The following is a 115343-nucleotide window of genomic DNA, read 5'->3' on the forward strand; positions in this document are numbered from 1 at the left end:
TGAATTAATTAGTGGAGAGCCGGATACAGGGAGACTTGTAAGTCCGGTTCGGAGGCGAGTACTCGGAAACCTACCATAGAAATATGACAAGGCGCTGGGTGCTTAGCCTACACGTTCACGACGGAAGAATCCGAAAAGCTGGAAGTGTTCGAGAAAACGGACGAACTCGGCGGGAACTACGAACTGGCGATTAAACAGCTTGCCGAAAGTAAACGGCAAGGATAAGTATTAACCGGGGCAATGAAGCCCCACAACCACTAAAAAATCATGCTGAATTTAAGTAATGAACAACTGACAAGGCTTGCGCTGCACATGACGGGTATAAACAATATCCTCATCGACGCGCTGCTCAACCCGCCGGGCGAAGCGTCCGGCATGGGTAACGATGTAGAAATTGAAATGTTTGTCGTCGGGGCGGACAAAGGGAAGAAAGAACCAACCGACCAATAACGAGCCGCCATGTTCAGTAAAAGTATCGGAACGGAACCCCTTTCGGGGCAATGGTTAGGCTTCTGCCTGCGGGAAATCACGGGGCGTTGGGTAAGCCGGGACGGGGCAACCTCGGTGCGGATATTCCGCAACCGCAAATGTAAAAACGGTTGCCTCTATCTGGAGCTTACATACAACAACCCGCAGGCGGCTTACTCACGTCCTATCAGGGAAATGTTCGGCATCCGGTACTTTGACCTGTTCGGGCGCGTGGGAATAGCCTACGACGATGAGCGCGACGTGCTGCTGCTCTCGCTCTATGGCGAATATATCCGGGCAGAGGAGTAGCCTGTGGGCTACTCCCTTCTCCCCGAAGTAGTATTAACAATTAAAACATTTATAAAATGAAAAAGATTCTTTTAAGTCTTTTGCTGTGCGTGGGGTTATGCACCTTTCAGGCAAAAGCACAATGGACTGTCATCGACCCGTCTAACCTTGCGCAAAATATACTGACGGTCGGTAAAACAGGAACGACCGCATCAAATGTGATAAACTCCTTTCAGGAAATGCAGAAGATATACAATCAGGGCAAGGAGTATTACGACAAGCTCAAATCGGTGCATAATCTTATCAAAGATGCCCGCAAGGTCAAAGAAACGGTAGAATTGGTAAGCGAAATATCGCAGATATATTCTACCAACTTCAACAAAATGCTGACCGACAAAAATTTCACGTCCGCCGAACTGGAAGCCCTATCAAACGGATATACCAAGCTATTGAAAGAAAGCGGCAACCTGCTTTCGGATATAAAGGATATTGTTTCGGCTTCCAACGGACTTTCCATGACCGATGCCGAACGTATGGGCGTGATAGACGGAATACATACCAAAATGGTCGAATACCGCAATCTTACCCGCTATTTCTCGCAGAAAAGCATATCCGTTTCCTTTATCCGCAGTCAGGAATCGGGCGATATGGAAAGGGTGCGTGCGTTGTATGGCGACCCGTCGGACAGATATTGGTAAGCCATGACGCTACTTGCAATAAACTTTGAGAACCTGCATCAAGTTCTGCGGAACTTGTATCAGGATATGATGCCACTTTGCGCCGACATGATAGGTGTCGCCAAAGGGATAGCGGGATTGGGTGCGCTCTTTTATGTGGCGTACCGTGTCTGGCAGGCGTTGGGGCGGGCGGAGCCTATCGACGTGTTCCCGCTCCTGCGCCCGTTCGCAATCGGGTTATGTATTATGTTCTTCCCGACGATTGTATTGGGTACTATCAATGCGGTTATGTCGCCTGTCGTGAAAGGCACGCATACGATTCTGGAAAGCCAAATAACCAACGTAGAGGCGTTACAGCAGAAAAAAGACCAGTTGGAATACGACGCACGGGTACGGGAAGGCAAAGCGTGGCTGGTCGATGATGAGGTGTACGACCAAAAGATGAAAGATTTGGGTATTTGGGATATGGGGGAGATTATCAGTATGTGGGGCGAACGTAAATGGTACGATATAAAAATGTGGTTCCGGCAGCTAATCCGGGATTTCTTTGAACTACTGTTTAATGCTGCCGCCCTGACGATTGATACCCTGCGCACCTTCTTTTTGGTGGTACTTTCCATATTGGGGCCGCTGTCGTTTGCTTTAGCCATATACGACGGGTTCCAATCCACCTTAACCGCATGGCTCTCGCGCTATATCAGCGTTTACCTGTGGCTACCCGTTGCAGACCTCTTTTCTGCGGTGCTATCTAAAATCCAAGCATTGATGCTGGAAGCGGATATAGCCTTGTTGGAAGACCCGACCTATGTTCCGGACGGAAGCAATGGGGTGTATATCATTTTCCTAATCATCGGAATAATCGGCTACTTCTCGATACCGACAGTAGCGAATTGGATTATACAAGCCGGAGGCGGTAGCGGAACGCGCGGTATCAATTCGGCTGCCATGAAAGGGGCTGCGGTCGCCGGAGGCGTTGCCGGGGCTGCCGCAGGGAACATCAAAGGTCGCCTCATGGGTAAAAAGTAATTCATCAATAACAACTAAAACAATGGAGTTCAAAAGTTTAAAAAATATCGAAACATCCTTTAAGCAGATACGCTTTTTCGGTATTGTGTTCTTGGTGGTGTGCGCTGCCGTTACGGGTTATTCCGTATGGTCATCGTACAGCTTCGCCGAGGCGCAACGCCAGCGTATTTATGTATTGGACGGGGGCAAGTCCTTAATGCTTGCCCTCTCCCAAGATATGTCGCAGAACAGACCCGTCGAAGCCCGCGAACACGTCCGCCGCTTCCATGAACTGTTTTTTACTCTATCGCCCGATAAGTCGGCTATCGAAAGTAATGTGAACCGCGCCCTGTTCCTTGTGGATAAAAGCGCGTTCAAATACTATCAGGATATGGCGGAAAAGGGATATTATAACCGGATAATTTCGGGAAACATCAACCAGATTGTGCAAGTGGATAGTATCGGGTGCAATTTCGATGTGTACCCTTATACCGCCGTAACCTACGCCCGGCAGATGATTATACGCCAGTCGAATGTTACAGAGCGAAGCCTCGTTACCCGGTGCAATCTTATTAACTCTGTCCGTTCGGACAACAATCCGCACGGTTTCACTATGGAGAAATTCGAGATAGTGGAAAACCGCGATATACGGGTAACGGAAAGGTAGGTGCGCTATGTTACGGAAAATCATTCAACGTGTAAACGAGTGGCTGGAAGACCGCTTGCGTAGCCTTGTCAGACCGTTAAGCCCCGATGCGCGGGTAATCGTGATTGTTACGATGCTGGTTCTCTTCAGCGGCTTGTCTATCTACATGACCGTTTCCTCTATCTACAATTTCGGAAAGGACAAAGGACGGGAATTGCAGATAGAACAAATGGAAACCCTTAAACTTCAAATGGAGCAGCAAAGGGATAGTATTAACAAACAAAATCATTTTCAGTATGAATCAGGAACAGAAGAATAACGGAGGGCAGCCCGAGGTGCGGCCAATGCCCGAAGTTAAGCCGGAGGTTAAAAAAGAGCCTCCGAAGTCGGCTCCACCGAAAAAGGAACTGACGCAGGCGGAATTACTCAAACGCCGGAAAATGCTTGTGATGCCGCTTTTCTTTTTGATTTTCGGCGGTGCAATGTGGCTGATATTCGCACCCTCGAAAAAGGACACGGAGCAGACCGCAGGGCAAAGCGGCTTTAACGCCGAGATACCGATGCCCAAAGACGAAGGTATCTACTCGGATAAACGGACGGCTTACGAACAGGAAGCCCAACGCCAGCGGGAACAGGATAAGATTCGCTCTTTGCAGGATTTTTCAACCATGTTTGAGAAGGCGGAGCAGGACGAGCAGCTACCGCCTGCGGAATATTACGAAAGCCCGGAACTGTCCGGGGGTAACACTTCGCAACGTCCGGCTACCCGCAGCACTATTCAATCTTCGGCAACGGCTTATCAGGATGTAAACCGTCAGTTGGGGTCGTTTTACGAAGAACCTGCATCGAAAGCGGATGAACAGGCACAATCGGAAATGGAATCACGCATACAGGAGTTGGAAAGGCAACTGACTGAAAAATCGGAAGCTGATAAGCAGTTGGAACTTATCGAAAAATCCTACGCGATTGCCGCCAAGTATATGCCCCAGCAAGCAGGGCAAGCAGAACAGGAAATCCAGACGGCGGCTGTCGGAACAAAGGATAAGGTCGTCGTCCAGCCTGTGAGCGTGGTTCGGCGCAATGTGGTATCGCTCCTGTCGGCTCCGATGAGCGATGCGGAGTTTATCGACGCTTTCATTAAGCCGCGTAATATGGGATTTATTACCGCCGCCGGGAATGAAGGCGTTACGGATAAGAATACGATACGCGCCTGCGTATATCAGACCATAACCCTGACAACGGGAAAGGAATTACAAATACGGCTGTTGGAGCCGATGCGGGCGGGGAATGTACTTATCCCTACCAACTCAATCATTACCGGAGCGTGCCGTATCGGTGGCGAGCGGATGGATGTAACGATAAACTCCATACAGTACGCGGGCAATATCATTCCGGTAGAGCTTCAAGTGTACGACCTCGACGGGCAAAGGGGTATTTCCGTGCCGAACTCGGACGAGATAAAAGCAGCCAAAGAAATAGCTTCACAAATGGCGCAGTCTGCCGGGTCGAGCATCACGATAACCGACGATGCGGGCAGCCAGCTTGCCGCCGATTTAGGGAAAAGCCTTATTCAAGGGGCATCGCAATATGTCAGCAAGAAAATGAGTGAGGTAAAAGTAACTGTGAAAGCGAATTACGGAATTTTACTGCTCCCGAAAACGCAGTAATAAAACAGCCCACTAAAAGAATCAGTAAGTAAACAATTAAAATTTATCAGACAATGAAAAGAGTTTTTTTAATGCTCGCCCTTGTGGTGGGTGTAATGACTGCCGCTAACGCTCAGGAAATCGAGAACAAGGAAACCGTGAACGAAACGGTAACGACAAGTCCCTCTACGGGCGACTACTATCAGGGCTTTACCCGCCCGCTGACCTTCGACCGCATGATACCGCCCTATGCGCTGGAAGTTACGTTCAATAAGACGGTACACGTTATTTTTCCCGCACCTATCCGCTATGTCGATTTAGGTTCTGCCGACCTGTTGGCGGCGAAAGCGGACGGAACGGAGAATGTATTGAGAGTGAAAGCCGCTTTGCGGGATTTCAGCCGGGAAAGTAATCTGGCTGTCATTACCGAAGACGGAAACTATTACACGTTCAACGTGAAATATGCGGACGAACCTGTAAAGCTATCGGTGGAAATGGTGGACTTCCTGCACGACGGAGAGGCGGTAAACCGCCCGAACAACGCCATGCAGATATATATGCAGGAGTTGGGGCAGGAATCGCCGCTGCTTGTCAAGCTGATTATGCAGTCCATATACAAGAACGATAAGCGGGAGATTAAGCATTTAGGCAGTAAGCGTTTCGGCATACAGCATACGCTAAAAGGGATTTATACGCATAACGGGTTACTGTACTTTCATCTTCAACTGAAAAACCTGTCCCATGTGCCGTACAACGTGGATTTTATAACGTTCAAAATCGTAGATAAGAAAGTCGCCAAGCGTACCGCTATTCAGGAGCAGGTTGTCTGGCCGCTCCGGGCGTACAACAATATGACGGTAGTAGGTGGTAAACGCACGGAGCGCGTAGTATTCACGCTGCCTAAATTCACGATACCCGACGATAAAATGCTGGTTATCGAACTGAACGAGCAAAACGGCGGTCGGCATCAGTCGTTCACGATTGACAACGCCGATTTGGTACGCGCAAAGGTTATTAACGAATTGAAAGTGAAATAACCATGAAGCGGGTATCTTTTATCTTGGCTGTTGTGTTGTGCCTGCTCTTTCAAGACCAGGCACACGCACAACGTCAATTACCGGGTATGCGGGGCATACAGGTAACGGCGGGAATGACGGACGGCATCTATTCGTCCGCCTTAGACAATGAAGCCGGATATTATTTCGGTATAGCTATGGCGACCTACGCCAAGAACGGCAACAAGTGGGTGTTCGGTGCGGAGTTCATGGAACGTTATTACCCATACCGGGAAATACGCATACCTGTTTCGCAATTTACGGCGGAAGGCGGCTACTACCTTAAAATCCTGTCCGACCGCTCGAAAACTTTTCTGCTTTCGCTGGGCGGCTCTGCATTGGCGGGTTATGAAACCTCAAATTGGGGCGAAAAGACCTTATATGACGGTTCGACACTGCGGGATAAGGATGCTTTTATCTACGGCGGAGCTATCACATTGGAAGCGGAAACTTATCTGTCCGACCGTGTTGTGTTGCTTCTGACAGGTCGCCAGCGGGTGCTGTGGGGCAACTCGACGGGGCATTTTCATACGCAGTTCGGTATCGGGCTGAAATTTATTATCAACTAAAAAGCATATCACAATGAAAAAGTTTTCAGCATATTTTTTATACACGCTATTGCTGGGTGCAATAGTCTGTGCCTGTTCTGACGATTTGGATGTTCATAAGGTTTACACATTTGATTTGGTTACTATGCCGGTTCAGAAAAAAATCGTTCAGAATGAAACGGCGGAAATCCGCTGTACGTTAGTGCGGGAAGGGGATTACGACCAAGCGCGGTACTATATCCGCTACTTTCAACCCGACGGCAAAGGCGAGCTTTGCATGGACGACGGAACAGTGTTCTTGCCGAACGACTTATACCTGCTTGATAGGACGATGTTCCGCCTGTACTACACTTCTCATTGCACCGACCAGCAAACTATCGACGTGTATATAGAGGATAATTTCGGGCAGGTCGTCCAAACAACATTCAGCTTTCAGAATGATAGCGGGGACGATGAAAATAGTGAGGATGAAGATTAGGGGAACAGGTAAGCACCCGGAGTATTTCGGGTGCTTATTGCTTTCAAAACTTGATTATGAAACATATACTAATGCTCTTTGTCGCTTTGCTTCATTTGCCTGTATGGGGGCAACCGATAAATAGGAAAACGGAGATAGAAACGCTTACGGAAAAAGTTTGCTCCGTAGCGGAGTTCCGTCAGGTAGCCGATTTCCTCCAACTATCCGTCAGCGAGCTATGCGACTATCCCGTGATTTTTCCGATTAGGAAACCGCAATGTATTTCATCGGGGTTCGGTATGCGCTATCATCCAATTTACAGGGTGCGGAGATTCCATACAGGGATTGATATTTCTGCAACTAAAGGAACATTTGTGTATGCTGCCGGGAATGGGATAGTAAGCCGTAAAGGGTATAATTCAGGCTACGGATATTATATAGAGATTCAGCACGCAGGCGGTTTTCGTTCGTTCTATGCTCATTTAAGCAGAACGCTGGTAAATGTAGGGGATTCGGTTGTTATCGCTACTCAAATCGCTTTTGTCGGGAATACCGGAATAGCGACAGGTAGCCACTTGCATTATGAAATCAGGAAAGGAAAACGCTTCCTGAATCCGGCGGGGTGGTGTTACCTGTTATATGAAATGAAAATACAGGCAGAGAACATTAAGTAATTTAACAAAACTTCCTATCTTTGGAAGAAAATTAGTCATTATGAGTTACATAGAAGATAATTTACAGCCGGGAGAAGAAATAAAATACGTTGCAAACCTGCATTTTTTCCTGTTCGTACAACCGCTCGTCTTTTTATTGCTGGGCTGGTGGCTGTACGGTTCGGAAACTGCCGTACTACATTATGGCGGAATATTCCTGTTATTTATCGGGGTGGTATCGTTAGTACAAAGGCTACTTGTGAAAATAGGCTCGTCTTACGCCGTTACCAACAAGCGGGTAATACTGAAAACTGGTGTAATTAGCCGCCGGGCGGTAGATTTGGTACTGGCAAAGTGTGAAGGTTTGCATATAAAGCAAAGCATTTGGGGCCGGATATTCAACTTCGGCACAATTACGGTAACTACTGGCGGTGCGACGAGTTCATACCCGTTTATAGCTAATCCGCTTGCTTTCCGGCGGGAAATAAATACCCAGATAGGATAAGTAAAAGTATGAAGTTGTTGATGAATAAGCGGCTTGGGATAACGTATTGAAAAACACTTGGCAAACGATTTTGTCAGGTGTTATTTTATGGGTAATTTTGCCGGAAAATTATATTTATGATACCTAATACTTTTATACAAAGCTCGTGTGATATTTTAGGGGCGACAGCAGATGGACTGTCAGGCTCGGAAATTGCAACTATGTGTGCAGCATACTCCTTTGATTTTGGGGTAGATATTCCTTATTCTTCGCTACCATTCCCTCAAGACGGGTCAGTACCCAATAAAAGAACTGCATTAAAAAAGAATCTCGATAAGTTTACTCCAGAACAGCAATTCAAAATAATTAAAGAGTTGTGCGAACTCGAAAAATTCAAAGGCAACTCAAAGGTGAAAGATTTGAAGTTGAAATTAATCACTCGATTCGGTCATTTGAACAGGGAATTAGATGCTGTAAATGAAATATTAATTGACGAAACGAAGCATTGGTTACATGACTACCCAGACGCTTTAACGTTATATGAGAGTGCATTATTAAAGTTTAAGAACAATGCGTTTGAACGTAATCTATTAGACGACCTTAGGTTGTCTTTAGAATTATTGCTTAAAAACATTCTTAACAATCAAAAATCATTAGAAAATCAAACTTGGTGATTTAGGTACACTTATAACGGCAAAGGGTGGCTCTAAAGAACTTGGAAATATGTTTCAGAAATTAGTCGAATATTACTCTAAGTATCAAAATACATATATTAAGCATAATGACAAAGTAATAGAAGAAGAAATAGAATTTACTTTTGAACTAACATCTTCATTTATGAAGCACTTTATAAGGATTAGCAACTTATAATACTTGAAATATCGTGAATTGTTAGACGGCTTTTTGTTACTTTTTCTCCCGCTTTGTATCGTTCCTGCTCATGGAAAAAGTAATCGCCCGAAGGGGGTAATGTTTCGTTTAAGCACAAAGAAAGAAACATCGGACACGGCTTTTTGCTTCTTTTTCTCCCGCCTAAAATCTACCTGTTTGCTCATGGAAAAAGAAGCGGGCGGAGTTTGCCCCGCCCGTATCAAACAAACCTCTGCAAACAGCATTTACAGACCATTTTCGACCATATATTGCAGCCGTCCCGCTACCCAATGGATAGAGGGATTGCGCGGATAATGGAACGTCCTACGGCTTAAATTCTCAATAACAAGCCGTTCGGTTCTAAGTTGTATGCTACGGCAGTCGGGGTCTATCTCGTGCAAAAGTTCCTCCAGTTCGTAGTATTGTTCTTGTGTGGCAATAACAGGGTTGCCGATATATGCGTCAATCCTCATACCTCGCCGAATTTATCTGTTTCACATTCTATAATTACGACCTCTGCCGTATGGGTATATAAGCCGTTTTCTTTGGCATGGTCTACCGCTTTTGCCTCTGTGGAGAATACGCCGAAAAATACACGGCTTGCCCTTGTTCGGTGTACATCCGTCTGAAATAAAACATATACTGTCATAGTGATTTTTTAATTATGGAGCGGGATTTCTCCCGCCCCTGTTAATAATTGGGTTTATACCGCTGTGGCTACCTCTGCCGTTTTGCCTTTCGGCGGTACGGTTACAATATGTACCGTTCCCGTTGTCGTGCTTGCCGTTGCTTTGGGTTGTTCCTTGCCTTTGTTCTTGGCGGGTACTGTTGCCGGAACGGTCGGGGTAGTGGCTTTCTTTGCCTTTTCAGCCGTCTTTCCGTTTGTTTTAGCCGTCTTTTCGGCTTTAGCGGGTTGCTCTGCCTTTTTCGCTTTGGCATCGGCTTTCGCTTTCTTTTCAGCCTCTTTCAGCCCTGCGATACGTTCGTCCAATCGGGCGTTCTTCTTGCCGTAATCTTCGGCGTGGGTCGCCTCAATTTCAGCCGTTTTCTTGGGTAGGTGCTGTTTGGCGAACGCCAACATTATCCCGCCTTTCGTATCTGCTACGGTCGTTGTCCTGTCGGTAAGGTGGCTATACAGGTAGTCGCGCCGTATCACGGTTTTTTGTTCTTCGGTAAGGGTTGAGGCGATTTGTAGCCGTTTTTCATCTGTCAGTCCATAATAGTCGTTTTCTTTCAGCCCTATGGTTTTGTAGTGGCTACGGCGCAATTTCGACAACATGAAAAAGTACATGGCTGTTTCTTCGGCTGCGGTAAATGCCGATTGTGGCATTTCGTCCGTCCGCAAAAGTTCCTTTATCCCCTCGGCGGTCTTTTCCGCTTGTAATTCGGTGTTGCGTTTCTTCTTGGCGGTAAGGTCAGCGATTAACTGCTCATTGGTTTTAGTGTCTTTGGTCGCTACCTCTTTGTAATGGAGTTTTACGCCCTTATCCCCGATTTCAGCGTACACACGGATTTTGCCCTGCTCTTTCAGTTCGTCAAGGTGCGCCGTTTGCTTGGTGTACTTTTCCTGTTCCTTGCCGTATTTCTCCTGCGCCTTGTCGAAATCTTCGGTTTTTTTGTACTCGGAGGCTTGCGGTGCGGTGGGAGCGGTCGGGTATCTGTTAAGATTGTAAGTGTGTACGTTCTTAAATTCATACCCGCCTTTGCGTATCTTTCGGGTTGCCTCGTTCTCATATCCGTACTGTTCCCCGATAAAAACGAGTTTCGGGTCGTGTAAGGCGACTTCTTCGGCTTGCGCTACGAGATAAGCCGTATTCTTGGCATCAAGGCACTTTTTATCCGCACATCTACCGCACCCGCTCCCTGTGGCGAACAGGTCGAAATTAGTAGAGTTGTGAATACATTTCAGACAAGGGGTTTTGTCGAAATGGTAGTCCATGAGGTTGTTTGTATAACAGCTTTGTATCTTGCCGTCCAACACTCCTGCGGAAATACTGCACCAGTCGCCCTGTCCGTCCTCGCCTAAACGGTCTTTCAGAATTTCAGCCTGTATTTTCTTGTCGTACTTGCTTATCACTATTCCCGCCGATGCGGTCAGCTTACCCGCTTTGACAAGGTTGGCAATGCCTTTAATGAGTTCGCAAAGTTTCAGCGTTTGGTAAACGTGCTTATCGCTCTTGCCGAATTGCAGGGCAAGGCTTGCCACATCGTACCGCTTGGTATCTATCAGGCGTTTGTAAGCCTCTGCCGCCTCTATTGGCGGTACGTCCTCACGCTGTAAGTTCTCGGAGATTGAAAGGTCATACGCCTGTTCGTCCGTTACTTCCCGAACGATGCAGGGGATTTCGGCAAGTTTGAGCATACGGCAGGCACGGAAACGGCGTTCCCCGCAAATGATTTCGTAATGCTCGCCTTTCTCTCCCTTACGCCGTACCGTAATGGGCTGTATCAATCCGTGAACGGAAATACTTTGCGCCAACTCTTTGAGCGCATCGGCATCGAATGTTTTTCGGGCGTTGTAATTGCTCGGCTCTATCAAGTCGGATGCAATGTTTACGGCTTTACGCTGTCCGTTGTCGGGTTTGCTAACCACTACTGCGGTTACTACTGTGTTGTTACTCTCGGTTGCTTGTACTGCTACGGCAGTTCCTTTTTCATTTGTTTTCATTTCTGTTATTATAAAGTGATTATTAAAAGATTAAACCTATTGCCAGCGTTATGATAACTGCCAGAACGAGCAGAGAAACAAGGCACGAAAGCAACGTTTTCACTACCACAAAGGCTATCCGAATACCTACCACCACCGCCACGAATGACCAACCCCAAAGGGCAAAGCCCGCAACTACAAAAGCTATCTTCAAAACCAACCCAATGCTGATTGGAAGGTTGGAGCTGTTTCGGGTTTCATTATTTTTTTCTGTTCGTTTCATAATTTTTGACCTTTTTTTTAACTGCAATGCTGCTCGGAGCCGGTTAGGAGTGTTCGAGTTTCGGGGGCAGGAAAATCCCGTGAACGAAGTCCACACAAGGCTTGCACGAACAAATACGCTCGCCCGGATAGGCTTAAAAAGAAGGGAAAGAGGAAGATTTTTCGGGCAACCAACCGGGAAAGGGGATTAAAGTGTCGGGAGAATAAAATACGCTCGCCTGAAATAAACCGAATGAAGGAAAGAGAAAGATTTTTTCGCCCGACAAAACCCTGACGGTCGCCTTTTGCGGCGCACGGCACGGAAGTATTTTCGCGCCTGAAATCGAAACACTCTGATAGGCGCAGAGTGGCATACCGCTTAAAATGGGGAAGAAATTATGTTAGAACAGAACAAAATCCCGATGTTGCCGCCATTATTTTATCGGCGACGGCACACTAAAGGCAGATTATTTTGTGAGCCGACAGGTGGCAAATCTATAAATGTGTGTGCCACTCAAAGCCACAAGCTCTCGGCGACCGGATGATTGATACAGCATGATTTTTAATGTTTTACCTTTGTTCTCCCCGTGATATTTCACAAACGAAAAAGAAAAATGGTATGGAAATAATAAGTATAGAAGGTCGCACCTATGAGGCGATAATGGAGCGTTTCGAGCAATTCCTACGAAACGTGGATGCCTTATGTGAACGCAACGGGGGCAAAGAAATGGGAAATTGGCTGAACAGTCAGGACGTGTGTATAATACTGAACATAAGTAAGCGGACGCTGCAATCTCTGCGCGATAGCGGAAAGTTGGCTTATTCGCAGATTAACCGCGCTATGTATTACAAGCCCGAAGATGTGGAAAAGTTGATAACGGATATTGCCGGAGGAAAGGAGGCTCGCCATGAATAGCAAAGCCGATTACAACGAACCGGGCGGCGATTTGATAACAAAGGACAATCCGCGCATTATGGCATTGCTCCGCTCTTTCGACCGTGTATTGGAGCGCATGGAACTAATGGCGAGAAATTGTAAGCCGCTCCTTAATGGGGAGTATTATATGACGGACAAAGAGGTTTCGGAGCGGTTGAAAGTCAGCCGCCAGACCTTGCAGGAATATCGCAATACGGGTAAAATAGCCTACTGTCAGTTAGGCGGTAAGATACTCTACCGGGCGAGCGATATTCAAAAGATGCTCGATGAAAACTACCGCGAAGCCTATTAAGGCGACGGAATAACGAAAAAAGGGATTAGCCGTTAAAAGCCAATCCCTTTTCCCATTTCTACATACCGCTTACGAGGCGTAACGAGGTTTTCTTCTGCTTGTTGTTAAGGGTAATAGATAGCTTCTGCATATCGTTACCGACCTTTTTATCAAGTATCTTGCCGTAAATTTCGGTCGTCTTAATGCTCTTATGACCGAGCATTTTGCTTAACGATTCCATAGGTACGCCGTTGGTTAAGCAAATTTGGGTAGCGTAGGTATGGCGGCTCATGTGCCAGCTTACGTCTTTAGTTATCCCGCACTCTTTGGCAATCTCTTTTATGCTGTTCCGCAGGGTTTCATAACAGGGAACGGGCAACAGCTTATCGCCTTTAGCTGTTCCCTTGTACTTCTCGATGATTTGGAGCGGAACATCGAGCAACCATATATTAGACGATACATTTGTTTTTTGACGGCGTGTAATAATCCACGGATGCCCGTCGAAACCTGTTTGCAGGTTTTCGGTCGTAAGGTTTTTCAGGTCGCGGAACGACAAGCCCGTGTAACAGCAGAAAATGAACATATCCCGTACCACTTCCCGCTTTTTACGGCGGAAACTTGCATCCATTAACGCCGTAATTTCTTCTTCCGACAGAAAGCCCCTATCCACTTCTTCGGCGGTTATTTCATATTCCCAAAAGGGGTCGCGGTACAGCCAGCCTTTGTTTACCGCAATGGTTATCATCTTACGGAGCGGCATTTGATGAATCCACACTGTATTATGGGAGTGTCCTTTTTCCATACGCAGGAAAAAATCGAAGTCCGTAATAAATGCGGGCTGTATCTCCTTTAGGGCAATATCCTTGCGATTGAACTTATACTTTATAAATTCTTCGAGCAGGTCATAAGTCCGCAAATATTTGTAATAGGTGGACTTACTGCGGCTACCGCTCTTATACAATTTCTCGAAATCTTCCAAGAAATCTTTATATACCGTTAAGAGTGTAAGCCGCTTTTGGTCTAAGCCCAAATAGGCGTTTTTGACTTTCTCGGCATTGATGTAGCCCTCGCGCTCGAATATATCGGTATAATGTTTATTGATACCGACACGAATAGCATCCAGCCTGCGATTTACCGCTATGGCTTCATTACTCTTGCCGGATGCCCTGCCCGCTGAAATATCCCAAAGTTTGGGGTCGATAGTGGTTTTACAACTGAACTGCGATATGCTTCCGTCGATTGTGATGCGACACATAACGGGTACTTGTCCGTTCTTCTTTTCCTCGTTCCGTTTCAGGTAAAACAAAACCTTAAATGTACTTCTCATAACTCAACTTTTTTAATGTTTCAAAATTACTTATTGTTGAGTTATCTGAAATTACGCAAAATGCTATGAAACACTATATTAGCATCATAAAGCCGTCTTTTTTGTCCGTATGCTTGAAATTCACTACATTTGTTACCGAACAAAAGCATAAAAACGGTCTTTGACAAGGGTTTGAGCGTACTTACTATTCCTATCGTTACGGAATGATTTAGTAACGTTGCTTCGACCTAACTTGTCTTTTTAATGGCTTTTGGTGGCTGCGCTTAATCGTTTTGAGTTTGCCGAAACCGCTGATAGTCAATTAACTTATACCGTTTCTTACAAATCTGCTTTTTAGTTCATTATTTTTGAAAAAAAGTAAAATGGTTTTGCAGGTGCATATAGTGTGCCTGTTTTTTATTATAATATAATCTTATAATGAATTTGCGGTAAATTGGATGTCATGCAAATAAGAAATTTATAAAAAAGGCCTGCCGGATTTTAGTCTCAGGCAGGTCTTTTTCCAGTGGGTTTTGTTATTTATTTTTTCCAGGCTTTATAGACCAAATACCCTACGATTATCACAGCTAATGCGATGAATACATAACCTATTTCCGAACTGTATTCGGTAACTTTTGCCATTAACTGGTCTTGCGGTACGACCGATTGCAAGTGATAGCCGATAAAAGCCAGTATGGCATTCCATACTCCGGCACCTAAGGTAGTGAACAGGATGAATTTAGATAAGTTCATTTTTGCAAGTCCGGCGGGAATAGAGATCAATTGCCTTACGGCAGGTACCAGTCTTCCGAAGAATGTGGACATAATGCCGTGTTTGTTGAAATAATCTTCAGCTTTCTCTACTTTGCTTTCATCTATAAGGCACATATGACCGAAACGGCTGTTCGCAAACCGGTAAACAAGCGGACGGCCTATCCATTTGGCTAAAAAATAATTGATTAATGCACCTATATCGGCTCCTAAAGTACCGAACAAGGCGACCAGATATACATTAAGCTCTCCGGTAGCCGCAGCCATATAAGCGGCGGGAGGTATCACTACTTCGGACGGGAAAGGGATGAACGAGCTTTCAATAGCCATAAGTAATGTTATGGTCCAGTAATTGAGATTCTCTAAACACCACTGTATAAAAGACAATGAATCCATATTATGTATTTTTGTTAACTGCGTGCAAAAATACTATTAATTGCGAAACTTGCGAAAAAAGTATGAATATATTTCCAGCAATTTCCCGGTGGATAGTTTTGCTTTTTACATACTGCTCCCGAATCTTGAAGTATCTATTTCTTTTTTCTCTTTTTCTTTAAATCCGCCGAAACGATAGATAAAAGATATGTTTAAAGTACGGGAATCCGGCGTGATATTCATACGGCTGAGCTGTCCTTTATAATTAGTGTTTACTGTGGGGGTCGTACTGTTGAACAGGTCGTTTCCTTTAATGATGAGTTTGGCCCTGCCTTTGTCAAATGTCCACGTAACGCCGGCCGAAACATTATAAGTGGAACCTAAGTCCATGATACCTTGTATGGCTTTTGTCGTATAATAACCTGAAACGTTCAGTTTTAGATCCGGTTTTGTACTTATTTTTATATCGTTGTTGAGTTGTACGACGTTGAACCACTTACTGCGGTTGAACGGTATATCATAGAAATCGTCACATCGTTCGGTAAGATAGTTCCCGTTTAGAACCAGAGTGGAATTTAAAATTTCTTTGACGCGGAACGGTATTACGAGTGTTATGCCCATATCCCGTTTGTATTTGAAATTAAATTGTTTGAAAACGGTTTTCAATTCATCAGAACTTTGGTAACCCATTTGTGTAAAATAGTCGGGCTGATAATTGAAGTAGGCGATAAATACATATTTTTGCTTCAGTATATATTGCAGGCTTGTGTTGTATTTTCGGGAGGGTTGCAGATCAGGGCTGCCTTGTATTTCACTGTAAGCGTTGATATGATAAACGGTCGGATTCAATATCCAATAAGAAGGATATTGCTTGTCGCTGGACAATGATAACTGCAAAATATGCTCCGGACAAAATACATAACTGATGTTGGCATTTGGAAAAAATGCGATATCTTTCCATAAGGTTTTTTCTATGTTTCTTTCCTTTTCGGTTGTTTTGTAGTATTCGCTTGAAACAGAAGCTTGTACCGAAAATTTATCATTAAAAGATTTACTGAATCCTACAAAAAGGTTTGCAGTCATTTCCTGTTGCTTGCCGAGGAAAGAGGCCTCGTCATCTACGTTTCCGTCCATATATGAGGATGAAATGTTACGGCTGTGAGTATACGTGGCGTTACCTCCGTAATTCAGGTTCCAGTTATGAGCCAGGTCATGAGTCATATTGATGTAAACCATCGCTTTTTTTACTTCTTGTTCCGATTCGGAATTGATAAAATGCGGCAATCCTTCCAATTGAGGTGTATTTTCCATATCTTGAGTAGAATTGTCATTGTAATAAGTATAGTTCCCGCCTACATTTAATCCGAAGTGGCTTTGGTAATCCAACTGTATATTGTGTAGTTTGGAGGGTCCCTTAACCGTGTTATCCGTAAATATTTTATACACATCATTATTATCGGATTTATTTTTTCTTAAAGTCATATCGGACATCCTGCGATTTTCGGTGTCTGTATATTGGCCTGTATAAGATGCGCTTATTTTATCTTTGTTTTTGAAACCGTATTCTATAGCCGCTCTTATATTGTGATTGGGGAATTGGGCGTGTCCCAGATTTAATTGTTTGATGTCGTAACGTTGTTCCTTGAATAAGGGATAGGACAGCATTTCTTCTTTCATGCGGACTTGTGTGTTATTGTAGGCGTACATAATATCGGCTGTAAATCCGTTATTACTGAAAATAAGGTTTGCCCGTCCGCTTCCCTGGCTGTAATATTTTTGTTCAAATGTTCCGGATATTTCACCCTGCCACATATCGGTTCCGACAGAGGGATCGGTGAATAGCAGGTTTACGGCGGCTCCCCGTACATTATATTGGGGCGGAGCGCTATACATGATTTCTACGTTACCTATGCGGGAGGCGGGTGTCGATTTTAAAACCGACATGATTTGTTCATAGGTAAGGTTTGTCTTTTGTCCGTTGATAAGAAAAGTTACTCCGCTTGTACCGGCAAGAGAAAGAACATCGTTCTGTTCCATCATTCCCGGAATTTCTTTTAATACTTCATAAGCGTTGGTGACGGGTTTATCCTTAACGAGCAAAGGGATATTATAATTCAGTTTTCCGTCTTCCACTTTTATAACGGGACGTTCTCCTTTTACCATAACTTCGGGTAATGCTATCCAGGTGCTGTCGTTCACCGGTATAGAGTCTGTTTTTAGCGATGTTTGTGTATAACCCGATGCGCAAAATAGAATAAGAGCCAGTGCTGTGCTTGCCGGTTTTTTCATAATAACGGTTTCTTAATGCACAAATGTAAGAATAAAGACCTGAATTACAATAGTCTTACCTGTTTTGGTAAGACTAAATAACATTATGGCTTAGCCTGTCTGCAGACGGTATTGGCGGCTGGTATTAGAACGGGATTAAGGTAACATGTTCAGGTCCCGGAATAAAACTGAATAAACTGCTGCTTTTTCTTCAAGAGGTTTGGGGTAGGCCCGGGAGGAAGAAGGCATGCGATACAAACGCATTTCCCTGTTATGATAGACAAAAGGCGAGTAAGTGCCTACCTTTGGTTCTTCGGCTTTTATAATAGTCAGCAAGGTGTCTGTTGCTTTTTGTCCGGTCGTAACAATTGTATGACATTCGGGTATTTTATCGAGCACCTGAGTCAGGTTTATCTTTTCAGTAATTTCCAGGAATTTATCCGATGCATTATCTTTGTGCCGGATAACGGTACGGGCGGTATCCCCTATGGCGATACCTGTACGGGTAAGGAATTCTCTTATTTCCTGTTCCTTAAAACATTTATTGGGTTTGTCCACGAAAAAATCTTTATTACCGAAAAACAATATGCCGTATATTCTCCACATGTCATTTTGCAGGTTGGGATAATAGAAGTCCATCGACCATCGTTCTTTTTTTGGGGGAAAACTTCCTAACATAAGAAGCCGTGCTGTTGAAGGAAGAAATGGTTGTAATAAATGTGATTCGGTATTCATGATCGTATTTTTCTTATTTCTTTTTATCTTGTGCAAATGTATAAAATCTATTTAAAGGTGTTTGTTTATTTTGTTTTTGATTTATTATCGTGAACAAGAACGGGGATAGTAGTAAGTCCCGGCAGTAAACCTTATTTGTGAATTTACATGTTGTTTATACAGGCAAGGTATAAATGATGCAGGCAATTCCGGTTAAAAGAGCCGGAGAGCACCATTTAATAAAAGATTAATAAAAGACTTGTATTTATTTGATACCATATACCAGCCCGACAGAACCGCCTGCGGGAATGCAAATGGGAAATGTAAAAGAACCGAAAGCTATAAGGCTTACAAGTATTATTATACCCATTGCGATCAATACTTTTTTCTCATCTTGTTTTTAGGTAATTCATTTCATCAATTTTCCTATTTCTCTTTCCAACTGGGAACGGATATGACTGAGTTCGGCTTCCAGTAGGGTGATTTCTTTTCTTAACAGATCGGGATTTTTTTCTTGTCGTGTATCCGGGAACGGTTTTCTGAATAATTTTGCCGGATGAATGTTGAAATTATTATTATTCCAATCTTCAATTTCCATTATTTTGTAATTGTTATTTTGGGAAATGGTACCGTTCCGGCGATATTGAAGATAATCGTCGGTTATGGAAGATATATCACTCCATTCGGGAACATTCAGCAAAAGAGTTTCATTACTTGAAACTCCTGGCCGGAATATAATGACTGTAATGTTATCCGGTAGAAATATAACGGTTTCGATGACCTTTTCACGGATAAAGTTTTTACGTATATGGTTACAACTTCCTTGAGCGGCGAATGTTGAAGTAGGCATAGCGATAATACCTATGCCCTTTTTTCTTGTTACAGATACCAGATGGGATAAATAAGCCCATCCGATATGGCGGACGGGCGGAAGTCCACGTTCAAAACGATGATAAATTTTATCTTCCGAAGGTAGCACACTTTTTTTTTCTGAAAGGCAAATGCATACGCTTATATCAAACTTGAGCAGAGTTCGGTTACTTTTGAGCAATGGCCTCTTGAGTGCATGTTCGTTTCTGATGCAATGATCTTTTACTTCGTTGAAGAACATATTGAGCTTTGAAACCAGCCTGAGGATGGGGTCATTTTCTTGTGCGTATAAAATATTTTCTTCATTGTTTCTGCATTTCAAAAGCAGAAGTCCGTTTTTCCCTTTGGCATCGTACAGCGTATGTCCGGATTCATATTTTAGGATTCCTGAAAATAGTTCTGGCAGATATGTATTACAGGGATCTGTGTAGTTTTCAGTCTCGCATAACGTCAGATAATCCGAGTATATTTTTCCGGTAATCTGACGGCTGGAAAGGATCGGCCCTAATTTTTTTATGCCTTCTGTTAATATCTGTAAATGCTCCTTTTGCAGCAATGTATAGTCGATAGAAGAAAATATGTCTTTATATCCGTCACGTTTGATATAATTCCGGTTTTCGTTTTCGGCCTGAATCAGCAATTCATTGATCTTTTTTCCGGTTTCCGGTTGTGAAACGATTAGAGGTAAAGAGCCGAAATAATTTCTACCCTCTTTTCGTGCAGTTACTTGTTCTTCGATCCGGTCAAACAAACCTCCCCATATTTCTTGTTTTGGACTATTCTGTTTACCGGCATCCTGAATACTTACGATATTAAGGAACAGTAATCCTCCGATATATTCCTGGCAGATATTGTCCGATAAGTTTTGACTTATTTTATTGTGTATATCGAAAAGTAGTTCTACCGCTTGTTTAATAGAGTCTGTTTTCATGATTTTCGAATAAGCTGAATAAGTGTCGTATTCATTTCTTCTTTTCGCAACTCGATAAGCTTGCGCTGTATTTCAATTTCTCTGCGATGTAAAAACAAGGTGTTTACTATGCCCTTTTGCATTTCAAGGCCGGGTACTTCGACGGTGAGATGAATGAGCTCATTTTTATTTACCGAAGGCATTTTATTTTTAAACTTTTTTGTATTGAACAGATTCAATATTTCTTCGCGGTTCATATACCAGCACAGGTATTCCGGTAGTATTTTTTCCTGGTCGGGACGGATGATAATAAATGATGCCGAAGCGACTGATGGACGATCGGATATGGATGAAAAGAGCAGGAAGCTGTGTTTGTAACCTTTAGAAACGAATAATATATCCCCTGGTAAAAGAATATGTTTTTTTTGTGTTTCGTTAAGTTTTACCAAAGCCGTGTCATTTCTTAGAGACGTACCATCATTGTTTATATCTTTTATCTGTAAATAATAAACATCGCCGTTATTTTGTATCTGGAGATTCATTCCGGATCGTATTTCTGCAATTTCCTGCAAAGTTCTTTTTTCCATGTTTCAATCGCTTTTCAGATGATTTTACTATTCGGAATATATATATTTGTAATCTTATTACAAATATAATGATATTATTGGATATTTACGTCTGTAAATAATTAAAAGTACCATAATAATTTGTTTTGACAGATTATTATTCTGCCGGCTTACGTATTTTGTTTTATCCCCTTATGTTATAATTGTATGATAAATGAAAATATCCAGATATTGCAATTAATAATTTGTTATATAGTATTTTATTATTTACGAATTGTAATTCGTATATATGTATGATTATATATATGTAAATGCTATGTCGCCATAGGTACTTACGTTATAAAAGTGCTTGGATTTATTTGTTTATTGCATCGGAATATTTATAGGACTGTTTACATTTTATTGCCGAGATTATAGTTCTTATTATTGGCAATATCTATGGGTAAATTATCCGGATTAATCGGTGATATATTTATTAAATAGAACTTTTTGATTCATCATGTTTAATCTGTGAAAAAATAGCCGTTATTAAGAGTAAAATTTGAATTTTCTCGTTCATATTTCAATATATTTAAATTATTTATTTGTTAACTGGTTTATTTATAGTGTATTATATGAATATATATAAAGTAAATTATCATAAATATGATGTAAAATATTACTTTATATTTATAATGTAATATATTGTATAATAATTATATATGAAATATTTGCATTGTTCGCTCAAATTAAATGCCGAAAATATCCGTTTTTTTTATTTATTAGAGAGGAAAATTAAGAAATAGTTATAGTTTGATTCTGGCTGAAAAAATATTTTTGGAATAGAATGTTATTCAAAAAAAATGATTTGATTTTTATCTGACACTATATTATCATTGCGAATATTATTATATATATATTTATTTACGTATTCGTATATTTAAGTATCTTTTAATCAGGTTGTTATTTTATATGTGCTTTTTGATGTCATTAAGAACATATTTGCGTTCGTTTAAGACGATTTTCTGTCGATTTTACCTGAAAAAAATTATAAAAAAGATGTCTGGAAACGGACAAATTCTGACAAGCAAACGAATGCTTTCTTAATGTATTTGTATATCTTTTTTAGTATATTATGGAAGTAAAGAGAAGAGGGGTGTTCAGTTCTAAAAAAAGCTTTTATTCTTAATTCTAAAAAGATATTTTATTGTAAGTCGGCACAAGTATCGTCAGAGAAGAATAAAGCTCTTTTTATCAAGATTACCACAAAATAAACAGTGGGAATTCAAGACTATTTTATTGCCTTGTTTATCCTCCGTATTTTTTTATTTTTAGAATAAAAAAAATACCGGACACATGACGGATAAGGTTGGAACGAAAAGAAATATTTGGTACTGCAAATAGATTTGTGAATATAAAATGATGGATTGTTTTTATGAATAAATTGGATTCATTGCTATGGATTTTTTTTGTGATTTTTATAATATATAAGTCTGTTGTAATAAGTACTGCTTGTTTTATTTTATATTGAAATAATTATATGTTTCTATATTTGTCCAAATATTTTTCTACCCCATAATAAAGGTATATTGAATCTTAAAATAGAAGATGTTTTTTTAAAAAATGAGCGGGGTGAAACAATTTTATGTATACAACAGTTTTATGTAAAAAGTAATTTCTTATGAAGTATAGATTGTATACTCTGCTGTTTTTGATGTTTTTATTATGCGCCTGTGATGATTTTGCATTATATAATTTACAGGATACTGTCTGGGAAAATGAAACGACTCAGGAGTATGGAAATTATAAAGAAACACGTACTGTCACCTTAACTTTCGGGGCTGCTACATATACGCAGGAGACACGTGCCGTACAGGTATTTCAGGATGGTAAGCAAACCGAGAGTACCGATGATATGAAAGGTTCGTATGATCAGTTCGGTTCGAGTATCAAGTTAATGTATGTGATCGATGGCCAGTATATAATGCGCTATGGTAAGGTAAGTGAAAATGTCATACATATTGATGGAACCGAAGATTCTCCGGCTATGGATTATTATCGTGTCCCATAGAGTTTTATGAAAGAAATATGAATGCTATCAGTCATCGGAATGTCCTTCATATTTCCAGATGGTGTTGTTCGGGATGTCCATCCTGTAAGTTCCGGCAGCGATTTCATCGATTATAAAATTTTCTTTGAAGTCCAGGTCTTCTTCGTTTTCTAAAAGATAATAAATTTCATCTGTATCTTCGTTTTGTATAGCCGCCGTATAACCTTCCGGAATGTCGAATATTTCTCCATCCTCTATTTCCAGGATTTCACCGTTATATCCTCGCTGGTATAAGATATCATTTTCATCATAATCGTCGAATTCTCCATAACCCATATCTTCCCGTAGTGCATCATAAGCAGGTGCAATAAATAAAAGAATCTTATTATCCATATTATTTGCTTTTATAAGTTTTTGCCAGTCCGCCTTCCGATGTTTCTTTATACAGGCTTGGAATATCGTTACCGGTCTCTTTCATTACTTTTACTACTTTATCGAAATCGACCCGGTGTCGCCCGTCTGAAAACATGGCATATACGTTTGCGTCGAAAGCACGCGTGGCGGCAAAAGCATTCCTTTCTATACAGGGAATCTGGACTAATCCGCATACCGGGTCGCAGGTCAGTCCCAGGTGATGCTCAAGTCCCATTTCTGCTGCATATTCTATTTGTGCTGTCGTTCCTCCGAAAAGCTGGCAAGCGGCTGCAGCTGCCATTGCACATGCAACTCCCACTTCTCCCTGGCAACCCACTTTAGCTCCCGAAAGGGAGGCATTATGTTTCACTACCGTACCAAACAGACCGGCTGTGGCAATAGCCCTGATAATACGTTTATCCGATAATTCCCGGCTCATTTTTAAGTGATACAGCACGGCCGGAAGTACACCGCAGGAACCGCAGGTAGGAGCGGTGACAATCGTATGTCCCGATGCGTTTTCTTCGCTTGAAGCAAGTGCGTAGGCATAAATCTGCCCGTGACTTTTAGCAGAACCTTTATACCCTTGGGCACGCATCATATAGTTACAGGCTTTTCGTTGAACGCCGAGTCCTCCGGGTAATACACCTTCCGCCTCCAGTCCTCTATGTATGGAGGAAACCATTACCTCCCATACATTAGAAAGATAATCCCAAATGTCTTTTTCCTCATGCTTTTCGACATATTCCCAGAAGGAACATCCTGTTTCATTACACCAGGCCAGTATGTCGTTCATCGAATTCAGGTCGTACACTTCTGTGTTTTCGTCAGTATCTTCACTTAATGCTCCTCCTCCTATACTGAAGGTTGTCCAACATTCCAAGAGAGTTCCTAAAGCGTCCCATGCTTCGAATTTCATTCCGTTGGGATGTTCAGGAAGGAAAACTTTCGGTTTCCAGATGATCTCGGTCGGGGCGATAGGAGCCAGTTCATCCAGGATAGCTTTGTCGGTCATATGTCCTTTTCCGGTTGCTGCGAGACTTCCGTATAAAGTAACAGAAAACCTGATGGCGTCGGGATGACGTCCGGCAAATATGATAGAAGCCCTGCGGGGAGCCATGGTATGGCTGCTGGAAGGGCCTGTACCTATGCGGAATATAGTTTTTATCGAGTCCATACGTGATATGTCATTTTTTACAAAGATATATATAATCCCGGTATGCGATAATAGCCGCTATTTTTTTTGGGGGTAAATTAAACATTCATATTAACTCATCGGAACAAACATTCTTTTAAGCAGGGTTGTTTTTACCTGAAACCGATAATTGATTATAATATGGAAAAAAAGTATTTGATGGGTCTGCTTTTGGGAGCCTGTGCGCTCATGCCTGCAGCGGCCCAGGATTCTCCTCCGGTGGCTTTGGAAGTGACGAGCCTGTGCGATACGGTATGTCATGAACCGGCCAGAGTAGTGCTGCTTGTAGGCAATAAGGCTGTAAAAGATGAAATCATGAAGATGTTCTATGATACCCGTAGCCTTCATTTTCAGGATCCGAGGGCGCCGCGATTTTTGTTTATAGACCAGAAAGGACGTGCGGCTTTAGGAATAGGCGGGTATGTAAAAGGAACGATGTCTTATGATTTCAACGGGATATCGGATAGTAAGGATTTTATTCCGTTCGATATTCCGGCCCCATCCAATCCGGCAGAACGCAGTCAGTTCCAGATGGACGCTTCCACTACCCGTATATTCCTTAAATTGGTGGGAAATAATAATTTGATGGGAAAATATATGGCTTATATCGAAACCGATTTCAGAGGAGGAAATAGCAATTCTTTAAGGCTTCGTCAGGCTTACATCAAAATGCGTCATGTTCAGGCCGGTCTTGCCTGGAGTACGTTCGTCGATGCTGTAGCCGGGCCTCCGACCATAGATTATCAGGGGCCTAACGGGGAAGTAAGCGTGCGAAATGTTATGCTTCAGTATTTCGGCAATATAGGCAGCCGCTGGAGTTATGCCGTGGCGGCAGAAGCCCCTTCAGTATCTTATACTACGGTAAATGCCAAGAGCAGTTATATAAAGCAACGTATGCCTGATATACCGTTGTATCTGCAATACGGATGGAATGAAAATAATAATCATATCCGTGTGTCCGGATTGTTCCGTGGCCTGTCTTACCGTAATCTGGTTACGCATAAGAACCTGATGAAACTCGGTTGGGCTGTACAGCTGACCGGTTTAGCAAACATCACGCCAAAGCTGCTGTTCTATTATGAAGGCGTGTATGGACGAGGATATGGCGAATATGTCGACGACCTGAACGGAAATGGAGTGGATCTGATCCCTGATGCCCGTCGCGAAGGCGATATGAAAGCCCCGGAATCCTGGGGTGTCGTAGGAGGGCTACAATATAATTTTACTCCGTCGTTGTTTATCTCGGCATCCTATAGCCAGTGCCGTTTGTATGGTGCTGAAACATTAGGCCCCCAAGGGTATAAGTACGGACAATATATCGTAGGAAATATATTTTATAACCTCACGAAAGATTGCCAGATAGGAGCCGAATATTTGTTCGGCCGCCGGGTGAACCAGAATGAACAAAAAGGTTCGGCAAACCGGCTGAATGCTATGATACAATATAATTTCTGATTTTTTGGGAGTATAAAAATACCGCAGCCGTCATTGACGGCTGCGGTATTTTTTATATGTGTATCTTCTTATCCTTTTAGTAATGTTACGAAATTCCGGGCCAGAGAACAACATTCTGCTGTTTTGTCAGGAGTGATACCCTGTTTCATCTCTACAGGCGAACATACGTTTGTCCATTTCATGGTTTCGGCAAACGTTCCCAATCTGCGGACAGAAGCTCCTGCCCAGGTAAACGAACCGAAATAGCCGAATATCCTGTTTTTTATATCTCTTACTTCGATCATGCGGGTAAGTGCTTCTACAGGCGGGAATAATTGGTTAGAATAAGTGGGTCCTCCGATAATAAGCCCTTTATAACGGAAAATATCACTGAGGACATAAGAAGGATCAGTAAAACTGAGGTTATACATGACAACATTCTTAATGCCCTGCGCTGCCAGTTCCCTGGCTATTTCTTCAGCCATTTGCTCTGTATTCCCATACATGCTGCCATAGGCTATTACTACTCCCTCTTCAGCTTCGTACCGGCTTAATTTATCATATATGGATATTACTTTTTCTACGTTCTTCTGCCATACGGGGCCGTGTGTCGAACAGATAGTTTCTATTTTAACTTCAGCCAGTTTTGCCAGTGCTTTTTGTACGGGAGAACCGTATTTGCCTACGATATTAGAATAATAACGGTACATTTCGCTCCAATACCTGTCGGTATTCATCTGTTCATCCGTAACCCCTCCGTCCACAGCACCGAAGCAACCGAATGCGTCTCCGGAAAATAAGAGAGCATCATTCTCGCAATAGGTCATCATGGTCTCGGGCCAGTGTACCATAGGTGTCAAATAGAAGCGGAGTTTCTTTTTTCCCAAAGGCAAGACATCTCCGTCTTTTATTTCCATGAAATAATCGCAAATGCCGTAAAACCCTTCGATCATACTCAAGGTTTTGGCGTTACCCACGATTTTCATCTTGGGATATACCTGGCGAATAAGGCTGATCGAAGCCGAATGGTCGGGCTCCATATGATTGATTATAAGATAATCAATGGGTTTATCGCCAAGTATGGCTTGTATTTTGGCGAGGAACCGTTCTCCGTAACATAGATCCACGGTATCGATGAGTGCGGTTTTCTCGTCGGTTATCAGGTAGGAGTTATAAGAGACCCCGTTTGGCAAAGGCCAGAGTCCTTCGAATTTTTGTTTTACACGGTCATTAACACCTACGTAATGTATGTTTTTTACAAACTCGGTTATCTCCATAATATTATTCTTTTTAGTGCTGCAAAGTTAAATAAAAATATGGAATCTCACCTGAGATTAAACATTTGATAGTGCTTTTTGCTTTTTGTATACCAGGATGTCGTCTCGTATTATATAGCTGTTAAAAAGAGTTTTATATAGAGGAACACCCGGATAGCCATCACGGTATCCCGGGTGTTATATATGAACGTTTAGTGATAAAATAGTTCTTATTTTCCTTCTCCGCCGCTTTTTTGTCCCCCTCCTGTAACATCATCGTTTTTTATGCCGCGACGAGCTTTTTTTACGGCGACATTCATTTTTCCGAAAGAATAACTTAGGCCGAGGCTTATTTGCTGACGTCGCTGCCTATAAACAGTCTTCTGATTGAAAGTTTCGTCTTCATACCGGGAAGTCGTCTTTTTAAATTTGCAGAACGGATCATTTACATAAAGATTTATGCGTAATTTGTCTTTCAGCAGGTTTTGGCTGACACCGAATGAACTGTAATAATAACTGCCGGATTTTCCTTGCAGCATGATCCACGGAGAGCCGAATCCGAAACTTCCCGAAATAGAACCTCCTTTCCAGGCAGTCCAGCGTACGCCGATAAATCCGTTGTAGGTAAATCCGTAATTATGGAGTTTATTTTCTCCTGTGGAAACAATATCGGTATATCCGCCGCTGAGATTACTGTAGAGGGTGATTTTGGGAATGAAAGAACCTGAGATGTAAACATTGAGTTTATGGTCCTGCCGTTTTCCTATATTTTCGTATGTCGAAGACTTTACCCCCTGTGCGTTAATATATGTTATCCGTTCTATGCCGTTGTTCCTGAATTGGCTGTTCCAGGAGGTATTCAGATTTATTTTTCCGGAGAACAGGCTGTATTCGATACTGGGCGAATGAATGATTTCCGATTTCAGACCAGGATTACCATATGAAATATTCATCGGGTCCGAGTCGTCTACATAAGGATTGAGATACCAGATACCCGGACGTTGTAAACGCTGAGTGTAAGATACTTTCAGATTTTGCGTTTCGGTTAATTTCCAGGAGAATGATACGTACGGGATCACGTTGAACAGGTCGTTACCGAAATCGGATAACCGTTCTTCTCCTCTTTTGGAAACGCCACTGTTCCAGGTCGCCTCCATGCGGAATCCGGCTTTAGCCCCTGTTTTTTTATATTTAAATACATATCCTCCGTAAATGCCCAGTATGTTCTGAGTGTAATCCAGGTCGTTTATTTTGTCGGGTCTTGAAAGCCAGCTATCGTTTTCCCATAATAATATATCGCTGTTGCTTATATTTTTACGGATAATGTATTTAGCCCCTCCTTCCACCTGGTGCATTTCGGTAATAGGGTCGTAATAATCGATCTGTAAGGTATGTTCCGTGCCGCTGGCGTCATTTTTGCTGTGTTGCAAATAAGGAGTATAATTCAGTATGTTTTCTATATTGTTATTGTTCTTTGAGTTTCTGGGATTATAATCGATTTTGTAAGATGCTGTGAGTGTCTTATCTTTTTTATTGAACGTATGCTGGTAATCCAGATTAGCCGATACCGAGCCGTATCCGTTTTCGCTTTCCAGTATGTTCCTGAACTCCCGGGAAGTCTCGTAATCTTTATTTTTTTCTGTGGTGAATTGTGTAATATTATTGGTATAATTACCTATATATCCATTGGTCGAAAAAGAAAAAAGGTTCAGCGAGTCGAGTTCATAACTGGCTTCAAGGGCCAGATAATTATTATATCCGTTATATTTGGATTTGCTGTCCGTTCGGTTATACCGGAACTCGTCCGACAGAAGATTTTCCCGTTCACTCCAATAACCGTCTCCTGATCCGGATACATATCTGCCTCCATAATAATTTCCCGAAATGGTGAATTTATTGATTTGGGAAGAAATATATGCATTACCGGATACACCGCCTCGTATGTCTCCGTATAATCCTATGCTTCCCACTATTCCCGACAATTCTTTACGGGTGGTGACGATATTGATAATCCCTCCGACTCCTTCGGCTTCATATTTCGAAGAAGGATTAGTTATAACCTCAATGTTCTTGACTGTGTTGGCTGGAATGCCTTTCAATACATCTTTCAGGTTTTTACCCGATAACATGGAAGAGCTTTTCCCGTTCATCAATATTTTGTAATTACTTTGTCCGTTCAGTTGTACGTTCTCTTCTGCATCGACAGTAATCATAGGAACTTTACGCAGCATATCCAGCAGATTGCTGCTTATCGCTTCAGGATCGGCGTCCATATTATAGGTTATTTTATCTATATCGCTCTTGATAAGAGGTTTTTGTGCCTCAACTACAGCCTCCGCCAGTTCATTTCCTTCCTGTAAAATTATTTTGTCCAGATTTTTTCTTTTTTCTCTGGCGGCTATTTTCACTGTTTCTCGTGCTGTTGTGTAACCGATAGAAGATATATTAAAAATATAAGTCGAATCTGCCGGAAGATTTACAGAGAAAAAACCGTTCCCGTCACAAGCCAGCCTTTTTATTACTTTCTTATCTTTTGTTTCCACACTTATGGTGGCATAAGGGAGCTTGTCCTGATGGGTATTTTCAATTACCTGTCCTTTGATCGTGCAATTTGTGTTTTGTGCAGTAGCAAAGGAAGTCGCCCCCCAAAATATAATGTATGTGATGAATCCTCTGATAATTGTTTTCATTATTCTTGTTTTGTACACTTATTATATAAGACGTAATATTTCATTAATCGTAACATTAAAACTTCGTTTTTTTAATCCTGTGTACCTATTTTATTAGAATTTTCCTTTTCGGAGAATTTCATCCCTGAGCAGGAACCTATGGTATTGTTCTTGAGTTTTAGTGAGTTATCGGAACCGGAGAATTTAGCTACTCCTATCTGGTTTTTCTCCAGTATCGTGCATCTCCCTTGTGTGAGGCTCATGACAAAAACACCGAATTTATTATTGAAAAATTTTGCAGCGGCTATACTCAGGCTGTCGGGAATGGCAATAACACCTATTTTCGAATCGTTTACTCTTATTTCTCCCTTGGTGAGAAGATAGGCTTCCTGTATGGAAGCATTGTGTATATTTATTTTTATTTGGAAGTTATTGTTCATGAAAAATAATTTAGCCGGTTCGGGCAATGTGATCTTGGCTAAAGGGTTTTCATTATGGGATAAATTAGTGTTTTCAGGTATGCGTAGCATTAATTGCAGAGTATCGCCTTGCGGGGATATTTCGCAGTAAGGCGAACTTTCGAACCGGGTTTGTTCTATCTGGCTCGAGGTAATAATTTCTACTTGTCCTTCAAAATTTTCAGGAATCTCTTCCGCTTCTATTTGGATAACTTGATTGATCGTATCCTTATTACCGGAAACAGAACCCATCGAATTTATTTCTTCGGGATGAGTTGCCATCCATATTTTTATCGTAGCAAAAGGAAGTATGAATAAAATAGCTATAAAAATAAAAAGTATGATAGTAGAACGTTTCATGATTGTTTGTATTTAGAAGTTGGTAATTTTTCGGTAAATTGTCGATAAAGTTTTTCTATTTCTTCCATAGAAATGTCGAGCGTGTAAAGTTGCATGAAGAATCTTTCCAGCTCGTTTTTCATAAATTCATGCCGGCGGAATTTTATAATTTGTTCTTTAGAACCCGGTGAGACGAAAAAACCTATGCCGCGTTTATTGTATATAATATCTTGTTGTTGCAGGAATTCATAAGAACGCATTACGGTATTTGCATTGACCTCCACCAATGCGGCATATTCACGGACCGATGGAATACGGCTTTCTTCCAGGTATTTGCCCAAAAGTATCTCGTCACATATCCGTTCGCTTATTTGCAGGTATATCGTTTGGTTTTCTTTAAATTTCATCATACATAATTACCATTTTGTTTCGTTGATTTCTAATTCTGAAAGTCTTAGATAACTAATTATCCATATGATTAGGATAAACAGTGTATAAGAGAGCTTTGCGAATATTTTAATTTTTTCCGTATCCGCTTCCAGTAAATTGAGTGAGATCATATTGATGATACTTGTCAGATCGGTATGTACGACAAATATGGACATACATATAGTGAACAATACATGAATGCCTATCAATGAAATAAAAGTTTTCAGGAAACTGTTTTTTTGCCAGATGGTCGCTCCCAGTAAAAATAGAGATGCGGTAGATATATAGAAAAAAGATAAAATAGTACCGGACCCGTATATATTGTCTTCACCGTAATATGGGTAAATTCCTTCAAATGGTACTCTGAATATTATTTCACCCCCCCAGAACAGGGAATAAAAGAGAGGGGAGAGGTATTGGGCTATAAACAAACTGGCGATAAAAAGAGAAGGAAAGAGTATGGTTATGTTAATAATTTGTGTCAGGAATTTTTCGAATGTGGAAGAGGGCACCATGAGATACATAACCTTATTGCTGCGCAATCCAATCTGCTTTGAAAAAGCAGATGAATACTTGGCTCCTGTCATTAGAAATATCAGGTATATGAAAGAAAAAGCAAGTTTACTTTTCTCTGAGTCTAAAAGGGTATTTTCTCTTATGAATAAGACAATAGTAAGGACTAATGTGAAAGAAACCGCTTGCAGCAGTAAGCTTTTTTTATTCTCGTTAAGTTCTTTGAGATAGTATTTTCCGAAACGAGCCGGATCGAAAATATTATTGATTCCCATAATTATTTTGTTTGTTGTTGTTCCGAATCTTAGATATGTTTATTGTGGATAACATATGCTTAAATGCCGGATTATTTTTTAAAAATTTCTTTTATTTCTTCGGGTTTTGTAATAGTACAGTTGAAAAGCATTTCCATATCTATCGATGAATTCTCTTTATCGTTATTAAGCTGTATTCCGCTATACCCGTGTATAGTTGAAGTCTGAAAAAGACAGCCGTCGAGATCGTCTTTATCATTACTGGTTACGAAGAGAAGTTTATTTCCTATTTCTTCTATCGTTTCGTTCAACAAGATATGACTATCGCTAAGAATGGTTATCTGGTCTATCATGTTCTCGAGATCGCGGACCTGGTGGGTGGATATGATAACACTTTTGTTTTCATTCATACCTTTGGCTATTACTTTCCTGAACTGGCTTTTTGACGGGATGTCCATTCCGTTGGTAGGTTCGTCCATAAGGAGCAAAGGTGTGTTGCTCGCCAGAGCAAAACTTACCAGATATTTTTTCTTTTGTCCCATAGATGTTTTGGAAAGATTGCTTACTTTTTCAAGTTCGAATACATTCAAATATTCCTCGAATTGTGCCATGTCGAAATTCGGATAAAAAACCCGGTTTCGTTTTACAAATGTTTCTATGGAAACTGCCGGCAAGGAAAATTCTTCCGGAACCAGGAAAATATCCTGTAGAGTTTGTGGAAGGCGTTTTGCTACTTTGATGCCATCGTATAATACTTCCCCTTTTTGTGGAAACATAAGTCCGCTCATAAAATAGAGCAGCGTGGACTTTCCGACGCCGTTTTTCCCCAGTAAACCGTATACGCGTCCTGGAGTTATCTGGAAATTAAGATGTTCAAAAAGGTTCTTTTTCCCTTTTTTGTAACTGAATGTCAGGTCTTTGATAATGAGCATATAAAAATCGTTTAAAATTAATACTTAATAAATCGGGATAAGTGGTAGCCTATAAAATAAGTAAAGGTGTGTATAAAATACCCGTTATATAGGAAAATAGGCGTGTACTCATTTCTTTATTATATTTTATTGTTTTAGTGTATTAGTTTAATAGTACACTGCGAATGTAGTCATTATTTTTAATATGCAATAAAAAATCTCATTTTTTTTCATCTAATTTGCAAAAATCGGTCAGTATGCCTACATTTACAGAAATATAAATTGAAAAACATCTTCTTATGAATGAACAAGACGACATGTTTCCATATGACGAAAATGATGCGATAAAATTTATTCGCAACTATATTCCACAGGAAATTAAGGATAAATACAGTGACGACGATATAGTCTATTTGACCGATATCGTATATGACTATTATGATAAAAAGGGGCTTTTTGCCGAAGGCCAGGATGAAGAAGTGGAGTTGGACGAAGAAGATATAATAGGTTATGTAGCCAAAACGGTAAAAAAAGACAAAGAAGTACATTTTGATGAAGAAGATATCCGGTTTCTTGTATTAGGTGAACTGGAATATGAGGATTCTTTAGGCGTTTTTGGCGATTGAGATATATCATAGTGCGAAGATAGATATGGAATAAGCGGTAATACACTGCTTATATCCTTAAATGTGAGGATAGAGATATGAAAAAAATTAGTTTGGTAACCGTTGTGGCTGCTTTTCTGTTTCAGGCATATCCCGTTTCAGGGCAAAATGTATTTGAAAAGGGAGCGTCAGCTGTAAAAGGTTGGTTTTCGGGATTAAAAAAAAATAATGTAGTAGAAGAACATCCCGATATTTTTGAATTTACGATCGATCAGAATCTGGTAGTACCGGAAACAGGTCAATACTCCGACCAGATACGGTCGGCTCAGGACCGGGAAATAAAACGGTTGCAAAAGATAAAGAATATCACACTGGCTACTTTAAGAGGAGGTGAGGTAATACGTATTACGATACCCATGTCCCAGTTATTTTTTCCTAACGATACAGTATTGAATGCCAAGTCCGATCTGGTCTTACGACCTTATCTGCCCTATATGAGAGTACCGGATTATTATCATATACTTTTGGTAGCTCACAGTGACGATACCGGTTCCGAATCTTATCTTATGCAATTGAGTTCTGCACGGGCAAATGCCGTTTTTGATTGGTTTAAGAATAATGGAGGTAATGTTGATTATCTCGTTCCTTACGGAGTAGGGGGATACGATCCTTTAAAGAAAAATGACTCTATGGATAACCGGGCCGATAACCGCCGGCTTGAAATATACCTTATACCGGCAGAGGAGATGATCTTGCAGGCTAAAAAAGGATTGTTGTAAATATTGTCATATCGTATTTCATAAATAGAGAGGAAAACTTAAAATTATATTTGACAGATCAAAAAAAGTGCCGTAAATAATATTATCTATGGCACTTTTCTTATAAGAAGTAAGAATTTATTTTTGGTATGTTTATTGTTCTTTCGGATGATAAATGTATGTTTCCAGTGGATTTTCATACCAGGTATGGTTGATTTTCCCATCGTTTCCGGCCCAGTCTTCATATTTGGGATAAGCTATTTCTATAGAGATGTTTTCTTCCGGATATTTCCATCCCGGCGCCTCGGCGTTGAGACGTGGAATATCTAATCCCCAGGTATGATTATTATTGGTTTTATAAAAAGTGTTGATGCCGTCTGTCGCATCATCATTGGTTCCGAATCTCACTTGAGCTTTATCTGTAGGCTTGTAATCCGCCAAATGTATTTCATTGGTACGAATTCCTACAAAAATAAAGGGATTGAATTGTGAAAAGGAGATGTTTGAAACCGGATGTTTTAAATATACTTTTACCCGTTTAACTCCTGTGGACAAATGTGAAAGCATGTGTGAATATGTGTTGATGATACCGGTTAGCCCATTGAAAGCTTCTCTTGTATCTTCATAAATGATGACAGTCGCCTTATCGGTTCCGGTTTCTAAAGTTGCTCCTTCAATACTGTGTATATTGGACGTGTTGACCGGTAACTCTATCCCGAAGCCATTTGTTCGGGCAGCACCGATAGCTCTTATATTCACATCTACGGTTATCGCTGAAATTTGTGCTGTAGTAGCATTTTGCGTAAACAAATAACTATAGTCTGCAACAAGGTCGTTATGGTCCCAATCTTGTTTGTGAGGCCACATATCTTCAAAAGCTAAAGTTCCGTGTACTCCTGTTTCGCAGGTCTCGTCTTTGGAATCATCGTCAACCGGAGGAATGACGGCATCGGGCTTTATAATCGGATTGGAGGTAACGCGGAACAAAACATCGTTATAATCCCCGTCGTAGGCTCTGTGGTCTTTTTCCCTGTTTTCCATTCCCACAATATTACAATTGTAAGTTTGGTTCCATCGGGCAATACCCTGTGTCGTTTTGACTTTTCCGACCGTTGATAGTTCAAGCGTAGAGAAACGGTAATAATCTACGTTGGATAGGGCAGATGTGTTGTAACTGTTTTTGTTATATCCCTCCTGAATGAGACACCATCCTATATGTGTGCCTTTCGGGAATGCTTTTACATATTTTTCTCCGTCCCAGTATAATAATTGTACTTTGCATCCTGTTCTCGCTTCTTTGGCATTCGTATTGTGGAAAATCAGGGTTTTATGTAAATCTCTAGAGTCCGAAGGTTGATTAAGCGAACTGTGGTTTTTATTATATTGATAGTAAGCCAGCATATTTTTTATCTGGGGATTAGCATTGCTGAATCCTCCGTCTCCGATATAAGTTACCCATATTTCACATCCGTTCTCGTCTTTCACTTCCATGTCGGTACAAAACTGCGGGTCGGTGAGGAACTTTTCATCCTGAACGTTTTTCTTTTCGGGGTACCATGCGTTTACCAGATTGAGAAATTCGGCAGATAAAGTTTCATATTCTATCAGCGGATGGGAGTTTGACAATATTCCGTTTTTATCCATATCGGAAGATTCCCAATACGTATAAAGATTCATGGCCCGGTTTACCAGAATTCCGTTGTAGCTTTCTTTTTCCTCATTTTTCGCCGGTAATTTTGTTTTCAGTCTCGTATTGTCTGCCGTACCTTGTAAAATTATGTCGTTATTATTATCTGCGTTACAGATTTGCATACCGCCGAAACCTGCGTAATCGGTCAGTATATATAATTGTGAATTGTAGGGAAGTTTATTTATTTGCGCATCCCATTTACCGTTTTTATCCGTTACGCCGAAAGCGATAGGAGATATGCCGTTTTTTCTGGTTCCTTCTTCGGTATACGGATTTTCTATATAAATCAATACCGGAATTCCCGCTGCATAGCTGCCGTTAGCATTGACAGCATATATGTTTAACCTATTGTTTTGAGTTGTTTGAAAAGAAAAATCAGTGCCGGCTTTTTTGTCGGCAGATCCGTCCGAATTAACACTTATGTCTTTTTCACTACATGAATTCAAAAGAAGAATTCCGATTAACAGAAAAAACACCTGTTTCATTTTAAATATAATTTTGTATTCAACACCATTTTGCGATAAAGTTGGCGAATATAATCTAAAAATATTGCAATAATATTAGATATATATGTTTGATTTAACTTTATTTAGTTTTATCCTGTTGTTTTATGATAATTTAGTTGCCGGTAGGTTATGTAGTTGTTGCGTTTGCCGTTATATAATACGGAGAAAAAGCAGTGTTTCTCCGGACAAATATGATGGAATGAATAGTATTCGTTTTCGTTTTTATCTTTCGTGTTTTTTCCATACTTTTGCAAATCATTTATTTAAAAAAGAATTTCGCAATAGCTAAGAATATTAATTAAACTACATAGCAACAATGGCAAAAGAACTGAAAGACTTGACCAAAAGAGGAGAAAATTATTCTCAATGGTATAATGATCTGGTTGTAAAAGCCGATTTGGCAGAGCAGTCGGCTGTAAGAGGATGCATGGTTATAAAACCTTATGGATATGCCATCTGGGAAAAAATGCAACGTCAACTCGATGATATGTTTAAAGAGACCGGACATGTAAATGCATATTTTCCATTACTTATTCCCAAGTCTTTTTTAAGCCGTGAGGCAGAGCATGTAGAAGGGTTTGCCAAGGAATGTGCCGTAGTGACTCATTACCGTCTGAAAAATGCGGCTGATGGTTCGGGGGTTGTAGTAGATCCTGCTGCGAAGCTGGAAGAAGAGCTAATCATTCGGCCTACTTCCGAAACGATTATTTGGAATACATATAAAAACTGGATACAGTCATACCGTGATTTACCTATTTTGTGTAATCAGTGGGCAAACGTTTTCCGTTGGGAAATGCGTACCCGCCTCTTCCTGCGTACGGCCGAGTTTTTATGGCAGGAAGGACATACGGCCCATGCCACCCGTGAAGAAGCCGAGGCAGAAGCCCGTCGCATGCTGGATGTTTACGGCGATTTTGCCGAGAAATATATGGCTGTTCCCGTTATAAAGGGAGTTAAGTCAGCCAACGAACGTTTTGCCGGAGCCCTCGATACCTATACGATCGAGGCAATGATGCAGGATGGTAAAGCATTACAGTCAGGTACGTCGCATTTCCTGGGACAGAATTTTGCAAAGGCGTTCGATGTTCAGTTTGTAAATAAAAATAACGAGATGGAATATGTATGGGCTACTTCGTGGGGCGTTTCCACGCGGTTAATGGGAGCTCTTATCATGACTCATAGCGATGATAACGGTTTGGTTTTGCCTCCTAAATTAGCTCCTTTCCAGGTAGTGATCATTCCTATCTACAAGAATGAAGAGCAATTGAAAGCAATCGATGCCAAAGTTGCAGGTATTATGGAGCGTCTCAAGGGTATGGGAATCTCTGTAAAATATGATAATGCCGATAATAAACGTCCCGGATTTAAATTCGCCGATTATGAATTGAAGGGTGTTCCCGTACGTTTGGTAATGGGAGGACGTGACCTGGAAAATAATACGATGGAAATTATGCGCCGTGATACGTTGGAGAAAGAGACGGTTACTTGTGAGGGCATAGAAATATATGTAAAAAAACTGTTGGATGAAATACAGGAAAATATATATAATAAAGCGCTTAAATACCGGGAAGGACATACGATTACAGTAGATTCTTATGAAGAATTTAAGGAAAAGATAGAAGACGGAGGTTTTATCCTTGCCCATTGGGACGGGACTACCGAAACAGAAGAGCGTATCAAAGAAGAAACAAAAGCTACGATACGTTGCATACCGTTCGACGGAGATAAGACACCCGGAAAATGTATGGTAACGGGCAAGCCTTCCGCTTGTCGCGTGCTGTTCGCACGTTCCTACTAGGATAAGTATTATATATGTGTATAAAGCCGGATTCTACTCGTAATCCGGCTTTTTTGTGTTCTATGATTCTATTGCCGGACAAGTAATTACGGGAAAATAAAAAAGAGATTGTCGATTATCGACAATCTCTTTTTAGTAAGTTTTTCGTTATCAATTACCGTATGACTGAGAATTTCTGGTTCTTACGAGTGTTATCTTTATAAATGACACTGATAATATAGATACCTTCGTTCAGGTCTTTTATATCGATAACTCCGTTATTCACACTGGAGGTAACCGCTTTTACAATATTCCCGGTCAGGTTGAATACGTATATACCGGCTACATCGCCCGGAACAGTGATATAATCGTTTGCAGGATTGGGATATACTCCTACGATATCGTATTGGGTATTTTCCACACCTGAATTTTGGTCGCTGTTCAGGTAAACCGGAATTTTTACCGACTGGTTCAATATGTCGTTGCTGGTGATTTCAACAATAGCTTCGTACAATGTTGTTTTCAGATCTGTTGCATTCATAGTCAATTTCACCGTTTCACTGTTCGCTCCGGTTATACTGTAGCCCGATTTGTCGGCTGTCAACCAACTGATAGCAGGAGTTCTTTCGCCTGTTATATTTGCTCTCAGGCTATTATTACTGTCCATTCCCAAATCAGCGAGCGACCACCATGTGCTTCCGCCTACATTTACAATGTCTCCGAAGCCTCTTATAGCAGGACCGGCATCAGAACCTATCTGATATGAGTTTGGCTTGAAGCCTTTGAATTTGGCTCCTATCCATAAGTCTTTGTCCGATAGGGTTACGGGATTTTCAAGAACGATATGATTCCACGATTTCGGTACTGGAACGAAAGTCTGTTCCGTGATCAGTTCCCCGTTAGTGAGTTGGCTCTTTTCACCATAGATAACGATAGAGCTGTATTCCGATGCATCCTCTACGAACACATCCACGCTGCTGATGGTCATACCTTTCAGATTGGCCAGCATTTCTCCGGGATAATATGTTGCATAAGTAGCTTCGGTTCCGCTCGACAAACCTACCGCAGTATAATTTTCTTTATCATAGTTCAGGACAAACTGTGTTTCCGGCTGTGCGGACGGTGCACGATTGATCGCAACGCGTTTACTCATTTTCGGTTTATACTGTTTCGCTTCTACCGGAGTAGCTTTGGTTATGTGCCGGTTGTTAGGAGAGTAAGGCAGTGCATATTTGATATTGACCGTGCCTGACATGTCGGTATTGTTGTCGTTCTTTATCACTATGTCGTTGCTTTTACTTTCATAGCCTTTTATGGTGGCGTCGATATATTTCGTATCTACGCTGAATGCCGGTGACGATTCCGGACGTTCTACGATCAGGGTGTAATCTTCGGTTTCTCCGTAAGCATAAGAACCGCACGGGGTAGGAGTATCGTAGCTGAGAACGATACGGAGTCTTTTTTCTCCCGGAGTGACAGTTACGTTTTGGGGAATATTTATCGTCAGTGTATCTTTTATAACATAAGACATGAAGTCTCCGCTATCATTGAAAGATCCGTTTCCGTTCCAATCTACCCATACGCCTATATAATCCCCGTATGCGTTTTTAGTCTTAACTGTTAATAAGAGACTTTCTCCCGGTAAGATTTTGGTTTTCATATCGGAATAATCGCTGTATGAAGATTTTTCTGATGTATTATCGATGTCCCCGATAGTTACCTGCGATATATATTCATAAATATCTTCAGCCCCCGATTCGCAAATCTCGCCTTCCGTACCTTTTGTCGTAGTGAATTTATAGTAATCGTCCACTATTTTCTCATCCCCTGGGGTTACATTCTTTATTTCGAAATGGTGAACTCCGGTACTGGAGCAATCTACCCGTTTTTCGAATGTATATTTATAAGTTTCCTGGCTTTTGATAGTTGCATGTATTTTTTCTGTAGCGACACGCTCGTTATCCGCCCATAATTCCAGGGTGGCGTCATCTATGTTGTCTGAACCTATATTCAGTACTTCTACCTGTACTTTTTCATATTTATCTTCGCTGGTGGAAGAAGGACTTAATATACGGTTGATTTTAAGAGCTTTTTTGCCCAGGACATCTCCATTGCCTAATAAACAGTAAGTAACGGGTAATGCAGCTACCATATAGTCTTCGCTGCTTCCCATTTGTAAAAGTCCGTATCCCGGTACCGAGCTGTTGGCCAGTAATGCGAACCAGCAGTTGGCGGGAGATTGGCCCGGAAGCAAGGAAACAGAGAGGAATCCGTTTTCCATTTTTACGACTTCTTTAAGAGAAGTTGTAAATTCATATATATCATATTCTCCGTAAGTTACACCTATAGAGTTTGCCATAAGAGCTATTTCTTCCTTATAAACTAAGTCCCCGGGGTATCCGTCTTTATTCCGGTAAAATTCTACAGAGAATCTTAAAGGCTGGCTCAGGTCTCTTTCGCAAGGTACCCAGTCTCCTTCTTCATTATAGAAGTTGAATATACCCATAAAACGTATTCCGTTTACCGCATAGTAACAACCCGAGAACGATTGGTAGAATTTTGTCGCTAAAGGCCTGCCTTGGTCCGAACTTTGAAAACCTGAATAATCGGCATCAACATCGAATTCTCCACTGTGTACCGAATTTTCGGGACAAGCTAATAACTCTTCCGGAGTAACTTCCTGAGGCGCAAAATGCATTCTTTCACCAGACGGTGTGTTTTTGTAAAATTTTGTATCATGCCCGGAGACTTTATAACCCGCCGGAGTACTGACTACCTTTTGGCTATATAGGTTTCCGATTGCAAACAGACACACAAAAAGGATTGAGAAAATTTTTTTCATGTCGTTTTTTTATTAAATATAATAATAGTCTATGCAAAAATATATATAAAGTGCATATAACCAAAACAAATGTATGTAAAATTGTAGCTAATGCTGTTTTTGTGTAATAGAGCGGGTAAAGAAAATGCCGTTTTGCATACAAATGCAAAACGGCATTCCCTGTAAAAGAAATATACTGTATTATTTTTCTACACCATCCATAATGACTTCTATTTCATTTCCCTGAGAGAACAAACTGCGGGTGAGTGCGCGCATTTGTGCCGGGGTCAGGCTGTTGAGTATATCCTCATAGTTGGTCAGTGTATTGACCCCTGTTGCTGCATATGTATTGAGTACGTTCATCCAGTATTTGTTTTCGCGCAGGTCTTCTTTATGCTTCTTCAGCATGTATTCTTTTACTTTGTTGAAGTTCTCATCCGAAGCTCCTGAGTTAACAACATTCATCAACTCTTTCTGAGCGCGTTTGTTAAGACGATCCTGTTGCTCGGGATTCGTATCGAAGCCGTACAGGAATACCCATCTGTTGGTCGTAGGGCTTACGCTTGCATTCGTACCTACACCATAAGTTCCGCCTTCTTCTTCACGAATAGTTGCTGTATATACGATGTCCATTACCTGGCTCAGAATATCCAGCAGGAGGTCGTTTCGCATGTTGTATTTTGTATTACCGGAATATACACCGTATACCGTACTTTTAGATGTTCCTGTTTCCCGGGTGAAATGATTACGTATTTTCCCTTTTTTAATGGTTTCGAGTTTACCTGCCTTTTCACGGCTGTTGTTTCCGGGGAGAGAGGCAATATATTTTTCAACCATAGGTTTCAGTGAATCGATATTTACGCTTCCTACAAATGTAAATACGAAATCCGATGCGTTGGCAAAACGCTCTTTGGCAATTTCGAGAATGCGGTCATAATTTACTGCATTCAACTCTTCTGCTTTCAGAGGACGACGTATTGACTCGGCGCTGTACATAGTCGTATATAATGAGTCGCTGAATGCATATTGAGGATTTGCCGATATGTTGGCAAGAGCTGTTTTCATTTGCGACATCCATGCGTTATACGCGTCTTCGTCCTTCATAGGAGAGGTAAAGCTCAGGTAAACCAGTTGCAGCATTGTTTCAAGATCCTTATTTACACTGCTGGCTTTAACACTTTCGGTAGTTTCTTCCAGTCTGGATTGCAAGGAAACCTGTTTGCCGGCCAAAGCTTTCTGCAACTGAACCGATGTGAAATTACCCAGCCCGCTTATATCCAGTATCTGGTTGAATACTTTTATATTTGCATCGTCTTTTGTTCCGTATAAAGAACTTCCTCCCTTGCTGACGGCAGTCATCATTATTTCATCGTTTTTGAAATCGGTTGGTTTTATGACCACCTTGGCTCCATTGGATAATATCCATTCGGTAGTTCCGAAGACAGGGTTTTCCTGACTGGACAGAATGCGTCCCGCTTTTGGTTCCTGCGATATCAAAGGTTCATTGGAAACTTTGTCTTCATAAGGAGCTATTTCTTCCTGAGTAGTTTGTTTAAAGGCTGCCAGTACCTCGTCTTTTGTCGGATAGCTTATACCTGCTTTGTCGGGTCCGGTAATGGTAATGACAACGTTATCTTCCCCAATCAGCCCTTGTATATACTGGTTCACAGCTTCCAGGGGAATTGCCGGTGCGAGCTGCTTGAACAATGTATATTCGGTTTCAATTCCCGGAACCGGATCACCGTCGGTAAAGTTGCCTATATATTCGTTTACCAGCGATGTGTTTTTACGTTTATCGCGTTCGTTATATTGTCTTTCTATTTCGGCAAGCAAAGAGGTGCGTGCGCGGTCATATTCCGAAGCGGTGAAACCATATTTGTTTACTCTTTCCGCCTCTCTTAAAAGTCCTTGTAAGCCTTTGATGGCCTCTCCGTCCTTGCACGACGCTACCATGGTAAATGCATCTTTGGTTTTCGATACGAAGAAGTCATAGTCATAAGCATAAGCTCCCAGGAACGGAGCATCCGCTTTCAATGTTTCTTCTTCCAAACGGGAACCGAACATTTGATTGATGACATATCCCATATAGCTTTTTACAAGTCCCTGTATAGTAGCATTAATCTCACGGGGCATTGTCTCATGTTTGAAATATACGGTTACATCGGTACTTGTAGCCTCTTTATCCTTATAGAATGCCACAATAGGTTCTTTATTATCGGGTACGGGATAATAAATGCGCTCGGCTGCATTTTCTTTTTTGGGGATGGAGCCGAATAATTTTTTCAGTTTAGCTTCCGTTTTATCCACATCGATATCACCTACTATAATGATTCCTTGCTGGTCCGGACGGTACCATTTATGATAATAATCCCGTAAGGTTTGGTAGGGAAAGTTCATGACTACATCCATTGTGCCTATCGGCATGCGGTTGGCATATTGGCTGCCTTCGAACATAACAGGAACCGTAGCTTCCCATATACGCCAGTTGGCATCCGAGCGCGTACGCCATTCTTCATGGATAACGCCTCTCTCTTCATCGATCTCTTTATCTTCCAGAGAGATGGCGCATGCCCAGTCATGTAGTACCAGCATACAGGAGTCCAGTAATCCTTCATTGTTGGTAGGAACGTTGGAAATACGGTATACGGTTTCGTCAAAACCTGTGTAGGCGTTGATATCCGTCCCGAATTTGATGCCGTTCTTTTCCAGATAATTCAACATAGCTTTTCCCGGGAAATGTTCTGTTCCGTTAAATGCCATGTGTTCCAAAAAGTGAGCCAGTCCCCTCTGGTCTTCATTTTCAAGTATGGAACCCACTTTTTGTGCAATGTGGAATTCGGCTCTGTTTTGTGGGGTTTCATTGTGACGGATGTAATAGGTGAGTCCGTTGTCGAGCACACCGTAACGTACAGCCGGATCGATGGGCAAAGGTTGTAATTGCTGCTGTTCTTGTGCCGAAGTTATCAAAGCAAAGAACATGCTTGCCAGGAGCAATCCCGATTTTACGATCTTGAAGTTCATAATTTATTTGATTTTAATTGAAAATATGAAATTAATAATATATTTTAATCTTCTTTATACTCTAAAATATCCCCCGGCTGGCACCCCAGTTCTTTACAAATGGCTTCCAAGGTGGAAAAACGTATAGCTTTCGCTTTCCCAGTCTTAAGAATAGACAGGTTGGCCGGAGTAATATCTATTTTCTCAGATAATTCGTTCAGCGAAATTTTGCGTTTCGCCATCATTACGTCAAGATTTACAATGATAGCCATAATTTATATTGTTAAGTCTTGTTCTTCTTTTAGTTTATAGGCGATATTCAATGTTTCGGCCAGTAGCAGAAATATAATGGCTATGGTGATATGAGGATATATTTCGTCATTACATATTTTATATCCGGGGATAGAGATATGTGCAGAACAGTATCCGATGAATATAGCCGAAGATAAATACCCCGACAGGTAGAGGACTAACATACTATATGATAACCGCCTGAGACGTTTAATGTTCTTTCTGACCATAAGACCGTCCTTGGCTACCGAAGATGTGAGCTTGCATAAATAGACTCCCATGAATATAAATGCAATGAATGTGACTAAAGACAATAATATAATTCCTCCTTGTATATAAGTGGGTACCGAGTTTTTGGGACAGAACAGTATAATATCTTCCGATAAAACGACTTTCGAGACTCCGGGAGTGGACGATGATATATTCTTCTCCAGAATATTTTCTTCCGGTTTGATATTAACGATATAAGACGGCCGGTCGGCTATATCCTTGTCATGAAGTATTTCTGAGGAATTATATCCCATAGTAAAACCCTGTACAAAACTGTAGGCGGCCGGGATTAGCAAGAAAAGAGCTATAAGCAGGCATAAAAACTGTACCTTGCGCTGTGTCTTTTTATCTGTTTGCATCATATAAATAGATTTATACTTATGCAAAGGAAACGAATTTTTAATGAAATAACAAGTAAAACAGTATATTTTTATCGAAAAACGATAAATTTCTAATGAAATACATTTATTCTTCGGCGGACGGAATAATGTAACCGTTCATCATGGCATAGAAACTGAGGCCCGATACCGTTTTAATCCCCAGTTTACAGGTAATATTCTTGCGGTGTGACAGGACCGTATTGATACTGATATTGAGACGGTCCGCTATTTCTTTGTTCAGGCATCCCCGCGCGACCAGCTGCAAGACCTCTATTTCGCGCGGACTCAGTTCTTCATGACTGTCGCTTTCGGTACGCTGACACATCGGTTTAAGTATTTGCTGCAATTGATCCACCAGATTATTCTCTTCTTCACGGATGCATAGATGGCTTATGGAATGGTCGGTAATCGTGCACGGATATTCCGTCAGTAAAATAGTACGGTTCTTTCTGGGCAGAAAAAAGTCTCCGTTACAAACAAACGTTTCTCCCGATACGAGATAAATATCGTATTTTTCGGGATTGTCCGCCAGGAATGAACCGGCACAAGTGTACAAAGCCGGCACAGGAGCCGAAAAATACACTTGTAACAGATATCTCAATCCTATGTTTATTAGTGGGAAGGGAGATATCACGGCTATTTGTTTCTGCTTCAGCATACCATTTTTAGCAGGAGGTTTGGATGGCTTCCCAAAGGGGCTTCAGTATTTTATTCCGTATCCGGTTATGTTGAGTTAGATCTTTTTCAAGCGTGTCGATAGCGAAGATAACGCCATGGCATAAATTAAGGTCGTAATCTCCGGTCAGGTGTATCACAAAAAGACTCTTCAGGTCGTTCAGTTTTTCTTCCAGACTGTCGGATTCTGTGTGATTATAAGTAAGGGTTACTTCATGGTTGTCTTCCGATAAAACCTGTAATTCTTTAGCCTTTTGTTTTATAGCCGGGAACCATTCTGTTTTATCATATTCGATACGTGCCAGAAATTCTTTTTTGAGCTCATTGAAAAATTTTCTCATCAGCTCCAGATTATTATTCTCGTTATCGCTTTTATTGATAAGCGAATTGAAGTGATGTTCAATGTTGGGTAACTGAAACTGTTCGTAATAACTGTTGGCCTTGATGAGATAATCTACTATTTGTGGAGCGCAGAAAGATTTCAGCCTTTTTTCGGGAAAATATTCTTCATTGATAAAAGTATTAATTATCGTCAGGAAGAAATCAGTATCCAGTTTTTTTTCTTCACATACCGAACGGATGCTTTTATCCCCAACTCCCAGTTTGATGCCGAATCGGTTGATAACGGGTATCAAAGAAGGCTCTTTCAATATTATTTCGCAAAGTTGCATGTCAGCATGTACGAGTGCCATATATCTTTATGTTTTATAATTCTGATCTTTGTGGTATCTATTCATTTATTATTTCATCCGGAGTGATAATAATATCCATTTTTATATCATGTGGTTCAGCAGGTAATTCCGGTATTATCTGGCAGGAGTATGCTATTCCCACTTTTAAGCACTTATGTCCGTTTAACAGACGGTCGTAATATCCTTTTCCTCGTCCCAGCCGGTTCCTTTTCCGGTCGAAAGCTATTCCGGGTACGATAACCAGATCGATAAGTTCCGGCGGATATTCATTCCCCGACGGTTCCATAATGCCATACATCCCGGTAGTGAGATTGTCTTTGCAATAACGTTTTATTACCAGTTGTTCTCCTTTTACGACCGGCAGGAATAATTCTTTATCGTTCTGCCAGCAGGTAATAAATTCTCTGGTTTCTACTTCATCCGGCAGGGAGTGGTATATGAGGATATGGGTCGCATTTATAAATTCGGGCCGTGCTTCCAACTGTTCGAAAATACGCTGCGCAGAAGAAACCTTTTCTTCTATTCCGAGAGCAGTTTTTCGTTCATTGATTAATTTTCTTATTTTATATTTTTCGTTTTTTCCTTCCGCCATTATTTTTCCTTTTCAGTGTTAGGAAAACCTTTACCCTGATCCAATAACTCCTGTGCTTTGCGAAGTGTTACATCGTCCCTGAAAAACAAGGGATAGAATGCATCATCACCTAATATATTCCGGGCAATATAGGATTGCAGTTGGTTGACGATAAGATTTCTCGAAATATTGATATACACTGGACGCGGCTTGACTCCTTTTTCTGCTGCGTAATTTACAAATTCGTTCAGTAACATATCTCCGTTGAGATAGGGCAGTATGCTTTTATGATCCTTTGCTTTGCTGAGTTCGTCCCTGTGACGGTCGGCATAATTGAATGCGAACTGGAACAAGAGCCCCTGATTGATTACATTATTATAGTAAGAAGTTATTCCGGCCGTATCTCTGGGTACGAAAATATCGGGCATGATACCGCCTCCGCCGTACACTTTCCGGCCTCCTATGGTCGTATATACCATCTCTTCGTTTTGTTTGATACTGTCCTGATTGAAAAATTCACCGTGCAGATACCTGTTCATTAGATCCATGCTGTAATCTTCGTTATCGCCCATTTTATATTCTTTCTGGATGGAACGTCCTGAAGGAGTATAATACCGGGCTACCGTAAGACGTACGGCAGAACCGTCTCCGAACGGGTATTGTTGTTGTACGAGACCTTTACCGAACGTACGGCGGCCTATAATGAGTCCCCGGTCATTATCCTGGATAGCGCCGGCAAATATTTCACTGGAGGATGCAGACCATTCGTCTGTGAGTACAACGATCTGGTTGTTCTGGAAAGCTCCGGTTCCGGTTGCATAAGCATCGTTGCGCGGGAACGATTTTCCTTCCGCATATACGATGAGCCTGTCTTTAGGCAAGAATTCGTTGACCATGTTAATAACGGCATCCATATATCCTCCCGGATTACTGCGCAGGTCTATTACATAACGGTCCGCACCTTGTTTCCTAAGACGTGCCAGAGCGTTCATGAATTCGTCATATGTTGTACGCCCGAATTTACTGATTTTAATATAACCGGTTTTAGGACTTAGCATATAAGCGACATCGACGCTGTTGACCGGAATATCTCCTCGGGTAACTTTAAATGACAGAGGTTTTTTAGAAGTGTTTCGTTTAACGCCTAATACGACTTCAGTACCTTTAGTTCCTTTCAATGTTTTAAGAACCTTTTCATTCGTAAGTTCTTTTCCTACAAACACACTGTCGTTGACCGAAACAATCCGGTCTCCGGGTAATAGTCCCGCTTTTTCCGACGGCCCTCCGGAAATAACGCTTACAACATTTATAGTATCGTTCATTAAATTGAACTGAATACCTATTCCGCTGAAATTTCCTTCGAGTTCTTCATTTACTCCTTCTACATCGCTGGCCGGGATATATACCGAGTGAGGATCGAGTTCATTTATGATTTTGGGCATGACATCTTCCACCAGTTTTTCTTGTGATACCGTATCTACATATTCGGCTTCTATCATGTTGAGAAGTGCTTCAACTTTGTTCTCGCCGGAAAAGAGAGTAGAGGTTTTTCGGGAGATCACGTCATAATAACGTCCTAAAAATATCCCGATAATAACAGCCAGAGCCAGGCTGAAAGGTACCCATACTAAACGTTTCTTTTCGTTACTCATCGTAGTAAACTATAATTTAGATTTGTTTTTTACGGTCGTTTACACTCCCGCTTCGATAAAATCAACTTTTATACCTGCTTTCTCCAGTAAATCAATGCCGTCGTGTAACCGGTAGTGTTCTGAGAATACGACCCTTTGAATTCCTGATTGGATGATTAGCTTTGCGCATTCTATACATGGAGAGGACGTGACATATAATGTCGCTCCTTCACTGCTGTTATTGCTGCGTGCCACTTTGGTTATAGCATTAGCTTCGGCGTGAAGGACGTAGGGATAAGTATGACCTGTCTCGTCTTCACATATATTTTCAAAACCAGCCGGGGTTCCGTTATATCCGTCCGAAATAATCATTTTGTCTTTTACGATAAGGGCTCCTACCTGGCGTCTTTTACAATATGAGTTTTCCGCCCATATCAGAGCCATACGAATATAACGTTTGTCTAAAGCGGTTTGTTTGTCCGATATTTGTTCCATATAATGAAGTAGTCCTTTCTGCCTTTTTCGTATTAGTTGCTCCGGGAGAGTTTAAGTCTGCCGGAAAGAACGTTGCAAAGGTAAGTCTTTTTATGAATATTGATATTTTTACGGCTGGTTTTTTCTACGATAATATGTAAAAAAAACGGTGTGAAACATGATTTTGTTTATGTAGAACCGGACCGTTTTCTAATGAAGAAAACGGTCCGGTTTAGTTTTTTGATTTATATGTTTATCTCTCAGTTTTACTTTCTTGCATCTCCTTTTTCCAGGTGGTGGCACAAAAAATAAGAGCGAGGATACTGGCTATGATCATCAGCCAGAAAGATGCATTCCATCCCATATGGTCAACGATACTTCCCATGGTGATTTTGGCAAGTATAGCGTCGCCGATAAGATAACCGAACAGACCTACGAATCCGGCTGCTGTCCCTGCCGCATTTTTGGGAACGAGATTTACCGCCTGTACTCCTATTAAGGCTACCGGGCCATAGATACAAAAACCAACGAAAATCAGGGCGCAATAAACTATCGTATGTAATATCGTATGAAAATCTGTTCCGAATGCCGATGACAAGAGAGTTGCAATAGATGTGGCTTTCCAGTACAGGATGATCCCGAGCAGGACGAGTGCCATGTAAATGACATTAGCCGGAGCACAACGCCCCTTAAAGTATTTGGAGGATATCCATCCGCAGATAATAGTTCCCGGAACACCGGCGTAATTATGCAAAGAAAATGCAAGGTTTCCCTGCTCCTGGGAAAATCCCAGCATCGTACATAAATAGGTAACCGACCAGTCTCCTGCACCATAGCGTACTAGATATACAAAAGCATTAGCCAGTGCGATAAGCCATAATACTTTATTCTTGAACACATATTCGACAAATAGAGTTTTGAAGGGTATTTTTTCTTCATCGTTCTTTGTTTTCTTTGCGGAGAAATCCTTACGGTATTCGTCTATAGGAGGCAGTCCGCAGGATTGTGGGGTATCTCTTATTGCCCACCAGCAAAATAAAGCTATTACGACGGCTACGGCACTCGGAAATATAAATGCACCTCTCCAGGCTTGAGATATTTCACTTCCATTTGTCAGTGTCACTGTACAGATTCCCGCCATTAAAACCATTCCTACTGTTGCCAGATTTCCTAATGCGCCGCTTCCTATCGTGTGTGAAGTATTCCAGATAGACATTTTAAAACTCCGTTCATTTTGGGAGAACCAATGCACCATAATACGTCCGCAAGGAGGCCAACCCATTCCCGAAAGCCAGCCGATGACGAGCATAAATAGAAACATGACGGCTACTGAGCTTGTAGCAAAAGGAAAAATTCCTACAGACATCATGACGAGTGCTGACAATATAAGCCCGATGACCAGAAATTTCCGGGAGTCGGAACGGTCCGATAAGCTGCCCATCAGGAATTTACTGAAAGCATAAGCGATAGATATGCCGCTCATAGCGAAACCTATCTGTGCATAATCCAGTTCCAGGCCCCCTTCGGCTACTGATTTTTGCATTTCGGGAGATGCGAGCGCCATATTCTTACGCACCAGATAATAACCTGCATAACCGAAGAATGCTCCCAAAAATACTTTTAACCGCATTTTCTTATAGGTAGAGGCTATTTTGTTCTCCGGTAATAATGGTTTTGCTTTGGGCGGACTGAAGAAATCGGACAAAATGTTTGACATGATATGAATAATTTGTAAGGTTGAATATGTTTTTTTGAGTGGATAAATATAGTAAAAAAAAGAATAAGAAATATATTATGCTTTCTTTTTCTTTTCTTTTGAGGCCCGTATTCTTTGAATTATGCTTAGTGTGGTTTTTAATAAACTGATAATCTTTATATTATGTCCGTGATGCTATCTGGCTCTTATATATGTTTTATTTGCAGTAGGTGAAAATAAAAAAACGTTTGGACCAGTAGTCCAAACGTTTTTTAGAATAAGATATCTTTTGATTTATTTAAGAATACCGTCACGTTTCATAAGAGCTTCGATAGTAGGCTCGCTGCCTTTGAAGCGTTTATAAAGTACCATCGGGTTTTCTGTTCCTCCGCGTTTGAGGATATTATCGCGGAAAGAAGCAGCTGTAGCCGGATCGAAAATTCCGTGTGCTTTAAATACCGCGAAAGCATCTGCGTCGAGTACTTCGGCCCATTTATATCCATAGTATCCGGCTGCATATCCTCCTGAGAAAATATGACTGAACTGCGGGCTGATAGCTGTTCCGTCCACCAGAGGAGTTATTTGTGTGCGTTCTATAGCTGTACGTTCAAAGTTAATAGCATCTCCGGGGACGGGAGCAGAAATCGTATGCCAGGCCATATCAAGAAGGCCGAATGTAAGCTGACGCACGCAAGCATAAGCAGCGTTGAACCGACCTGCGTTCTTGATTTTCTCTACCAGTTCGGCCGGTATTTTTTCGCCTGTTTTATAATGTACGGCGAAACCATCCAGGAACTCTTTTTCGGACAGGTAATTTTCGTTGAACTGGGATGGAAGTTCGACAAAGTCATGGTATACGCTGGTTCCGGAAAGCGAAGGATAGGTAACTTCGGAGAGCAGACCATGCAAAGAATGTCCGAATTCATGAAGGAATGTCTCTACCTCATCGTATGTAAGGAGAGCAGGAGCCGTTTCTGTAGGACGGGTAAAGTTCATTACGATTGTTACGTGCGGACGGCTGTCGTTACCTTTCTCATCCTTCCATTGCCCTTTAAATTCTGTCATCCAGGCTCCGCTTCGTTTCCCTTCACGGGGGAAGAAGTCGGTATAAATTATACCTACATATTTTCCATTAGCGTCTCTTACTTCAAATGCTTCGACTTCCGGATGATATACGGGAATTTTACTGTTTTTGGTGAATGTAAGACCGTATAGTTTAGTTGCCAGACCGAATACTCCTTTTTTTACATGTTCCAGTTCAAAGTAGGGACGGAGCATTTCATCATTGAGGCTGTATTTGATATCTTTCAACTGGTTGGCATAGAAAGAGAAATCCCACGGCATAATGGTTACGTCGCTGCCTTCTTTACCGATAGCGAAGCCTTCTATTTCTTTTACTTCCTGGACAGCAACGGGTTTGTAAGCTTCCAGTAGCTGGTTTAGTAATTTATATACATTAGAGCTGTTTTGCGCCATCGTATGTTCCAGCTTATATTCGGCATAGTTTGGTTTGTCAAAAAGTTTAGCTATTTCCATACGGACTTCGGCGATACGTTTTAGAACAGGAATATTATTATATTCTCCGTCCAAATTTCTGGAATTGTATGCGCGGTATAATTTTTCACGCAGGTCGCGTCGTGTCGAATATTTCATGAAAGGAGCATAGCTGGGATAGGAAAGATTGACCAGATAACCTTCTTTCCCTTTGCTCTTAGCCAGAGTTGCGGCTCCGTCTATCGCACTTTGAGGGAGGCCTTCCAGGTCGTTTTCTGTCAGCTCCATACTGAATAAATTTTGTTCCTTCAATACATTTTGCCCGAATGTCAAAGTTAATTGGCTCAGTTCGGAAGAAAGTGCACGGTATTTTTCTCTGTCTTCGCCTTGAAGATTGGCTCCTTGGCGAGCCATGGAATCATACGTCTCGTCCAGTAACATACGTTGTTCGGGGGTCAGTTCCAACAGGTCGCGTTTGTCATATACGAATTTTATGCGTTCGAACAATTTTTCGTTCAGACTGATGTTGTTACTGTGTTCCGATAATTTAGGGGAAATACGTTGCGATATCTCCATCATTTCCGGAGTACTTTCGGCACTTAATAAAGCGAAAAAAACATTAGCTACACGACTCAACAATTGTCCTGAACGGTCAAGAGCTTCTATCGTGTTTTCGAAGGTCGGCATTGACCGTTGGTTTACTATAGCGTCTATTTCTTTCTGGTGTTCTGCCATACCTTTTTCAAAAGCCGGTTCATAGTCGGTTATTTTGATTTTGTCAAAAGGTACGGTTTCGTACGGTGTTTTGTACTTTCCGAAAAACGGATTGGCTGCTTGTGTCATAAGCGTAAATGCGGTTAAAAGCAATAATACTATTTTTCTCATTACAGTGTTATTAGTGTTATATTACAAAGGTCTTAATAATCCGGCATACACATATCTATTTATTATTAATAAATATTAATCGTTGATTTTTTGCCGTTGAAAACATTAATAACAAACATTTTGTGTAAAGTAATTAGGGTATCTGTCATGAACGATTGTTCTGTTAACCGGTACAAGGCAGCCCTGTCTTGATAAGATAATCTATACCTGCAGATTTTATTAGGAACCGATGAAGATACGGTATCATTTCGTATCCCCTTCAGGCTTGATAAGGCTGCATACTATACATTAGCTGGTCGAGCAAGATAGGTATGTCGTTTGCCGGAATACCTGCATGTAACAGATCGTCCATATCCTGTTTGAAAGAAGCCATGAAACGGTGGGTATCGCCACCCGACGATATGATACTTTGCCTGTAATATTCGATGGCTTTCCTGATATGTCCCAGTGAAAATTCTGCATGGCCGGCATTCAGGTAATCTTGAGGAGTAGGCTTATCTTCCAGTATTTTTTCGTAATAACGCAATGCTTGTTCGCTTTTGTCGGTAAGAAAAGAACACCATGCGATAGGCCTCCAGGCTTTATGTCCTTTCGGGTCGAGATAGTCTACTTTGAAATAATGCCGTAAAGCGGCTTCATAATCTTTTTGTTCCAGATAACAGTGCCCGATATTCATTTCGACAGATAGGTTATCCGGATTTATTTTTTCGGCCCGGTGATAATAATCCAGAGCCATTTCCGGCTTTTTAAGATTCCGGTAACAAGTTGCTATACGCCTAATGGTCCAGAAACTGTTCGGATTGATAATCTCGGCTTTCAGATATGCTTCCAGAGCTTCGGCATACTGGTCGGTCATTTGATAACAATATCCTATTTTCTGGTATATATCGCTGTCGGAATGATAACGTTCCGACAGTTTTTCAAATAATTCCAGTGCGTCATCGTAATACTCCCGTTTGAAATAATATTCTCCTATGAGCCTGAGGCTGTTATCGTCGGAGAACACAGATTCCAGTAAAGGTACATGCAACAGGTTCAAATGTGTAACGAACGGATCTTCGAACTCTCCTCTCCTGTTATACAGTTTGAAGAACCGGTACAAGTCCTGAATATATCGGTTCGAAATGTTCTCCCTTGTTTTACTGGCCTTATATAATTCTTCACTTTCGTTCTCTTTTAAATCCATACCTTCTGCCCCGAATTGTGACATCATCATTTGTCTCTGGTTTTCGGGGACCTGGGTAAGGGTAAGGCAGAATGAATATTTATCGGAATTACACAAGAATCCCGAAACGTCTATTATCTTTTTGAAATTATTTCCCATGCTGTTATTTCCGAAAACATTGCGTAATGCACTATGATCGGGAGTAAAAGGGAGGAACCAGTTTCCTATTTCATTAAAGAAAGGAAAATTCTTGAGTTGAGCGAAAGTGCTCATGAACACGTCGGCACCTTCCATTTGCAGGTCGTTAAGCTCTTTCATCTTCTTTTCGATGCCGCTTTTTTCCAGCATTTCCTGCCATTCGGGATTTTTATCCAAGGCTGTCATATCATTCATGAGATCTTCCTGCTTTATTTTTTTATAAAGCGAAGGACTTATTTTCATCATCTGTGGCAGTAATTCTTCTTTCAGCTTACGTGATATCTTTTCTGTTTCCCGGCTTTTTATGAATTGCAGGAAAATATTACGTACATCGGTATTGAAACGGCTGTCTTCTTTTAAAGTATCGATTCTGTTTTTAAGTTTTTCCGAGAGGGATAATCTTTCCTTGTAAAGATACAGGATAATAAGGGCTCCGCATAGAGAACGAAGTTGCACCTCTTCGGAATTATGATTATAGCCGTCCAACAGTATCAGGAGTTTTTGTTCGTTGAACCTGTGCATCAGATTCAGGGTTAGCGCCGAAACGATAAGAGCTGTTATATTTTCGGGATAGCGGTTGGGAGTAAGTGCATCTTTTAATGCCATGTAATCGCTTTCGATGGCCGGATAATTGGTCCAGATGTTAATAAAAAGGTTTTCTCCGTCTTTTTCTACAGTACGTTTCATTTCCGCAAGCTTTGTATTCTCGGTGTCCGTTTCATCCAGTAGAGAGGCGAGGGAAAGATTATTGATATCGTTGTCGCATTTTTCGAAATCGTGAGCCAGCGTATATTCGGGATGGTTGGCCAGATAACGGCGATGGCTGTAATAAAAAGACGTAGATTCTTTTGTAAGCAACAGGTCGGTGACACGGTCGGTCAGCCGGTATGACGATATGACTAGCTGGTCGTATATTTTTTTTCTTTCCGGATCTTCTGCTCCGTCCAGCATGTATTGAATCATATACCGGTATGATGTTTCCATTTCGTTCAGCTTGTCGGTACTTTGCCAGTCCTGTAGTGGAGTAACAAGAAGATTTAGTTTTTCAAAAGATTCTTTCAGGCGGCGTTCGGCCAGTAAAGTATATATTTCTTTTTGTTTTTGTATGATTTCCGAAACTGTCATATTATAAGTCCCTTCTTTTTATTGGGTGAATGAGTTATATATTTGTCATGTTTTTTGTATAACAATTCAAAGGGCAAATAGTGTGCCAATATTTTGCAAGATAGTAAAAATATCGTTTATGTAAGTTTCTGCAGTTATAAAGTTAATTCTTTTTTAAGTTGAGCATTCTTGCAAATACGGGGAATTTCGTTAAATTTGCCCTAAAAACCGGTTAACTATGATACAACGAATTCAAACTATTTATTTATTGATAGCCGCCGTTATGATGGCAATTTTTCTTTTTGTTCCTTTTGCACAGTTCTTTACGCCCGATGCGCTATATCGTTTCGATGCAATGGGGATACAGACGATAGGAGATCCCGCGACGGCTCTTTCTACCTCTACGTGGGGAGCCTTCATTCTTATTGCTTTGACCGCAATTATTTCGTTCATTGCTATTTTTATGTATAACAATCGTCCGTTACAAATGAAAATGTGTATTATAAATGTGTTTTTCCTGATAACCGTTTATATTGTTATATTTTTGTATATCTGGACGGTGAAAGATGATTTGCAGGCAGAGTCGATTGTCTATAGTCCGTATCTTATTTTCCCGTTGGTGGCGCTTATGCTGGATTCGATCGCTTTCAAGGCAATATTGAAAGATGAGAAACTGATACGGGCTGCCGATCGCATCAGATAATATCGTATTTATATTAGAAACAAATGCGAGGTTTGTCGTGAGAGATGTCCTCTTTTTCCAAAGAGGACGTGTTTTCAGGTGTTATTTTGAGTTGAGAAAACACTAAAACTAACTGGGAGACTACATGAAAGTGAATTTTGGTGTTTCTAATATATACTATTTGTTGGTGTTTGAAGTGCTCGAAATAAAGTTTTTCTGTGATAAAAAGCAGATTTTAAATATATAGGAGAAGAAAAGCGTATGTAATCTGAACATAAAGATATACACACGCTTTTTTAAATATCCGATTATCATTAATTTATGTGGATTATTAATAGATAGTATTAGTCGAGCTGTTTGCTATTTTGAATAATCAGATTATGCTATACCATATTATTGGGGAATAATATGCCATGGTACTCTAACCGTTTCTTAATCTTCCATGTTAAAAATTCCATTAACCATCATACAATTCGCCCATTAAGTTGTTTAGGTTTAAATCAATCTGAAATTATATATGCATGTTTCAACTATCTTATTAATCGCGACAGGAACGGGAAAATATGCAAGTGGAAATTTGCCTACCGGACTCTGGCTCAGCGAGCTGGCCCACATCTACCATAGAGCAAAAAAACAAGGGTACGAAATTACCGTAGCAAGCCCGAAAGGTGGTGATGTGCCTGTTGATCCCGAGAGTTTAAAACCACTGCTCTTGGACAAAATCTCCAGGAATTATTGGGATGATCCGGCATTCAGACGTATGTTGCAACATACCGAAAGCCTGAATGAAATATCGGGAAAGATGTTCGATTGTATTTATCTTGCGGGTGGACATGGCACGATGTATGACTTTCCGGACAACGCAGTCTTGCAGTCCATTATCAAATCCCACTATGAAAGCGACAAGATGGTGACTGCCATTTGCCATGGTGTATGCGGATTGCTAAACGTCAGACTTTCCGGCGGTGAGTATCTGGTGAGAAATAAGGAATTAACCGGATATAGCTGGTTTGAAGAAATTTTGGCAAGGCGGGAAAAGGAAGTACCTTTTAATCTTGAAGAGGCACTGAAAGAGAGAGGTGCCGATTACCGTAAAGCCTTTATACCGATGACGTCGAAAGTCGTGGTGGACGGCAATCTGATTACCGGTCAGAACCCCTTCAGTTCGAAAGAAATAGCAAAAGTCATTTTGAGAGAATTAGAGTATTCGAATATCGATACCCGGAATTGAATCGATAAAATGGCTCCCTAATAACATGGAAGGGGTGTAATAGCCGCTTTTCCCGTGGTTCCCTAAACAATACTTGGCAATTCGGATGCCTGCCTCGACGGTCAGCGAATAGACATTGGGAGTTGACATGGTCATTTCCACTTTGTCGCCGCCGGGTGCTTCGGCTTCTCCCCAGAATTGTCCCCGCTGCGTTTCTCTGGCTTGTCCGTCGGGACCTTTCTTTATGAATTTGCTTGCCAGATTCTTGGCCAAGTCCTGTCCGAAACGGGTATTTATGATTCCTTTAAACGGGTTAGACAGACGCAGTATATAAATGCTCGGTTTGGACATCGCCATATAAACCATTCCGTCAGGTACTCCGGTAGATATTCCCGATGTGAAAACGTCTCCCCATGGAATGGTTACCGCCCATTGCGGTTGATTTTGGAAAGGTATTTTCTTCATCCGATATGCATTAGGTACGGTTTTGAGCCGACCGTTTTCCCTGATTAATCCTCCTTTTCCCATACTTTCGATGGAGGTTTTCACGGTACCGATACTCGGGCTCGTACCAAAAGAAAAAGCGAGATCGATACGGGTGGCGGCTGGCAGCTTTTCTTTCAGCATAGCTGCCAGACAGTCGGTCGGTGCAATGTCAGTTCCCACTCCCGGCATTATGATTATGTGTTGTTTTTTAGCTTCATTATCCAGCGCATAGCATTTTCTAAAGACATCTATTTCACCGGTAATATCCAGATAATGTACTTTTTGAGTAAGACATGCCTTTACCAAAACTTCTGCCGTGGCGGAAAACGGACCTGCACAGTTCAGCAAGACGGTTACATCCTGCAAATATCCTGAGGCATCCTTCACGTTGAATACCCTATATTCCAAATTCAATTCATTGGCTATAGGTGCCAGTTTTTCTGCGACACGCCCTGCAATTATCGGTTTAATACCTTGTTTTAACGCTTCACGTACCATTAACTCTCCGGAATATCCATAGGCACCGTATATCATTAGTTTACTTTCATTCATAATATACATATCAATAATAGTTTAATAACACCTTTGACAGCCATTGGTTTTTTGTATTTTACAGTGCAGTCGCATTGGATGGTGAATACCCGAATTTTCTTTTATAGGCGGTGGAAAAGTGAGAAATATTCTTAAAGCCGACTTCCAGATATATTTCTGAGACTTTTTTTTTCTCATGTAACAATTTATCTTGCGCTACATTCAGTCTTTTTTCCATTAGCCATTTTTGCGGAGAAAGATCGCTCACCTTTTTGAAGTCGCGTTTGAAAGTGGCGAGACTCCTGCCTGTATAATGGGCAATATCTTCAATACTCAGGTCATACGCATAATTCTTTTCCATAAAGCCGAGTATATCGATTTTCCAGGGGTCGGTAAAGTCGAACAGGCTGGGGTAGAACTGCTCGTCTATATCCAACAGGGCATAAATGCCTTCGTGCAGTTTCATGTCGATAATACGGTCTGTAGGCTGGGTAGAGGTATCGAAATAAGGCAGCATGGATTGGAAGAGGCTTGTAATGGCAGGCGTCTGCGGAAGCCTTATGATGCTGGGAGTATGCTTTCGCACTTGCAAAGGCAATTTCTTCTTGTCGATAGTCTGATAGAATTTTCGTAGAAAAGCCCTTTTGAAAACCAGAGAAATACCGATAAATTTCTCTTTCCCTTTGGGCTGCTTAGTCAGACTGACACGATGATCCTTTCTTAGAAATACACATTCCCCCCTACGGATTTTGATGGTGTGTTGCGCTTCCTGCAGAAACATTTCACCCGAACAAACATATACCAGCGTATGGTCTTCCACCAAACCCCAGCATCCCCGTTCATTATCGGAATAACAACTGAAGAATATATCGGAATAGTTTAACACATTCAGTTCGTCAGTCGTAAGTTTCATATCGTTTCTTATTTGTGGCGAAGTTAATTGGAATAATAGCAATAAATGAGAGATAGACAATACTTTTTCTTTCCCTGCATTTATTGCTATTTGCTTTTTCAGAAATTAACGACGACAAGATCAGACAAATCTATCGTATCACTTTCCAATATTTTTCTTAAAAAAAGGAACAAGCACAGACACCGCTTCATCCACATACTGTGGTATGTCGTACATTTCCATGTGGTTTGCTCCTTCCACGATATGAAGATTCTTGTCCGTGCTTGCAGCGCGGTTATACAAATCTTCGCTGTACCATTTGCTACCGGCCAAGCTGCCGGCTACAAGTTGCAAAGGTTGCGTGAGGAATATATCCGCCATGTTGTATGCATCGTAAGTTACTAATTGAGTGAAGCATCTTACAGGAGCCATACTCGGAGCAGTAGAACATTGGGCGCGTGGAGTACGGTAATATTCCCATGCTTCTTCCATCTCCTTGTCCGGGGCCTCTTCTTTCGTGGTCGGGGCCAACGGGAACATAGCCATTTCCGCCCCATTTGCTTCTGCCGTACGGGTAGCGGCACCGGCCATCAAAGCAGGGAATGCGTCTTCCGATTTTTGGCTGCCGTCCCATCCGTTACGGAACATGGCTCCGATATTAACGGCACTTACGGCTCCCACAGCTTTGATGCGATGGTCGTTGATAGCGGCATTGGCTGTATATCCGCCTCCGGCACAAATACCCATTGCACCGATCCTTTCCTTATCCACATAAGGAAGAGTAGTCAGATAATCAATTATGGCACTGATATCTTCCACCCGTATATAAGGATTTTCCAACTGACGGGGTTCACCTGTGCTTTCGCCTTGGTAAGAGGCATCATAAGCGATGGTAATAAAACCTGCTTCTGCCAATCTTTTTGCATACAGGCCTGCTGTCTGCTCCTTTACCCCGCCACCGGGATGTGTTATTACAATTGCCGGATACTTTTGCTCTTTATCGAAATTCTCCGGGAAATTGATAACTGCCGACATGGTAATGCCCTGTCCGTTCTTATTTTCAAAACTTACTTTTTGCTGGGACATAATATTTCTTATTAAATGGTTCATATTATTCTTAACCGTTAGGAACGGGTTATTGTTGCAAAAGTAGAAGGAAATAAAAGAACTCGTTTTTCTTTATGGCTCAAATAATGTTTTCTCTATGGTTCACTCTGCTATAATTTTATACGTGATGGTGTTCTCATCCCATTATTTTTCGTATTACCCCGTACGGGTTCATAACATTTTTACAGGTTTTACCGGTGAGAGAAAAAATCATACATCTATATACGTGTACGAGTATCCTTGAAATCCTGTAAAATTTGGTTTTCGGTAATGTTACCGTTATTAGTACCCACAAATGATTCGGATATCTGATCCTGGTTCTTAGAAAGACCTGTAAACAGTAATAGCTTTGTGACTTCTGTTATAACCTGACTGGTAGAAAATCAATAGTAATTTGCTCTAAAAAGGGGTTAAGCCTCACTACATAATTGGTTTTGTTTATCCGGTAGGTAGAAATGACTATTTAATGGGGTATAGTTTCTCTTTCAGGAATTTGCCCGTATAAGAATCGGGGCAGGTTGTTATTTCTTCCGGTGTTCCCGTACATACGACATAACCTCCCATATCACCTCCTTCCGGTCCCATATCAATGATATGGTCGGCACATTTGATGACATCCATATTGTGTTCGATAATAATAACGGTATGTCCCCGGTCTATCAGTTGATTGAATGATTTGAGCAACGTATTGATATCATGGAAGTGCAATCCGGTAGTAGGCTCGTCAAATACGAATATGGTAGGATCCTGGCGTTCGCTGCTTAAGAAGTAAGCCAGTTTTACTCGCTGGTTTTCTCCTCCTGAAAGGCTTGAGGAACTCTGTCCCAGTTTTATATATCCTAATCCTACATCTTGCAGGGGCTTAAGCCGTTTGACTATTTTTTTCTCTGCAGAGCCTGTGTTTTCCGAGAAGAATTCGATAGCCTGGTTGATAGTCATATCCAGTATGTCGTTGATATTTTTTCCCCGGTATTCTATTTCCAGAACTTCCTGTTTATACCTTTTACCGTGGCAACATTCGCATTCGAGAGTGATATCAGCCATGAACTGCATTTCTACCGTAATAGTTCCTTCACCTTTACATTCTTCACAACGGCCGCCTTCGGAATTGAAAGAGAAATATGAGGCCGAGAATCCCATTTGTTTGGCTCCCTGTTGGTCTGCAAATAATTTACGTATTTCATCAAACGCTTTCAGATAAGTGGCCGGATTGGAACGTGACGATTTGCCTATGGGATTCTGGTCAATGAATTCTATTCCTTTCATTAAATTCATGTCTCCTGTCAGTTTTGAGAACGTTCCGGGTAATTCTCCTCCTTCGCCGTAATGCCGGACAAGAGCCCTGTAAAACACATCCCGTACCAGAGAGGATTTACCCGATCCGCTTACGCCGGTTACTACGGTCATGACCTGTAAAGGAAAGCGTACACTTACGTTTTTTAGATTGTTCTGGACAGCTCCTTCCACCTCTATATAATGATTCCATTTCCGGCGATATGCCGGTAATTCGATACTCAGTTCTCCGGTGAGGTATCTCATCGTGTAGCTTTGTGTGGCTTTGGGAAGATGAGACAAGTCCCCTTGATATACTACTTCGCCCCCCAGTCTGCCGGCGAGAGGACCTATGTCTATGATATAGTCCGCCGACCGGATAATTTCTTCGTCATGTTCTACTACGACTACGGTATTCCCTAATGCTTTTAATTGGCGTAAGACACCGATAAGCAGGTCTGTGTCACGGGAATGCAAGCCGATACTGGGCTCGTCCAGAATATATAAGGAGCCTACCAGACTACTTCCTAATGAGGTAGCCAGATTGATACGCTGGCTTTCTCCTCCGGAAAGGGAAGATGACAACCGGTTAAGAGTAAGATACCCCAGTCCCACTTCTTGTAAAAAGCGGATGCGGTTACGTATTTCGGTCAGTAGACGGGCAGCGATGATAGCTTCTGTTTCGTCAAGCTGGATATTTTCGAAAAAATTCTGCAGTTTTGTAATAGGCATGCTTACGAGATCTGTAATCGTGTGACCGGCTATCTTCACATACTGGGCGTCGGGTTTAAGCCGTGTCCCTTTGCAGACCGGGCAAGTGGTTTTGCCTCTGTAGCGTGCAAGCATGACTCGATATTGTATTTTATATTGGTTCTCTTCCAGCATTTTGAAAAAATCATTTATACCTTCAAAGTAGCTGTTACCGTTCCATAACAATTCCCGTTCTGCTCCGGTAAGTTGATAATAAGGACGGTGAATGGGAAATCCGATACGTTCCGATACCGAGATGAGCGCTTTTTTCCATTCGCTCATTTTTTCACCACGCCAGCACATGACAGCATCTTCATAAACCGATAGCATTTTGTTAGGAATGACGAGATCTTCGTCTATCCCGATGATTTTTCCGAAGCCTTCACATTTGGGACAGGCTCCTGCCGGACTGTTGAAGTTGAACATCAGGTCGTTCGGTTCTGTAAAGGTAATGCCGTCTGCCTCGAATTTTTTTGAAAAATCGTGTTGTTCGATACCGTCACCGGTAAAGAATAACAGGCTGCATTCTCCGCCGCCTTCAAAAAATGCTGTTTCTGCCGAATCGGATAGACGGCTTATCGTTTCTTTTGAATCCGAACAGCTCATCCTGTCGATGAGCAGATGATAATTTTCAGTATCCAAAGTATCGGCTTGATCCTGTATATCGCTGATGCGGATAAACTCTCCGTTTTTTTCAAGCCTGTTGTATCCTTCTTTTGAGAGCACTTCCAGTTGTGTGGAAAATTTACGGCCTTCGGGAAGTATGATGCGGGTGACCAGTGCAAAACGGGTTCCTCCGGGATATGAGAGCATACATGATACCAGGTCGCTTATCTGGTGCTTTTTTACCAGATCGCCCGATACAGGAGAATAAGTTCGTCCTATCCGGGCGAACAGAAGTCTCAGGTAATCGTATATTTCGGTAGATGTTCCTACCGTCGAGCGGGGATTGCGCGTATTTACTTTTTGTTCGATAGCTATAGCGGGAGGAATGCCTTTTATAAAATCGCATTCCGGCTTGCTCATCCGTCCCAGGAACTGTCGTGCATAGGAAGAGAGGCTTTCTACATAACGCCGTTGCCCCTCTGCATAAAGGGTATCGAAAGCCAGTGACGATTTTCCCGAACCCGATAATCCGGTGATAACAATAAATTTATCGCGAGGAATTTCTACATCTATGTTTTTTAGATTATTAACTCTTGCGCCTTTGATAAATATGGATGAGTCTGTCATATCGAACTTTGCTGTATATTAATCTTTTTCAACCTGCAAAGGTAGCAATTTTTACCCTATAAAGAATCGTGTTAGAGTACATTAGCTTATATTTTTGTTTTTATATGGATAGAAACATTTTTATCGGATAAATATTTACCTTTGGCGTAAAATAAAAGTATGTTATGGATAAAGTGCTGATTGTAGACGATGAAGACCAGATACGTTGTTTGTTGGCCCGTTTGTTGGGGCTGGAAGGATATGAGGTCTATGAAGCTGAAGATTGCAAGGCTGCATTGAAAAAGATGGATACGATATCTGTGGATGTGGCACTGTGTGATGTGTTTCTGCCGGATGGCAATGGTGTGGACCTGGTTTTGCAGATGAAGAAGAAACATCCTGAAACGGAAATTATTTTATTGACGGCGCATGGTAATATACCGGACGGGGTACAGGCGATAAAGAACGGTGCTTTTGATTATATAACCAAGGGAGATGATAATAATAAGATAATCCCGCTTATCGGCCGGGCCATGGAACAGGCTAAGATGAACCGTCAGGGTGGTTCCGGTAAACAGAGAAACGGGCAGTATTCGTTCGAAAGTATTATCGGAAAATCGGCAGTTATGCAAGAGTCCATATCACTCGCGCGTAAAGTGAGCCATACCGATGTCCCTGTTTTGCTTACAGGCGAGACCGGAACGGGAAAAGAGGTTTTCGCACAATCCATACATATGGCAAGTCCCCGTTCGGGTCGTTCGTTCGTTGCTGTGAATTGTTCCGCTTTCACGAAAGATTTATTGGAAAGCGAAATGTTCGGGCATAAGGCCGGTGCTTTTACCGGTGCGATGAAAGAAAAAAAAGGTTTGTTTGAGGAAGCGGACAAAGGAACGATTTTTCTGGACGAGATAGGAGAGATGGCATATGACCTACAGGCTAAATTATTAAGAGTACTGGAAACCGGGGAGTATATCAAAATCGGTGAAACGAAACCGACGAAAGTAGATGCACGTGTGATAGCTGCGACGAACCGGGACCTGAAAAAGGAAATAGAAGCAGGAAATTTCAGGGAAGATTTATTTTATCGTTTATCTGTTTTTTGTATTCATCTTCCTGCTCTGCGGGAACATATAGAGGACATTCCGTTATTGGCCGGTAAATATATGGAAGATTTTTCCGCTCGTTTGGGCAAGAAAATTCCGGCGGTGTCAGATGGATTTTACCGGTTGCTGGAACAATACGAATGGAAAGGTAACGTAAGGGAACTCCGGAATGTGATAGAACGTTGCCTTATCGTATGCGACGAAGGAAGTCTTAGCGAAAAAGATCTGCCGCTGGATATGAGAAAATCTGCCGGAACAATTACGGGAGATCCTTGGGAACTGGCGTCGATAGAACGGTTACATATAGGCCGGGTTCTGCAATATACTAAAGGTAACAAAAGTGAAGCAGCCCGTTTATTGGGCATAGGGCTTACTACGCTTTATCGTAAAATAGAAGAGTATGGAATAAATTAATGAAGTTATACTACATCATTGAAAAAATTGAAAGCCGTTATATATATTTGAATAAGTTAAATAAATACGAATAGTTTGTTTAGTAATATGATCGGTCAAAGGAACCATAATTATGAAAAAGGTAAAAATAACAGTTCTAAAAACGACTTTAGATAAAGAGCTGGCTCTTGAATATGGAGTGGAAGGATTGAGTACCTGTCCGATGCTGAAAGAAAAACAGGTATTTTATGCCGATTATGCAAAACCGGACGGTTTTTGCGACGAAGCATGGAAAGCTATTTATCAGTATGTTTTCGCATTGGCACACGGAGCTAAAAAAAATATTTTCTATTACGGAGATTGGATAAGAAAACCGGGTGTAGCGATTTGTAGTTGCAATGACGGACTGAGACCAGTTATCTTTAAACTCGAAGCGACAGACGAAGAATCTTATAATGAATAATTTATATATAAGGTAATTAGGGCTGTTTCAAGATAATGGTTCGGCTATGAAAAATAGGTAATATTATTCTGTCCGGGTATTTCTGAATATATATATTGATTAACATGAAGTGTTTTTCCTTTTTGGAAAAGCACTTTTTTCATTTTGAAAAAGATTTTATGTGCCGGATGGATTGTATCTGTATCGCAAGTAATTGATTAGTAGTTGTGTGTGTTTTTATTTTCATTTTTGGCATAACGTTGGCAATATATAAGTCGTAATAAATAAAAAGCAGAAAGTTATGACAGAAACGATTTCATTTATTTTGATGTGCCTGGCAGGAGTCGCCTGCTTCTGGCTTTTTTACAAGTGCATAGATTGGTTTGAAAAAATTTAAAGAGGGAGAAAGTTATTATGTATACCGCTTTATTTATTCTCGGTTTGATCATCTTCGGGTATTTGATGTATGTGCTTATTTATCCCGAAAAGTTTTAATTACATTTTATTTGAAAATAAAAAATGAATACGGAAATTTTAGGTATTATTTTGCAAGTCGCGTTGATGGTACTCATCAGTTATCCTCTGGGCCGGCATATAGCAAAAGTTTATAAAGGGGAAAGAAGCCGCTGGGATTTTATGAATCCGGTGGAAAAACGGATATATAAATTATGCGGCATAGATCCGAAAGAAGAGATGAGCTGGAAGAAATTCCTGAGGGTTTTGCTAACGTTAAATCTTTTCTGGTTTTTCTGGGGTATGATATTGCTGGTAACCCAGCATATGCTGCCGTTAAATCCCGATGGTAACGGCCCTCAAACCGCTCATCAGGCATTTAATACCTGCATAAGTTTTATGGTGAACTGTAATCTCCAGCACTACAGCGGAGAAAGCGGCCTTACTTATTTTACACAGTTGTTCGTGATTTGTTTGTTTCAGTTCTTAACAGCGGCTACCGGTATGGCTGCAATGGCAGGGGTGATGAAAGCTATGTCGTCGAAGACTACCAAATCCATAGGAAATTTCTGGTATTTCCTGGTACGAAGCTGTACCCGCATATTATTACCTCTCTCTCTTGTAGTCGGTATTATTCTAATTACGCAAGGGGTGCCTATGGGGTTTGAGGGCAAGCAAACCATTACGACTCTCGAAGGGGGAGAACAGGTCATTTCTCAGGGACCCGCCGCGGCAATAATTCCCATTAAACAATTAGGGACTAACGGAGGCGGCTATTTTGGCGTGAATTCTTCGCATCCTCTGGAAAATCCTACTTATCTGACCAATATTGTAGAATGCTGGTCGATATTGATAATACCTATGGCTATGATTTTTGCTCTCGGTTTTTATCTGAAAAGAAAGAAACTGGCGTATAGTATATTCGGGGTGATGTTGTTTGCGTATCTGACAGGAGTAGGTATCAATGTATATTCTGAGATGAACGGTAATCCCCGGATAGACGCGTTAAGTATTGCACAGGAAAATGGTGCGATGGAAGGGAAAGAAGTCCGGCTCGGTTCAGGAGCTTCTGCTTTGTGGAGCGTCACTACGACAGTCACTTCCAATGGCTCCGTGAACTGTATGCATGACAGTACGATGCCTGTCAGCGGTATGGTAGAAATGTTGAACATGCAGATAAATACCTGGTTCGGAGGTGTGGGTGTCGGTTTTATGAATTATTACGCTTTTATTATTATCGCGGTATTTATCAGTGGCCTGATGGTGGGGCGTACTCCGGAGTTTTTGGGAAAGAAAGTGGAAGCCAAAGAGATGAAAATAGCTACTATAGTAGCTTTATTGCACCCGTTTGTCATTCTTTCCTTTACGGCGTTATCCAGCTATCTGTATGTACACTGTCCCGGTTTTGTGGAGAGTGAAGGAGGTTGGTTGAATAATTCGTCGTTTCACGGACTGAGTGAAATGCTGTATGAATATACCTCGAGTGCAGCCAATAACGGTTCAGGATTTGAGGGACTGGGAGACAATACGTTCTTTTGGAACGTTACTTGCGGGATCGTGCTTATCCTCAGTCGTTTTATTCCTGTCATAGGACAGGTTGCCATTGCTGGTTTATTGGCACAGAAAAAATATATACCGGAAAGTGCCGGAACTCTTAAAACCGATACGGTAACGTTCGGTGTCATGACTTTCGCCGTCATATTTATCGTAGCGGCACTATCGTTCTTTCCGGTGCATGCTTTAAGCACCATAGCCGAACATTTAAGTTTCTAATCGTAGAATACAATGAAAAAGAATAAAAATAACTCTTTGCTCCAAAAAGAGCAGATAATTACAAGTCTGAAACAATCTTTTATAAAGCTGGATCCCCGTTGCATGGTCAAGAGCCCTATCATGTTTACGGTAGAGATCTCTACGGCGGTTATGTTTTTTGTGACCGTATATTCCATATTCAATGCTTCTCAAGGCTCGTTCGGATATAACTTTGTAGTGTTTTCGGTTTTGTTCTTCACTTTGCTGTTTGCCAATTTTGCCGAAGCTATAGCCGAAGCACGTGGTAAAGCACAAGCCGACAGTTTGAGAAAGACCCGGGAGGAAACTCCGGCCAAACTTGTGATGGGAGATAATATCAGGGTGGTAAGCAGTTGTGAATTAAAAAAGGGAGATGTCTTTGTGTGTGAGTCGGGAGATGTTATTCCTGCCGATGGCGAGATTATAGAAGGACTTGCTTCTATAGACGAGAGTGCGATCACCGGAGAGAGCGCTCCGGTAATACGGGAGGCCGGCGGTGATAAAAGCTCCGTGACAGGAGGTACTAAAGTTCTTTCGGATCATATCCGTGTACAGGTCACCAGCCAGCCGGGTGAAAGTTTTCTGGATAAAATGATTGCACTGGTGGAAGGAGCTTCCCGTAAAAAAACTCCTAATGAGATAGCGTTGACTATTTTACTGGCCGGTTTTACCCTGGTTTTCGTGATTGTTTGTATCACCTTGAAACCGTTTGCCGACTATAGTGGAGCCGCTATTACTATTGCCGCATTTATTTCTTTATTCGTATGCCTTATACCTACGACCATAGGGGGATTGCTTTCTGCTATAGGAATCGCCGGCATGGACCGTGCATTACAGGCGAATGTGATCACCAAGTCGGGAAAAGCTGTAGAGACCGCTGGTGATATAGATACTTTATTGCTGGATAAGACAGGGACGATTACAATCGGGAATCGTAAAGCTACCAGATTTTATCCTATGACTACGCAAATGGATTTCCAGACTTTTGTCGGTTATTGTATGCTGTCGTCCGTATCGGATGAGACTCCCGAAGGCAAGTCTGTGTTAGAACTGGGACGTGAACTGAGGTGTGAAACCCGTAACTGGGATCTGGCCGGAGCAAAGAAAATAAAGTTTACGGCGGAGACAAAATGTTCAGGAATCGATCTCAACGATGGTACACAGATCAGGAAAGGAGCCTATGAAGCCATCCGGAAAATTGTTGTCAATGCCGGGAATGAATTTCCGGAAGAAGCCGAAGAGATTATCAGGAATATTTCTTCTAACGGAGGAACCCCTCTTGCCGTTTGCGTGAATAAAGAAATTGCCGGTATTATCGAACTGCAGGATATTATAAAACCGGGAATACAGGAACGTTTTGCCCGGTTGAGGAAGATGGGAGTCAAAACAGTGATGGTGACAGGCGATAATCCTCTTACGGCTAAATATATTGCGGAAAAAGCAGGAGTAGATGATTTTATTGCTGAAGCGAAACCGGAAGATAAAATGGAATACATTAAGAAAGAACAACAGTCGGGAAAGCTGGTCGCTATGATGGGAGACGGAACGAACGATGCGCCGGCACTGGCCCAGGCGAATGTTGGTGTTGCCATGAACAGCGGTACACAAGCTGCTAAAGAAGCTGGAAATATGGTGGATCTGGATAACGATCCTACGAAACTGATAGAAATTGTAGAGATAGGAAAACAATTATTGATGACCCGTGGCACGCTCACGACCTTTTCGATCGCCAACGATGTCGCTAAATATTTTGCTATCGTTCCGGCTCTGTTCATGGTTGCTCTGCCGCAACTGGGAGCTTTGAATATTATGAACCTTCATAGTCCCGAAACGGCTATATTGTCCGCTATTATTTTTAATGCGTTGATAATACCCGTTCTTATTCCTCTGGCACTGAAAGGAGTGGCTTATAAGCCGATAGGAGCATCGGCTCTTTTACGACGCAATCTGCTTATCTACGGCCTGGGCGGTGTGATTGTTCCCTTTGCAGGCATTAAGTTGATCGATATGTTCATAAGTTTATTTTTTTAATTCATAACATAAGATGAAAACATTATTGAAGTCATTAAAAATAACTATTGTATTCTGTGTATTTTTCGGCGTGTGCTATGTTTTTGTACTATGGGCAATTGCGCAGGTTGCGAGCCCGGGACATGGGAATGCCGAGTTGGTAACGCTTGACGGAAAAGTAGTAGGTGCGGCGAATGTAGGACAGGAATTTACGAAAGATATATATTTCTGGGGGCGTCCTTCTGCCGCGGGATATGCTGCAGATGCTTCTGCCGGAAGTAATAAAGGTCCTACTAACGAAGAGTATTTGAAAGAAGTAGAGGCGCGTGTGGATACGTTTCTGGTGCATCATCCTTATCTATCCCGTAAAGAAGTACCGGCCGAAATGGTGACGGCCAGTGGTTCGGGGCTGGATCCCGATATAACGCCCCGTTGTGCATTCATACAAATAAGGCGTGTTGCCCAGGCTAGGGGGATGAACGAGGATGAGGTAAAAGCTATCGTGGATAAACAGACCGAGAGGCCTTGGCTTGGTTTGTTTGGTCCGTCAAAAATAAATGTCCTTAAATTAAATATGGCACTTGAAAAATCAAAAAACGAATAAGGAATATCATAAAAATAATAGTAATGAAAACAATGAACGTGATAAAAAATTCCGTCATGGTCCTGGTTTTTATAGTTACATCTGTTCCTGTTTATGCACAGGATAAAAAGTTAGGAAACGTACGGTTTAACATAGCAGGCGATTTGGTAAGTTCCTATATATGGAGAGGGATGTACCAGTCGGGGGCCGCGATTCAACCGACTCTGGGATTGCAGGTTGGACGTTTTTCGCTGACAGCCTGGGGAAGTGCCGATTTTACGGGACAAGGTCATAAAGAAGCCGACCTGACGGCAGCTTATTCTGTGGGTGGATTTACCTTATCGCTGGCCGATTACTGGTGGGCGGGACAGGCTCTTAACTCGGAAAAAGGAAATGGACGTCGGGATGGTCAGAATAAATATTTTAATTTTGATAATCACACCACCGATCATATTCTGGAAGCCGGATTGTCTTATGAATTACCTTTGGAAAAACTCCCGCTGGGTATATCATGGTACACAATGATTTGGGGACATGATAAAAAAATGGACGGAACGAATGATAATGCATATTCTTCTTATGCGGAGCTTGCCTATCCATTTGCGGTAAAGGGGGTGGATTTGACGGCTACGGTGGGATGCAGTCCTTTTTCGTCACCTATGAATTATCTGAATGACGGTTTTGCCGTAACGAACATATCCTTGAAAGCAGTAAAAGAGATAATGATTTCGAATAGGTTTTCTTTACCGGTTTTTACCCAGCTTATATGGAATCCCAATCGGGAGGATGTGCATTTCGTTTTTGGTATAACGCTAAGATGATGAAACGGTGATTTGACTTTTAAATTTAAAGATGGACAGCCCGTGATAATAGTGATATTATTACGGGTTTAGGGGTTTTAAATTTTATATATTTGTATATGGATAATGAAAAAAATGTACAGCATTTCCTGAATCTTATTCAGAAATCGAGAAGGGGACGGTTCAAAGTCTATATAGGTATGATCGCCGGAGTAGGTAAGTCGTACCGGATGTTGCAGGAAGCCCATGAATTGCTGGATAGCGGCGTGGATGTGCAGATAGGTTACATAGAAACACATGGGCGTGCCGATACGGAGGCATTGGCAGAGGAATTGCCCGCCATTCCCAGAAAAAAGATTTTCTACAAAGGCAAAGAACTGGAAGAGATGGATATAGAGGCGATTCTGGCAATCCGTCCCGATATCGTAATCGTGGACGAACTGGCTCATACCAATGTAGAAGGCAGCGTAAACGAAAAGCGCTGGCAGGACGTGTTGCAGTTATTGGATGCAGGTATCAATGTCATATCTGCCGTCAATATACAGCATATAGAAGGGCTTAATGAGGAAGTGTATGATATAGTAGGGTTGGAAGTGAAAGAAAGAGTTCCCGATAGTGTGTTGGAACAGGCAGATGAAGTCGTGAACATAGATCTCACGGCCGAGGAATTACAGAACAGGCTTAAGGCGGGTAAGATATATAAGACAGATAAGATATCGCAGGCAATGAACAATTTTTTCAAAGTTGAGAATATTCTCCAGTTGCGGGAACTTGCTTTGAGAGAAGTTGCTTTACGGGTGGCACAGAAGGTAGAAGATGAGGTTTCGGTGAGTAATACGAAACTGCGTCACGAGAAATTTCTGGTGTGCATCAGTTCCAATGAGAAGACTCCCCGGAGGATGATAAGAAAGACGGCGAGACTGGCATCTTATTATAATACGGGCTTTATTGTGTTATATGTCCAAACTCCCCGTGAAGCTTCGGATCGCATATCGCTAGCGAATCAAAGGCATTTATTAAATCATTTTAAATTATCGGTAGAGTTGGGAGGAGAGGTGGTACAAAAACAATGCAATCACGTGACGGACGGTATTATTGAAGTTTGTAAGGAAAGGCAGATTACCCGTTGTTGTATAGGAGTCCCGTCCCTGAGGTTTCTGTCCGCCCTGCTGACAGTGTGGCGTTATAAGAAATTAATAGAATTTCTTTCTCAATCCGGTATTGATTTGGTTATTTTGGCATAATAAAAAATGAGCAGATAGAATTATGAAAATAAAAAATAAGCTATCCTACGGAATGGGCGCACTGTTCGGAATGATCCTTTTTTTAGGTCTGGTGTCGGTAGGATATATCGTGAAAATAAGTGCGGATACACAATCTATTTATGATAATAACAATAATTCCCTCGATTACGCCCGGAATATGCTTACAGCATTGGAGACGATCGGGACAGATGATGCGGCAAGAGCTATATTCCAGGAAAATCTGGAACGTCAGAAACGGAATATCACAGAAGATGACGAGAAAGACGTAACAAGGAAACTGGAATTGCATTATACGGAATATATCCAAACGGGTTCATCTCTGCTATTGCAGAAAATAAGAACCGACTTGTATCATGTAATGAGTTTGAATATGAACTCTGTCCATCTGAAACAAAAAATGATAGGGGATATGGTGCATAGTGCTTTGTTGTGGATAAGTGTAGCTGCATTACTTTGTCTGGTCGTGGCTGCTATTATGTTCTTCCGTTTCCCTAAATCGATCGTGGAACCGATAAAAAGATTGACGAACGGTATTCTGGAGATATCACAGGGAAATTATCAGAAACGGCTTCCGGTAAATTCCAATGATGAATTTAAAATGGTTTCTCACTCCTTTAATAAGATGGCCGAGAGTCTGGAAGAGTTCAAGGCCGGCTCCCTGGAAGATATTCTTTCGGCGAAAAAATATATCGAAGCTATCGTGAACAGTATTACAGAACCCATCATAGGACTCGATAAAGAAAAGAGAATCGTGTTCATAAATAATGAGGCTTTAAACATCCTTAATCTGAAACGGGAAGAGGTTCTGGGAAAGCTTGCCGCTGAAATATCTTTAAGAAATGATCTTTTACGGCGTTTGATTAAAGAACTCTTGAACCGGGATACGAAAAAAGAACCTTTGAAAATCTATGCCGATAATAAAGAGAGTTATTTCAAAGCCTTCTACATACCTATTATTATCCGGGGAGAAGACAAAGAGCAGGAAAACAGGGGAGATGTGATATTATTGCGGAATATAACCGAATTTAAAGAACTGGATGCTGCGAAGACGACTTTTATATCTACCATATCTCATGAACTGAAAACTCCGGTATCGGCTATTATGATGAGCCTGCAATTGTTAGAGGATAAACGTATAGGAGAATTGAACGGTGAACAGCACCAACTATCCGAAAGTATTAAGGAAAATAGCGAACGCCTTATCAAAATCATAGGCGAGCTGTTGAATATGACACAGGTCGAGGCTGGCCGTCTGCAACTTATGCCCAAAGTTACTAAACCTATCGAGCTGATCGATTACGCGATAAATGCCAATCGCGTGCAGGCAGATAAGTTCAATTGCCATATAGAAGTGGATTATCCCGAAAAGATAAGCAAACTGTTTGTAGACAGTGAAAAAATCGCTTGGGTCATTACCAATCTTCTTAGTAATGCTATCCGTTATTCCAGTGAGAACGGGCGCGTCGTTATCGGAGCCAGGCAGCCGGATAGTAATGAAGTCGAAATATTTGTGAAAGATTTTGGAAAAGGTATTGATCCTCGTTATCATGAAAGTATATTCGACCGTTATTTCAGAGTGCCCGGAACTAAAGTACAGGGTAGTGGATTGGGACTGTCTATTTCCAGAGATTTCGTAGAGGCCCATAACGGGAAACTAACGGTAGAAAGCGAGTTAGGGAAGGGCAGCTGTTTTACGTTGCATTTTAAAGTGTAACATGCCCTGTATGGTGTAAAGACATGCCGGGGATTTATTTTTGAAGCCCGTATTCCTAAGAGTAATAACGGAAGAAAAAAACGCGGATATCTGCTTCTGTAAATTAAAGATACGATGCAGATATCCGTGTTTAAACAATGAAACGATTTTGTTTCAACGAATATTATTTTTCTACAGCAACTTTATAAACCTTATTACCGGATTTTATGAAATAAACACCTTTTTCCAGTTGGATAAGTCTGTTAACCGAATCCGTTTTTCCTTGTTGTAAAAGTATGCCTGATACTGTGAAAATTGCATATTCCGTCGGCTGGGAAATCATAACGCCTCCCGTTGTGGCATAGCAGGATGCGGCATTATTTTCGGCTTTTTCTATGCTTGAAGTACCGGTATTAAGTGTCAGGGTTATTTCCCGTTTATATTGTCCTAATTCCGCGGTTAATTTGAAATCGCCTTTAGTGTTGGAAGCTACCCCTACGTTTTCTCCGTTTATGGTAAATACGTCGTCGCCCGTCCATGTTATTTCATTTGTTGAAGATAATTTGAAATTTCCGGTTACGTTAGCATAAGTATCTTCCGTTTCACCGTTAGAAAGCAATATTGCAGCGCGGTATAATTTGGCATAATTGTCAGAAGAGAATGCAGTAAGTACGGGATAGCAGTTTTCAAGTGAACTCCAGGACGACCCGAAATCGGTTTTAGTCAGGCTTTCCGTATTAATACCTGTTTCATTTTCATCTTCTTTTTTGCCTATGGCGCTATATCCGATGACTTGACGGTCGTAATAACAATTATTCATAATGAGCTTTCCCTGTCCGCCTAATATTGCACCGGCATTTGCCGAACCGGTGTTAGTACAGATTATCGGACCGGCGGAATAACAGTTCGTGATTGTCATTTCGGAATAAGACGAATTGGGATATGCTATGATACCTCCTACATTATTATATGCGCTGATGATTCCCATATTATAACAATCTGTTATGACCGGATTTCCTTTACCTATGATACCGCCCGCTCCGGGAGTAGTAGAACCCAGATTGTTTTTTGAATTTGTGATATTACCTACATTAAAACAAGCCGATATCTCAGGAGAAGTTCCCCGGCCGAGAATACCTGCAGCCGTTGAACTGCTGGCTGTAACGTTTCCCGCATTATATAAGTTATGGAAATAACCTTCATTATCGGAATATGATTTGTAGTTGTATCCGGCAATACCTCCGATTTCTGTTTCTCCGTTGATTTCTCCGCTATTGAAACTGTCACAAATAGTGTCTGTCCCGGTCAGATATCCTCCGATACCGCCTACATTGGTTTTTCCGGTTACTTTGCCCTCATTGCTTGCAGCCATGATTTTTACATTGGAAGCGGAACCTACTATCCCCCCGGTTTTTGAAATTCCTGAAATTTCTCCCCGGTTGACTACTTGGTTTATTTTATTGGCGTTCGTTTTTATTTCGGCAACAATACCTCCCGTCATATCTTTGGCATTGCTGACGTTTCCTTCATTCGTGAGGCCGCTTAATGTTACGTTCTGGTAAGCGATGCCGACGAATCCCCCGGCATTGCCGTTTGTAGCAGAAACGCTGGCGTAGTTCTTGCAGTTTGTCAGATATCCGTCCATGCTGCCGGCAAAAGCTCCTACATATTGTTTTCCGTTGACGGCCGATCCTTCTCCGATCGTCAGATTGGATATCTGTCCTTCGGCTCCCACTCTTCCGAATAATCCGACATACGAATTATCAGCAAGATTGATGACCAGATTGGTAATCGTTTTATTATTACCATCTACAATACCGTTGAATGTCGTGATACCGTCTGCCGCCACAGGAATAAAAGATGAACCGGACATATTGATGTCTTCAGTTATTTTGAAATATTTTCCGTCGTAATTGTTTTGGGACTTATTGACCTCTGTAGATAGTTTGATAAGATCGTCGGCGGAACTTATTAACCAGGGATTTTCATTTGTACCTTTTCCTTCCAGGATATTTCCTAATGTGGAAATAGGAAGAATTTTCTGGTAACCGTTATAAGTTCCGGTAAGTGTATCCGATGCATATGTGTTTGTAGCGGCATATTTGAGAGATCCCTCTCCTATACTGAACGTACTGCCGTTTTTTAAAGTCCATACCAGCTCTTCTTTTGCGGGCAGGATGATGTCGCTGCTGATCTGAAGGCGGTTGTCTTCGGAAGCGAAAATAACCGGTATGGAGGCCAGTTCGGATGCATCCGTATTCATAAAGCTTTTCAGAACAGGATATTTTCCGTCTGTGTAACTCCAGGCTTCGTCATCTCCGAAACCTTTCCAGGAAGCTTTGGTCAGATTGCCTGTCGTAATACCATTGACATTTTTAAGAATGTCTTTATATATTACGATTTGTTTGTCATAATAAACATTTGTGTATTGAGCGCCGTTGTCGGTACCTGTTATGCTGCCCAGATTGTCCTTCGTTGCAGTCGCTGTTACCGGAGCCAGCGACAGCACATTGATCAACTGTCCTGCATTGGTGGCACATATACCTCCTACAATATCGCTTGCCGTAACCCGGCCTGCATTCAATACATTTTTTATGATACCGTTGTTCGTACCTGCTATACCTCCAGCATTTTTTGCTTTACTGTAGAACGCGATTATTTCACCGTTATTCTGGCAATTCTCAATCATACCGTCGTTATTATAGGCAATACCACCCAGAAAACCATTATCTGAATCGGCCGATACGCTTCCTTCGTTATAGCAGTTACGGATCACTCCTCCTGCTTGTACAAACGCGGCAATACCCCCGGAGTAACCTTTAGCGGTTGTAACGGCGGCGTAATTATAGCAATTATCCAGTGTTCCGTAAAGAGTTTCGACAAACGGCCCGAAATTCCGGTAGATTTTTAATTGACAACTTTTATCGATAGTCAGGTTTTTTACTACGCCGTTCCGGAATATGGTACGGAATAATCCCGAATGCAATGCCTCTCCGGTTTGAGTATCTATATAAAGATTTTTGATCGCGTGACCGTTGCCGTCGAATATGCCGTCGAATGCGAGAATATCCGATGTAAAACAGAAGGGTATGAAATTTTTATCCAGTTCCATATCTATGTCTTGCGTCATCTTGAAATATTCGCCGGTGAAACTGATCTCTTGTGTATTGGTTGCATCCGATAATTTCATCATATCCTCTTTGCTTTTTATCAGGTAAGGATTGTTTTCTGTTCCCTCCCCGTCGAATATGCGTGGGTAGATACTGATGAGGCTTCTTTTTTCATAATTTCCCAGATAGGAAGTGATTGTTACGTTCTCGATTTTTGATCCCCGGGTCACTTTTACCGTATTGCCGTTCAAGACAGCAAGGCTGCTGCTGATATTCCATTCGATATCGTTTGCCGTACTAACGGTAAAATCCGAATATACTTTTCCGTGTTTTTCTCCATCGGCCAGGTAGAAAGGAGTCGCATTTAAAATAGCTACATCTTCTTGTGCCGATTTTATTAATCGGGGGTACATACCCTCCGTAAATTTCCATATAGTACCGTCGAATCCTGAAATACCGTTGGCAGTAGTCAGTTCTTTAGTCGTTTTGGCGTGATCGATACTGTTCCAGCCGGTTACCTGTGAGTCGAAGAAAGTATTGTTTATGATAACTTCTCCCATTTTTTTTCCTACGATCTCGCTTCCTTCGTTACGTGCCAGGATCGAGTTGAATATACCTCCGATACTTAAACAGTTTTCAATAATCGTTTCATCGCTTGCCGTAGATTTATATCCTGCGATACCGCCTACGCCTTCAGAATTGGTGTCGTAAAGAGTCCCGGCATTGTAGCAATCTTTGATGGTTCCGGCGTCCAGCGATCCGATAATACCGCCGCAATATCCGGTCGATGAGATATATCCGCCGTTCCAGCAACGTTCTATGGTTCCTCTGTTAAGGGTGGCAGAGATACCGCCGCAATTGTTTAACACACTACCTTGTATGGAACCGATGAAATAACAATCTGTAATGGTAGGAGAGGTATCTCCTAATTTTAAGGTGACAGACGCTATACCTCCGATATGTACGGACGAGCTGTTATCACTTTGGGAAATAATGGTTGCACTGCAAACGCAATTGTCAATATCTCCGTAATTTTGTCCTACCACACCGCCTATACTGACGGACGTAGTGATTGACCCTGAAAAAGAGCAATCTTTGACTTTTCCTTGCAAATATCCTACGATCCCTCCCTTGTATGAGCCGGAGGTAGAAGTCATGATCCCGTTTTCCACCTTGCAATTCTCGACGGAACCTGCAGCCTGTGCAGCAATAAAAGCTCCGTATGAATCGGTACAAGTAAGAGTCGGAGCATTTAAAGTCAGGTTTTTAATAATTCCGGCGGCATCCAGAGATGCGAACATAGATACGTATTTCGCTCCGTTCAGTTTAAGACCGTTTATTGAATGCCCGTTTCCATCGAATGTACCTGCGAATTTTTTAGCTATGCCGCTTCCTGTAAAACCTATGGTCGTATAAGTGTCGGAAGAACCGTAAGTAATATCGTTTTCCAGACGCAATAGTTTTCCCGATAACGTGTTTCCTCCGTTTACCACTGTGGCCAGTTCGGTCAGGTCTGCTACTTTCTTGATAAGGTAGGGAGAATCTGTTGATCCGTCTCCTCCGCTGAACACCTGGGAGTATCCGTTTACACAGAAGAAACTTCCAAGCAATAATGCGAATAGTTGTTTTTTCATTTTACCTTGCTGTTATTTGTTGTTTAAGTATTTAAATGTCTCTTTTTTGTCTGCGGATATTACCGTAACCAAATAAAGCCCTTTTTCTTTGTCCGACAAGTCCAGTATATATTCGTCTCCGCACGCTTTGTTTTTGACTGTTTCGGACAAAACTAATATTCCTTTATCGGTATATACGTTTACATAAGTGGCGGGAGTTGGTTTGAAATACAAAATATGCAGCTTATTGTTGATCCTGTTGCCTATCCAGCTATTGTTAATGTTTTTTGAAATAATATCTGTTTGCGAAGTATATTTTTTCAGAATATAGACCAGCCCGTTATATGCATCTATTTTTCCGTATCCCCACGTATTATTGTTATCGTCTCCGGTATAAGCATCTTTAACGGCTGTTTCGCTCAGGACTTCCCGTATCATGTCCGGGGTTAGTTTCGGATAAGCCTGGAGCCATGTGGCGATTATTCCGGCTACGTGGGGAGATGCCATGGATGTTCCCTGATATACTCCGTAGAAATAATCTTTTCCGTTCCATGTCCCTTTTGATACACGCGAGATGTTGTTACTTTCGAAACTGTTGAACGCCGAAATGATATAGCTTCCGGGGGCGGCAATATCTGGTTTCATCCTTCCGTCGGTAGAAGGACCGTGATTAGAATAGGGAGCGATATCGTAAATAGGAAATCCTGAGTTAATGACGTCACCGTTCAGCGCTTTTATTTCGGTTTTTGTACTGTAAGAAGCTACCGTAATAATTTTTTTACCGGTTCCTCCGATTTCACAAACTCCGAATTTATTATCAGGAATATCCATATTAGGTAAAAATTGCTTGAAACAGCAGTAGTTTTCGTTAGCCCATGCATGAACAGTGGTTCCGGGTTCCCCGATGATGATAAGTCCGATAACCTTGTTCGGTTTATATTCGTCGATGCCCAGTTGCAGGTGGGCCATAGGCTTGTTGTTTAGCGGGCTTGTTTGTGTGACTATACTAAAAAAGCCGCTTGACTGGTCAAATGGCTTTTGTAAAGTGATAGAACCGCTGAATGATTTAGAGGCGTCGAATGTACGGCTTTTATAAACTGGCCGCATGGTTTCTTTATCGACGGTGCATACGTTTATTTTAAAGCTTTTCCCTTCATCTCCCCATACTTGTATTTCTCCGACACCAGAGAATCCTTCCAGAAAGGCGACTCCTGCAAATAAGGTATCGTCTTCCAGTGTAAAAGTTTTTGAGATATGCATGTCTACCAGTCCGTTGTTGCCGGCGGCACCGACAAGGATACGTCCTTCTCCGGCCATTTCATCTGCCATGATGTCGCGGAGGGAAGTTCCGTCATGCGGTCCCATTTCGGTTCCTAAACTCATGTTTATTACGGCAGGAATTTCTTGTTCATCGGCATAATCGTAGATGTATTTTATCGCATCGGTGATACCTGCATCTATACTTTCAAACGTGGAGAAGGCCAGATCGGCCTCGCGGGCTACTCCATAATAAGGATTATTTATCGTATCGGCTCCGGCAGCGATTCCCATTACATGGCTGCCATGTGAGAAGTAGCTGTAATCGGTTCCTTTTGTGGTAATACTCTCTGGTGTCTTATATTCCGAGCCGTAGCCGAAATTCTCCGGTGCCGTACCGCTATTATCTCCCTGTACCCAGACCCGTTTGATTCGTAATGTTTCTCTGTCGGATGTGTAAAAGTCCGGATGAGTGAAGTCTACTCCCCCGTCAATGACTCCGACCAGCACACCTTTTCCCAGGAACGGAGTTTCGATAGGATCTTTAGCCGCCTGCACATCGTCAACACGGGTAGCTACTCTTGCAGAATCCATCTGAAATTTAACGGTTTGCGATGTCTGTATGCAATCTATGCCCTGTAGGTTCGCAGCTTCTTCCATAGCACTGACCGGAATAACGGCTGTAATTACACTGGGAGTGACCGTTCTGATCGTTATGCCTAATTGCTTCAGAGTGTCGATACAGCTTTCATTATTGTATTTCAGATAGGCTGTGATTTTTTCTCCGGGAGTAAAAGCTTTTTTTGCTTTTGCCGAGCTGGGCGGAGCACTGATGTTCATCATATCCAATATAGTGTTGGATGTGAATTTTGCAGGCATTTGAGCATAAACTGTCGTTATAAATGCCAAGAAGATAAATAGAAAATGTTTCTTCATATTATATATTATATTAAAGTTTTTTTTACGGTTTGAAATTTTTTATTCAATAACCTGTCTTATTTTCTTGTGTTGTCAATTAGTCAATAAATAAGATTATATAGTTGCATATTGTAAATTTCAATTGTAAAATTATAGATAAATGATTGTTTTTAGAAATTATATATATTAAATTATGTTTTTACATAGTACCGTTTATTGCAAGAGATGTGGTATGTTTTGTGTTTATTAAGTATTATTTGTTTATAATTATTATATATTGAATAATATTGTATGTAAGCTATTTCTGAAAGATGATTTTTGCACATATGTCATTGAGTTTTGAGTATTATAGTTTTGAAGGGGATATTCGATGATATCATAAGCTTGCCATTTGCTCGTTTAGTCGTTGTAATGAAGAGCGATACCGAAATTTGTGATGTGAATTTTATTAGTATAATTAACATATAAAAAATATAATGGATTGAAAATGAAAAAAATAATGAATTGGGGCGAAACAATCGAAAATCTTTTTTGTTATATTTGTAAATGACATTAAAAAAACAATGTTCTATGAAAAGTCTAAATGTTTTATTTGCATTTCTCGGCGGTGCAGCCGTGGGTGCAGCCGTAGGTTTATTATTTGCTCCTGAAAAAGGCTCCGACATGAGAGCTAAAATTTGCAAGATTTTGGACGAGAAAGGTATCCATCTCAAAAAACATGATATGGAAGAATTGATCGACCAGATTACTGAAGAGGTTAAATCACAGAAAGTCATTAAGTAAATGACCTGATGATGAATCTTCCGGAAAATACTGTTAAAAATGTGATTACAGGGTAGAAAACAATAGGAGTTTACCCTATAATGATAGTAACAGGCTTTTCCGGATTTTTTTATGAAATAAATACGCATTAAAATATGTTTGGTTCGAAATTAAATGTCTATCAGAAGTTATTGGAAGAAGGACGTAAATATGTAGAACTGCAGATAGATTATGCCAGGCTTACCGGTACCGAGAAACTTTCGGTAATGGGTTCAACCCTCATTATATTGATTCTTTGTATGATGTTAGGGGCCGGGGCTTTCTTTTATTTTTCTTTTGCAGTAGTATATTTGCTGGCTCCTTATGTCGGTCTGGAATGGAGCTACGCTATAGTCGGCGCATTTTGCCTGTTGCTGGCAGGAATAATTCTTGTTTTTCGTAAACCTATGATTATAAATCCGGTAACGCGTTTTCTTTCACGTTTGTTGCTGGACGAACCTGATAAACCTGAATCATTATGACAAATAAGTGGCAAGGATATGGTATAGATGAGTTGCAGGCCCGTAAGATGCTGGTCAAAGCCCGTGTAGATATGCAGCAAAAAGAACTGCAGGATTCTTATCGGGGAGTAATAGAACCTGTCCAGAATTCCGGTTCCGTTTCAAAATTCATATTGAGTAAGGCAATCGGGAGTATTCCTATCGTTGACGGTGTTTTCTGGGGATTTAGATTGGTATCAAATGTTTTACGAATGGTAAAACGTTTTAGACGTTAATATTTTTGTATAGAGAAAGAAGGGCGGTTGCATTCGGCGAATGTTTCCGCTCTTTTTGTAATAGTTAATCTCTTGAGTGTGAAAAACATTGAGGACTATTGAATTGTTTTCTGTACATATAACTATCTAATAGAAGAATAAAATGTATAGAAAAAGTTTGTTACTATGGATCGTGATGGTATGGCTTGTAGGGTGTACCGATAGATACGAGATAAAAGGGCATATATCAAAATCGGCAGACGGTGAATTCGTCATTCTCCAAAAACAGGTGGATGAGCAATTTGTACTGGTAGATAGTACCAAAGTTAAAAACGGTGCTTTTGTATTTAAAGGAGAACAGCCTGAGCCCACTATGGCGGTTTTATCGCTGGGAGGCGAACGGGAATTACCTGTCATGCCTTTGCTCTTTGTTTTACAGAACGGGTCTATTGCTGTAACTATGGATAGTGTTTCTTCGGCTGCCGGCTTACCTCTGGTCGAACGGTTCCAGACTTATCAGGATGAACGTATGGGGCATGACAAGCGTATGCAGGATCTTACGAATGTATATATGGGGGGAGTTATAGCCGGTACATTGACCGACAGTCTTTTTAATAAAATGAAAGGACAGTTTGAAACGGAGAAAACCGAAGTGGAGACTCTTACAAAAGAATATATCCTGGACAATGAATCCAATATTACGGGGGTATATGTCTTTATTCAGAACAGTTATCTTTTTTCTCCTTCGGAGCAGAGAAATATTATTGATCATTCACCTGATTTTTTCCGGTATAATAAATCGGTGACGACAGTAACTAAGATGCTTGAACGTTTGAAAAACGTGGAGGACGGTATGCCGTTTATCGATTTGAAGATGTCTACTCCTACGGGGAAGGATGTAAGTTTGTCCGATTATGTAGGCAAAGGCAAATATGTGTTAATAGATTTCTGGGCTTCCTGGTGTCCTCCGTGCCGTAAACAGACTCCCGAACTTTTAGCTTTGTATAACAGGTTTAAGTCTAAAAATTTTACTATCGTGGGGGTATCATTCGATACCGATAAAAAGGAATGGGTTAATTATATAAGAGAAAATAAACTGCCGTGGCCTCAGATGAGCGATATGAAAGGGTGGGATTCGGATGCGATAATGCTGTATGCGATTCAAGGCATTCCCCATACGGTGCTGGTTGATCCGCAAGGTAAAATTCTTTCTACTAATATGGAGTTGCCTCAGCTTTCCGCCAGATTAGCCGAGTATCTGAAATAGGAAATATTTTTATAAAACAAAGGCATGCAAAAGTCCTGCATGCCTTTGTTTTTGTATTATAAAAGAGAAAAAGAGATAAGTTCTTTCCGATATTCCGAAAATATTTAGTTTTTTTGTACACTATTGCCGGAGTTGTTTTCTTGCAAAATAAAAAAACGGAATAAAAATGATAAAAAGGTTTTTTCTCATGACCCTTTTCATAGGGATATGCACAGTTTATGTATCGGCGAAGGACGAAACAGAATACCGTAAAGAATTATATGATTTGTATATCAGTGGTAAGATGGCTGACTGGCAACCTGTTTTAAGCGAAATGCTCGTGGATAAATCGGTGTCATCCAAGGAGGCCCGTATACGCTTGTTGACCGATTATTACGGTCTTATCGGGCATCTGATAGATAAGAAACGTAAAGAGGAAGCCTCTGTCGCATTAAAATCGGCCTGGAAACTGGAGAAGGCCTTAGAGAATAGTTATCCCGGAGATGCGAAAATACTGGCATTGAAAGGAAACCTTGTAGGTTTTCAAATAGCAATGTCTCCTCTAAAGGCTACGACTATGGCTTCCGGAATGCTGGGAGATGTAAAAAAAGCCTATGCAAAAGCTCCCGGTGATGCGTTGGTAAATATTCTTTACGGGAATATCCGGTTCTATATGCCGGGTATGTTTGGCGGTGATAAGACGGAGGCTTTATCTTGTTATAAAAAAGCTCGCAAGACTATGGAGTCAGATTCCTCAGCCTTAAAAAATAACTGGCTGTATGTGCAGTTGCTGGTTACTATCGGGCTGGTATACGAAAAAGACGAGCAGTATGCCAAGGCAAAGGAGATGTATGCATGGGTTATAAAACATTATCCGGCTTATGCTTATGTAAAAGAAACATTATACCCGAGGGTGAAAGATAAGTGACGATTTAAAGCCCGAGAAGTTGCAAGGCTTTGATATTATATGTTTCTTTGTAGGAAATACAAGATGAAATATAATATGAATGATTATACGCAGGTAAAATTGGCTGTTATCCCTTATAGTGAGACAGCTACGGATATATTGGCCGCTCTATTGGCAGAGATAGGCTATGAAAGTTTTGTTCCGGATGAAAACGGTCTTACGGCTTTTGTTCCTCAGCCTTTATATGACGAAGGTTCTCTTCGGGGCGTTATAGAAGCGTTTCCGATGGAAGCTAAAATCGATTATAAATCGGAATTTGTAGCCGGTCGTGACTGGAATGAAGAGTGGGAGAAAAATTATTTTAAGCCTATAGTAATAGGAGATGAATGTGTGATCCACAGTACATTTCATACCGATGTACCAAAGGCTCGTTATGATATCCTGATCGATCCGAAGATGGCATTCGGAACAGGCCACCATGAAACGACGAGTCTTATTATAGGTGAAATATTAAAAGCAGACCTGAAAGGGAAAAAGATACTGGATATGGGATGCGGTACGGCAGTACTGGCTATACTGGCTGTAATGAAAGGAGCATCCGATGCTACTGCTATAGATATCGACGCATTTGCTTATGAAAACGCTTTGGAAAATATAAGATTGAACCATACTCCCGGTATTAAAGTCTTATTGGGAGGAGCCGAAATATTAGGAGAAGATAACTATGATGTTATTTTTGCAAATATCAACAGGAATATTTTATTAGCTGATATTTGTGCTTATGCAAAATGTATGCATCATGGATCTTTTTTGTACATGAGCGGCTTTTATGTAGAAGACATCCCTGTTATACGTGAAGAGGCCCGAAAATACGGTTTAGAATTTTTGGGATATGAGGAAAAAAACCGTTGGGTCGCAGTGGAATTTAAAATGTTGTAACCCGATTTGTGAAAATAATTGACCGGATGTTATATCCGGTCTTATCTTTATTTATACTTTATGATCTCGCCCGGTTATAGTAAAGAGAGTAAATATAAACATATCTGTAACGAAATTCAAAAACTCGTTCGTTACTCCCTATCTCCGTATGAATTGAGACGCTCAGTCGTAGAGATGTTAGCCGGGGAAATGAATTTCCTGTGGGTAGGCTTCTATTGGGTAAAAGGTGAACATCTTTTTTTGGATGTGTATAAAGGACCGGATGCGTGTGAAAGGATTGCATACGGTAAAGGTGTATGCGGGACTGCCTGGAAAAGGGCTGAAAGTTTAAATGTCCCTGATGTGGATGCTTTTCCGGGACATATATCCTGTAGTTCTTTATCCCGGTCCGAGGCTGTGATACCTGTATTTCAAGAGGGCGAGGTGGTAGGTGTGTTGGATATAGATAGTGAATGCACTGCATATTTTGATGATACGGACATGTGCGGCTTACAAAAAATCATAAGATTGATAACGGCTGGAGCGGCCTGAGACAAATGGTTTGATTTATGTGATTTTGTCCTGTTGGTGTTTTTATATTTTGTTTTTTAGTTTTGTTCTGTTTCTTATGAACCTCCGATAATTAAAGCTGTTGACGAACGAGTGCTGTTGATGTATAAAAAGTTTCATAATGAAATTATAGAATATATTTTATTTATTCGATTGCGTAAATTATGAAATACTCTTTTCGGTTTAAATTTGATTTGAACATATATTCTGCCACACTATATCAGCTCATAATAGCGATATTGATGATGGTGTTGACACGATTGTTTTATTATCTTTATAATCAGGATTTATTTGCAGGAATTCGGGTCGGGGAGCTTTTAAAATTATTTTGGGGAGGTGTGCGCTTCGATCTGGCAGCTGTTTTTTATTTGAATTTGCTTTTTATATTGTTGAGGATACTGCCTTTTGAGTTTGTTAATAAACACTCCTATATTAAACTGACAAATATAGTATATATCGTTTGTAACGGTATGGGTATCATTATGAATATGGCGGATGCTCCATTTTACAGGTTTACGAGCAGTCGCACACAATGGTCTTATTTGTTGGAGTTTTTCGAAGACAAAAATGCAGTGGTAATTTTCGGAGGTCATTTGGTTACATTCTGGCCTGTAGCAGTTTGGGGTATTTTCTTTATCTTTTTATTAATATATCTCTCATCGGGTGTACGTATAAAGAGAATGACATTCCGTAATCAAAAGGTGAAATTTATTTTTAGTTTGCTGATGCTATTTTTGTTCTCAGCCATTACATTTATAGGGATTCGGGGACATATGCGGAGAGATTTTCCTTTAGCCGTGGGAGATGCGATTCAATATGTAGATAATAACCGGGATATCAGCCTGGTGTTAAATACACCTTTTACCATCATTCGGTCTATTGGTAAACAGCATAAAATAGCGGTGCGGAATTATATGTCCCCGGAGCAGGTCGCTACATATTATAATCCTGTCTATACGGGGAGTGCAGACGGGCACATGAATAAAAAGAATGTATTTATTATTATTCTGGAAGGTATAGGAAGTGCTTTTTATGAAACGTTCAATAAGATACAGGTCGATTCTGTTTATGCTAATAACCTGATGCCTTTCGTCGATTCGCTGGCAGCTCATAGTTATGTCTGTACGAGTGCTTATGCCCAGGGCCGGCGTTCGGTAGAAGGGATAAATTCCGTCTTAGGCGGTTTTCCTGCATTTCATCCCCTTATTTATATGAATTCTCCTTATAATCAAAATAAAGTAGATGCTTTGCCTTTTCTGTTGAAACCAGAAGGATACTCGTCCGTTTTTTATTGTGGTTGTAACAAAGGTTCGTACGCTTTCGCTTCTTTTTCCAAAGCCATGGGATATGACAGGTTTATGGGACGGGAAGATTATGGAAATGATGCCGATTTCGATGGACATTGGGGTATCTGGGATGATAAGATGGCCGATTTTATTTTAAAGGATTTGGATCAAGAAAGAACTCCTTTTTTAGCTTCCTGGTTCACTATTACGTCGCATACTCCGTTTAATATCCCCGGCGAATATAAAGGAAAGTATCGTTTTCCCGATAATACGATGGAACAGACTGTTGAATATGTTAATGATGTGCTGGAGACTTTTTTTGAGGAAGCGAAGAAAAAGAAATGGTATGAAAATACCTTGTTCGTAATAACTTCCGATCATGCCTTCAATATGAGCAATGCCGATTATAATTCTCCTAATACGCTATACCGTATTCCTTTGATTTTTTATACGCCCGACAGGAGCCTAATGGTAAAAAAAGATTCTGCTGTAGTTTCTCAGATAGATATTACTCCTTCCGTTTTGGATATATTGGGATATCCGGGGACACGTATTTCGTTGGGAAATTCTGTATTTAATGATTCGATACCCCATTTCGCAGTTAATTATGTGTATGGTCTGTATCAGATTATGGAAGGAAATTATCTGCTGCAGTTTGACGGGGAGAAAAGCGTGGGACTTTTTGATCGTATGGAAGACCCCGTTTTACTTCATAATATATTGAATGAGAAACCTGATATTGCCAGACCGATGGAAATGCGTTTAAAAGCTTTTTTGCAGGAATATACGCATCGTCTTGTGGAAAATCGGTTATCTTTGTCGCCCGTTGGCTGAAATAGGAAAGTCCGTAAGTTACAAACCGGAACAGATCTTTTTTAAGAATATGCAGAATAATTCTAAAAACAAATGGGCGAAAAAAGCAGTCAGATGGATGAGGAATTTATTTCTTTTCTTTCTGTTATCCTCTGTTGGTGCTGTGATAATCTTGAAATATATGCCTGTATATATAACGCCTCTGATGCTTATTCGCAGTGTACAAAATGTGGTTAAGGGAGATTCTCCCGGATTCTATCATGAATGGGTTCCGTTGAATGATATATCGCGTTGGTTACCTCTGGCGGTCGTGGCTTCGGAGGATAATCTGTTTATGACCCATCACGGATTTGATTTTAACCAGATACAGAAAGCAATAGAAGAAAATAAAACAAGAAAAAGAGCAAGAGGCGCCAGTACCATTTCTCAACAAACAGCCAAAAATGTATTTTTATGGCCGGGACATTCTGTAATAAGAAAAGGACTGGAAATTTATTTTACATTTTTAATAGAGGTGTTTTGGGGTAAAGAACGTATCATGGAAGTCTACCTTAACTCGATAGAGATGGGAAAAAATATTTATGGCGCTCAGGCGGTTGCCAATAAGCATTTTGGCCGGGATGCCGCACGGCTTACCAAATCCCAGTGCGCATTAATCGCTGCCACGTTGCCCAATCCCCGTAAATTTAATTCTGCTGCTCCTTCCCCTTATATGTTAAAACGTCAGCGTCAGATCATGTCTTTAATGGGGAAAATTGCTCCGGTGAATTTCGAATAAATTTTATTCTTGTCCCATTAATGCCTTTATCTTTTTTATACGGTGAGACAATCCGGGAGAAGGAGACAACATTTCTTTTTCCATCAAATCATTCAGAATCTCCCTGCACCAGTCGATCTGTTCCGATAAAAGATATAAAATATCGAAACACCATACTTTATTGGCTATTTTTGCCTTTTCTTCAGTAGCCCATCCGGCAACAGCCTCTGCCAGTATACCTGCTTCTTCCAGAGATGGAACGAATTGTCCGGATTGTAAGAGTGTATAAAGAATCTTTCCATATTCACGGCGTACACTTTCATGACGAATATCCGGTATGTCTTTTATAAATTTTTCCAGGTAAGGTGTAAACTTTTCTCTATCTTTAAAAAATGCATATTCGAGCCCCCATGCCGAATAGAATGCCCGGCTGTCCCTGTATTTCTTTACGGCTTCCATAGCCTCCTGATAAGCGTTATGTTCCAGAATATATGAGCCTATATGTGTTTTAAACCCTTTACCCGTAAATTCCCCGTTTATAATAGAAAAATAATCCATAAGAAGAAATGCGTATTTGTAAAAAAACTGCCCGGAACATAAGAACCGGGCAGTTTCTATAATATTGGGTGCTCTTATTTCGTAATAATTACTTTTACAACTGTTTCACCGCAACGTATTAGATAAACACCGGGTATGTCAAGTATGAATTTGTTGATACCTGGATTTGCCGTAGTCTCGCGAATCATAATGCCGGATAAATTATATATTTGAACCGGATAGTCCTCGTTACTGTCTATAAAGAGAGTATTGCCTTTGGTATATATTTTATCTGCTGCGATTGCTGGTTTACATACCGAAGAGTTCCCGCTTATGGTTACGGATACGGGCTTGGACCATATACTTTCTTCTGTATCGTTCTTTACCGCTTTAACCTGATAGGTATAAAGGTAATTGCTTTCCAATCCTGTCACATCGTACGAAGTACCCTGAATTCCGTTAATGGTCATCGGGTATTTGTCGTCTGTATTGTCCGAATTGCTGGTAATATCTCCGCTATGTATCGTAATTTCTTTTATGATAGCACGGTTACTGGCCGGAACGGAAAATGCTATGACCGTATTTTGCGTTCCGTTATCCATTATGATTTTGTATTCCTGCATATCATCTGTGAGAGATAATGTTTTGCGTTCTCCGTTAACGGTTATATTCAGAATTTTTGTGGCGGACATCGAATTTTTGCAGGCCTGAATAGTGATCGTGTAAACACCGTCGTTGCCGCTCAGGTCAATAGGTGGAGTTTGTAAATTGCCCGATTCGGAAGCCTGGCCTATCTGGCATGCATTTCCGGCTTGGAAGACAGATTTGCCTGTCCATCCTGTCTGTTCCATGAATTTATTCAGTTCATCATTCTCCGTTAAATCTGTTTTATCGGGAGCGTTAATTGTTCCGTCTTCAAATTTGGTAAAGTTTTCCTTTAATTTGGGAAGTGCTAGCTGGTCGATAAGAAGTGAATAGCTGGTTGCTTCTTCTACGGCATTCCAGTGGGCTGTAAACCCGGTTTTGGTAATATCTGTAGCTGCCGAAGGTTCTGGAGATAAGATTCCCCCTCCCATAAACTTAAACGTGATGATACCGTTTTCTTGTGCAATTTCTGTGACCGGTTTTCCTGAGATTAGTGTTTGATAGATTTTTTGGTTGGGAGAACTGGTTTCGGTAAAAGACGTATTATTCCCGTAAGGATAAAGATCTCTGGAAACGGTAGCTGAAGACAATACTCCGTCGGCAGGTACTATTTGTAAACGTTGACGGTTTGTCGTATTATTCACTACATTATTATCCCACGCCGATTGGTTGTAATCTACTTTGGTTATCATAAGACCCGAAGCCGGCATCCCTTTGTCCCAGTCTTTCTTTTGCCTGTTTTCCAGTATGAAATATTGGTTGGCGTTGGTTGATGTTATTTTATAAGCTTGTTGGCTTTCAGCAATATATTCGAGAGAAATGGTCTTGGGATTTTGCAATTCTTCTATATCGAGCCATCCGACGAATTCTCTTTCGTATGCCGAATATCCAAGAGGAACATTACCGCCTACATTATAACAGCCGTAATCCATCAGGCTCCATACGTCCATACCGAAATTGGTTCCGTTGCTTCTGGTGTCGTAAAAGTCTGGTAATCCTAACGTGTGACTGAATTCGTGGCAGAAAGTCCCTATACCGTCCAATACGGTACCGGAAGTCCCATTGAGCTCCGACGAACAGGCGTATGCGTCGAGTTTAACTCCGTTTACGCTTACAATTTGTCCGGCTCCCTGATAAATATACCAGGCATGAGGCCATACCGTATTTGCCGGGGCACCGGCGGCTTCGGAATATCCGGCGTAGATAACGTATACGAGATCGACAAATCCGTCGTTGTTATTATCATATTCCGAAAAATCCACGAGATTCTGTTCACTGGCTATCCTGCAGGCGTCTATAATCATTTCATGAGCATTTGCATCGTTATTTCCTCCGTAGTAGGCCATGGTTTTATCCAGTTTAATGGGACCTACTACATTGAAATGAGGAGTGAATTTTCCACCGGACTGGGAGATAAAGTAATCACGGGCACTGCCTATGGCGTTGTTTTTATTGAATCCTTCTTTGTTCATGAGTTCGTCAATAGCGGCGTTAGTACCGTTGGCGCTGAATTTCTTGTCCGAGAATTCCACCATGAGGACCAGGCCTTCTACATTGCCTGTGCTGGATGCTTTCATGGGTGCTATACGGTTTATATTTTTCGCTTTGCTTTGCCTTCTCTGTGAATTTTTTTCGACGAAAGAATTTATCAGTTTTTCGGTCTGCAATGTTTCTATATATGCTGCGTCATCGGCCGATCGGTTTATAGCGTCTTTAGCTATACGGTTGCTTATAAAAGACATGCCTTGTGTATCATACCCCATATAATGGTAATAGCCGTCTTCGGCGGGAGCTATAACTACACCATCGGTCGTTGTGGTGTAGTGATGAAACTCATCTCCGTGCAAAAGGATAGTGATTGTACTTCCATCTGGCTGTTCTGCGGTTATAGGAGTACGTTTAGCCGGAACAGCTAAAAGAACGTTACTTCCTGCTAAAAGAAGCGAGATAAACAATAGTAAAAGTTTCTTTATTTTCATATGAATTCAGTTGAAGGTTAAAATTCAGGGGTTACAAATATACACTTTGTAATGAATATAAATTAAAAAATATGGATAAAAATACTTTATTTCGGGGTAAAAGCTTATTTTTTAACGATAAAATCCCTCATTTCACCGGAATAAAAGGAGTGAAAAAGCGTAGTCATATAACGCTTTTTAATGATTTGAGAACTAAAAGAAAGAATCTTTTTTTAGTTAAGGAGGGGCCTCCTGACCGAATTCTTGTTACCGGTATCTTTTTAGCCGGCTTGTTCCGTTTTAATTCTTTCGTATATTTTCTTTATGCCCTTTTTTATAAACCTTTTTCGGATTACCCGTGTATCCGATATCTCCTTGCGGCGAAGAAACATAAGCGTTTAATTCATCCGTTGTTTGGCATTGTATATCACCCGAACCATAGACTTGTGCTGTTACTTTCTCTGCCTTTAATTTTTCGGCGTCGATTTCTCCCGAGCCAGATACTTCAAAATGTGCGGTTTCGGTTTTTCCTTTAAGAGCTATATTTCCCGATCCGTTTACTTTTGCTATCAGGTTTTCACTTCCTATTTCTTTCAGGCTGACGTCTCCGCTGCCTGAAATATGTATATTGATGCCGGCATAATAAATATGTTTGCCTTCGATATTCCCCGATCCGGTTATATGCATATTGAGCATGTCACCTTTAATAGTTCCTTTTAATTCTACATTTCCGGAACCTGCTATATTTATCTGCTTCAATCTTGGACTTGAAACGATGACTTTGAGTTTGTCTTCTCCCTGAGCGGAAATTCTTTTCCTGCATTTTACGATCAGCGTACCTTTTGAAACATGTACATCCAGTAACTCTACCAGATTGTCCGAGCCGTAAATACTTACTGTCGCTTTGCCGTTGCTCTGGGTATATTCTACGTCCGGACTTCCTGTAATTTCTATGGATTGAAACGGAGAGGTGATGCTGACCGCTTTGGTTATATAGTTTTTACTGGGAACCAGAGCCATGGTATTTGCCGCTGATAGTAGGAACAATAATGTAAAAATAAATCTTGTCGTTTGTTTTTTCATAGTCGGATATTTAAGATATCTTACTGTACAAATATATATATTATTCCGAATAGAAAGAGACCGTTCCTACAGGAACGGTCTCTTTTCGAAAAGTATTGAAAATCTTATTGTTCGTCAAGCATGATTTCGAGCATCTGGCAGGCAGCTTTCGCAACCGAAGTACCAGGGCCGAAAATAGCTGCGACACCGGCTTTATATAGGAAGTCGTAATCCTGTGCGGGAATTACGCCTCCGGCAATTACGATGATATCTTCGCGGCCTAATTTCTTGAGTTCTTCTATCACTTGCGGAATAAGGGTTTTATGACCGGCAGCCAGGGAAGATACCCCCATTACGTGAACATCATTTTCAACCGCCTGACGGGCAGCTTCTGCCGGAGTCTGGAACAGAGGTCCCATATCTACGTCAAAACCGCAGTCGGCATAACCGGTTGCAACAACTTTAGCACCACGGTCGTGACCGTCCTGACCCATTTTTGCGATCATGATACGGGGCTGACGACCTTCTTTCTTCGCGAATTTTTCGCAAAGTTCGGTAGCACGGATAAAATCCGCGTCTTGTTTGGTTTCTGATGAATACACGCCTGAAATGGTTCTTATGATTGCTTTATAACGGCCTACTACTTCTTCGCAGGCATCCGATATTTCACCCAAAGTAGCGCGTACGCGTGCCGCTTCTACGGCCAGGGCGAGCAGATTGCCTTTCTTTGTTTTTACACACTCGGTAATAGCAGCCAGAGCAGCTTTTACAGCGGCTTCGTCACGGTGTGCTTTTACATCGTTAAGACGTTCTATCTGTTCTTTGCGTACAGCCGTATTATCTACTTCCAGGATATCGATAGGATCTTCTTTTTCGAGACGATATTTATTTACGCCCACGATAGTTTGTTTGCCGGAGTCGATACGGGCTTGGGTACGTGCAGCTGCTTCTTCGATACGTAATTTGGGGATTCCCGTTTCAATAGCTTTCGCCATACCGCCGAGTTTTTCGATTTCCTGGATATGTTCCCATGCTTTGTGTGCAAGTTCGTTCGTCAGGCTCTCTACATAGTAAGAACCGGCCCAGGGATCGATCTCTTTTGTAATATAAGTTTCTTCCTGAATATATATTTGCGTATTACGGGCGATACGTGCCGAAAAATCGGTAGGCAATGCAATAGCTTCGTCAAGAGCATTGGTGTGCAGCGATTGTGTATGTCCCAGCGCAGCTCCCATAGCTTCGATACAGGTACGGCCGACATTGTTGAAGGGATCCTGTTCGGTAAGAGACCATCCCGAAGTCTGGCTGTGCGTACGCAATGCCAGGGATTTAGGATTCTTGGGATTGAACTGCTTGACAATTTTTGCCCATAACATACGGGCTGCACGCATTTTGGCAACTTCCATGAAGAAATTCATACCGATTGCCCAGAAGAAAGACAACCGAGGAGCAAAAGAGTCGATGTCCATTCCGGCATTAACACCGGCGCGGAGATATTCCAGACCGTCGGCCAGGGTATATGCCAACTCGATATCTGCTGTCGCTCCGGCTTCCTGCATATGGTAACCCGAAATAGAAATGGAATTGAATTTCGGCATGTTTTGGGAAGTATATTCAAAAATGTCGGCGATGATGCGCATAGAGAATTCCGGGGGATAAATATAAGTGTTACGCACCATGAATTCTTTCAGTATATCATTTTGTATAGTTCCGGCCATTTCTTCCAGTTTGGCGCCTTGTTCGAGTCCGGCGTTGATATAGAAAGCCAGAATAGGAAGTACGGCACCGTTCATGGTCATAGATACGGACATTTTGTTCAAGGGTATTCCGTCGAACAATGTCTTCATGTTGTCGAGTGTGCAGATCGAAACACCGGCTTTACCTACGTCACCGACTACTCGTTCGTGGTCAGCATCATATCCGCGGTGAGTTGCCAGGTCAAATGCTACTGACAGACCTTTTTGTCCGGCCGCCAGGTTGCGGCGGTAAAATGCGTTGGATTCTTCTGCAGTCGAGAATCCTGCGTATTGGCGGATGGTCCAGGGACGAAGAGCGTACATCCCGCTGTACGGGCCGCGAAGGAACGGAGGTATACCTGCAACATAATTGAGATGTTCCAGACCTTCCAGGTCTTTTTTCGTATAAATAGGTTTTACTGGAATAAGTTCGGGAGTGATCCAGTTCTCCCCATCGCATGCCACATTACCGGCAGGTTGGGTAAAAGCATCCGATTTGATATCTATATTTTTAAAATTTGGTCTCATTTTCTTTTTATTTTCTTTGTTCACAAATTAATTTATTGGAATCAGATAGATAATTTAGCGTTGAATGCTTTTAATGTATCCAATACGTTGGTGCGAACATGGATGAATTCGGTAATGCCTTCGGCTTTAAGTTCTTCCATGCAGGCAGGTGCTCCGGCAACAACGAAAATAGCTTTATCACCTAATAATTTGAATGCTTCGGGTGCATAAGTTGCATATTCATCATCGCTCGAACAAAGCACTACGATATCGGCTTTGGCAGACAAAGCAGCGTCGATACCGGCTTGAACCGTTTCGAATCCGAGGTTGTCGATAATTTTGTAACCGGCGCAAGCAAAGAAATTCGAAGAGAATTGAGAACGGGCAAGTCTCATGGCCAGATTACCGATAGTAAGCATGAACACCGAAGGGCGTTTAGCAGCGTGTTCTGTAGCTAGTCTCAGCTCTTCGAAATCGCTGGCGGCGCGTTTAAATGAAAGCGTACTGAATTCGGCTTTGCATTCGTTTCCTCCGCAACAAGTGCTTCCGGTTTCTTTATTCTGTATTTTATCGGCTGCCGTTTCGTTGAAATTGGGGAACTGATTGGTTCCCAGTAAAGATTCTTTGCGGCGTGCTACGTTAACATGGTGTGTGGCGGATGAAGCATTTACCTGTTCCTGTACAAAACCTTGTTTCAGGGCTTCGTAGAAGCCGCCTTTCTCTTCGGTTTCCAAAAATATTTTCCAGGCTTGTTCCGCAATGGCTACAGTCAGTTTTTCTACATAATAAGAACCGGCTCCCGGATCTACTATCTTGTCGAGATGAGATTCTTCTTTAAGAAGTAATTGCTGATTACGTGCAATTCTTTCGGAGAAGTCGTCCGATTCTTTATAAGGTTTGTCAAAAGGAGTTACTGTAATAGAATCGACTCCGGCTAAAGCGGCAGACATCGTTTCTGTTTGAGAACGCAACAAGTTTACGTGTGCGTCATATATAGTCTGGTTGAACTCCGAGGTCTGAGCATGAGCTTTCATTTTGCAGGCGCAGTCGCAAGTAGGATTGTATTGTTTGACAATCTGTGCCCAAAGCATGCGGGCGGCACGGAATTTTGCCAGTTCCATGAAATAATTGGATGAGATACCGAAATTGAATTTAATGCGGTTGGCTACTTCGTCAACAGTAAGTCCTGCATCGGTGAGGCTGGCGATCCACTCGTTACCCCAGGCGAGGGAGAAACCTAATTCCTGTGCGATGAAAGAACCGGCATTGTTAAGCATGACACCGTCTACGGCCAGTACGCGGAAGTTCGGCATTGCAGCAGCCGCTTCAATTATTTTGGTAGCTGTTTCGGCATAATTACTGAAATCCTTGCCTCTTTTCAATATGCGTTTGAATGGATCGAAATTTACAGATCCGTTTACTTTTTCGGCAACACCCCGTGCACTGAAGAAAGCCGCGAGAGTTTTAACAAGTTCCAAAGCATGTTTTACACATACATTGAAATTGAGTTCGACCTTTTCAAGTTCGATATCTTGCAACAGAGTTGCTATATTATCCGGAGATATCTGGTCTGCTTCTAAATAAAAGCCTATGGAATTAACCCCTTTGTTCAGAATATCCAATGCTTTGGCGTTGGCTTCTTTTACACATTTTACAGTTATGTCCTGGCGAACGAGCCAGGAATTGTCGGTGCGGGTACCTCTCACATAGGGGAATTCTCCGGGCAGAGAATTTGTCGTTTTAAGATCGGCGATATCTTCTTCTCTGTACATAGGGTTTACATTGAATCCCTCGTTGGTTTTCCATACGAGCTTCTTGTCGAAGTCGGCTCCCTTAAGGTCTGTTACGACCTTTACCTTCCATTCTTCGGTTGAAACCGGAGGAAATTGGTCGAACAATTTTTCTTTACATTCTGCCATAGTGTTTGTATAAGTTAAATAATTTAAGTAGTCTCATTTACAGTTTATTATGTTTATATATAAATATAACAAACTGTGTCTATTCCTCTCTTTTTTATAGAAAGATACGAATATACAAGCGCAAAATTACGATAAATACTTTGAAATAAAGAATTTTTTCTCTAATAAATATCGTAAAACTATAAGGATGCATATCTGGTTATGGCAATGAATATTTTTATTTCTTATTTAATGTATTTTGCTTCGTACAATTTTATAGGGAGGTTGTTATTATAAACACGAATAGTAGAGAATAGCACACGGATTTTCCTGTGTGCTTCTGTATAAGTAGTAAATTTCTTGTACATACGATATCTATTCATGGAATGTATTAATGAATCAGGTGTTTTTAATCTTAAGTAATATGGAGAATAAATTTGTGATGTTTATAATAGCCGGAGTGGATGATGCTGTCGCTGTAAAGTTGTGAAAATCTGCCGAATTTTGTATATTGGTAATGAAGGACTATGAAAATGGTTTTTAGGAAGATGAAGAAAATAGGACGGTTTTTGGTGCAAAATAGGAGATGCTATGGCAAATAAGAAAAAAGTGCTTTATAGTGGTGATAGATTTAGGTCTTATCTGGAAAGAAAAGACTTGACATACGCTAAGGCTTCCTCTATTTTGTCGATAAATAAAAATACCATCGGTAAAGCAGTCAGAGGTGGAAATCTTTATGTTGATGTTTTGCTGAAAATCTCAAATTCTCTCGATTTTCCAATAACTTCATTCTTTAAATATGAGGACGGAACTTACTTAAATGATGAAAACTACATAAATAGTTTATATCCTGCACTTAGCGATAAAGACAATTCACCGATTTTAGCTTCTGAAATGGAGAAAAAGTATAAATTATGTGAAAAAGATAATAATTTTGATGCTGAATTACTTGCATCACGGGATCAGGAAATAGCATTATTGAAATCTCTAAACGATAATTATCGCCAACAAATCGCAATCTTAAAACAGAAATTGAAAGAAAAAGAATAAAAATTGCCGGATCGTCTGCTATTTGCGGTTTTTGTAAAGTCTATATACTTTTTCTTACTTTTCTTTCACTTTTGCTCATAAAGTTTATTATATTCTTATAAACGAAAGACAATTAATTTTGTAGTTTTGTGCATTGCCATATCCATTCTTGAAATACAGAATTAAATAATAACAGGAGGTTCTTTATGAAATTTGGTTTGCATGTAATATTAGCAGGTTTATTATTGTCGTTGACGTCATGCAGTTCTATCTCCTCGCTTTCATTCGATACGATCTGTCCTGCCGAAGTTACTTTTCCTCAAGGTGTGAGATCTATTGTCGTGGTTAATAATGCGGCTGAAATTCCTGTGGATAATAATATATATTCCGACTTGGAGGGGGAGGACCGAAAGTTTTCGGTAAAACATGATAGCCTTACTTACCGTATTGCCGAACAGGTTGCACTCCGGCTTTCGTCGACCGGATATTTTAATACGGTAGGTATGTTTTATGACGATTCAATTTCATTGCCAAAAGATTTATATCCGGTTTTATCATCAGAGCAGTTACAGGCTATTCGTGAAGATTGGCCCGGATCAGCCGTACTTACTATAGATAAAGCCGATATAAACGGTTTTTTGAGTGATGCACGGGTCATGTCTGTGGACGGTGACTTTTTTATATCTACATTCGATATATTGGGCGAGCTTACGGCACGTTTGTATTTACCCGGGGAGGATTATCCCCAAACATATCGGACGCAAGATACTATATATTGGCAAGAGGCCGGACTCACCCCGGATATGCCGCACTCTCTTTTACCCGAACTCCCTTTTTGTTATATACAAGCTGCAAGTCATTTTGCCCAGGGACTGGCGGGAAAAATGACTCCGTATAAAGAAACGGTAGAACGGTTTTTATTTACCTCTTCCGATCCTGCTATGAAAGATGCCGGACGTTATTGGAAAAAAGGAAAATATGACGAAGCTTCTTATCTGTGGGAATATATTTATGAAAATCAAAAAAATGCCGGAAAAAAAGCCCGGGTTGCCTCTAATATAGCTTTGTATTATGAATTGAACGACAATTTTAAAGATGCTTTATTATGGGCGAACCGTTCTTTGGACGAATTCATGAAAAGGCCAGATGATAATGCTTATTATGTTGCTATGATGAGAGACTATATTCATCAGTTAACTCAGCGCCGGAGTAATGATGCAAAGCTTAAATTACAGATGGGTTATTAATTTCTTTTACCTTTTAAATCATTTACCGTGTTTATAATATCTCGTACTGTTGATTATCCTTATGACCTTCTTTTGCTGGCAGATCCTTGCCGGGAAATTTTGGATGGTTATTTGTACGGATCGGATTGCTTTGTTGCGAACATTGATGATGTTCCTATAGGAGTGATTGTTATCCAAAAGCAGGAGAACGGTTTGGCAGAGATTATGAATCTTGCCGTATCTGAGAAGTGGCAACGTAAGAGAGTGGCAATTCGGTTACTGGAATATGTATTTACAGAATGGGTTCCTTTGAATGGTATTCGTCGTTTAAAGGTGTGTACAGGTAATTCAGGCGCTTCGGCTTTTATGTTGTATCAAAAAGCTGGCTTCGATTTGAAAGATATAGACAGGGATTATTTTGTCCGCGTCTATCCCGAACCAATATGGGAGAATGGCGTACAATGCCGTCATCGTCTTGTTTTTGAAAAATCTTTTTGAAACTTTTACCTCTTTACTGGCTCAAGCGGGGATCGTTCTTTGTTAAGCTTATTTTGAATAAAAAAAATTGTTCCCGTTCAACGCGGGAACAATTTTTTTATAGGGTTAATCATACTTAATTATCCTTGTATTGCAGCAATGCCCGGAAGAATTTTGCCTTCAATGGCTTCAAGCAGGGCTCCGCCGCCGGTAGAAACGTAAGAAACGCCATCTGCCAGTCCGAATTTGTTCACACAAGCAACAGAGTCGCCTCCTCCTACCAGAGAGAATGCACCGTTTTTGGTTGCTTCTACGATTGCTTCGCCTACGGCGCGGGAACCGCTGGTGAAGTTATCAAATTCAAATACACCCGTAGGACCGTTCCAAAGGATGGTTTTTGAATTTTTAATTACGTCTGCAAATATTTTTTCGGTTTTAGGACCTATGTCAAGACCTTCCCATCCGTCGGGAATTTCGTTTACCGGAACAAACTTTGTATTGGCGTTGTTGGAGAAATCGTCTGCGATTTTAGCATCTACGGCCAAAACGAGGTTTACTCCGTTTTGTTTAGCCTTTTCTATAAGAGAAAGAGCCAGGTCGAGTTTGTCCTCTTCACATATGGAATTACCTATTTTTCCGCCTAAAGCTTTAGTGAAAGTATAAGTCATGCCACCTGCGATGATCAGGTTATCCACTTTGGTAAGCAGGTTTTCTATAATCTCAATTTTAGAAGATACTTTAGAACCTCCCATGATAGCTGTGAAAGGATGATTGATATCTTTCAGTACTTTTTCTACGGCTTTTACCTCTTTTTCCATCAGATATCCGAACATTTTGTTCTCCGGGGCAAAGTATTCAGCCATTAAAGCCGTGGAAGCGTGCGCGCGGTGAGCAGTACCGAATGCGTCGTTTACATAGGCGTCTGCCAATTTGGCAAGAGCTTTGGTAAATTCTTTCTGGCTCGCTTTAACAGCTTTCTTGGCAGCAGCTTTTTCTTCGTCAGTAGCATCTTCTGCCAAACCTCTGGGTTTACCTTCTTCTTCGGCATAAAAGCGAAGGTTTTCCAGTAAAAGTACTTCTCCCGGTTTAAGTTCCGCAACAGCAGCTTCAACTTTAGGACCTATGCAGTCATCGACAAATTTTACAGGCTGTCCCAATAATTCTTCAAGGTGAGCAACGATGTGCTTTAAAGAAAATTTATCTTCCGGACCTTTTTTAGGACGACCCAAGTGGGAACCGATAATCACGCTACCACCATCGGCAAGAATTTTTTTCAAAGTAGGCAAAGCTTTTACCATACGGGTGTCATCGGTGATATTGAAGTTCTCGTCCAAGGGAACATTAAAATCAACACGCACAAATGCCTTTTTACCGGCAAAGTTGAAATTGTCAATTGTTTGCATATTCTGTATAATTAGATAATTAATAATCTTGTATTTTAACAGCTACAAATTTACAAAAATATTTATATAATGAATGTAGCTAATATTTATATTTTGTTATGTGAAATGTTAAATGAGTTTCTTTGCTTTGAGCAAGTACTCCATCTCTTCCTGCACACGTTTTGCCTCTTCCCGGGCTGCTGCTCCGAAGTTTTCGTCATTTGCGGCGTAAATGATTTTACGGGACGAATTGACCAATAATCCGCAACTGCTGTTGATGCCGTATTCCACTACTTCTTGCAGGCTTCCTCCTTGAGCGCCTACGCCCGGTACAAGCAGGAAATGATGGGGCAGTATTTTGCGGACATCTTCAAATAATTTTCCTTGAGTCGCACCTACGACATACATCATCTGGTCTTCATCGGCCCATTCCCGGGAAATGCGCATGACCTTTTCAAAAAGACGCTCACCGTTTATGTCGGTAGTAAATTGAAAATCTTGGGAGCCCTTATTAGAAGTAAGTCCCAGTACAATGACCCATTTGCCCGGATAACCCAGAAAAGGCTTAATGCTGTCTTCGCCCATATAAGGAGCCACAGTTACGGAATCGATATCCAAATGTCCGAAAAAACTGCGGGCATACATTTCCGAAGTATTACCTATGTCGCCTCGTTTGGCATCGGCGATAATGAATTGATCCGGATAATATGCTTGAATGTAACGTACGGTTTTTTCGAAAGCTTTCCATCCTTCCAAACCGAGACTTTCGTAAAAAGCCAGGTTCGGTTTGTATGCTACACACAGGTTGGCGGTAGAATCGATAATGATTTTATTAAATTCAAAGATCGGATCTTCTTTTTTCTGAAGATATACTGGTATTTTCTTAATGTCGGTATCCAGTCCCACACATAAGAATGTTTTTTTACGTTTGATGTTTTCGAAAAGTTCTTTTCTGTTCATATGGCGGTGAAATTTATGTGGATTATAATTCGCTTTCTTTCAAACGTTCGGCATTCTCCGCTACGATCAGGTGGTCGATACAATCTTGTATGTCCCCGTCCATGAATGCGGTAAGGTTATATATAGTGTAGTTGATACGGTGGTCTGTAATACGTCCTTGCGGATAATTGTAGGTTCGTATTTTGGCCGAACGGTCGCCTGATGAAACCATTGTTTTTCTTTTTCCGGCGATTTCATCCAGATATTTCTGGTGTTCCATGTTATAGATACGTGAACGAAGTTCGACCATGGCCTTTGCTTTATTTTTTAACTGTGATTTTTCATCCTGGCATTGAACGGTGATGCCGGTAGGGATATGTACCAGACGGATGGCAGAGTAGGTTGTATTTACCGATTGTCCTCCGTGTCCCGAAGCACAAAAGATATCAGTACGTATATCTTTTTCGTTAATCTCTACGTCAAACTCTTCTGCTTCCGGCAATACGGCTACGGTAGCGGCCGACGTATGCACGCGTCCTTGTGTTTCGGTTGCTGGTACCCGTTGAACCCGGTGGACTCCCGATTCATATTTTAAAATTCCGTATACGTTCTCTCCAGAGACGGTGAAAATAATTTCTTTGTAACCTCCTGCAGTTCCTTCGTTGAAACTTGTTACTTCTATTTTCCACCCTTTGATTTCACAATATTTGGCGTACATACGGAACAAGTCTCCGGCAAAGATGGCTGCTTCGTCTCCTCCGGTACCTCCTCGTATCTCTACAATGGCGTTTTTCCCGTCTTCAGGATCGGCCGGGATCAGCAATAATTTTATCTCTTCTTCCAGAGCCGGCAGAGTACTATTGCAGTTATCCAGTTCTTCTTTAGCCATTTCTTTCATTTCAGCGTCATTTTCAGTCTCCAGTATGACACGTGCTTCCTCTATCGTGCCGAGTACTTGTTTGTAACGTAAGGTGGCTTTATATATTTTTTCCAGATCCCTGTATTCTTTTGTAAGTTTTACAAATCGTTTCATATCGCCTATCACTGCGGGATCGGTGATAAGAAGTCCCACTTCTTCGAAACGGAGTTGTAAACCTTCCAGTCGACTTAGTAACGTGTTTTCGCTCATTATTGCTTTTTAATTTTTCAGTTTGCAAAGATACGAAATAAGCGGAAAATATCGAATAACTGATGAGGGAATAAGATCTTATTTTAAATGGTAATAGTCCGGCATAGGTACTCCTGTAATGAGAGAATCGAGACCTGTGCCAGACTATCACGAGAGTAGTAGCGCCATTATAACGGTTTGTATGATATTTTGTTTATGGTTTTAGGATTTTACTGGTTAAAAGAATGTAACGTTCTTTTCATGTCGTTTTTGCCTGGTTCCGGTTGAAAGTTTTGTTTTTTGGAAGATATGATTTATTTAAAACCGTCCGTTTTTCTGTATTATTTCGGCTCATAAACATGTATAAATATAATAGGAAGATATTTGTGCATTCCGGGAAGAATAAAAGGAATAAATGTTTGATAAAGGAAATGGCCGGATTAATCCGGCCATTTCCTTTATTTTTAACATATATATCAGAACCAACGTACGTATGCGAAATCCTGACGGTGGGGCAGGTCGGCATTTTTTGGGTACATGCGGAACGAATAACGGTAAACTCCGGCATCATTGAGTTGGTATTTCAACTGGTAAGTAGTCTTTGTTCCGTCGGTTTTTACGATTTCGAGCTCATGCGCTTTATAGGGCAGTGTTTCTCCATTCTCTACTCCCGCTACTATTAATTCAACACCCAGACAGTTTCCCAATCCTTTATTGTCGATTACCACCTCGATGTTATAATTTTCTCCGACATGAGGATTGTATAGTAATCCTTCAGGTATGGATACGCTGCTTATTTCTATTTCATTCCATTTGGAGGCAACTTCCTGCTTCCAGGCCGCTATTTCTTTTGCTTTTGCAAAGTTATTGGCTTTTAGTAATTTAGAACGTTTTCCTTCTTTGTCGTAGAAACGGTAAATGTAGTCGTCGAGCATACGTTTCATTGTAAATTCAGGAGCAATCTGTGCAATGGAATTTTTTATGTATTGTATCCATTCCGGAGAATAACCCTTGCTGTTTTTTGCAAAATAGAGAGGAATAATCTGATTTTCAAGCATTGAATATATCGTAGCAGCATCCAGCTTATCCTGCTGGCTTTGATCCTGGAATGTACGTTTTTCGGTAAGGGCCCATCCGGCTCCTTCCTTATATCCTTCATACCACCATCCGTCCAGTACGGAGAAATTAAGTACACCGTTCATTTCTGCTTTTTCGCCGGATGTACCCGACGCCTCGAGCGGACGGGTAGGGGTGTTTAACCAAATATCCACACCTGAAATAAGGCGTTTGGCTACTTTCATGTCATAATTTTCCAGGAAAATAATTTTACCCAGGAATTCAGGCATACGCGATATTTCCACGATTCGTTTGATGAGTCCCTGGCCTCCTCCGTCGGCCGGATGAGCTTTTCCTGCAAAAATGAACTGAACAGGATAATTGGGATTATTGACTATTTTAGAAAGTCTTTCTAAATCGGTAAATAACAAGTGTGCACGCTTGTATGTAGCAAAACGACGGGCGAAACCTATCATCAGGGCATTCGGGTTTATGCGTTCCAGAATAGATACAATGCGCGAAGGGTCTCCTTGATTTTTAAGCCATGTGTCTCTGAACTCGTCCCGGATGAAACGTACGAATTTTTGTTTCATGGTCTGGCGGATATTCCATATTTCTTCGTCCTGTACCTCGTATATTTTTTCCCAGGCTTTGAATTCGGACTGATGTTCCATAAAATTATGCCCGAATGTTTTGATATAGAATTCTTTCCATTCCGAAGCAGCCCATGTGGGCATATGTACGCCATTGGTAACATAACCGACGTGGAGTTCGTCTGCGCTGTATCCTTTCCATATGGGCTGGAACATCTTTTGAGAAACTTTTCCGTGGAGCCAGCTTACGCCGTTTACTTCTTGGCAGGTATTGCAGGCAAACACGCTCATGGAGAATTTTTCATTGGTATCGGGATTCTCACGGCCCATGTTCATCAGGTCTTTCCACTCGATACCCAGTTTGGCAGGGAATTCACCCATATATTTTCCGAAAAGAGATTCGTCAAAATAATCGTGTCCCGCAGGTACTGGTGTGTGTACGGTATATAGAGATGAGGCACGCACCAGTTCGAGAGCTTCTTCGAATGCAAGTTTTTCTTCCTGTACATAATCGACCAGACGTTGAACGTTGATGAGGGCGGCATGTCCTTCGTTGCAATGGTACAAATCTGTTTTTATACCTAATTTGTTCAACATGAGAATACCGCCGATCCCCAGCATATATTCTTGTTTCATACGGTTTTCCCAATCGCCTCCATAGAGCTGATATGTGATCGGGCGGTCGAATTCGCTGTTCTGTTCCAAATCAGTATCCAGCAGGTACAAATTGATACGTCCTACACTTACTTTCCAGATGTTGGCATAGATGATACGTCCCGGGTATGGCACTTCCAGTACAAGAGGATGGCCGTCAGGATCGGTAACTTGCTCCAGAGGTAACTGGTTGAAATTCTGAGCTTCGTAGTTGGCAATTTGTTGTCCGTCAATAGAAAGAGTTTGGGTAAAATAGCCGTACCGGTACAAGAAACCTACGGCGGTCATGTTTATGTTGCTGTCGCTGGCTTCTTTCAGATAGTCTCCGGCAAGAACACCTAAACCTCCGGAATATATTTTCAGGATGTTACATAACCCGTATTCCATACTGAAGTAAGAGATGGAGGGAACGTCCGTACGCTTCTCAACATTCATATATTTTTGAAAATCATCATAGACATCTTCTATTCTTCTCATCATAGCTTTGTCTTTGACAATTTCTTCCATGCGTTCGTAACCGATGCGTTGTAACATCAGTACGGGGTTATTATTAGTAGATCTCCACAGATCAGGATCAATGTTCCGGAATAGGTCTATAGCTTCGCTGTTCCATACCCACCATAGATTCTTGGACATTGTTACCAGGTTATTTAATTCGGAGGGAACTTGAGACTTAACTGTAATATCACGCCAACAGGGAGCGTTAGTATTACTAACTTGAATTTTCATATTCCTTTTATTTTATTGTTGTCTTAATCGTTTGTTATTTCTTTCTTCAGCTTTTTTCAGGGCAGTGTCGTATGCCTGTGAGTAATATTGGATAAAGTTTTTCCATTGAGCTTCGCATGCGACTTTTGCTGCCGCTTTGTTTATTATTTCTTTTTCTTTTACGCTCTTATTGCTAAGTTCCGTTACAGTCTGAGCCAAATTATCGGCTACTTCATCATAATTTGAATCGGTCCTGTGTAATACTTCCACACCGGTTTTTTCAAGGCCATGTTCGTTCCGGCTGTTTATCCATTGTCCGAATCCCGATAAATCAGTCGTGATAGTGGGAATTCCGAAAGCGATACTTTCCAGCGGAGTGTATCCCCAGGGTTCGTAATACGAAGGAAAAGCCGTCGCATCTAAACCTATTAACAAATCGTAATACAAAAGGTTGGCAATACCATCACTTCCTGTCAGGTAAGATGGAATGAATATGATTTTCACCTTATCATGTATCCGGTTTTGCATACCCAGTTTATGGATTTGGTTGATGATTCGGTCTTCATTATAATTGTTTAATGTATGCGTAATTACAGGGTCGGGAAGAGGAGTTGTTGCCTGTAAAGGGCTGTTTACCCTGTCGGCGACGTCGGTACGGGGTGCTTTTACCCAAGCAGGTACCATGACGAATGCGATGATTTCTTTTTTCAGTTCGTCTTTTACCGATAGACGGTGCATGGCGTCGATAAACAGGTCTATGCCTTTATTTTTATATTCATAGCGTCCCGATGTAGCTATTAAGAATGCGTCTTTGGATATATAATATCCTGCCAGAGAAGATGCTATTTTTAAAAGCCTTTCCCTTGCTTCTTCTCTTTTTATTATGTAGTTCGCTTTGTCCGGGATAAAGTCTTCTTCAAAGCCGTTAGGAGTTACGACATCGGGAGTACGTTCCAGGAGTTGTGTACATTCGCGTGCCGTGATATCGCTGACAGTCGTAAAACAATCGGTTTGTCGGGCGGCGTGTTTTTCTACCGAATGTTTTGAAACCATATTCAGCTCCTGAGCCATCTGGTCGCCGTGATAACCTTTCATGTAGTCATACAGAGGTTTATTGTTGCCGGCGATAGAACGGCCGATAGAAGTTGCGTGTGTTGTAAATAATGTTGCAATGCAGGGTAATTGATGTTTGATATATAACAATCCCATCCCTGTGGTCCATTCGTCGAAATGAGCAACAATATTTAGTTTTTCACCTTTTATGAACCGATAATAGTTCTCGAGGACCAGGGCGGCCGCATGAGAAAAAGCACATGCTTCGTCATAATCTCCGTATGCTTGCAGCGACTCGACTCCGTATAACTCCCACATTTTGCCATAGAATTCATTCTTGACAGCATATAAAGCATCGAAATTCACTAATATGACAATGGGATTGCCCGGTATGTTCCAGCGTCCGGTACGTACTTTTATTTCGTAAGGAAATTGTAGTTGTTTTTTCCATTCGTTCAGCAGAGAGGGAATCTCGGTAAAGTACGGAGACTCTTTTCCTTTCCATATATCAGGTCCGACAAATATGAGTTTGTCTTTATATTCTTTTTGAAGAGTTCTTGCTTTTGTGGACAATACGGTATAAATACCTCCAACCATATTGCACACTTCCCAGCTGATTTCAAAAATGTAATCGGGTTTTTTATATTGATCAGTCATACCTATTTTTAGGGTTCTTATTCATAAGAACATTTTTGTAAGCTGCAAATTTATAACAAATATCTGTGTGTCTGCAAATTTTTCAATCTGTTTTTTCTTAACACCCGAAAGGAATAGCGAAAAAAAAATATAGAATTGTAGTAGTTTTTCATAGTGTTTTGCTAATTAGCCCGAAATGAATAGGTTTTTTTGTTAATATATTGGTATTTAGTTTCTTAATTCAAAATAATTTTATGCATTTGCCGTTGTTTCTATTTTTTTGGATAAATGCTTCGTTTTGATCTGAAAGAATGGTTATATTTGTGGAAGTTAGAATCATTAAAATAAAAAATATTATGGCAAATAGAAGAAATCTGAAAAAGGAGATCAATTTCGTTACAGGAGAATTACTGGCCGAATGCCTTTTCAACAAACAATATGTTCCGGGTACTAATGCAGCCAAGGCAGATGAACTGATCGGCCAGATCATAGGTATTCAGGATGAGTATCTGCAACGGGTGAATGCGAATGGAGGAAAAGAACCTAAACAGGTGAAAGCCTATTATAAGAAATTAAGAGAAGATTTCGACGCAGCTGTGGACGGTGTGTTCGAAGGCTTATCGGAACTGAATAAATAGAAATATTGAATGAAACGATCATTTAGTCGTTTCCTGTTGCGTTTGTTCGGATGGAAGGTAGTTGCGACAGTTCCCGATTTTCCTAAAAGTGTTATTTGTGTGGCTCCCCATACCAGTAATTGGGATTTTATTTTGGGTAAATTGGCGTACACTGCATTGGGCCGGCAGGCGGGATTCCTGATGAAGAAGGAGTGGTTTTTCTTTCCATTAGGATATTTGTTTCGTTGGATGGGAGGTGTTCCGGTGTCCCGTGATAGACGGACCGACTTAGTGGAACAACTGGCTGAAAGATACCGTTCCAGTGAACGGTTCTCCATTGCAGTAACCCCGGAGGCTACACGAAAACGGAATGCTAACTGGAAACGTGGTTTTTATTATATTGCGCAAGCAGCCAATGTGCCTATCGTATTGGCCTTTATCGATTATAAGGATAAGCGGATAGGACTGGAAAAGGTATTTACTCCTACGGGGGATATTGATGCCGATATGCGTTCCATCAAAGAATATTATAAAAAATTTCATGCACGTCATCCCGAAAATTTTACGGCGGATGAAGAATAGTTTATAGAATAATAGAGCGAAGACATCATGTGCTTCGCTTTATTTATTTACATGAGGAACAGATATGGAAAACTTAAGAGTGTCTTTGTTACAGACCGATATTTTTTGGGAGAACAAAGCCGGGAACTTGTATAAGCAGGATGCGACATTGTCTGCTCTGGCTGGTAAAGCCGACTTGGTAATATTACCCGAAATGTTTACTACCGGTTTTTCTATGAATGCGGTCACCTTAGCTGAAAACGAAGAGGGTGAAACTATTGCAGCCTTGAAAAAATGGGCCGGAATGTATGATATGGCTATTGCCGGAAGTTTTATTGCCCGTGAAGGAAAAGATTGTTATAACCGGGGATTCCTCGCATTGCCTTCGGGTGACATCTGTTTTTATGATAAGCGTCATCTTTTCAGGATGGGCGATGAAGGCCGTTTTTTTACGGAGGGAAAACAACGGCTTATTGTAGAGTATAAAGGATGGAAAATATGCTTATTGGTGTGTTATGATCTGCGTTTTCCCGTATGGTGCCGTAATCGCGACAATGAATATGACTTGTTGATATTTGTAGCGAGTTGGCCGCAATCTCGGATTCATACCTGGCGTAGTCTTTTGGTTGCCCGTGCCATAGAAAATGCGGCGTATGTATGCGGTGTGAACCGGGTGGGTACGGATGGCGCTTCGCTGATATATTCTGGAGAATCTTTGATCGTAGATGAAAAAGGATATATTCTGGCCGAGGGGGAACCTGGGATAGAACAGATCGTATCGGCTGAACTTGATTTAACACATTTACATCGTTTCAGGGAAAAATTTCCTGTATGGAAAGATGCTGATGATTTCACTATAAAATTATGATTCATGGATAAAGTGGAAAAGGAAATAGATATTTTGCTTACCAATTTTGGAACGGTACGTGAAATTTGTTATAATCTGGCTGTACTCCCGTGGGGAGCTACCGAACCACACAATTTGCATTTACCCTATTTGACAGACTGCTATCTTTCTCATGATGTGGCGGTCATGGCTGCGCGGGAAGCTCTGGAGAAGTCAGGAGTAAGATGTATGGTGCTCCCTCCTATACCTTTGGGACAGCAAAATCCCGGACAATGGCAGCAGCCTTTCTGTATTCATGCCCGTTACGAAACTCAAAAAGCGGTTTTATCGGATATTGTTATCTCGCTGTACAGGCAAGGTTTGCGCAAACTGGTTATTGTGAACGGTCATGGAGGAAATTGCTTTAAAAATATGATTCGCGATATGGAATTCGAATTTCCGGATTTTCTGATAGTAGTCGTAGACTGGTTCTCCGTTTTACCGCAAACCGGTTACTTTGAACGACACGATGACCATGCCGGTGAACTGGAGACTTCGGCTATGTTGTATTTACGTCCTGAGTTGGTAAATCTTGATGATGCAGGGAAGGGGGAATACCGTTCGTTTGCTGTAAGTTCACTTCGTGAAAAAACTGGCTGGACTCCCCGAAACTGGGAACGGGTTTCGGACGATACGGGGGTAGGTGATCCCCGTCTTTCTTCGAAAGAAAAGGGAGAAAAGTTTATACGTGACGTTTCGGGGAAAATAGCGGAATTATTTGTGCAAATAGTCAGGGACGATCTGTATGAGTAATATACATTTCATACATGAAGATGATCCCATATAGTATCTTTAAATACGGCTTTACGGTAGAAATCCTCAATTTTATCATGGTTGGCGGCTGTCTGGTTTTCTACGAAATGAAATAATACCGATCCATCCGTTTTATATACGGTAGTAATGAACAATCCGGTATTTTTTTCATCGGGTGCATATATCTGATAGTATTCCTCACCGTCCAGTTCGTATAGGGAAATCCAGCACGGAGTATTTTGCATACGGTCACGCCATGTTCCCAGCCATTCGATCCGGTCCATCGGATGCCTTCTGTTCTTTCTGTTTTTTTTATTGCTTTCGTTTTTAATAGAAAAGACCGCAAAAAGAATAAAACAGGCTATTATAAGGTATATTAAATGACGGGTGAGCATATTTAGTTATTTGACGGAAAGATAAAAAAAGATATGATGTTAATAAAATTTGGACACAAAAAAAGACAAGCACTTATATGATTTTAGCGAGTACTTGTCTTTTTTATTTTATTTCCGAGGGGGATTAGATTCCCAGATTACTCCTCTATAGACCGCCTTATTTTTAAAAGCATTAGCTTTCTCCCGTAGAGGCGGAGTCATTAAACCTCCGTAAACCAGATATACGCTGCCATCGGCTGCATATATAGTTGTCCGGTCCATATCGTATGACTTTTCCGGCCCTTTTACATTTACGCCGTAATAAGTTTTGCCGTCCAGTTCCCAAAGAGTGACAGAGCAGTCTCTGTCTTTTAGTTCTTCTGTTACTTCTTTCAGCCATCCGATTTTATCTACCGGATTATCTTTCCGGGGATTTTTAGTGATGTGGTCGTAACTTTTACATCCGGCTAAAAGAAGAGATACGATCAAAATGATGCCTGTAGGGAATAATTTTCTCATTTTCTAAGCTTTGTATTTAATCCATTTAAGCATCTCTTTGTAGCTCGGTTTTTTTCCATACATGAGGATACCTACCCGGTATATGCGTCCTGCTATCCATGTAAGCCCAATAGCCGATGCATAGAGGATAGAGAGAGAAAGAGCCAGTTCCCATACAGGTACTCCGTAAGGAATGCGTACCATCATAACGATTGGAGAGGTAAAAGGTATCATCGAGCACCAGAAAGACAAAGGCCCGTCAGGGTTTTCAGCACTGAACATACCTGCGTATAATGCAAAAATGATAATTATTGTAATGGGGATCATAAATTGATTAGTGTCCGATTCATTGTCTACTGCAGATCCTATTGCAGCGAACAGTGATGCATACAGAATATAACCTCCGATAAAGAAGAGTATGAAAAAAGAGATAAGCTCCGTAAAGTTGATACTATCCAATATTGTCGCGATATTATTGGCGGCGCCCAGTTCTTGTAGTGCTGCCTGTTGTTCAGGTGCGCCCATGCTTGCCATGTTGGCCGATACGGCTGTATCTATTCCCGATAACGCTCCCGATGCACCGAGTATGGCACCTCCTGCGGCGAGCATACCGCCGATAAAGATAATCCAGATAGCTATTTGTGTAAGGCCTACCAAGCCGATACTGATGATTTTTCCCATCATCAGTTCGAACGGTTTTACCGAAGATACCATGACTTCAACGATACGGTTTGTTTTTTCCTGCATAACACTTTGCATTACTTGCCCGCCATATAAAAGCAGGAACATATAGATGATAAGAGTACATGCCATACCTATGACTGTGACGGTTGCCGTGGACGTTTCGGTTTCTCCTCCTTCTTTATCAAGACGTATAGTGCTTATTTCCAGTTTAATATTGGAGTCATTTATCAGTTGTTTTATATCGGGAATATTGTATGAAGCCAGTTTCTCGTTCTTCAGGTAATCTTCCATAGTATTCGTGACGAGAGACTCGAATCCGGCTGTGACCTGTTTGCTTGAGTAAATATTGATACCTTTCGGATTTTCCAGTAGATTATCGTTGATAACCACGAAAGCATAAGGCTGCTCTTCCTGTGAGCTTAGTTCGGCCGGTTTTGTGGCCTCTCCCCCGATATAAGTAAATTTGTATTCGTCATTATCTTTAAATACTTCACTGTACATTTTAGTCTGGTCTACTATTGTTACATTACGCACTTCATCGGTGATAAGAGATAACAATATAGGTACGGCGACACTGGCGACGATAATAATGGGGGTGAGGATAGTCATGAGAATAAAGGTCTTTTTCTGTACCCGCGTCATATATTCCCGTTCGATGATAAGAGATATTTTGCTCATGATTTTGTGGTTTATTGGTTATTATCTTCGTTAAGGGCCGAAGCTCCTACCGTATCGATGAATATTTCGTTCATGGTAGGCAATATTTCTTCAAAAGCCGTAAGCTGGTAGTGTTCATTGAGATAACCTATCAGTTCGCTGTTACTCATCTCTTTTTTTGCAATGGTGGAGATGCTGCCCCGGCGATACGCCTGTGTTTCCAGTATATCGTACTTGTCGGGATCGGCCGGTAAATTACCATCCTGAATGGCAATACGGAATATGTTTTTTTTATGTTTTTCCCTTATATCGTTTACTTCACCTTGTAGTACGGCTTTCGAACGGTTGATAAGAGTTATTTCATCGCATAATTCTTCTACCGAGCTCATATTATGGGTAGAGAAAATAATGGTAGCCCCCTGTTTGCGCAGTTCCAGTATTTCTTGCTTCAGCAAGTTGGCATTGACCGGATCGAAACCACTGAACGGTTCATCGAAAATAAGTAATTTGGGACGATGAATTACGGTGGTAATGAACTGGATTTTCTGTTGCATACCTTTTGAAAGCTCTTCGATTTTCTTTTTCTCCCAGCCTTTAATATCGAATTTTCTGAACCACGTTTCCATCCGTTGTTTAGCTTCTGCTTTGGAGAGCCCTTTTAAACGAGCCAGATAAAGTATCTGTTCGCCTACTTTCATTTTCTTGTACAATCCGCGTTCTTCCGGCAGATAACCTATATTCTCCACATCTTTTGGTTGGATAGGACGACCTTCGATGAGTATTTGCCCGCTATCGGGACCGGTGATCTGGTTAATAATACGGATGAGAGTCGTTTTTCCTGCACCGTTAGGACCCAGCAAACCGTATATATGATTTTCCGGAACCTGTATGCTTACATCGTCAAGGGCTTTGTGCGAAGCATATTGTTTGACGATATTTTGTGCTTCAAGATAGTACATAATGGATTAATTGTTTCGTTTTTTCATTAGTTTTATAACTCTTTGAAATATAACTAAGCTGCAAACGTACAAATATTTTTTTGGTTATTATATTATCTTAAAGCGGAAATTTATCGAAAAACAATAATTTTTTATTATTTAGGATTTAAAATACGGTCTCCTATACATTTGGCAAGGGTACTTTTCAATTCATACAAAGCTGTATTTTGTTCCATAAGTTGATGAAGGAGTTCCATGTCGTTTTCTAAACTTGCTTTTTTGATATTTTCCCTCAGTTGCTTTATTTGTAAAGATATAATTGCATCCTTGAGCTCGAAAAGGGCTCGTGGTATGAGGTCGTAAAGACGTTCTATTTCGGTTTCTACTTTCTGATATTTCGTATGTACTTTGCTTAGCTGGTATTTGTCGCTTACCAGGTCTACCGCCAGTTGGCTGATGACAGGGTCGGGATGTGAAACGAAATAACGTTCCACATATAGTGATGCCGTTTCTCTTAAAAGAAAAGCGGTTTCTTTGTTGATCTTGCTTTGAATATCCGATTCGGCTTTTTTGTTAAGCATCATTTCCGGGATTTCCCGGCGTTTCTGTTCCAGTGTCTCTGCCAGTTTTCTCTGTTGCTGTTCAAGTATCTCTTTTTGCTTTTGTTCGAGTATGCCCGCTATGGATTCTTTCTGTTCCGCTGCTATTGAAATAATGCGTTTATAAAGCGGATTCGAGAATTCTATTTCATCCCTTTTCATGTCGTCTGCAATATATTCCGCGACTTTCATCAGGCGTTGCGTTCCGTTTATATCCTCGGTTTCGAACAGATCGTTATAACCATACCGGATAATATAGCGTATAAGTTCCCGTTCATATTTATCCAACGGATTGTCAAGTGTCTTGGGAACGATATTTTCAAATGCGGTTTCGTAAATCGTGTCATGGGTTTCTGCCGGTAATTCGTTCAGGGTAGGGGAAGGAGGGGTTTCCCGTTCTCCTTCCGGGGTGGTTACAGGCGTGCTTGCCGACGGAGATGCCGCATTTCCTGTGTTCTGGCCGATCGTTTTCCGGGAGTTATTAGGACGGGAATAGCTGTTATTCTTTGATAGCGCAGAATTTTCCAGTTCGTTCTGTTTCAGTTTGTTTATTTCCGATACGAGTATTTTTTCATCTATTTCCATCAGACGGCTGCACTCTTTCGTATACACCGAACGTATGATCGTATCCGGAATAACCGAGATGGAACGCACTATATCACTGATAAGTCCGGCCCGTTTTATAGGATCGTCTCCGGCGCTTTCCAAT

General features: G+C 41.2%; 99 protein-coding genes (1 of these 99 running past the window's edge). 47 read left to right on the top strand and 52 right to left on the bottom strand.

The genetic code is table 11. The features are described from left to right. The first annotated feature begins 267 nt into the window (after positions 1-267). The 13 genes from OCV73_RS11695 (at position 268) to OCV73_RS11755 (ending at position 8601) form a co-directional block, all read left to right on the top strand. Positions 268-450, top strand: coding sequence for a hypothetical protein (locus tag OCV73_RS11695; protein WP_147552414.1), 183 nt, complete (start codon positions 268-270; stop codon positions 448-450). 9 nt (positions 451-459) lie between these two features. Next, positions 460-777 (top strand): DUF3876 domain-containing protein, encoded by a 318-nt coding sequence (locus OCV73_RS11700; protein ID WP_147552416.1) that lies wholly within the window; start codon positions 460-462, stop codon positions 775-777. Between the two features lie 56 nt (positions 778-833). Continuing rightward, positions 834-1454, top strand: a complete 621-nt coding sequence (locus OCV73_RS11705) for a DUF4141 domain-containing protein (protein WP_147552418.1) — start codon at positions 834-836, stop codon at positions 1452-1454. Positions 1455-1472: 18 nt separating this feature from the next. Further along, positions 1473-2459 (top strand): conjugative transposon protein TraJ, encoded by a 987-nt coding sequence (gene traJ, locus OCV73_RS11710; protein WP_262512964.1) that lies wholly within the window; start codon positions 1473-1475, stop codon positions 2457-2459. Positions 2460-2481: 22 nt separating this feature from the next. Beyond that, complete coding sequence (traK, locus tag OCV73_RS11715; RefSeq protein WP_147552422.1) at positions 2482-3105, top strand: conjugative transposon protein TraK; 624 nt, start codon at positions 2482-2484, stop codon at positions 3103-3105. A 7-nt stretch (positions 3106-3112) separates the two neighbouring features. Beyond that, positions 3113-3403, top strand: a complete 291-nt coding sequence (locus tag OCV73_RS11720) for a TraL conjugative transposon family protein (protein WP_147552423.1) — start codon at positions 3113-3115, stop codon at positions 3401-3403. Between the two features lie 25 nt (positions 3404-3428). Next, the gene (traM, locus tag OCV73_RS11725; protein ID WP_262512965.1) at positions 3429-4751 is read left to right on the top strand and encodes a conjugative transposon protein TraM; all 1323 of its coding nucleotides are present in this window, start codon (positions 3429-3431) and stop codon (positions 4749-4751) included. Positions 4752-4804: 53 nt separating this feature from the next. Beyond that, the gene (gene traN, locus OCV73_RS11730; RefSeq protein WP_147552427.1) at positions 4805-5767 is read left to right on the top strand and encodes a conjugative transposon protein TraN; all 963 of its coding nucleotides are present in this window, start codon (positions 4805-4807) and stop codon (positions 5765-5767) included. A 2-nt stretch (positions 5768-5769) separates the two neighbouring features. Then, positions 5770-6354 carry a conjugal transfer protein TraO gene (locus OCV73_RS11735; protein WP_147552429.1) on the top strand — a complete coding sequence of 195 codons (585 nt, stop codon included), beginning with the start codon at positions 5770-5772 and terminating at the stop codon, positions 6352-6354. Positions 6355-6367: 13 nt separating this feature from the next. Then, complete coding sequence (locus OCV73_RS11740) at positions 6368-6811, top strand: DUF3872 domain-containing protein (RefSeq protein WP_147552430.1); 444 nt, start codon at positions 6368-6370, stop codon at positions 6809-6811. A 56-nt stretch (positions 6812-6867) separates the two neighbouring features. Further along, complete coding sequence (locus tag OCV73_RS11745) at positions 6868-7464, top strand: M23 family metallopeptidase (protein ID WP_262512958.1); 597 nt, start codon at positions 6868-6870, stop codon at positions 7462-7464. 40 nt (positions 7465-7504) lie between these two features. Beyond that, a complete protein-coding gene (locus tag OCV73_RS11750) occupies positions 7505-7948 on the top strand; it encodes a PH domain-containing protein (protein ID WP_147552432.1) in 444 nt (147 codons plus the stop codon). Positions 7949-8064: 116 nt separating this feature from the next. Continuing rightward, positions 8065-8601: a hypothetical protein gene (locus OCV73_RS11755; RefSeq protein ID WP_262512959.1), complete on the top strand. Its 537-nt coding sequence runs from the start codon at positions 8065-8067 to the stop codon at positions 8599-8601. 441 nt (positions 8602-9042) lie between these two features. Here OCV73_RS11755 and OCV73_RS11760 read toward each other — a convergent pair whose 3' ends face one another. The 4 genes from OCV73_RS11760 to OCV73_RS11775 are packed head-to-tail and all read right to left on the bottom strand — an operon-like array spanning position 9043 to position 11727. Next, a complete protein-coding gene (locus tag OCV73_RS11760; protein WP_147552434.1) occupies positions 9043-9270 on the bottom strand; it encodes a hypothetical protein in 228 nt (75 codons plus the stop codon). Continuing rightward, the gene (locus tag OCV73_RS11765; RefSeq protein WP_147552436.1) at positions 9267-9446 is read right to left on the bottom strand and encodes a hypothetical protein; all 180 of its coding nucleotides are present in this window, start codon (positions 9444-9446) and stop codon (positions 9267-9269) included. The genes OCV73_RS11760 and OCV73_RS11765 overlap by 4 nt, the downstream gene beginning before the upstream one ends. A 54-nt stretch (positions 9447-9500) precedes the next feature. Next, positions 9501-11465: a ParB/RepB/Spo0J family partition protein gene (locus OCV73_RS11770; RefSeq protein ID WP_147552438.1), complete on the bottom strand. Its 1965-nt coding sequence runs from the start codon at positions 11463-11465 to the stop codon at positions 9501-9503. 22 nt (positions 11466-11487) lie between these two features. Further along, positions 11488-11727 (bottom strand): hypothetical protein, encoded by a 240-nt coding sequence (locus OCV73_RS11775; protein ID WP_147552440.1) that lies wholly within the window; start codon positions 11725-11727, stop codon positions 11488-11490. 597 nt (positions 11728-12324) lie between these two features. Here OCV73_RS11775 and OCV73_RS11780 point away from each other — a divergent pair. Both OCV73_RS11780 and OCV73_RS11785 read left to right on the top strand, forming a co-directional pair. Further along, positions 12325-12621: a helix-turn-helix domain-containing protein gene (locus OCV73_RS11780; protein ID WP_147552442.1), complete on the top strand. Its 297-nt coding sequence runs from the start codon at positions 12325-12327 to the stop codon at positions 12619-12621. Continuing rightward, positions 12614-12934, top strand: a complete 321-nt coding sequence (locus OCV73_RS11785) for a helix-turn-helix domain-containing protein (protein ID WP_147552444.1) — start codon at positions 12614-12616, stop codon at positions 12932-12934. Before OCV73_RS11780 ends, OCV73_RS11785 begins: the two co-directional genes overlap by 8 nt. A gap of 58 nt (positions 12935-12992) precedes the next feature. Here OCV73_RS11785 and OCV73_RS11790 read toward each other — a convergent pair whose 3' ends face one another. The 6 genes from OCV73_RS11790 to OCV73_RS11815 form a co-directional block, all read right to left on the bottom strand. Further along, complete coding sequence (locus tag OCV73_RS11790; protein WP_147552445.1) at positions 12993-14240, bottom strand: site-specific integrase; 1248 nt, start codon at positions 14238-14240, stop codon at positions 12993-12995. 519 nt (positions 14241-14759) lie between these two features. Next, positions 14760-15386, bottom strand: a complete 627-nt coding sequence (locus OCV73_RS11795; protein ID WP_147552447.1) for a DedA family protein — start codon at positions 15384-15386, stop codon at positions 14760-14762. Positions 15387-15491: 105 nt separating this feature from the next. Further along, positions 15492-17654 carry an outer membrane beta-barrel family protein gene (locus tag OCV73_RS11800; RefSeq protein WP_147552448.1) on the bottom strand — a complete coding sequence of 721 codons (2163 nt, stop codon included), beginning with the start codon at positions 17652-17654 and terminating at the stop codon, positions 15492-15494. Between the two features lie 135 nt (positions 17655-17789). Further along, positions 17790-18368, bottom strand: coding sequence for a uracil-DNA glycosylase family protein (locus OCV73_RS11805; RefSeq protein WP_147552450.1), 579 nt, complete (start codon positions 18366-18368; stop codon positions 17790-17792). Positions 18369-18756: 388 nt separating this feature from the next. After that, positions 18757-20148: an N-6 DNA methylase gene (locus OCV73_RS11810; protein WP_147552452.1), complete on the bottom strand. Its 1392-nt coding sequence runs from the start codon at positions 20146-20148 to the stop codon at positions 18757-18759. Next, positions 20145-20714, bottom strand: coding sequence for a restriction endonuclease subunit S (locus OCV73_RS11815; protein ID WP_147552453.1), 570 nt, complete (start codon positions 20712-20714; stop codon positions 20145-20147). Before OCV73_RS11815 ends, OCV73_RS11810 begins: the two co-directional genes overlap by 4 nt. Before the next feature lie 1639 nt (positions 20715-22353). Between OCV73_RS11815 and OCV73_RS11820 the strand changes: the two genes are divergently transcribed. Further along, a complete protein-coding gene (locus OCV73_RS11820; RefSeq protein WP_147552455.1) occupies positions 22354-22743 on the top strand; it encodes a hypothetical protein in 390 nt (129 codons plus the stop codon). A 27-nt stretch (positions 22744-22770) separates the two neighbouring features. Here OCV73_RS11820 and OCV73_RS11825 read toward each other — a convergent pair whose 3' ends face one another. Together OCV73_RS11825 and OCV73_RS11830 are read right to left on the bottom strand one after the other, a co-directional pair. Continuing rightward, the gene (locus tag OCV73_RS11825; protein ID WP_147552456.1) at positions 22771-23115 is read right to left on the bottom strand and encodes a hypothetical protein; all 345 of its coding nucleotides are present in this window, start codon (positions 23113-23115) and stop codon (positions 22771-22773) included. Position 23116: 1 nt separating this feature from the next. Then, the gene (locus OCV73_RS11830; protein WP_147552458.1) at positions 23117-24313 is read right to left on the bottom strand and encodes an L-serine ammonia-lyase; all 1197 of its coding nucleotides are present in this window, start codon (positions 24311-24313) and stop codon (positions 23117-23119) included. Between the two features lie 159 nt (positions 24314-24472). Here OCV73_RS11830 and OCV73_RS11835 point away from each other — a divergent pair, with 159 nt between their 5' ends. Next, positions 24473-25786 carry a DcaP family trimeric outer membrane transporter gene (locus tag OCV73_RS11835; RefSeq protein WP_147552460.1) on the top strand — a complete coding sequence of 438 codons (1314 nt, stop codon included), beginning with the start codon at positions 24473-24475 and terminating at the stop codon, positions 25784-25786. A gap of 68 nt (positions 25787-25854) precedes the next feature. On the opposite strand, the gene OCV73_RS11840 is transcribed toward OCV73_RS11835, so the two are convergent. The 6 genes from OCV73_RS11840 to OCV73_RS11865 all read right to left on the bottom strand — a co-directional run bounded on the left by OCV73_RS11840 (position 25855) and on the right by OCV73_RS11865 (position 32615). Next, positions 25855-27042: an FprA family A-type flavoprotein gene (locus OCV73_RS11840; RefSeq protein ID WP_147552461.1), complete on the bottom strand. Its 1188-nt coding sequence runs from the start codon at positions 27040-27042 to the stop codon at positions 25855-25857. A gap of 209 nt (positions 27043-27251) precedes the next feature. Beyond that, positions 27252-29711, bottom strand: a complete 2460-nt coding sequence (locus OCV73_RS11845; RefSeq protein ID WP_147552463.1) for a TonB-dependent receptor domain-containing protein — start codon at positions 29709-29711, stop codon at positions 27252-27254. A gap of 71 nt (positions 29712-29782) precedes the next feature. Continuing rightward, positions 29783-30508 (bottom strand): hypothetical protein, encoded by a 726-nt coding sequence (locus tag OCV73_RS11850; RefSeq protein ID WP_147552465.1) that lies wholly within the window; start codon positions 30506-30508, stop codon positions 29783-29785. Then, positions 30505-30894, bottom strand: coding sequence for a GntR family transcriptional regulator (locus OCV73_RS11855; protein WP_147552632.1), 390 nt, complete (start codon positions 30892-30894; stop codon positions 30505-30507). The genes OCV73_RS11850 and OCV73_RS11855 overlap by 4 nt, the downstream gene beginning before the upstream one ends. Positions 30895-30903: 9 nt before the next feature. After that, positions 30904-31704, bottom strand: coding sequence for a hypothetical protein (locus tag OCV73_RS11860; RefSeq protein ID WP_147552466.1), 801 nt, complete (start codon positions 31702-31704; stop codon positions 30904-30906). Between the two features lie 71 nt (positions 31705-31775). Continuing rightward, a complete protein-coding gene (locus tag OCV73_RS11865) occupies positions 31776-32615 on the bottom strand; it encodes an ABC transporter ATP-binding protein (RefSeq protein WP_147552468.1) in 840 nt (279 codons plus the stop codon). A gap of 278 nt (positions 32616-32893) precedes the next feature. Here OCV73_RS11865 and OCV73_RS11870 point away from each other — a divergent pair, with 278 nt between their 5' ends. Both OCV73_RS11870 and OCV73_RS11875 read left to right on the top strand, forming a co-directional pair. Next, a complete protein-coding gene (locus OCV73_RS11870; RefSeq protein WP_147552470.1) occupies positions 32894-33220 on the top strand; it encodes a hypothetical protein in 327 nt (108 codons plus the stop codon). 77 nt (positions 33221-33297) lie between these two features. Next, on the top strand, positions 33298-33978 hold the full coding sequence (locus OCV73_RS11875; protein WP_147552472.1) for an OmpA family protein: 681 nt from the start codon (positions 33298-33300) through the stop codon (positions 33976-33978). 132 nt (positions 33979-34110) lie between these two features. On the opposite strand, the gene OCV73_RS11880 is transcribed toward OCV73_RS11875, so the two are convergent. Beyond that, a complete protein-coding gene (locus tag OCV73_RS11880) occupies positions 34111-36132 on the bottom strand; it encodes an LruC domain-containing protein (RefSeq protein WP_147552474.1) in 2022 nt (673 codons plus the stop codon). Positions 36133-36469: 337 nt separating this feature from the next. Between OCV73_RS11880 and proS the strand changes: the two genes are divergently transcribed. Beyond that, positions 36470-37951 (top strand): proline--tRNA ligase, encoded by a 1482-nt coding sequence (gene proS, locus OCV73_RS11885; RefSeq protein WP_147552476.1) that lies wholly within the window; start codon positions 36470-36472, stop codon positions 37949-37951. Positions 37952-38105: 154 nt separating this feature from the next. On the opposite strand, the gene OCV73_RS11890 is transcribed toward proS, so the two are convergent. The 12 genes from OCV73_RS11890 to OCV73_RS11945 all read right to left on the bottom strand — a co-directional run bounded on the left by OCV73_RS11890 (position 38106) and on the right by OCV73_RS11945 (position 55298). Continuing rightward, complete coding sequence (locus OCV73_RS11890; RefSeq protein WP_147552477.1) at positions 38106-40772, bottom strand: GEVED domain-containing protein; 2667 nt, start codon at positions 40770-40772, stop codon at positions 38106-38108. A 180-nt stretch (positions 40773-40952) separates the two neighbouring features. Next, complete coding sequence (locus tag OCV73_RS11895; RefSeq protein WP_147552479.1) at positions 40953-43772, bottom strand: M16 family metallopeptidase; 2820 nt, start codon at positions 43770-43772, stop codon at positions 40953-40955. A 44-nt stretch (positions 43773-43816) separates the two neighbouring features. Further along, the gene (locus OCV73_RS11900; RefSeq protein ID WP_147552481.1) at positions 43817-44023 is read right to left on the bottom strand and encodes a helix-turn-helix domain-containing protein; all 207 of its coding nucleotides are present in this window, start codon (positions 44021-44023) and stop codon (positions 43817-43819) included. Between the two features lie 3 nt (positions 44024-44026). Beyond that, positions 44027-44674: a DUF2975 domain-containing protein gene (locus tag OCV73_RS11905; protein WP_147552483.1), complete on the bottom strand. Its 648-nt coding sequence runs from the start codon at positions 44672-44674 to the stop codon at positions 44027-44029. A gap of 103 nt (positions 44675-44777) precedes the next feature. Then, the gene (locus OCV73_RS11910) at positions 44778-45350 is read right to left on the bottom strand and encodes a response regulator transcription factor (protein WP_147552485.1); all 573 of its coding nucleotides are present in this window, start codon (positions 45348-45350) and stop codon (positions 44778-44780) included. Between the two features lie 7 nt (positions 45351-45357). Continuing rightward, positions 45358-46059 carry a helix-turn-helix transcriptional regulator gene (locus OCV73_RS11915; RefSeq protein WP_147552487.1) on the bottom strand — a complete coding sequence of 234 codons (702 nt, stop codon included), beginning with the start codon at positions 46057-46059 and terminating at the stop codon, positions 45358-45360. Between the two features lie 37 nt (positions 46060-46096). Continuing rightward, complete coding sequence (locus tag OCV73_RS11920; protein ID WP_147552488.1) at positions 46097-46651, bottom strand: 5-formyltetrahydrofolate cyclo-ligase; 555 nt, start codon at positions 46649-46651, stop codon at positions 46097-46099. Next, entirely contained in the window at positions 46651-48282 is a 1632-nt protein-coding gene (locus OCV73_RS11925) for a S41 family peptidase (RefSeq protein WP_147552490.1), read from the bottom strand. The genes OCV73_RS11920 and OCV73_RS11925 overlap by 1 nt, the downstream gene beginning before the upstream one ends. Before the next feature lie 39 nt (positions 48283-48321). Beyond that, positions 48322-48756, bottom strand: coding sequence for a dCMP deaminase family protein (locus OCV73_RS11930; RefSeq protein ID WP_147552492.1), 435 nt, complete (start codon positions 48754-48756; stop codon positions 48322-48324). Positions 48757-48988: 232 nt separating this feature from the next. After that, a complete protein-coding gene (locus OCV73_RS11935) occupies positions 48989-50452 on the bottom strand; it encodes an MFS transporter (RefSeq protein ID WP_147552494.1) in 1464 nt (487 codons plus the stop codon). A gap of 273 nt (positions 50453-50725) precedes the next feature. Next, complete coding sequence (locus tag OCV73_RS11940; protein WP_176896922.1) at positions 50726-52810, bottom strand: M3 family metallopeptidase; 2085 nt, start codon at positions 52808-52810, stop codon at positions 50726-50728. A gap of 259 nt (positions 52811-53069) precedes the next feature. Then, positions 53070-55298, bottom strand: coding sequence for a tetratricopeptide repeat protein (locus tag OCV73_RS11945; protein ID WP_147552495.1), 2229 nt, complete (start codon positions 55296-55298; stop codon positions 53070-53072). Positions 55299-55515: 217 nt separating this feature from the next. On the opposite strand from OCV73_RS11945, the gene OCV73_RS11950 reads away from it, so the two are divergent. Both OCV73_RS11950 and OCV73_RS11955 read left to right on the top strand, forming a co-directional pair. After that, entirely contained in the window at positions 55516-55980 is a 465-nt protein-coding gene (locus tag OCV73_RS11950) for a DUF4293 domain-containing protein (protein WP_147552497.1), read from the top strand. 496 nt (positions 55981-56476) lie between these two features. Beyond that, complete coding sequence (locus OCV73_RS11955; protein ID WP_147552499.1) at positions 56477-57190, top strand: type 1 glutamine amidotransferase domain-containing protein; 714 nt, start codon at positions 56477-56479, stop codon at positions 57188-57190. Here the strand turns inward: OCV73_RS11955 and OCV73_RS11960 are convergent. The 4 genes from OCV73_RS11960 to uvrA all read right to left on the bottom strand — a co-directional run bounded on the left by OCV73_RS11960 (position 57158) and on the right by uvrA (position 63440). Beyond that, the gene (locus OCV73_RS11960; protein WP_262512960.1) at positions 57158-58207 is read right to left on the bottom strand and encodes a saccharopine dehydrogenase family protein; all 1050 of its coding nucleotides are present in this window, start codon (positions 58205-58207) and stop codon (positions 57158-57160) included. The genes OCV73_RS11955 and OCV73_RS11960 overlap by 33 nt on opposite strands. Before the next feature lie 58 nt (positions 58208-58265). Beyond that, the gene (locus OCV73_RS11965; RefSeq protein ID WP_147552501.1) at positions 58266-59099 is read right to left on the bottom strand and encodes a helix-turn-helix domain-containing protein; all 834 of its coding nucleotides are present in this window, start codon (positions 59097-59099) and stop codon (positions 58266-58268) included. A 138-nt stretch (positions 59100-59237) separates the two neighbouring features. After that, positions 59238-60164: an alpha/beta hydrolase gene (locus OCV73_RS11970; RefSeq protein ID WP_147552503.1), complete on the bottom strand. Its 927-nt coding sequence runs from the start codon at positions 60162-60164 to the stop codon at positions 59238-59240. A gap of 480 nt (positions 60165-60644) precedes the next feature. Further along, positions 60645-63440 (bottom strand): excinuclease ABC subunit UvrA, encoded by a 2796-nt coding sequence (gene uvrA / locus OCV73_RS11975; RefSeq protein WP_147552505.1) that lies wholly within the window; start codon positions 63438-63440, stop codon positions 60645-60647. 164 nt (positions 63441-63604) lie between these two features. Here uvrA and OCV73_RS11980 point away from each other — a divergent pair, with 164 nt between their 5' ends. The 9 genes from OCV73_RS11980 to OCV73_RS12020 all read left to right on the top strand — a co-directional run bounded on the left by OCV73_RS11980 (position 63605) and on the right by OCV73_RS12020 (position 73973). Next, positions 63605-64936, top strand: a complete 1332-nt coding sequence (locus tag OCV73_RS11980; RefSeq protein WP_147552507.1) for a sigma-54-dependent transcriptional regulator — start codon at positions 63605-63607, stop codon at positions 64934-64936. Between the two features lie 112 nt (positions 64937-65048). Then, a complete protein-coding gene (locus OCV73_RS11985; RefSeq protein WP_147552508.1) occupies positions 65049-65378 on the top strand; it encodes a TIGR04076 family protein in 330 nt (109 codons plus the stop codon). A 393-nt stretch (positions 65379-65771) separates the two neighbouring features. Continuing rightward, complete coding sequence (locus OCV73_RS11990; RefSeq protein WP_147552637.1) at positions 65772-65852, top strand: potassium-transporting ATPase subunit F; 81 nt, start codon at positions 65772-65774, stop codon at positions 65850-65852. A 24-nt stretch (positions 65853-65876) separates the two neighbouring features. Beyond that, on the top strand, positions 65877-67583 hold the full coding sequence (gene kdpA / locus OCV73_RS11995; protein ID WP_147552510.1) for a potassium-transporting ATPase subunit KdpA: 1707 nt from the start codon (positions 65877-65879) through the stop codon (positions 67581-67583). Positions 67584-67595: 12 nt separating this feature from the next. Continuing rightward, positions 67596-69632, top strand: coding sequence for a potassium-transporting ATPase subunit KdpB (gene kdpB, locus OCV73_RS12000; RefSeq protein ID WP_147552512.1), 2037 nt, complete (start codon positions 67596-67598; stop codon positions 69630-69632). A 13-nt stretch (positions 69633-69645) separates the two neighbouring features. Then, positions 69646-70215, top strand: a complete 570-nt coding sequence (locus tag OCV73_RS12005; RefSeq protein WP_147552514.1) for a K(+)-transporting ATPase subunit C — start codon at positions 69646-69648, stop codon at positions 70213-70215. A gap of 32 nt (positions 70216-70247) precedes the next feature. Continuing rightward, positions 70248-71015 carry a hypothetical protein gene (locus OCV73_RS12010; RefSeq protein WP_394802964.1) on the top strand — a complete coding sequence of 256 codons (768 nt, stop codon included), beginning with the start codon at positions 70248-70250 and terminating at the stop codon, positions 71013-71015. 98 nt (positions 71016-71113) lie between these two features. Next, entirely contained in the window at positions 71114-72238 is a 1125-nt protein-coding gene (locus tag OCV73_RS12015) for a sensor protein KdpD (protein ID WP_147552517.1), read from the top strand. 22 nt (positions 72239-72260) lie between these two features. Then, the gene (locus OCV73_RS12020; RefSeq protein ID WP_147552519.1) at positions 72261-73973 is read left to right on the top strand and encodes a sensor histidine kinase; all 1713 of its coding nucleotides are present in this window, start codon (positions 72261-72263) and stop codon (positions 73971-73973) included. 163 nt (positions 73974-74136) lie between these two features. On the opposite strand, the gene OCV73_RS12025 is transcribed toward OCV73_RS12020, so the two are convergent. Next, entirely contained in the window at positions 74137-78696 is a 4560-nt protein-coding gene (locus tag OCV73_RS12025) for an autotransporter outer membrane beta-barrel domain-containing protein (RefSeq protein WP_147552521.1), read from the bottom strand. A gap of 12 nt (positions 78697-78708) precedes the next feature. Beyond that, positions 78709-80868: a S8 family serine peptidase gene (locus OCV73_RS12030; RefSeq protein ID WP_147552523.1), complete on the bottom strand. Its 2160-nt coding sequence runs from the start codon at positions 80866-80868 to the stop codon at positions 78709-78711. A 552-nt stretch (positions 80869-81420) separates the two neighbouring features. Here OCV73_RS12030 and OCV73_RS12035 point away from each other — a divergent pair. The 9 genes from OCV73_RS12035 (at position 81421) to mtgA (ending at position 88884) form a co-directional block, all read left to right on the top strand. Continuing rightward, on the top strand, positions 81421-81633 hold the full coding sequence (locus tag OCV73_RS12035; RefSeq protein ID WP_147552524.1) for a YtxH domain-containing protein: 213 nt from the start codon (positions 81421-81423) through the stop codon (positions 81631-81633). 134 nt (positions 81634-81767) lie between these two features. Further along, positions 81768-82133 (top strand): phage holin family protein, encoded by a 366-nt coding sequence (locus OCV73_RS12040; RefSeq protein ID WP_147552526.1) that lies wholly within the window; start codon positions 81768-81770, stop codon positions 82131-82133. After that, entirely contained in the window at positions 82130-82387 is a 258-nt protein-coding gene (locus OCV73_RS12045; protein WP_147552528.1) for a hypothetical protein, read from the top strand. The genes OCV73_RS12040 and OCV73_RS12045 overlap by 4 nt, the downstream gene beginning before the upstream one ends. Before the next feature lie 142 nt (positions 82388-82529). After that, positions 82530-83633, top strand: a complete 1104-nt coding sequence (locus tag OCV73_RS12050) for a TlpA disulfide reductase family protein (RefSeq protein WP_147552529.1) — start codon at positions 82530-82532, stop codon at positions 83631-83633. A gap of 166 nt (positions 83634-83799) precedes the next feature. Continuing rightward, entirely contained in the window at positions 83800-84540 is a 741-nt protein-coding gene (locus OCV73_RS12055; protein ID WP_147552531.1) for a tetratricopeptide repeat protein, read from the top strand. Between the two features lie 75 nt (positions 84541-84615). After that, positions 84616-85458, top strand: coding sequence for a 50S ribosomal protein L11 methyltransferase (gene prmA, locus OCV73_RS12060; protein WP_147552533.1), 843 nt, complete (start codon positions 84616-84618; stop codon positions 85456-85458). 60 nt (positions 85459-85518) lie between these two features. Beyond that, entirely contained in the window at positions 85519-85989 is a 471-nt protein-coding gene (locus OCV73_RS12065) for a GAF domain-containing protein (protein ID WP_147552534.1), read from the top strand. 182 nt (positions 85990-86171) lie between these two features. Further along, positions 86172-88127 carry an LTA synthase family protein gene (locus tag OCV73_RS12070; RefSeq protein WP_147552536.1) on the top strand — a complete coding sequence of 652 codons (1956 nt, stop codon included), beginning with the start codon at positions 86172-86174 and terminating at the stop codon, positions 88125-88127. Between the two features lie 49 nt (positions 88128-88176). Further along, complete coding sequence (gene mtgA / locus OCV73_RS12075; protein WP_147552538.1) at positions 88177-88884, top strand: monofunctional biosynthetic peptidoglycan transglycosylase; 708 nt, start codon at positions 88177-88179, stop codon at positions 88882-88884. A gap of 3 nt (positions 88885-88887) precedes the next feature. Here mtgA and OCV73_RS12080 read toward each other — a convergent pair whose 3' ends face one another. The 5 genes from OCV73_RS12080 to mutA form a co-directional block, all read right to left on the bottom strand. Further along, a complete protein-coding gene (locus tag OCV73_RS12080) occupies positions 88888-89421 on the bottom strand; it encodes a hypothetical protein (protein WP_147552539.1) in 534 nt (177 codons plus the stop codon). A gap of 74 nt (positions 89422-89495) precedes the next feature. Beyond that, positions 89496-92024, bottom strand: a complete 2529-nt coding sequence (locus tag OCV73_RS12085; RefSeq protein WP_147552541.1) for a M6 family metalloprotease domain-containing protein — start codon at positions 92022-92024, stop codon at positions 89496-89498. A gap of 279 nt (positions 92025-92303) precedes the next feature. Next, positions 92304-93086 carry a head GIN domain-containing protein gene (locus tag OCV73_RS12090; RefSeq protein WP_147552543.1) on the bottom strand — a complete coding sequence of 261 codons (783 nt, stop codon included), beginning with the start codon at positions 93084-93086 and terminating at the stop codon, positions 92304-92306. A gap of 104 nt (positions 93087-93190) precedes the next feature. Beyond that, positions 93191-95329, bottom strand: coding sequence for a methylmalonyl-CoA mutase (gene scpA, locus OCV73_RS12095; RefSeq protein ID WP_147552545.1), 2139 nt, complete (start codon positions 95327-95329; stop codon positions 93191-93193). A 41-nt stretch (positions 95330-95370) separates the two neighbouring features. Then, entirely contained in the window at positions 95371-97227 is a 1857-nt protein-coding gene (gene mutA / locus OCV73_RS12100; RefSeq protein WP_147552547.1) for a methylmalonyl-CoA mutase small subunit, read from the bottom strand. Between the two features lie 570 nt (positions 97228-97797). Between mutA and OCV73_RS12105 the strand changes: the two genes are divergently transcribed. The 3 genes from OCV73_RS12105 (at position 97798) to OCV73_RS12115 (ending at position 99959) form a co-directional block, all read left to right on the top strand. Next, positions 97798-98256 (top strand): hypothetical protein, encoded by a 459-nt coding sequence (locus tag OCV73_RS12105; RefSeq protein WP_147552549.1) that lies wholly within the window; start codon positions 97798-97800, stop codon positions 98254-98256. Between the two features lie 185 nt (positions 98257-98441). Next, complete coding sequence (locus OCV73_RS12110; protein ID WP_147552551.1) at positions 98442-99482, top strand: DUF6340 family protein; 1041 nt, start codon at positions 98442-98444, stop codon at positions 99480-99482. 27 nt (positions 99483-99509) lie between these two features. Next, positions 99510-99959 carry a GNAT family N-acetyltransferase gene (locus tag OCV73_RS12115; protein ID WP_147552553.1) on the top strand — a complete coding sequence of 150 codons (450 nt, stop codon included), beginning with the start codon at positions 99510-99512 and terminating at the stop codon, positions 99957-99959. A 119-nt stretch (positions 99960-100078) separates the two neighbouring features. Here OCV73_RS12115 and OCV73_RS12120 read toward each other — a convergent pair whose 3' ends face one another. From OCV73_RS12120 to OCV73_RS12140, 5 genes are all read right to left on the bottom strand, one after another. Further along, a complete protein-coding gene (locus OCV73_RS12120; protein WP_147552555.1) occupies positions 100079-101341 on the bottom strand; it encodes a phosphoglycerate kinase in 1263 nt (420 codons plus the stop codon). Between the two features lie 108 nt (positions 101342-101449). Continuing rightward, positions 101450-102280 carry an orotidine-5'-phosphate decarboxylase gene (pyrF, locus tag OCV73_RS12125; RefSeq protein WP_147552556.1) on the bottom strand — a complete coding sequence of 277 codons (831 nt, stop codon included), beginning with the start codon at positions 102278-102280 and terminating at the stop codon, positions 101450-101452. A gap of 22 nt (positions 102281-102302) precedes the next feature. Then, the gene (gene prfA, locus OCV73_RS12130) at positions 102303-103388 is read right to left on the bottom strand and encodes a peptide chain release factor 1 (RefSeq protein WP_147552558.1); all 1086 of its coding nucleotides are present in this window, start codon (positions 103386-103388) and stop codon (positions 102303-102305) included. A 455-nt stretch (positions 103389-103843) separates the two neighbouring features. Continuing rightward, positions 103844-106399, bottom strand: coding sequence for an alpha-glucan family phosphorylase (gene glgP, locus OCV73_RS12135; protein WP_147552560.1), 2556 nt, complete (start codon positions 106397-106399; stop codon positions 103844-103846). 12 nt (positions 106400-106411) lie between these two features. After that, positions 106412-108088, bottom strand: a complete 1677-nt coding sequence (locus tag OCV73_RS12140; RefSeq protein WP_147552562.1) for a glycosyltransferase — start codon at positions 108086-108088, stop codon at positions 106412-106414. Positions 108089-108423: 335 nt separating this feature from the next. On the opposite strand from OCV73_RS12140, the gene OCV73_RS12145 reads away from it, so the two are divergent. From OCV73_RS12145 to OCV73_RS12160, 4 genes are all read left to right on the top strand, one after another. Further along, the gene (locus OCV73_RS12145) at positions 108424-108705 is read left to right on the top strand and encodes a hypothetical protein (protein ID WP_147552563.1); all 282 of its coding nucleotides are present in this window, start codon (positions 108424-108426) and stop codon (positions 108703-108705) included. 9 nt (positions 108706-108714) lie between these two features. Beyond that, a complete protein-coding gene (locus OCV73_RS12150) occupies positions 108715-109266 on the top strand; it encodes a lysophospholipid acyltransferase family protein (protein ID WP_147552565.1) in 552 nt (183 codons plus the stop codon). A 64-nt stretch (positions 109267-109330) separates the two neighbouring features. Continuing rightward, entirely contained in the window at positions 109331-110113 is a 783-nt protein-coding gene (locus tag OCV73_RS12155; protein ID WP_147552567.1) for an amidohydrolase, read from the top strand. A gap of 3 nt (positions 110114-110116) precedes the next feature. Then, a complete protein-coding gene (locus OCV73_RS12160; protein ID WP_147552569.1) occupies positions 110117-110884 on the top strand; it encodes a creatininase family protein in 768 nt (255 codons plus the stop codon). 8 nt (positions 110885-110892) lie between these two features. Here the strand turns inward: OCV73_RS12160 and OCV73_RS12165 are convergent, their stop codons facing one another. The 5 genes from OCV73_RS12165 to dnaG form a co-directional block, all read right to left on the bottom strand. Further along, the gene (locus OCV73_RS12165) at positions 110893-111168 is read right to left on the bottom strand and encodes a hypothetical protein (RefSeq protein WP_147552570.1); all 276 of its coding nucleotides are present in this window, start codon (positions 111166-111168) and stop codon (positions 110893-110895) included. Positions 111169-111387: 219 nt separating this feature from the next. Next, a complete protein-coding gene (locus tag OCV73_RS12170; protein WP_147552572.1) occupies positions 111388-111777 on the bottom strand; it encodes a hypothetical protein in 390 nt (129 codons plus the stop codon). Between the two features lie 3 nt (positions 111778-111780). Continuing rightward, a complete protein-coding gene (locus OCV73_RS12175) occupies positions 111781-113118 on the bottom strand; it encodes an ABC transporter permease (RefSeq protein WP_147552574.1) in 1338 nt (445 codons plus the stop codon). 11 nt (positions 113119-113129) lie between these two features. Further along, positions 113130-114056: an ABC transporter ATP-binding protein gene (locus OCV73_RS12180; protein ID WP_147552576.1), complete on the bottom strand. Its 927-nt coding sequence runs from the start codon at positions 114054-114056 to the stop codon at positions 113130-113132. 134 nt (positions 114057-114190) lie between these two features. Continuing rightward, a protein-coding gene (dnaG, locus tag OCV73_RS12185; protein ID WP_147552577.1) for a DNA primase crosses the window boundary here: on the bottom strand, positions 114191-115343 show its 3' portion. 1124 nt of this gene lie beyond the right edge of the window; 1153 of the gene's 2277 nt are visible here — the last part of the coding sequence; its start codon lies off the right edge, out of view; it ends in the stop codon at positions 114191-114193.

This window comes from Barnesiella propionica, assembly GCF_025567045.1.
Classification (GTDB): Bacteria; Bacteroidota; Bacteroidia; order Bacteroidales; family Barnesiellaceae; genus Barnesiella_B; species Barnesiella_B propionica.

Excerpts from the sequence above, each read along its gene's own strand:
- OCV73_RS11695 (WP_147552414.1), top strand. The coding sequence starts at position 268 with ATGCTGAATTTAAGTAATGAACAACTGACAAGGCTTGCGCTGCACATG.
- OCV73_RS11700 (WP_147552416.1), top strand. The coding sequence starts at position 460 with ATGTTCAGTAAAAGTATCGGAACGGAACCCCTTTCGGGGCAATGGTTA.
- OCV73_RS11705 (WP_147552418.1), top strand. The coding sequence starts at position 834 with ATGAAAAAGATTCTTTTAAGTCTTTTGCTGTGCGTGGGGTTATGCACC.
- traK (WP_147552422.1), top strand. The coding sequence starts at position 2,482 with ATGGAGTTCAAAAGTTTAAAAAATATCGAAACATCCTTTAAGCAGATA.
- OCV73_RS11720 (WP_147552423.1), top strand. The coding sequence starts at position 3,113 with ATGTTACGGAAAATCATTCAACGTGTAAACGAGTGGCTGGAAGACCGC.
- traM (WP_262512965.1), top strand. The coding sequence starts at position 3,429 with ATGCCCGAAGTTAAGCCGGAGGTTAAAAAAGAGCCTCCGAAGTCGGCT.
- traN (WP_147552427.1), top strand. The coding sequence starts at position 4,805 with ATGAAAAGAGTTTTTTTAATGCTCGCCCTTGTGGTGGGTGTAATGACT.
- OCV73_RS11735 (WP_147552429.1), top strand. The coding sequence starts at position 5,770 with ATGAAGCGGGTATCTTTTATCTTGGCTGTTGTGTTGTGCCTGCTCTTT.
- OCV73_RS11740 (WP_147552430.1), top strand. The coding sequence starts at position 6,368 with ATGAAAAAGTTTTCAGCATATTTTTTATACACGCTATTGCTGGGTGCA.
- OCV73_RS11745 (WP_262512958.1), top strand. The coding sequence starts at position 6,868 with ATGAAACATATACTAATGCTCTTTGTCGCTTTGCTTCATTTGCCTGTA.
- OCV73_RS11750 (WP_147552432.1), top strand. The coding sequence starts at position 7,505 with ATGAGTTACATAGAAGATAATTTACAGCCGGGAGAAGAAATAAAATAC.
- OCV73_RS11755 (WP_262512959.1), top strand. The coding sequence starts at position 8,065 with ATGATACCTAATACTTTTATACAAAGCTCGTGTGATATTTTAGGGGCG.
- OCV73_RS11760 (WP_147552434.1), bottom strand. The coding sequence starts at position 9,270 with ATGAGGATTGACGCATATATCGGCAACCCTGTTATTGCCACACAAGAA.
- OCV73_RS11765 (WP_147552436.1), bottom strand. The coding sequence starts at position 9,446 with ATGACAGTATATGTTTTATTTCAGACGGATGTACACCGAACAAGGGCA.
- OCV73_RS11770 (WP_147552438.1), bottom strand. The coding sequence starts at position 11,465 with ATGAAAACAAATGAAAAAGGAACTGCCGTAGCAGTACAAGCAACCGAG.
- OCV73_RS11775 (WP_147552440.1), bottom strand. The coding sequence starts at position 11,727 with ATGAAACGAACAGAAAAAAATAATGAAACCCGAAACAGCTCCAACCTT.
- OCV73_RS11780 (WP_147552442.1), top strand. The coding sequence starts at position 12,325 with ATGGAAATAATAAGTATAGAAGGTCGCACCTATGAGGCGATAATGGAG.
- OCV73_RS11785 (WP_147552444.1), top strand. The coding sequence starts at position 12,614 with ATGAATAGCAAAGCCGATTACAACGAACCGGGCGGCGATTTGATAACA.
- OCV73_RS11790 (WP_147552445.1), bottom strand. The coding sequence starts at position 14,240 with ATGAGAAGTACATTTAAGGTTTTGTTTTACCTGAAACGGAACGAGGAA.
- OCV73_RS11795 (WP_147552447.1), bottom strand. The coding sequence starts at position 15,386 with ATGGATTCATTGTCTTTTATACAGTGGTGTTTAGAGAATCTCAATTAC.
- OCV73_RS11800 (WP_147552448.1), bottom strand. The coding sequence starts at position 17,654 with ATGAAAAAACCGGCAAGCACAGCACTGGCTCTTATTCTATTTTGCGCA.
- OCV73_RS11805 (WP_147552450.1), bottom strand. The coding sequence starts at position 18,368 with ATGAATACCGAATCACATTTATTACAACCATTTCTTCCTTCAACAGCA.
- OCV73_RS11810 (WP_147552452.1), bottom strand. The coding sequence starts at position 20,148 with ATGAAAACAGACTCTATTAAACAAGCGGTAGAACTACTTTTCGATATA.
- OCV73_RS11815 (WP_147552453.1), bottom strand. The coding sequence starts at position 20,714 with ATGGAAAAAAGAACTTTGCAGGAAATTGCAGAAATACGATCCGGAATG.
- OCV73_RS11820 (WP_147552455.1), top strand. The coding sequence starts at position 22,354 with ATGAAGTATAGATTGTATACTCTGCTGTTTTTGATGTTTTTATTATGC.
- OCV73_RS11825 (WP_147552456.1), bottom strand. The coding sequence starts at position 23,115 with ATGGATAATAAGATTCTTTTATTTATTGCACCTGCTTATGATGCACTA.
- OCV73_RS11830 (WP_147552458.1), bottom strand. The coding sequence starts at position 24,313 with ATGGACTCGATAAAAACTATATTCCGCATAGGTACAGGCCCTTCCAGC.
- OCV73_RS11835 (WP_147552460.1), top strand. The coding sequence starts at position 24,473 with ATGGAAAAAAAGTATTTGATGGGTCTGCTTTTGGGAGCCTGTGCGCTC.
- OCV73_RS11840 (WP_147552461.1), bottom strand. The coding sequence starts at position 27,042 with ATGGAGATAACCGAGTTTGTAAAAAACATACATTACGTAGGTGTTAAT.
- OCV73_RS11845 (WP_147552463.1), bottom strand. The coding sequence starts at position 29,711 with ATGAAAACAATTATCAGAGGATTCATCACATACATTATATTTTGGGGG.
- OCV73_RS11850 (WP_147552465.1), bottom strand. The coding sequence starts at position 30,508 with ATGAAACGTTCTACTATCATACTTTTTATTTTTATAGCTATTTTATTC.
- OCV73_RS11855 (WP_147552632.1), bottom strand. The coding sequence starts at position 30,894 with ATGAAATTTAAAGAAAACCAAACGATATACCTGCAAATAAGCGAACGG.
- OCV73_RS11860 (WP_147552466.1), bottom strand. The coding sequence starts at position 31,704 with ATGGGAATCAATAATATTTTCGATCCGGCTCGTTTCGGAAAATACTAT.
- OCV73_RS11865 (WP_147552468.1), bottom strand. The coding sequence starts at position 32,615 with ATGCTCATTATCAAAGACCTGACATTCAGTTACAAAAAAGGGAAAAAG.
- OCV73_RS11870 (WP_147552470.1), top strand. The coding sequence starts at position 32,894 with ATGAATGAACAAGACGACATGTTTCCATATGACGAAAATGATGCGATA.
- OCV73_RS11875 (WP_147552472.1), top strand. The coding sequence starts at position 33,298 with ATGAAAAAAATTAGTTTGGTAACCGTTGTGGCTGCTTTTCTGTTTCAG.
- OCV73_RS11880 (WP_147552474.1), bottom strand. The coding sequence starts at position 36,132 with ATGAAACAGGTGTTTTTTCTGTTAATCGGAATTCTTCTTTTGAATTCA.
- proS (WP_147552476.1), top strand. The coding sequence starts at position 36,470 with ATGGCAAAAGAACTGAAAGACTTGACCAAAAGAGGAGAAAATTATTCT.
- OCV73_RS11890 (WP_147552477.1), bottom strand. The coding sequence starts at position 40,772 with ATGAAAAAAATTTTCTCAATCCTTTTTGTGTGTCTGTTTGCAATCGGA.
- OCV73_RS11895 (WP_147552479.1), bottom strand. The coding sequence starts at position 43,772 with ATGAACTTCAAGATCGTAAAATCGGGATTGCTCCTGGCAAGCATGTTC.
- OCV73_RS11900 (WP_147552481.1), bottom strand. The coding sequence starts at position 44,023 with ATGGCTATCATTGTAAATCTTGACGTAATGATGGCGAAACGCAAAATT.
- OCV73_RS11905 (WP_147552483.1), bottom strand. The coding sequence starts at position 44,674 with ATGATGCAAACAGATAAAAAGACACAGCGCAAGGTACAGTTTTTATGC.
- OCV73_RS11910 (WP_147552485.1), bottom strand. The coding sequence starts at position 45,350 with ATGCTGAAGCAGAAACAAATAGCCGTGATATCTCCCTTCCCACTAATA.
- OCV73_RS11915 (WP_147552487.1), bottom strand. The coding sequence starts at position 46,059 with ATGGCACTCGTACATGCTGACATGCAACTTTGCGAAATAATATTGAAA.
- OCV73_RS11920 (WP_147552488.1), bottom strand. The coding sequence starts at position 46,651 with ATGGCGGAAGGAAAAAACGAAAAATATAAAATAAGAAAATTAATCAAT.
- OCV73_RS11925 (WP_147552490.1), bottom strand. The coding sequence starts at position 48,282 with ATGAGTAACGAAAAGAAACGTTTAGTATGGGTACCTTTCAGCCTGGCT.
- OCV73_RS11930 (WP_147552492.1), bottom strand. The coding sequence starts at position 48,756 with ATGGAACAAATATCGGACAAACAAACCGCTTTAGACAAACGTTATATT.
- OCV73_RS11935 (WP_147552494.1), bottom strand. The coding sequence starts at position 50,452 with ATGTCAAACATTTTGTCCGATTTCTTCAGTCCGCCCAAAGCAAAACCA.
- OCV73_RS11940 (WP_176896922.1), bottom strand. The coding sequence starts at position 52,810 with ATGAGAAAAATAGTATTATTGCTTTTAACCGCATTTACGCTTATGACA.
- OCV73_RS11945 (WP_147552495.1), bottom strand. The coding sequence starts at position 55,298 with ATGACAGTTTCGGAAATCATACAAAAACAAAAAGAAATATATACTTTA.
- OCV73_RS11950 (WP_147552497.1), top strand. The coding sequence starts at position 55,516 with ATGATACAACGAATTCAAACTATTTATTTATTGATAGCCGCCGTTATG.
- OCV73_RS11955 (WP_147552499.1), top strand. The coding sequence starts at position 56,477 with ATGCATGTTTCAACTATCTTATTAATCGCGACAGGAACGGGAAAATAT.
- OCV73_RS11960 (WP_262512960.1), bottom strand. The coding sequence starts at position 58,207 with ATGAATGAAAGTAAACTAATGATATACGGTGCCTATGGATATTCCGGA.
- OCV73_RS11965 (WP_147552501.1), bottom strand. The coding sequence starts at position 59,099 with ATGAAACTTACGACTGACGAACTGAATGTGTTAAACTATTCCGATATA.
- OCV73_RS11970 (WP_147552503.1), bottom strand. The coding sequence starts at position 60,164 with ATGTCCCAGCAAAAAGTAAGTTTTGAAAATAAGAACGGACAGGGCATT.
- uvrA (WP_147552505.1), bottom strand. The coding sequence starts at position 63,440 with ATGACAGACTCATCCATATTTATCAAAGGCGCAAGAGTTAATAATCTA.
- OCV73_RS11980 (WP_147552507.1), top strand. The coding sequence starts at position 63,605 with ATGGATAAAGTGCTGATTGTAGACGATGAAGACCAGATACGTTGTTTG.
- OCV73_RS11985 (WP_147552508.1), top strand. The coding sequence starts at position 65,049 with ATGAAAAAGGTAAAAATAACAGTTCTAAAAACGACTTTAGATAAAGAG.
- OCV73_RS11990 (WP_147552637.1), top strand. The coding sequence starts at position 65,772 with ATGTATACCGCTTTATTTATTCTCGGTTTGATCATCTTCGGGTATTTG.
- kdpA (WP_147552510.1), top strand. The coding sequence starts at position 65,877 with ATGAATACGGAAATTTTAGGTATTATTTTGCAAGTCGCGTTGATGGTA.
- kdpB (WP_147552512.1), top strand. The coding sequence starts at position 67,596 with ATGAAAAAGAATAAAAATAACTCTTTGCTCCAAAAAGAGCAGATAATT.
- OCV73_RS12005 (WP_147552514.1), top strand. The coding sequence starts at position 69,646 with ATGAAAACATTATTGAAGTCATTAAAAATAACTATTGTATTCTGTGTA.
- OCV73_RS12010 (WP_394802964.1), top strand. The coding sequence starts at position 70,248 with ATGAACGTGATAAAAAATTCCGTCATGGTCCTGGTTTTTATAGTTACA.
- OCV73_RS12015 (WP_147552517.1), top strand. The coding sequence starts at position 71,114 with ATGGATAATGAAAAAAATGTACAGCATTTCCTGAATCTTATTCAGAAA.
- OCV73_RS12020 (WP_147552519.1), top strand. The coding sequence starts at position 72,261 with ATGAAAATAAAAAATAAGCTATCCTACGGAATGGGCGCACTGTTCGGA.
- OCV73_RS12025 (WP_147552521.1), bottom strand. The coding sequence starts at position 78,696 with ATGAAAAAACAACTATTCGCATTATTGCTTGGAAGTTTCTTCTGTGTA.
- OCV73_RS12030 (WP_147552523.1), bottom strand. The coding sequence starts at position 80,868 with ATGAAGAAACATTTTCTATTTATCTTCTTGGCATTTATAACGACAGTT.
- OCV73_RS12035 (WP_147552524.1), top strand. The coding sequence starts at position 81,421 with ATGAAAAGTCTAAATGTTTTATTTGCATTTCTCGGCGGTGCAGCCGTG.
- OCV73_RS12040 (WP_147552526.1), top strand. The coding sequence starts at position 81,768 with ATGTTTGGTTCGAAATTAAATGTCTATCAGAAGTTATTGGAAGAAGGA.
- OCV73_RS12045 (WP_147552528.1), top strand. The coding sequence starts at position 82,130 with ATGACAAATAAGTGGCAAGGATATGGTATAGATGAGTTGCAGGCCCGT.
- OCV73_RS12050 (WP_147552529.1), top strand. The coding sequence starts at position 82,530 with ATGTATAGAAAAAGTTTGTTACTATGGATCGTGATGGTATGGCTTGTA.
- OCV73_RS12055 (WP_147552531.1), top strand. The coding sequence starts at position 83,800 with ATGATAAAAAGGTTTTTTCTCATGACCCTTTTCATAGGGATATGCACA.
- prmA (WP_147552533.1), top strand. The coding sequence starts at position 84,616 with ATGAATGATTATACGCAGGTAAAATTGGCTGTTATCCCTTATAGTGAG.
- OCV73_RS12065 (WP_147552534.1), top strand. The coding sequence starts at position 85,519 with ATGATCTCGCCCGGTTATAGTAAAGAGAGTAAATATAAACATATCTGT.
- OCV73_RS12070 (WP_147552536.1), top strand. The coding sequence starts at position 86,172 with ATGAAATACTCTTTTCGGTTTAAATTTGATTTGAACATATATTCTGCC.
- mtgA (WP_147552538.1), top strand. The coding sequence starts at position 88,177 with ATGCAGAATAATTCTAAAAACAAATGGGCGAAAAAAGCAGTCAGATGG.
- OCV73_RS12080 (WP_147552539.1), bottom strand. The coding sequence starts at position 89,421 with ATGGATTATTTTTCTATTATAAACGGGGAATTTACGGGTAAAGGGTTT.
- OCV73_RS12085 (WP_147552541.1), bottom strand. The coding sequence starts at position 92,024 with ATGAAAATAAAGAAACTTTTACTATTGTTTATCTCGCTTCTTTTAGCA.
- OCV73_RS12090 (WP_147552543.1), bottom strand. The coding sequence starts at position 93,086 with ATGAAAAAACAAACGACAAGATTTATTTTTACATTATTGTTCCTACTA.
- scpA (WP_147552545.1), bottom strand. The coding sequence starts at position 95,329 with ATGAGACCAAATTTTAAAAATATAGATATCAAATCGGATGCTTTTACC.
- mutA (WP_147552547.1), bottom strand. The coding sequence starts at position 97,227 with ATGGCAGAATGTAAAGAAAAATTGTTCGACCAATTTCCTCCGGTTTCA.
- OCV73_RS12105 (WP_147552549.1), top strand. The coding sequence starts at position 97,798 with ATGGCAAATAAGAAAAAAGTGCTTTATAGTGGTGATAGATTTAGGTCT.
- OCV73_RS12110 (WP_147552551.1), top strand. The coding sequence starts at position 98,442 with ATGAAATTTGGTTTGCATGTAATATTAGCAGGTTTATTATTGTCGTTG.
- OCV73_RS12120 (WP_147552555.1), bottom strand. The coding sequence starts at position 101,341 with ATGCAAACAATTGACAATTTCAACTTTGCCGGTAAAAAGGCATTTGTG.
- pyrF (WP_147552556.1), bottom strand. The coding sequence starts at position 102,280 with ATGAACAGAAAAGAACTTTTCGAAAACATCAAACGTAAAAAAACATTC.
- prfA (WP_147552558.1), bottom strand. The coding sequence starts at position 103,388 with ATGAGCGAAAACACGTTACTAAGTCGACTGGAAGGTTTACAACTCCGT.
- glgP (WP_147552560.1), bottom strand. The coding sequence starts at position 106,399 with ATGAAAATTCAAGTTAGTAATACTAACGCTCCCTGTTGGCGTGATATT.
- OCV73_RS12140 (WP_147552562.1), bottom strand. The coding sequence starts at position 108,088 with ATGACTGATCAATATAAAAAACCCGATTACATTTTTGAAATCAGCTGG.
- OCV73_RS12145 (WP_147552563.1), top strand. The coding sequence starts at position 108,424 with ATGGCAAATAGAAGAAATCTGAAAAAGGAGATCAATTTCGTTACAGGA.
- OCV73_RS12150 (WP_147552565.1), top strand. The coding sequence starts at position 108,715 with ATGAAACGATCATTTAGTCGTTTCCTGTTGCGTTTGTTCGGATGGAAG.
- OCV73_RS12155 (WP_147552567.1), top strand. The coding sequence starts at position 109,331 with ATGGAAAACTTAAGAGTGTCTTTGTTACAGACCGATATTTTTTGGGAG.
- OCV73_RS12160 (WP_147552569.1), top strand. The coding sequence starts at position 110,117 with ATGGATAAAGTGGAAAAGGAAATAGATATTTTGCTTACCAATTTTGGA.
- OCV73_RS12165 (WP_147552570.1), bottom strand. The coding sequence starts at position 111,168 with ATGGACCGGATCGAATGGCTGGGAACATGGCGTGACCGTATGCAAAAT.
- OCV73_RS12170 (WP_147552572.1), bottom strand. The coding sequence starts at position 111,777 with ATGAGAAAATTATTCCCTACAGGCATCATTTTGATCGTATCTCTTCTT.
- OCV73_RS12175 (WP_147552574.1), bottom strand. The coding sequence starts at position 113,118 with ATGAGCAAAATATCTCTTATCATCGAACGGGAATATATGACGCGGGTA.
- OCV73_RS12180 (WP_147552576.1), bottom strand. The coding sequence starts at position 114,056 with ATGTACTATCTTGAAGCACAAAATATCGTCAAACAATATGCTTCGCAC.